This window comes from Paracidovorax konjaci, assembly GCF_900112675.1.
Taxonomy (GTDB): Bacteria; Pseudomonadota; Gammaproteobacteria; order Burkholderiales; family Burkholderiaceae_C; genus Paracidovorax; species Paracidovorax konjaci.
The window spans coordinates 1-115343 of sequence record NZ_FOMQ01000007.1; the positions used below are offsets into that span (position 1 = coordinate 1).

98 protein-coding genes and 1 tRNA gene (1 of these 99 running past the window's edge) are annotated in these 115343 nt (G+C 68.8%); 55 read left to right on the forward strand and 44 right to left on the reverse strand.

Going from position 1 to position 115343, the window contains the following annotated elements:
• The first annotated feature begins 225 nt into the window (after positions 1–225).
• The 4 genes from BM144_RS12065 to BM144_RS12080 all read left to right on the forward strand — a co-directional run bounded on the left by BM144_RS12065 (position 226) and on the right by BM144_RS12080 (position 4382).
• Positions 226–1071 (forward strand): MurR/RpiR family transcriptional regulator, encoded by an 846-nt coding sequence (locus BM144_RS12065; RefSeq protein ID WP_092952985.1) that lies wholly within the window; start codon positions 226–228, stop codon positions 1069–1071.
• A gap of 23 nt (positions 1072–1094) precedes the next feature.
• On the forward strand, positions 1095–1763 hold the full coding sequence (locus BM144_RS12070) for a DUF2268 domain-containing putative Zn-dependent protease (RefSeq protein ID WP_092952545.1): 669 nt from the start codon (positions 1095–1097) through the stop codon (positions 1761–1763).
• 337 nt (positions 1764–2100) lie between these two features.
• Positions 2101–3735 (forward strand): methyl-accepting chemotaxis protein, encoded by a 1635-nt coding sequence (locus tag BM144_RS12075; RefSeq protein ID WP_092952547.1) that lies wholly within the window; start codon positions 2101–2103, stop codon positions 3733–3735.
• Positions 3736–3944: 209 nt separating this feature from the next.
• Positions 3945–4382, forward strand: coding sequence for a DoxX family protein (locus BM144_RS12080; protein ID WP_092952549.1), 438 nt, complete (start codon positions 3945–3947; stop codon positions 4380–4382).
• A gap of 136 nt (positions 4383–4518) precedes the next feature.
• On the opposite strand, the gene BM144_RS12085 is transcribed toward BM144_RS12080, so the two are convergent.
• The 9 genes from BM144_RS12085 to BM144_RS12125 all read right to left on the reverse strand — a co-directional run bounded on the left by BM144_RS12085 (position 4519) and on the right by BM144_RS12125 (position 16418).
• Positions 4519–5589, reverse strand: a complete 1071-nt coding sequence (locus tag BM144_RS12085; RefSeq protein WP_092952551.1) for an ABC transporter ATP-binding protein — start codon at positions 5587–5589, stop codon at positions 4519–4521.
• Entirely contained in the window at positions 5586–6584 is a 999-nt protein-coding gene (locus BM144_RS12090) for an ABC transporter ATP-binding protein (protein WP_092952553.1), read from the reverse strand. The genes BM144_RS12085 and BM144_RS12090 overlap by 4 nt, the downstream gene beginning before the upstream one ends.
• 190 nt (positions 6585–6774) lie before the next feature.
• Entirely contained in the window at positions 6775–7686 is a 912-nt protein-coding gene (locus BM144_RS12095) for an ABC transporter permease (RefSeq protein WP_092952555.1), read from the reverse strand.
• A gap of 88 nt (positions 7687–7774) precedes the next feature.
• Entirely contained in the window at positions 7775–9301 is a 1527-nt protein-coding gene (locus tag BM144_RS12100) for an ABC transporter substrate-binding protein (RefSeq protein WP_245783652.1), read from the reverse strand.
• Between the two features lie 127 nt (positions 9302–9428).
• Positions 9429–10682 carry a M20 aminoacylase family protein gene (locus BM144_RS12105; protein ID WP_092952559.1) on the reverse strand — a complete coding sequence of 418 codons (1254 nt, stop codon included), beginning with the start codon at positions 10680–10682 and terminating at the stop codon, positions 9429–9431.
• A gap of 1 nt (position 10683) precedes the next feature.
• The gene (locus BM144_RS12110) at positions 10684–11664 is read right to left on the reverse strand and encodes an ABC transporter permease (protein WP_092952561.1); all 981 of its coding nucleotides are present in this window, start codon (positions 11662–11664) and stop codon (positions 10684–10686) included.
• Between the two features lie 127 nt (positions 11665–11791).
• Positions 11792–13360: an ABC transporter substrate-binding protein gene (locus BM144_RS12115; protein ID WP_434802662.1), complete on the reverse strand. Its 1569-nt coding sequence runs from the start codon at positions 13358–13360 to the stop codon at positions 11792–11794.
• 269 nt (positions 13361–13629) lie between these two features.
• Positions 13630–14754: a porin gene (locus tag BM144_RS12120; RefSeq protein WP_092952565.1), complete on the reverse strand. Its 1125-nt coding sequence runs from the start codon at positions 14752–14754 to the stop codon at positions 13630–13632.
• Between the two features lie 614 nt (positions 14755–15368).
• Entirely contained in the window at positions 15369–16418 is a 1050-nt protein-coding gene (locus tag BM144_RS12125; protein WP_092952567.1) for a porin, read from the reverse strand.
• Between the two features lie 294 nt (positions 16419–16712).
• Between BM144_RS12125 and coq7 the strand changes: the two genes are divergently transcribed.
• Positions 16713–17330, forward strand: a complete 618-nt coding sequence (gene coq7, locus BM144_RS12130; RefSeq protein WP_092952569.1) for a 2-polyprenyl-3-methyl-6-methoxy-1,4-benzoquinone monooxygenase — start codon at positions 16713–16715, stop codon at positions 17328–17330.
• Positions 17331–17384: 54 nt separating this feature from the next.
• Here coq7 and BM144_RS12135 read toward each other — a convergent pair whose 3' ends face one another.
• The gene (locus tag BM144_RS12135) at positions 17385–17834 is read right to left on the reverse strand and encodes an OsmC family protein (RefSeq protein ID WP_092952987.1); all 450 of its coding nucleotides are present in this window, start codon (positions 17832–17834) and stop codon (positions 17385–17387) included.
• A 335-nt stretch (positions 17835–18169) separates the two neighbouring features.
• Between BM144_RS12135 and ilvA the strand changes: the two genes are divergently transcribed.
• Genes ilvA through BM144_RS12150 form a run of 3 tightly spaced genes read left to right on the forward strand, consistent with a single transcriptional unit; the run spans position 18170 to position 21213 of the window.
• Complete coding sequence (gene ilvA / locus BM144_RS12140) at positions 18170–19759, forward strand: threonine ammonia-lyase, biosynthetic (RefSeq protein WP_092952571.1); 1590 nt, start codon at positions 18170–18172, stop codon at positions 19757–19759.
• A 60-nt stretch (positions 19760–19819) separates the two neighbouring features.
• Positions 19820–20629, forward strand: a complete 810-nt coding sequence (locus BM144_RS12145; RefSeq protein WP_092952573.1) for an adenosylcobinamide-GDP ribazoletransferase — start codon at positions 19820–19822, stop codon at positions 20627–20629.
• Positions 20626–21213 (forward strand): histidine phosphatase family protein, encoded by a 588-nt coding sequence (locus BM144_RS12150; protein WP_092952575.1) that lies wholly within the window; start codon positions 20626–20628, stop codon positions 21211–21213. Before BM144_RS12145 ends, BM144_RS12150 begins: the two co-directional genes overlap by 4 nt.
• A gap of 126 nt (positions 21214–21339) precedes the next feature.
• On the opposite strand, the gene BM144_RS12155 is transcribed toward BM144_RS12150, so the two are convergent.
• A complete protein-coding gene (locus BM144_RS12155; RefSeq protein ID WP_092952577.1) occupies positions 21340–21786 on the reverse strand; it encodes a general secretion pathway protein C in 447 nt (148 codons plus the stop codon).
• Between the two features lie 23 nt (positions 21787–21809).
• Here BM144_RS12155 and gspG point away from each other — a divergent pair, with 23 nt between their 5' ends.
• The 10 genes from gspG to BM144_RS12205 all read left to right on the forward strand — a co-directional run bounded on the left by gspG (position 21810) and on the right by BM144_RS12205 (position 31697).
• A complete protein-coding gene (gene gspG, locus BM144_RS12160) occupies positions 21810–22298 on the forward strand; it encodes a type II secretion system major pseudopilin GspG (RefSeq protein ID WP_092952579.1) in 489 nt (162 codons plus the stop codon).
• Complete coding sequence (locus tag BM144_RS12165) at positions 22273–22737, forward strand: pilus assembly FimT family protein (protein WP_092952581.1); 465 nt, start codon at positions 22273–22275, stop codon at positions 22735–22737. Before gspG ends, BM144_RS12165 begins: the two co-directional genes overlap by 26 nt.
• Positions 22734–23126 carry a type II secretion system minor pseudopilin GspI gene (gspI, locus tag BM144_RS12170; RefSeq protein ID WP_092952583.1) on the forward strand — a complete coding sequence of 131 codons (393 nt, stop codon included), beginning with the start codon at positions 22734–22736 and terminating at the stop codon, positions 23124–23126. The genes BM144_RS12165 and gspI overlap by 4 nt, the downstream gene beginning before the upstream one ends.
• Before the next feature lie 104 nt (positions 23127–23230).
• A complete protein-coding gene (locus BM144_RS12175; protein WP_092952585.1) occupies positions 23231–23971 on the forward strand; it encodes a PulJ/GspJ family protein in 741 nt (246 codons plus the stop codon).
• Positions 23971–25035 (forward strand): type II secretion system minor pseudopilin GspK, encoded by a 1065-nt coding sequence (gspK, locus tag BM144_RS12180; RefSeq protein WP_092952587.1) that lies wholly within the window; start codon positions 23971–23973, stop codon positions 25033–25035. The genes BM144_RS12175 and gspK overlap by 1 nt, the downstream gene beginning before the upstream one ends.
• A 63-nt stretch (positions 25036–25098) precedes the next feature.
• The gene (gspL, locus tag BM144_RS12185) at positions 25099–26355 is read left to right on the forward strand and encodes a type II secretion system protein GspL (protein ID WP_092952589.1); all 1257 of its coding nucleotides are present in this window, start codon (positions 25099–25101) and stop codon (positions 26353–26355) included.
• Entirely contained in the window at positions 26352–26984 is a 633-nt protein-coding gene (locus tag BM144_RS12190) for a type II secretion system protein M (protein ID WP_092952591.1), read from the forward strand. Before gspL ends, BM144_RS12190 begins: the two co-directional genes overlap by 4 nt.
• A 58-nt stretch (positions 26985–27042) precedes the next feature.
• A complete protein-coding gene (locus BM144_RS12195; RefSeq protein ID WP_092952593.1) occupies positions 27043–27855 on the forward strand; it encodes a type II secretion system protein N in 813 nt (270 codons plus the stop codon).
• 5 nt (positions 27856–27860) lie between these two features.
• Entirely contained in the window at positions 27861–30305 is a 2445-nt protein-coding gene (gene gspD / locus BM144_RS12200) for a type II secretion system secretin GspD (protein WP_092952595.1), read from the forward strand.
• A gap of 30 nt (positions 30306–30335) precedes the next feature.
• Positions 30336–31697, forward strand: coding sequence for a GspE/PulE family protein (locus BM144_RS12205; protein ID WP_092952597.1), 1362 nt, complete (start codon positions 30336–30338; stop codon positions 31695–31697).
• 40 nt (positions 31698–31737) lie between these two features.
• Here BM144_RS12205 and arsC read toward each other — a convergent pair whose 3' ends face one another.
• Both arsC and BM144_RS12215 read right to left on the reverse strand, forming a co-directional pair.
• Entirely contained in the window at positions 31738–32115 is a 378-nt protein-coding gene (arsC, locus tag BM144_RS12210; protein ID WP_092952599.1) for an arsenate reductase (glutaredoxin), read from the reverse strand.
• Positions 32116–32144: 29 nt separating this feature from the next.
• Complete coding sequence (locus BM144_RS12215) at positions 32145–33776, reverse strand: ABC transporter permease (protein WP_175526008.1); 1632 nt, start codon at positions 33774–33776, stop codon at positions 32145–32147.
• 137 nt (positions 33777–33913) lie between these two features.
• On the opposite strand from BM144_RS12215, the gene BM144_RS12220 reads away from it, so the two are divergent.
• Positions 33914–34978 carry an ABC transporter ATP-binding protein gene (locus BM144_RS12220; RefSeq protein WP_092952601.1) on the forward strand — a complete coding sequence of 355 codons (1065 nt, stop codon included), beginning with the start codon at positions 33914–33916 and terminating at the stop codon, positions 34976–34978.
• Positions 34979–35118: 140 nt separating this feature from the next.
• Here BM144_RS12220 and BM144_RS12225 read toward each other — a convergent pair whose 3' ends face one another.
• The 8 genes from BM144_RS12225 to BM144_RS12260 all read right to left on the reverse strand — a co-directional run bounded on the left by BM144_RS12225 (position 35119) and on the right by BM144_RS12260 (position 41529).
• Entirely contained in the window at positions 35119–35955 is an 837-nt protein-coding gene (locus tag BM144_RS12225) for a hypothetical protein (protein WP_139225705.1), read from the reverse strand.
• Between the two features lie 56 nt (positions 35956–36011).
• Positions 36012–36572, reverse strand: coding sequence for a hypothetical protein (locus tag BM144_RS12230; RefSeq protein ID WP_092952991.1), 561 nt, complete (start codon positions 36570–36572; stop codon positions 36012–36014).
• A 277-nt stretch (positions 36573–36849) separates the two neighbouring features.
• Positions 36850–37587: a lysophospholipid acyltransferase family protein gene (locus BM144_RS12235; RefSeq protein ID WP_092952993.1), complete on the reverse strand. Its 738-nt coding sequence runs from the start codon at positions 37585–37587 to the stop codon at positions 36850–36852.
• A gap of 12 nt (positions 37588–37599) precedes the next feature.
• Positions 37600–38895, reverse strand: coding sequence for a dihydroorotase (locus tag BM144_RS12240; RefSeq protein WP_092952995.1), 1296 nt, complete (start codon positions 38893–38895; stop codon positions 37600–37602).
• 70 nt (positions 38896–38965) lie between these two features.
• Positions 38966–39928, reverse strand: coding sequence for an aspartate carbamoyltransferase catalytic subunit (locus BM144_RS12245; RefSeq protein WP_092952605.1), 963 nt, complete (start codon positions 39926–39928; stop codon positions 38966–38968).
• Positions 39929–39932: 4 nt separating this feature from the next.
• On the reverse strand, positions 39933–40457 hold the full coding sequence (pyrR, locus tag BM144_RS12250) for a bifunctional pyr operon transcriptional regulator/uracil phosphoribosyltransferase PyrR (RefSeq protein ID WP_092952607.1): 525 nt from the start codon (positions 40455–40457) through the stop codon (positions 39933–39935).
• Complete coding sequence (gene ruvX, locus BM144_RS12255; protein WP_092952609.1) at positions 40454–40918, reverse strand: Holliday junction resolvase RuvX; 465 nt, start codon at positions 40916–40918, stop codon at positions 40454–40456. The genes pyrR and ruvX overlap by 4 nt, the downstream gene beginning before the upstream one ends.
• A complete protein-coding gene (locus BM144_RS12260; protein WP_092952611.1) occupies positions 40915–41529 on the reverse strand; it encodes a YqgE/AlgH family protein in 615 nt (204 codons plus the stop codon). Before BM144_RS12260 ends, ruvX begins: the two co-directional genes overlap by 4 nt.
• Positions 41530–41550: 21 nt before the next feature.
• Between BM144_RS12260 and BM144_RS12265 the strand changes: the two genes are divergently transcribed.
• A complete protein-coding gene (locus tag BM144_RS12265) occupies positions 41551–43029 on the forward strand; it encodes a cryptochrome/photolyase family protein (RefSeq protein WP_092952997.1) in 1479 nt (492 codons plus the stop codon).
• Positions 43030–43113: 84 nt separating this feature from the next.
• Here BM144_RS12265 and BM144_RS12270 read toward each other — a convergent pair whose 3' ends face one another.
• From BM144_RS12270 to BM144_RS12295, 6 genes are read right to left on the reverse strand one after another with little or no spacing between them, the layout of a single operon-like run.
• Complete coding sequence (locus BM144_RS12270) at positions 43114–49674, reverse strand: Hpt domain-containing protein (RefSeq protein WP_092952613.1); 6561 nt, start codon at positions 49672–49674, stop codon at positions 43114–43116.
• 60 nt (positions 49675–49734) lie between these two features.
• Positions 49735–51993, reverse strand: a complete 2259-nt coding sequence (locus BM144_RS12275; protein WP_092952615.1) for a methyl-accepting chemotaxis protein — start codon at positions 51991–51993, stop codon at positions 49735–49737.
• 28 nt (positions 51994–52021) lie between these two features.
• Positions 52022–52549 (reverse strand): chemotaxis protein CheW, encoded by a 528-nt coding sequence (locus tag BM144_RS12280; protein ID WP_092952617.1) that lies wholly within the window; start codon positions 52547–52549, stop codon positions 52022–52024.
• 15 nt (positions 52550–52564) lie between these two features.
• On the reverse strand, positions 52565–52930 hold the full coding sequence (locus BM144_RS12285) for a response regulator (RefSeq protein WP_011794058.1): 366 nt from the start codon (positions 52928–52930) through the stop codon (positions 52565–52567).
• The gene (locus BM144_RS12290; protein ID WP_092952619.1) at positions 52930–53340 is read right to left on the reverse strand and encodes a response regulator; all 411 of its coding nucleotides are present in this window, start codon (positions 53338–53340) and stop codon (positions 52930–52932) included. The genes BM144_RS12285 and BM144_RS12290 overlap by 1 nt, the downstream gene beginning before the upstream one ends.
• A 39-nt stretch (positions 53341–53379) precedes the next feature.
• On the reverse strand, positions 53380–53532 hold the full coding sequence (locus BM144_RS12295) for a rubredoxin (protein WP_281246091.1): 153 nt from the start codon (positions 53530–53532) through the stop codon (positions 53380–53382).
• A gap of 115 nt (positions 53533–53647) precedes the next feature.
• On the opposite strand from BM144_RS12295, the gene thiD reads away from it, so the two are divergent.
• The 3 genes from thiD (at position 53648) to BM144_RS12310 (ending at position 57206) form a co-directional block, all read left to right on the forward strand.
• Complete coding sequence (thiD, locus tag BM144_RS12300; protein ID WP_092952623.1) at positions 53648–54610, forward strand: bifunctional hydroxymethylpyrimidine kinase/phosphomethylpyrimidine kinase; 963 nt, start codon at positions 53648–53650, stop codon at positions 54608–54610.
• Complete coding sequence (hemL, locus tag BM144_RS12305) at positions 54594–55907, forward strand: glutamate-1-semialdehyde 2,1-aminomutase (protein ID WP_092952625.1); 1314 nt, start codon at positions 54594–54596, stop codon at positions 55905–55907. Before thiD ends, hemL begins: the two co-directional genes overlap by 17 nt.
• A gap of 147 nt (positions 55908–56054) precedes the next feature.
• Positions 56055–57206, forward strand: a complete 1152-nt coding sequence (locus BM144_RS12310; RefSeq protein WP_092952627.1) for a pectate lyase — start codon at positions 56055–56057, stop codon at positions 57204–57206.
• A gap of 56 nt (positions 57207–57262) precedes the next feature.
• Here BM144_RS12310 and purH read toward each other — a convergent pair whose 3' ends face one another.
• From purH to BM144_RS12335, 5 genes are all read right to left on the reverse strand, one after another.
• Entirely contained in the window at positions 57263–58864 is a 1602-nt protein-coding gene (purH, locus tag BM144_RS12315; protein ID WP_092952629.1) for a bifunctional phosphoribosylaminoimidazolecarboxamide formyltransferase/IMP cyclohydrolase, read from the reverse strand.
• Between the two features lie 107 nt (positions 58865–58971).
• Positions 58972–59205, reverse strand: coding sequence for a Fis family transcriptional regulator (locus tag BM144_RS12320; RefSeq protein ID WP_092952631.1), 234 nt, complete (start codon positions 59203–59205; stop codon positions 58972–58974).
• Positions 59202–60275, reverse strand: a complete 1074-nt coding sequence (dusB, locus tag BM144_RS12325) for a tRNA dihydrouridine synthase DusB (protein WP_092952633.1) — start codon at positions 60273–60275, stop codon at positions 59202–59204. Before dusB ends, BM144_RS12320 begins: the two co-directional genes overlap by 4 nt.
• Positions 60276–60507: 232 nt before the next feature.
• Entirely contained in the window at positions 60508–61317 is an 810-nt protein-coding gene (locus BM144_RS12330; protein ID WP_092952635.1) for a c-type cytochrome, read from the reverse strand.
• A gap of 291 nt (positions 61318–61608) precedes the next feature.
• Positions 61609–62868, reverse strand: a complete 1260-nt coding sequence (locus BM144_RS12335; RefSeq protein ID WP_092952637.1) for a GGDEF domain-containing protein — start codon at positions 62866–62868, stop codon at positions 61609–61611.
• A gap of 287 nt (positions 62869–63155) precedes the next feature.
• Between BM144_RS12335 and BM144_RS12340 the strand changes: the two genes are divergently transcribed.
• Complete coding sequence (locus tag BM144_RS12340; RefSeq protein WP_092952639.1) at positions 63156–63638, forward strand: YqaA family protein; 483 nt, start codon at positions 63156–63158, stop codon at positions 63636–63638.
• Between the two features lie 7 nt (positions 63639–63645).
• Here the strand turns inward: BM144_RS12340 and rarD are convergent, their stop codons facing one another.
• The 3 genes from rarD to BM144_RS12355 all read right to left on the reverse strand — a co-directional run bounded on the left by rarD (position 63646) and on the right by BM144_RS12355 (position 66724).
• The gene (gene rarD / locus BM144_RS12345; RefSeq protein WP_092952641.1) at positions 63646–64548 is read right to left on the reverse strand and encodes an EamA family transporter RarD; all 903 of its coding nucleotides are present in this window, start codon (positions 64546–64548) and stop codon (positions 63646–63648) included.
• 103 nt (positions 64549–64651) lie between these two features.
• A complete protein-coding gene (gene ychF, locus BM144_RS12350; RefSeq protein ID WP_092952642.1) occupies positions 64652–65746 on the reverse strand; it encodes a redox-regulated ATPase YchF in 1095 nt (364 codons plus the stop codon).
• Between the two features lie 108 nt (positions 65747–65854).
• On the reverse strand, positions 65855–66724 hold the full coding sequence (locus BM144_RS12355) for an MOSC domain-containing protein (protein WP_092952644.1): 870 nt from the start codon (positions 66722–66724) through the stop codon (positions 65855–65857).
• A 139-nt stretch (positions 66725–66863) separates the two neighbouring features.
• Between BM144_RS12355 and BM144_RS12360 the strand changes: the two genes are divergently transcribed.
• The 4 genes from BM144_RS12360 to BM144_RS12375 are packed head-to-tail and all read left to right on the forward strand — an operon-like array spanning position 66864 to position 71460.
• A complete protein-coding gene (locus BM144_RS12360) occupies positions 66864–68015 on the forward strand; it encodes an FAD-dependent monooxygenase (RefSeq protein ID WP_092952646.1) in 1152 nt (383 codons plus the stop codon).
• 60 nt (positions 68016–68075) lie between these two features.
• Complete coding sequence (locus BM144_RS12365) at positions 68076–68813, forward strand: DsbC family protein (RefSeq protein ID WP_092952648.1); 738 nt, start codon at positions 68076–68078, stop codon at positions 68811–68813.
• 14 nt (positions 68814–68827) lie between these two features.
• On the forward strand, positions 68828–70621 hold the full coding sequence (locus BM144_RS12370; RefSeq protein ID WP_092952650.1) for a M61 family metallopeptidase: 1794 nt from the start codon (positions 68828–68830) through the stop codon (positions 70619–70621).
• Between the two features lie 59 nt (positions 70622–70680).
• Positions 70681–71460 (forward strand): enoyl-CoA hydratase, encoded by a 780-nt coding sequence (locus BM144_RS12375; RefSeq protein ID WP_092952652.1) that lies wholly within the window; start codon positions 70681–70683, stop codon positions 71458–71460.
• A 19-nt stretch (positions 71461–71479) separates the two neighbouring features.
• On the opposite strand, the gene BM144_RS12380 is transcribed toward BM144_RS12375, so the two are convergent.
• On the reverse strand, positions 71480–72604 hold the full coding sequence (locus BM144_RS12380) for a sigma-54 interaction domain-containing protein (RefSeq protein ID WP_092952654.1): 1125 nt from the start codon (positions 72602–72604) through the stop codon (positions 71480–71482).
• 5 nt (positions 72605–72609) lie between these two features.
• Entirely contained in the window at positions 72610–73641 is a 1032-nt protein-coding gene (locus BM144_RS12385; protein WP_434802663.1) for an acyl-CoA dehydrogenase family protein, read from the reverse strand.
• A 472-nt stretch (positions 73642–74113) separates the two neighbouring features.
• On the opposite strand from BM144_RS12385, the gene ssuD reads away from it, so the two are divergent.
• From ssuD to BM144_RS12435, 10 genes are all read left to right on the forward strand, one after another.
• Positions 74114–75286 carry an FMNH2-dependent alkanesulfonate monooxygenase gene (gene ssuD, locus BM144_RS12390; protein ID WP_092952656.1) on the forward strand — a complete coding sequence of 391 codons (1173 nt, stop codon included), beginning with the start codon at positions 74114–74116 and terminating at the stop codon, positions 75284–75286.
• Positions 75283–76467, forward strand: a complete 1185-nt coding sequence (locus tag BM144_RS12395) for an acyl-CoA dehydrogenase family protein (protein ID WP_092952658.1) — start codon at positions 75283–75285, stop codon at positions 76465–76467. Before ssuD ends, BM144_RS12395 begins: the two co-directional genes overlap by 4 nt.
• A 312-nt stretch (positions 76468–76779) precedes the next feature.
• Positions 76780–77364, forward strand: a complete 585-nt coding sequence (gene msuE, locus BM144_RS12400; RefSeq protein ID WP_092952660.1) for an FMN reductase — start codon at positions 76780–76782, stop codon at positions 77362–77364.
• A 50-nt stretch (positions 77365–77414) separates the two neighbouring features.
• Positions 77415–78536 carry a dimethylsulfone monooxygenase SfnG gene (gene sfnG / locus BM144_RS12405; protein ID WP_092952662.1) on the forward strand — a complete coding sequence of 374 codons (1122 nt, stop codon included), beginning with the start codon at positions 77415–77417 and terminating at the stop codon, positions 78534–78536.
• 34 nt (positions 78537–78570) lie between these two features.
• Positions 78571–79374, forward strand: coding sequence for an ABC transporter ATP-binding protein (locus tag BM144_RS12410; RefSeq protein WP_092952664.1), 804 nt, complete (start codon positions 78571–78573; stop codon positions 79372–79374).
• Positions 79374–80267 (forward strand): branched-chain amino acid ABC transporter permease, encoded by an 894-nt coding sequence (locus BM144_RS12415; protein WP_092952999.1) that lies wholly within the window; start codon positions 79374–79376, stop codon positions 80265–80267. The genes BM144_RS12410 and BM144_RS12415 overlap by 1 nt, the downstream gene beginning before the upstream one ends.
• Positions 80268–80273: 6 nt before the next feature.
• A complete protein-coding gene (locus tag BM144_RS12420) occupies positions 80274–81365 on the forward strand; it encodes a branched-chain amino acid ABC transporter permease (protein WP_092952666.1) in 1092 nt (363 codons plus the stop codon).
• A gap of 62 nt (positions 81366–81427) precedes the next feature.
• Positions 81428–82741: an ABC transporter substrate-binding protein gene (locus tag BM144_RS12425; RefSeq protein WP_092952668.1), complete on the forward strand. Its 1314-nt coding sequence runs from the start codon at positions 81428–81430 to the stop codon at positions 82739–82741.
• Between the two features lie 48 nt (positions 82742–82789).
• A complete protein-coding gene (locus BM144_RS12430; protein ID WP_092952670.1) occupies positions 82790–84079 on the forward strand; it encodes an SfnB family sulfur acquisition oxidoreductase in 1290 nt (429 codons plus the stop codon).
• A gap of 5 nt (positions 84080–84084) precedes the next feature.
• Positions 84085–84879 carry an ABC transporter ATP-binding protein gene (locus BM144_RS12435; RefSeq protein WP_092952672.1) on the forward strand — a complete coding sequence of 265 codons (795 nt, stop codon included), beginning with the start codon at positions 84085–84087 and terminating at the stop codon, positions 84877–84879.
• A gap of 66 nt (positions 84880–84945) precedes the next feature.
• On the opposite strand, the gene BM144_RS12440 is transcribed toward BM144_RS12435, so the two are convergent.
• Positions 84946–85022, reverse strand: a tRNA-Met gene (locus BM144_RS12440).
• Between the two features lie 124 nt (positions 85023–85146).
• Here BM144_RS12440 and BM144_RS12445 point away from each other — a divergent pair.
• From BM144_RS12445 to BM144_RS12485, 9 genes are all read left to right on the forward strand, one after another.
• Positions 85147–85584, forward strand: a complete 438-nt coding sequence (locus BM144_RS12445) for a hypothetical protein (protein ID WP_434802664.1) — start codon at positions 85147–85149, stop codon at positions 85582–85584.
• 134 nt (positions 85585–85718) lie between these two features.
• Positions 85719–87068, forward strand: a complete 1350-nt coding sequence (miaB, locus tag BM144_RS12450; protein ID WP_092952676.1) for a tRNA (N6-isopentenyl adenosine(37)-C2)-methylthiotransferase MiaB — start codon at positions 85719–85721, stop codon at positions 87066–87068.
• A gap of 13 nt (positions 87069–87081) precedes the next feature.
• Complete coding sequence (locus BM144_RS12455) at positions 87082–88542, forward strand: sensor histidine kinase (RefSeq protein ID WP_092952678.1); 1461 nt, start codon at positions 87082–87084, stop codon at positions 88540–88542.
• On the forward strand, positions 88532–89269 hold the full coding sequence (locus BM144_RS12460; protein ID WP_092952680.1) for a hypothetical protein: 738 nt from the start codon (positions 88532–88534) through the stop codon (positions 89267–89269). The genes BM144_RS12455 and BM144_RS12460 overlap by 11 nt, the downstream gene beginning before the upstream one ends.
• A 9-nt stretch (positions 89270–89278) precedes the next feature.
• On the forward strand, positions 89279–90694 hold the full coding sequence (locus BM144_RS12465; protein ID WP_092952682.1) for a sigma 54-interacting transcriptional regulator: 1416 nt from the start codon (positions 89279–89281) through the stop codon (positions 90692–90694).
• Between the two features lie 289 nt (positions 90695–90983).
• On the forward strand, positions 90984–93062 hold the full coding sequence (gene mdoH / locus BM144_RS12470) for a glucans biosynthesis glucosyltransferase MdoH (protein ID WP_092952684.1): 2079 nt from the start codon (positions 90984–90986) through the stop codon (positions 93060–93062).
• 271 nt (positions 93063–93333) lie between these two features.
• Positions 93334–95730: a hypothetical protein gene (locus tag BM144_RS12475; protein WP_092952686.1), complete on the forward strand. Its 2397-nt coding sequence runs from the start codon at positions 93334–93336 to the stop codon at positions 95728–95730.
• Positions 95682–96869 carry a hypothetical protein gene (locus tag BM144_RS12480; protein ID WP_245783642.1) on the forward strand — a complete coding sequence of 396 codons (1188 nt, stop codon included), beginning with the start codon at positions 95682–95684 and terminating at the stop codon, positions 96867–96869. The genes BM144_RS12475 and BM144_RS12480 overlap by 49 nt, the downstream gene beginning before the upstream one ends.
• Positions 96866–97576 (forward strand): DUF1266 domain-containing protein, encoded by a 711-nt coding sequence (locus BM144_RS12485; RefSeq protein ID WP_092952688.1) that lies wholly within the window; start codon positions 96866–96868, stop codon positions 97574–97576. Before BM144_RS12480 ends, BM144_RS12485 begins: the two co-directional genes overlap by 4 nt.
• A gap of 104 nt (positions 97577–97680) precedes the next feature.
• Here BM144_RS12485 and ffh read toward each other — a convergent pair whose 3' ends face one another.
• Positions 97681–99063: a signal recognition particle protein gene (gene ffh / locus BM144_RS12490; RefSeq protein ID WP_092952690.1), complete on the reverse strand. Its 1383-nt coding sequence runs from the start codon at positions 99061–99063 to the stop codon at positions 97681–97683.
• Between the two features lie 79 nt (positions 99064–99142).
• On the opposite strand from ffh, the gene BM144_RS12495 reads away from it, so the two are divergent.
• From BM144_RS12495 to BM144_RS12530, 8 genes are all read left to right on the forward strand, one after another.
• Positions 99143–99940: a cytochrome C assembly family protein gene (locus BM144_RS12495; RefSeq protein ID WP_092952692.1), complete on the forward strand. Its 798-nt coding sequence runs from the start codon at positions 99143–99145 to the stop codon at positions 99938–99940.
• Positions 99937–100161 carry a PP0621 family protein gene (locus BM144_RS12500; RefSeq protein WP_092952694.1) on the forward strand — a complete coding sequence of 75 codons (225 nt, stop codon included), beginning with the start codon at positions 99937–99939 and terminating at the stop codon, positions 100159–100161. The genes BM144_RS12495 and BM144_RS12500 overlap by 4 nt, the downstream gene beginning before the upstream one ends.
• An 18-nt stretch (positions 100162–100179) precedes the next feature.
• Positions 100180–101898: a sensor histidine kinase gene (locus BM144_RS12505; protein ID WP_092952696.1), complete on the forward strand. Its 1719-nt coding sequence runs from the start codon at positions 100180–100182 to the stop codon at positions 101896–101898.
• 16 nt (positions 101899–101914) lie between these two features.
• A complete protein-coding gene (locus tag BM144_RS12510; RefSeq protein ID WP_092952698.1) occupies positions 101915–103423 on the forward strand; it encodes a sigma-54-dependent transcriptional regulator in 1509 nt (502 codons plus the stop codon).
• Positions 103410–104006 carry a 1,6-anhydro-N-acetylmuramyl-L-alanine amidase AmpD gene (gene ampD / locus BM144_RS12515; protein ID WP_245783643.1) on the forward strand — a complete coding sequence of 199 codons (597 nt, stop codon included), beginning with the start codon at positions 103410–103412 and terminating at the stop codon, positions 104004–104006. Before BM144_RS12510 ends, ampD begins: the two co-directional genes overlap by 14 nt.
• Positions 104007–104375: 369 nt before the next feature.
• Positions 104376–107330 carry a ribonucleoside-diphosphate reductase subunit alpha gene (locus tag BM144_RS12520; protein ID WP_092952702.1) on the forward strand — a complete coding sequence of 985 codons (2955 nt, stop codon included), beginning with the start codon at positions 104376–104378 and terminating at the stop codon, positions 107328–107330.
• 136 nt (positions 107331–107466) lie between these two features.
• Positions 107467–108663: a ribonucleotide-diphosphate reductase subunit beta gene (locus BM144_RS12525; RefSeq protein ID WP_092952704.1), complete on the forward strand. Its 1197-nt coding sequence runs from the start codon at positions 107467–107469 to the stop codon at positions 108661–108663.
• A gap of 186 nt (positions 108664–108849) precedes the next feature.
• Positions 108850–109497: a histone gene (locus BM144_RS12530; RefSeq protein ID WP_092953003.1), complete on the forward strand. Its 648-nt coding sequence runs from the start codon at positions 108850–108852 to the stop codon at positions 109495–109497.
• Between the two features lie 186 nt (positions 109498–109683).
• Here the strand turns inward: BM144_RS12530 and BM144_RS12535 are convergent, their stop codons facing one another.
• From BM144_RS12535 to accB, 5 genes are all read right to left on the reverse strand, one after another.
• Entirely contained in the window at positions 109684–110580 is an 897-nt protein-coding gene (locus BM144_RS12535) for a carbohydrate kinase family protein (protein WP_092952706.1), read from the reverse strand.
• Positions 110581–110645: 65 nt separating this feature from the next.
• The gene (locus BM144_RS12540; RefSeq protein WP_092952708.1) at positions 110646–112277 is read right to left on the reverse strand and encodes a DUF3426 domain-containing protein; all 1632 of its coding nucleotides are present in this window, start codon (positions 112275–112277) and stop codon (positions 110646–110648) included.
• A 58-nt stretch (positions 112278–112335) separates the two neighbouring features.
• Complete coding sequence (gene prmA / locus BM144_RS12545) at positions 112336–113217, reverse strand: 50S ribosomal protein L11 methyltransferase (RefSeq protein ID WP_092952710.1); 882 nt, start codon at positions 113215–113217, stop codon at positions 112336–112338.
• Positions 113218–113308: 91 nt separating this feature from the next.
• On the reverse strand, positions 113309–114658 hold the full coding sequence (accC, locus tag BM144_RS12550; RefSeq protein ID WP_092952712.1) for an acetyl-CoA carboxylase biotin carboxylase subunit: 1350 nt from the start codon (positions 114656–114658) through the stop codon (positions 113309–113311).
• Positions 114659–114923: 265 nt separating this feature from the next.
• Positions 114924–115343: the 3' portion of an acetyl-CoA carboxylase biotin carboxyl carrier protein gene (gene accB, locus BM144_RS12555; RefSeq protein WP_092952715.1), read on the reverse strand. 30 nt of this gene lie beyond the right edge of the window; 420 of the gene's 450 nt are visible here — the last part of the coding sequence; the start codon falls outside the window, past its right edge — the gene reads right to left on this strand; the stop codon is at positions 114924–114926.

The window sequence follows — 115343 nt, forward strand, 5'->3', positions numbered from 1 at the left end:
GGCGCCTTCCCCCCGAGGGGGGACGACGCCTGTGGCCCGGCAGAGCCGGTTCCACGGCGTCCGCTGGCGTGGCCTGCTCCGCGGCCATCGGATGGGTAAAGCCGCTGCAACGCAGCCGGCAGTGGGCCATGGCGGCAGCTCTGGGGCGCCTGCGGCTCGGCAGAGCAAGGCCGCTGCAATGCAGCCGGCAGTGGGCCGTGGCGTACCGCGCGGCGGATGGCTGAGATGCTCGACCGCATCACCGCGTCCCTGCCTTCGCTTGCGCCCGCCGAGCAGCGCGTGGGGCAGCTCGTGCTGCAGGATGCCCGCGCCTTCGCGCGGCTGCCGGTGCGCGAGCTGGCTGCGCGCGCGGGGGTGAGCAAGCCCACGGTGGTGCGCTTTTGCCGCAGCATGGGCTACGACGGGCTGGCCGATTTCAAGCTCAAGCTCGCCGGCAGCGTGAGCGAGGGGGTGCCCTTCATCCACCGCAGCGTGGATGCCGACGACAAGACGGGCGATGTGCTCGTGAAGGTGGTGGACAACGCCGTCGCCGCGTTCCTGCAGTACCGCAATGCCGCCAGCACCAAGGCCATCGAGCAGGCGGCCGGCGCCATCGCGGCCACCTGGCAGACGGGGCGGCGCATCGAGTTCTACGGCGCCGGCAATTCGGGCATCGTGGCGCAGGACGCGCAGCACAAGTTCTTCCGCCTCGGCGTGACCAGCCTCTCGACCAGCGACGGCCACATGCAGGTCATGAGCGCCACCCTGCTGGGGCCCGGCGACTGCGTGGTCATCGTCTCCAACTCCGGCCGCACGCGCGACCTCATGGATGCGGCCGACATCGCGCGCAAGAACGGTGCCACCACCATCGCCATCACCGCGAGCGGCTCGCCGCTGGCGAGCGCCTGCCACATCCACCTGGCGGCCGACCATCCCGAGGGCTACGACCGCTACAGCCCGATGGTGTCGCGCCTGCTGCACCTGCTGGTGATCGACGTGCTGGCCACCTGCGTGGCCCTGCGCATCGGCGAGCCGCTGCAGCCGCGCCTGCAGCAGATGAAGGACAACCTGCGGGCCAAGCGCTACACCTGACGCGCCGCACCAGGGTCCACGCGATGCCGACACCCCCGCTCCTTGCCATCCATCTGCTGAACGCAGGCAATGAACTGGGCACCCATGCGGATGCGCTGCGGACCGCCCTGGCGCCCGTGGCGGCATCGGTGCCGCCGCGGCTGCCGCTGCAAGGCGTCGATGTGCTGGTCTATCACGATCCGGCCTCCACCATTCCGGAGCTGGGCGCGGGTGGGTACACGCCATCCGCGCACCGCGTGTTCCTGCCCATCGACGTGCGTCGCCACGAAGCTGACCCCGTGGCGTTCGGCCACGCGCTGCGCGGCCTGCTGGCCCACGAACTGCACCACTGCGCGCGCTGGGCCGGACCCGGCTACGGGAACACCCTGGGCGAAGCCCTGGTCAGCGAAGGGCTGGCGTGCCTGTTCGAATCGGAGTGGGGGGTCGGCGGTCCACCGTTCTATGCGCGTTCGCTGTCGCCTGCCCAGATCGAAACGTTCTCCGCCCTCGCCCGTACCCACTGGGACCGGACGGACCATGGGCACGCGCAGTGGTTCTTCGGCACCCAGCCGGACACGCTCCCCCGCCATGCAGGCTATGCGCTCGGATATGCGATGGCGGTGCGGCACGCTCGGCGGACCGGCCTTTCGGCCTCGCAACTGGTGCATGTTCCAGCGCGGGCATTCCTTGCGGATCTTGGGGGCAAGGAGTGAGCGCCGGCCCCGCCCATGCCCAGGAGCGCCGCCCGGCGCACGCCGCCGGCATCGGGGAATGCCAGGCGCCCGACGTCCGGGCTCCGGCCACGCATTCCCGCTGCCGAAGCCGTTGAGCGCTGCGTGCGCCAGCCTTGGCTTGGCACTTGGGCCAGCGGCGCCGCCCCGCGCAGACGCGCGGTCCAGCGACTACAGCACCCGTTGCCGTCGTCATGGGAACAGAGCACTGCACAGGATTTCCGCACCGCAGAAATGACAAAAACATCCTCCATTCAGTGGAATTCAATCATATATTTGATAAATGTGATTTTGAAGCCCAACAAATGGAGCATTTCTCATGCACATCCTTCGACAAATCAAGATCGGCCCCCGGCTGGCCCTGGGCTTCGGCGCCCTGCTGGTGCTCCTTCTGTTGCTGGGCGCCTTCGGCATCTTCCAGCTCCGCAGCCTGAACCACCACGCCAGCGAACTGGGCACGAACTGGCTCCCCAGCGTGCGTGCGGTGGGTGACATCCGCTCGATCATGAACGACGGCCGCCGTGCCAGCCTGCGCCGGGTCGTGGACCCGAGCCCGGGCGTCCGGCAGGAACTGCTGGGCAGGATCAAGGCGGCATTCGAAACCCGCCTGCCCGCGGCCCTCGCCGTTTACGAGCCCAAGATCTCCTCCCCGCAGGAGCGGCAGCTCTTCGAGACCTTCCGCGGCCGCCTGGAGGACTACCGGGCTTCGGAAACCAGGCTCGTCACCCTCTCGGATACCGAAGGCTCGGGGCTGGATGCGCGCGCCCAGGCCGCGGCAGCGTCCGCGAAAGCGTTCTCGGAAGCGACCGACGTGCTGGGCCAGCTCATCCAGCTCAACGAGGAAGGCGGCACCCAGGCCGCCGCCGCTGCCAGCGCGGGCTACGAGCGTGCGTTGGCCGTGTTCATCGCCGTGATCGCGGTGTCCCTGCTGAGCGGGCTGGGCCTTGCCGTGGCGGTGACGCGCTCCATCACCCGGCCGCTGGAGACCGGCGTCGCCGTCGCCACCGCGGTGGCCGAGGGCGACCTCACCTCGGCGTTCCACATCGAGGGCAAGGACGAGCCGGCCGCGCTGCTGCACGCACTGCAGCACATGAACCTCCGGCTCGTGGAGATGGTGGGCCAGGTGCGCCACGGCAGCGAGAACATCGCCACCGGTGCGGCCGAAATCGCCATGGGCAACGCCGACCTGAGCCAGCGCACCGAACAGCAGGCCAGCAGCCTGGAGGAAACGGCGGCATCGATGGAGGAGCTGAGCAGCACCGTCAGAACCAACTCGGACACCGCCCGCGAAGCCAACCAGCTCGCGGCGCGGGCGGCGCAGGCCGCCGAGCAGGGCGGCACCATCGTGGGCCGCGTGGTGGAGACGATGCAGGAGATCGCGGCCTCCTCCGGAAAGATCTCGGACATCATCGGCGTGATCGATTCCATCGCCTTCCAGACCAACATCCTCGCGCTGAATGCCGCCGTGGAAGCCGCACGGGCCGGCGAGCAGGGCCGGGGCTTCGCGGTGGTGGCCGGCGAAGTGCGCACGCTGGCGCAGCGCTCGGCGCAGGCGGCCAAGGAGATCAAGGCCCTCATCACCGACAGCGTCGGCAAGGTGGACAACGGCAGCACGCTGGCGGGCAGCGCCGGCCAGAGCATGGACGGCATCGTCGCGCAGGTGCGGCAGGTCAGTGCCCTCATCAGCGAGATCGCCAATGCCTCCGCGGAGCAGAGCAGCGGCATCGGGCAGGTGGGCGAGGCGGTGAACCACCTCGACCAGGTGACGCAGCAGAACGCCGCGCTGGTGGAGGAAAGCGCCGCGGCGGCCGCCAGCCTGCGCTCGCAGTCCGAGCAGCTCAGCGCGCTCGTCGCGGTCTTCCGGCTCGAACGCGCATCCGTGGACGCTGCACCGGCCCGCACGGTCCATGCCACGCGCCCGCAGCTGCTGCGGCACGCACTGGCAGCCGCCTGAGCGTACGTACCAGCGCGCAGCGCCACGGTCGCACGGTTTCCGGATGGTGCTCCGCCGCAACACCTTGCGCCCCCTGAGGCACCGGGGCGGGCGCCGGCCTGCAGGACAAAGGCGCATGTGGGCCGCGTGTGCGAAAACGCACCGACACGGTGGAGCCCGCACAGGCACACTGCGGAGCATTCAAACACCTTGCACCGAGGAGCGTCCCCATGAGCCTGTCCCCCACCCCGTCCCGCCCCCTGTCGCCCACCACCGATGACGCCGGCAAGCTCGTGCTGCGCCTCGCGCTGGGCGTGCTGATCCTGCTGCACGGCATCTTCAAGATCCAGTACGGCGCCGGATTCATCGTCGGCATGCTGGAAAAGGCCGGCCTGCCCGGCGTGCTGAGCTACCTGGTCTACGTGGGCGAAGTGCTGGCCCCGCTGCTCGTGATCGCCGGCGTCGCCACCCGCGCGGGCGCCGCCATCATCTTCGTGAACATGCTCGTGGCCTTCGGCCTCGTCCACATGGCCGACCTGTTCTCGATGACCAAGCAAGGCGGCTGGGCCCTGGAGCTGCAGGGCATGTACCTGTTCGGCGCACTGGCCATGATGCTGCTGGGTGCGGGCCGCTACAGCCTGGGCGGCGCCAACGGGCGATTCAACTGAGAAGGACTCCGGCAGGACGGACCCGGCGCCGCGCGCCCCCTGCCTGCCGCCGGGGTACGCACCGGAGGCAACCCGGGCCTTGTCTTGTCTTTGCCTTGTTCCGCGAGCCGCCGGCAACCAATGGCTCGCGGCCCCCTCACACCGCTGCCGCGGCCACGGCCGTGCCGAGCGGGATGCGCCCTTCCTCGATCCCGTGGCAGGCCACGCGCGTGCCGCCGTCGTCGATGAGCTGGGGCCGCTCGGTGCGGCAGCGGTCGTTGGCGTAGGGGCAGCGCGGATTGAAGGCGCAGCCCGTCGGCGGGTTGAGCGGATTGGGCACCTCGCCCTGCACGGGCGTGCGGGCGCGGCTGGTGTCGTGCATCTTCGGGATCGCGTCCAGCAGCATGCGCGTGTAGGGATGGCGCGGCGCGGCGAACAGCTCGCGCTTGTCGGCCAGCTCGACCAGGCGCCCCAGGTACATCACGCCCACCTGGTCGCTCACATGGCGCACCACGGCCAGGTTGTGGCTGATGAAGAGATAGGTCAGCTTCCGCTCGCGCTGCAGGTTCTTCATGATGTTGAGCACCTGCGCCTGCACCGACACGTCGAGCGCCGACGTGGGCTCGTCGCACACGAGGAACTCGGGCTCGGTGGCCAGCGCGCGCGCGATCGAGATGCGCTGGCGCTGCCCGCCCGAGAACTGGTGCGGGTACTTCGACATGTCGAGCGGCGAGAGGCCCACGGACTGCAGCAGCTCGCCCACGCGCTGGCGCAGCTGCGCCCTGTCGGTGATGAGGCCGTGCTCGCGCAACGGCTCGCCGATGATGTCCTCGACGATCCAGCGCGGGTTCAGGCTCGCGTAGGGGTCCTGGAAGATCATCTGGATGCGCCGGCGCATGGCGCGCGCGTCCCGGCCCTTGAAGGCCGCGTGCGCATCCTCTCCATCGAAGGTGAGTCCGCCGCGCGTGGGGTCGTACAGCCCCACGAGCAGCCGGGCCACGGTGCTCTTGCCGCAGCCGGATTCGCCCACGAGCGCCAGCGTGCGGCCCTTCTCGATGGTGAAGCTCACACCGTCCACGGCGTGCAGCAGCGCGCGCGGCTTGCCTTCGAGCACGCGGTTGAGCCACGGCGCGGAGACGTCGAAGGTCTTGGCGAGATCGTGCGCCTGCACCAGCGGCGCGGCGGACGATGGGGATCGGGAGGTCGGAGTGTGTGCGGTATCGCTCATGACACGGCTTCCTGGATGACGGCCGCGGCGTGCGGCGTGGCGGCGTGCAGCCAGCACGCCGCCTGCGTGGGGCCGGCGGACAGCAGCTCCGGGCGCTCCACGCGGCAGCGGTCGAAGGTGTGGGGGCAGCGCGGGTTGAAGGCGCAGCCCGGCGGAATGGCGTTGAGCCGCGGCATCGCGCCGTCGATCTGGTTCAGGCGCTCGCGCTCCTGCTCCATGTCGGGGATGGAGGCCATGAGCCCCGCCGTGTAGGGGTGCGCGGGGTGGTTGATGACCTCGTGCACCGGGCCGATCTCCGCGATGCGGCCGGCGTAGAGCACGGCCACGCGGTCGCAGGTCTCGGCGATCACGCCCATGTCGTGCGTGATGAGCATCACGGCCGCGCCGCGCGATTTGCAGATGTTCTTGAGCAGCTGGATGATCTGCGCCTGGATGGACACGTCGAGCGCCGTGGTGGGCTCGTCGGCCACGATGAGCTGCGGCTCGGCCGCCAGCGCCAGGGCGATCACCACGCGCTGGCGCATGCCGCCCGAGAACTGGTGCGGGTAGTGGTCCACGCGCTGCTCGGCCGCGGGAATGCCCGTGTCCTTGAGCAACTGGATGGCGCGGCGCCGCGCCTCCGCCGCGTTTACGGGCAGGTGCGTACGGATCGTCTCGGTCAGCTGGTGCCCCACCGTGTAGAGCGGGTTGAGCGAGGTGAGCGGGTCCTGGAAGATGGCGCCGATGCGGCGGCCGCGCACGTGGCGCATCTTTTCCTGCGGCAGGTTGTCGATGCGCTCGCCCTCCAGCAGGATCTGGCCGGAGGCGACCCGCCCCGGCGGCTCCAGCAGGCCGATGATGGCCGCGCCGGTGAGCGACTTGCCCGCCCCCGATTCACCCACCACGCCCAGGATCTCGCCGGGCTCGATGGAAAAGGAGATGTCGTCCAGCGCGCGCAGCGTGCCGCGGCGGCCCGGGAATTCGACGACGAGGTTCTTCACTTCAAGAAGGGACATGGCAGGCGATCCATCCGTTATCCATTGCATTCCGCGCGGCGTGCGCCACTGGCGCCGCCCAGGCCGGCAGACGCCGCGGAACTGGCTTTGCCGGGCCGCCGGCGGCGTCCCCCTGCCCGCCGCGCGCAGCGCGGCGAGAGCGGGGGGAAGCGGTGCAGCCGCTCAGGGGGGTGTCTTTCATGCTTTAGCTCTAGCGCAACCGGGGATTGAGCGCGTCGCGCAGCCAGTCGCCCAGCAGGTTCACGGAGAGCGCGATGAGCACCAGCATCACGCCGGGAAACACCGTGATCCACCACTCGCCCGAGAACAGGTAGTCGTTGCCGATCCGGATCAGCGTGCCGAGCGAGGGCGAGGTGGGCGGCGCGCCCACGCCCAGGAACGACAGCGTGGCCTCGGTGATGATGGCCGTGGCCACCTGGATGGTGGCCAGCACCATCACCGGGCCCATCACGTTGGGCAGCACGTGGCGGCGCATGATGCGCAGGGACGACACGCCCGTCACGCGGGCGGCCTGCACGTATTCCTTGTTGCGCTCCACCAGCGTGGAGCCGCGCACCGTGCGCGCGTACTGCACCCAGCCCGTGAGCGAGATGGAAATGATCAGCACGCCGAAGGCGAGCGACTCGTGCGCATTGGGGAACACGGCGCGGCCCACACCGGCGATGAGCAGCGCCACGAGGATGGCGGGGAACGACAGCATCACGTCGCACAGGCGCATGAGCACGCTGTCGATCCAGCCGCCCTTGAAGCCGGCCAGCAGGCCGAAGGCCACGCCCACCACCACCGAGAGCACCACCGAAGCCAGCCCCACCACGAGCGAGATGCGTGCGCCGTAGATCAGCGCCGAGAGAATGTCGCGGCCCTGGTCGTCGGTGCCGAAAGGGTATTTCCAGGAGCCGCCCTCGCTCCATCCGGGCGGCAGGCGCGCATCGCTCAGTTCGAGCGTGGTCAGGTCGAACGGATTGTGCGGCGCCACCCAGCCCGCGAACAGCGAGCAGAACACGCAGACCAGCGCGATGGCCGCGGCGCCGATCGCCACGGGGGAGGTGCGGAAGCTGTAGCCGACATCGCTGTCGAACCATCGGAAGAGCGTTTTTTTCATCGTGGAGCTTCGGAAGGAACACTGGGGGCGGTGCGGCTGCCGCCGGTCCGCGCGGCCCGGCCGCACGGGTGGATGGGTCAATCCGCCGTCATTTCGTGATGCTCATCCACTTGAACGGCATGAAGTTGTCGGCCATCTGCACCAGCGCCACCTTGCGGGAGACGCCCCAGGCCAGGGCCTGCTGGTGCAGCGGAATGTGGCCCACGTCGGCGGCGTGGATCTCGAACGCCTCGCGGATCATCGCGTTGCGGCGCGTCTTGTCGGTCTCCGACTGGATCTGCCGCGTGAGCTGGTCGACCTTCGCGTTGCAATAGCTGCCGAGGTTGAATTGGCCCGCGCCCTTGTCGTCCACACAGGCCACCAGCGCATTGAGCGCGTTGTGCGCGTCGTAGGTGGCGGGCGACCAGCCCAGCATGTAGAAGCTCGTGTCGCGGCGCAGCACCTTGGGGAAATAGGTGCCCTTGGTCTCTGCCTGCAGGTTCACCTTCACGCCGATGCGCGCGAGGTTGGCGGCCACGGCCTGGCAGATGCGCGCATCGTTCACATAGCGATCGTTGGGGCAGTTCAGGCCCACCTCGAAGCCGCCCGGATAGCCGGCCTCGGCCAGCAGCTTCTTCGCGGCGTCCGGGTCGTAGGGCAGCCGCTTCATGTCGGCCTGGAATCCGTTGACGCCCGGCCCCACCAGCAGCGCCGACGGATTGGACGCGCCGCGCATCACGTTCTTGCGGATGCCGTCGATGTCGATGGCTTGGTAGAAGGCCTGGCGCACGCGCTTGTCCTTGAAGGGGTTCTTGCCCTTCACGCTGGAGTACTGCAGCTCGTCGCGCTTCTGGTCCATGCCCAGGAAGATGGTGCGCAGCTCCGGGCCCGTCACCGCGCGCGTGAGGGGGCTTGTGTTCACGCGCTCGATGTCCTGCACCGGCACCGGCTCCATCACGCCCACCTCGCCGGAGAGCAGCGCGGCCACGCGGGTGGCGTCGTTGCCGATGGGGGTGTAGACCACCTCGGCCACGTTGCCCTCGATGCTGCCCCAGTACTGCGGGTTGCGCGCGAACACCGTGCGCACGCCGGGCTGGCGCTCTCGCAGGCGGAACGGGCCCGTGCCGTTGGCACGGAACGACGCGGCGTTCTCCACGCCCTTGCGCCGGTCCACGGGCACCGTGGCCTGGTTCGTCTCGCACCACTTGCGGGGCATGATGTACACGAGCGTGAGCACGTCCGGCAGGATCGGGTACGGCGCCTTGGTCTCGATCTCCAGCGTGTAGTCGTCGATGCGCCGCACTTCCTTGAAGTCGTTGGTGTACGTCTTCATGTCCGAGCCTTCGGCCTGGGTGCGCGCGAGCGAGAAGATCACGTCGTCGGCGGTGAACGGCGAGCCGTCGTGGAATTGCACGTTGCGGCGCAGCTCGAAGCGCCACACCGTGGGCGACATCTGCGCCCAGCGCGTGGCCAGCGCGGGCGCGAGGCTCAGGTCCTTGTTGCGGCCCACGAGCGGCTCGTAGACGTTGCCCGTCACGCTGAGCTGCAGGCTCTCGTTGAGCGAATGCGGGTCCATCGACAGCGCGTCGCCCTGGTTCGCGATCCGGATCGTCTGCGCGCTTGCTACTGAAACCATAGCAAACAATGCAGTGGATACGGCGGCATGGAGCACTTTTTTGCCGAGGTTCGTCATGGGAGGCCTGCAGTGGATGTGGAATCCGTCGGGGAAATGAAAAAGGGATCGTCGGGCCGCCATGGCAGCCTCATGCCGCCGCGGGCAGCGGCATGGCCTGCTCGACCAGGCCCGCGTGCAGCGCGGCGCCCAGCGGCAGGATCTCGTCGTTGAAGTCGTAGCGGTTGTTGTGCAGCGCGCTGTGGCCGGGGCCCGTGCCCTGGCCGATGCGCAGGTAGGCGCCGGGCTTGCTCTGGAGCATGAACGAGAAGTCCTCGGCGCCCATGCTGGGCTCCAGGTCGCGCACCACGTTCTCCTCGCCCACCAGGGAGGCCGCCACGTCGCCCGCGAACCGGGCATCGCCCTCGGTGTTGATCGTGGCCGGGTAGATGCGCTCGTAGCGCACGGTGGCCGTCGCGCCGAAGCCGAGCGCCACCGCGCTGCACAGGTCCTTCAGGCGCTGCTCGACCATCTCCTGCACCGCGGGCGAGAAGGTGCGCACGGTGCCCACCAGCGTGGCCGTGCCCGGCAGCACGCTGAAGGCGCCGAGATCGCCCGCCTGGATCGCGCAGAGGCTGACGACCGCGCTGTCGAGCGGCCGCACGTTGCGCGAGACGATGCCCTGCACCGCCGTGATGATGTGCGCCGCCACGAGTACCACGTCCACCGTCTGGTAGGGATGCGCGCCATGGCCCCCGCGCCCGGCGATCTCGATCGTGATGCGGTCGGCGGACGCCATCATCGGGCCCGGATTGAGCCCGATGGTGCCGGGCCGCATCGCGGGCCAGTTGTGCATGGCGTACACCGACTGCACGGGGAAGCGGTCGAAGAGGCCGTCCTCGATCATCACGCGCGCACCGGCGCAGCCCTCCTCTCCGGGCTGGAAGATCAGCACGGCCGTGCCGTCGAAATGCCGCGTGGCCGCCAGGTAGCGCGCCGCGCCCACCAGCATGGCCGTGTGGCCGTCGTGGCCGCAGCCGTGCATCAGGCCGGGTTTGCAGGACTTCCAGGTGAAATCGTTCTGCTCGGCCATGGGCAGCGCGTCCATGTCGGCGCGCAGGCCGATCATGCTGCCGCTCGAGCGGCTGCGGCCGTGGACCACGGCGACGATGCCCGTGCGCCCGATGCCGTCGTGGATCTCGTCCACCCCGCAGACCTTGAGTGCCTCCTTCACGCGCGAGCCCGTGTAGACCTCTTCGAAGCCCAGCTCGGGGTGCGCGTGCAGGTCGCGGCGGAACGCGGTCAGTTCGGGATGGAACTGCGCGATGTGCGAGAAGGCGCGGCCGCCGGCCCGCAGGCGCGCCGGCTGGGCGATCGATGCTCCGGTGGTCGCTGCGGCAGCCATCTCAATGGCCTCCGGCCTTGCCCACGCGCAGGCGGGGGTCCACGGCGAAATACAGCAGGTCGACCACGAGGTTGATCACCACGAAGATCAGCGCGATCAGGCAGAGGTAGGCCGCCATCACGGGAATATCGGCGAACGTCACGGCCTGGATGAAGAGCAGCCCCATGCCGGGCCACTGGAACACCGTCTCGGTGATGATCGCAAACGCGATCAGGCCGCCCAGTTGCAGGCCCGTGATGGTCATCACCGGCACCAGCGTGTTCTTGAGCGCATGGCCGAAATGGATGGCCCGGTCGGTCAGGCCACGCGCCCGCGCGAACTTGATGTAGTCGGTGCGCAGCACTTCCAGCATCTCGGCGCGCACGAGGCGCATGATCAGCGTGAGCTGGAAGATCGCGAGCGTCACCGCGGGCAGCGTGACGTGGTGCCACCCCTTGGCGCTCAGCAGCCCGGTGCTCCACCATCCGACCTGCGTGACCGGGCCGCGCCCGAAACTGGGGAACCACCCCAGATGCACCGCGAAGACCAGGATCAGCAGGATGCCGATCAGGAACGTGGGCAGCGACACGCCCAGCAGCGACAGCGTCATGAACAGCTGGCTCGTGAACGTGCCGCGGCGCAGCGCCGCATAGACGCCCATCGGCACGCCGATCAGCAGCGCGAGCACGGCCGCTACCAGCGCAAGTTCGAGCGTGGCGGGGAACCGCTCGGCGATCAGCCGGGACACCTTCGCCCCCTGGCGCAGGCTCAGGCCGAATTCGCCCTGCGCCGCATTCACGAGGAAGTGCCAGAACTGCACGATGAACGGTTTGTCGAGACCGAGCGCTGCCCGCATGTCGCGGATCTGCTCCGGGGTCGCGTCCTGCCCGAGCAGGAAGGTGACGGGGTCGCCCACATACTGGAACAGCATGAAGGAGATGAAAGCCACCGCGACCATGACGATCACGGCCTGGATAAGGCGTCGCAGAATGAAGGCAAGCATCGGAGGAGCGGCAGTGAATCGGGCATGCTAGCAGGGCATGGCCCGGCCGCATGCAATACCCGGGCCATCGCGAATGGTGAAGGCGCGTGGGGGTGGGGAAATCCCTCCCGTCCCACGCGATGGGCTGTCACTGGACCTTGACGGTGCGCATGTCCACCCGGTTGTCGGCCCGGTGCACCAATTCGACGTTCTTCTTCATCGCCCAGGGAATGACCTGGTCGTAGAGGGGAATGTGCGAGACCGTGTCGCCCGACAGCTGGAGGGCTTCGGTCAGCATGCGGGCGCGCACCGGCGCATCGGTTTCGCTCTTGATGCGGTCCACGAGGTAGTCCATGCGCTCGTTGCGATAGCGCCCCACGTTGTAGTTGCCGTCGCCGCCCGTGCCCACGCTGCGCACGAGCGACTGCAGGCTGTAGAGCGCATCGAAGGTCGGCACGCCCCAGCCCAGCAGGTAGATGCTGGCTTCGGAGCGCTGGATCAGCGGGAAATACGTGACCTGCGGCATCGTGCGCAGCTTGGCCTTCACGCCGATGCGGGCCCACATCGCGGTCACGGCCTGGCAGATCGCCTCGTCGTTGATGTAGCGGTTGTTGGGACACGCGAAGTCCACCTCGAAACCGTCCGCATAGCCCGCATCGGCCATCGACTTCTTGGCGGCTTCCACGTCGTAGGGCAGGCGCTGCGCCACGGCTTCGCTCCAGCCCGCGACCTGCGGCGCCACCAGCGTGCCGGTCGGCTTGCCGAGCCCGCGCAGGATATTGCGCGTGAGCGCGTTCACGTCGATCGCTTGGTAGAGCGCGCGCCGCACCCGCACGTCCTTCAGCGGGTTCTTGCCCTTCACGCTGCTGCCCACCAGCTCGTCGCGGAACTGGTCCATGCCCAGGAACAGCGTGCGGTTCTCCAGCCCGTCGATGACCTTGAGCGGCGCTGCGGAGCGCAGGCGCGGCAGGTCCTGCGGAGAGGGATCGAGCACCATGTCCACCTCGCCCGACAACAGCGCCGCGACCCGCGTCGAGGCCGACTTGATGGGGGTGTAGACGATTTCCGTCACGTTGCCCTCCATCTGGCCCCACCAAGCCGGATTGCGCTTGAACACCATGCGCACGTCGGGTTGCCACGATTCGAGCGTGTAGGGGCCCGTGCCCATCGCGTTGCGGTGCGCGAAGTTCTCGTCCGTGCCCTTGAGGTCTTTGGGCTCGACCGAACGGTTCTTCTCGGCCCAGGCCCGGCTCATGATGCGCAGTTCGGTCAACTGGCGCAGCAGCACCGGATTGGCCGACTTGGTGAAGATGTCGATGGTCTGGTCGTCGACCTTCACCACCTTGTCGATGCCCTGCACGAAGGGGCCGTAGTTCGAGGTCTTGGCCATGGCCCGGGTCAGGGAGAACACGGCGTCGTCGGCCGTGAACGCCGAACCGTCATGGAACTTCACGCCCTGGCGCAGCGTGAAGCGCACCTGCGTCGGGCTCACCTCCCGCCAGGCGGTCGCGAGCACGGGCTCCACCTTGAACGTGCGGCTGTCGTAGTAGACGAGGGACTCGTACACGTTCGCATGGATGCCGTTCTGCAGCGCATTGTTCTGCGAATGGATATCCCAGGTCGATATCTCGCCCTGACTGGACCATTTGAAGGTCTTGGCGTGCGCAACCGGCACGGTGAACAGGGCCGCGGCAACCGCCGCGGAAACGATGGCCATGGGAAATCTCATCGGACGCACCTCTTTGGTCAAAAGAAGAAACAGGAACGAGAAAGCGCCGACCGGGAAGGAGCCCTTTGGAGGCCCTTGCGGCGAGGGAGATGTGGCTCCCTGCCGTGGCGGCGCGAGATGTGCAGCGACAGCGCTGGTGAGCACCTGCCGTGCAAGATGGGTGCCAGGCTGCCGAGGCGGATCGGCACCACCGGTGTGCACCGGTGGCCCTCCTCACGCGGCCTGTTCAGGGGGATCGAAAGAAAAAGCCGCCGGCGTCAGAACCGGTGGCGCAGGCCGATCGTGTAGCCCGTGCGGCTCTTGGCCCCGTTGGCTTGGCCCGCCGAATTGTTCAGGCTGACCTGGTCGCCCTTGAGCTTGGTATGGTCGATCTCGATGTAGGCGTCGGTGCGCTTGGAGAAGGCGTAGTCGAGGGCCATCGTGTAGAAATCGGCCTTGGCTTCGGCTGCGGCGACCGTGCCTTTCTGCTCCGCGCGGAAATAGTGCGCGCCCAGATTGATCTGCGGCGTGATCTGGTAGCCGGCGCCCACCTTGTAGATCGTGCGCTTGTTCGCCGCCAGGAACGCCGGGCCGCCGAACCCGCCGTTGATGCCGCCCTGCCACATCGCGGAGAGCACGGCACGGTCCACGGCCGTCAGGCCGTCGTCGACCTTGTTCTGGCCATAGCCGGCATTGAAGTACCAATCGCCCATGCGGTAGGAGCCGCCCACGGTCCATGCATCGATCTTCTTGCCCGACGCGAATTCGTAATTCTGGTAGCCCAGGCCTGCCGCCAGGCCGCCTGCGGCATAGCGCACATACCCGCCGGCCGTCTTGCCGCCAGTGGGGCTCTTCTCATCGAACGAATACTGCAGCCCGCCACGCCATGGACCGATCTCGGCCATGTACTTGATCATGTTGTCGGCACGGGCGCCGAGCGCGAAACCGATTTCGGGCTTGTACACGTCCATGTACGGCGAGTACGGGTAGGACGCGTAGGTGCTCGTGACCAGATCGAAAAGAATGTTGTATTGCCGGCCCAGCGTCACTCGGCCGAATCCGCCCTGCAACCCGACCCACGACTGCTGGAAGTACGGCGAGGCCGGCGTCCCGGTGTCGGCGCCGAAGCGGTTTTCCAGGTTCACCAGGGCCTTCGTGCCCCCGCCCAGATCTTCATTGACGTTGATCCCCCAGCGGCTCTGGGACATGCCACCGCCTACCATCTGATTCAGCGAGCCGCCCGCGTTGCCGGCAGGGCCCTCATTGTTGGTGTGGCGATAGGCCATGTCCACAATGCCGTAAAGCTGCACGCTGCTGGTACCTGCGCTCTGCGCGAGAAGAAGCGGCGACACCGTCGCCAGCGCTGCACAGGCAATGGTTTTTTTCACAAACGAAATACGCATGTGTTGTCTCTTTCTGCCAGGGGTAAAGGAAAATTCATTGTAGAAACGCCCTTTTTGGCGGGCCAGCCCATATGGCGCCTAGTTCACAGTCGTTTTCCCTAACTTTTGTTACATAGGCGACAGGCGAGGGAGATGACCAGCTCGGCAGTGAAAGCGACGCGCTGCCATGCCATCCGCTGCGGGCCCGAATGGGATGCCTGGAGGGAGTCGATACACGGCCGGCAGCAAGGACCGCGGTGAGTCGGGCGGCAGTCCGCCGAACATCGCCAAGAAGCACCAACACCCGTTCGTTGTACGGCGTCGGCAACTGCTGCTTGCCTGAGCAGCCTGCGGCGAACCGGCAACGCCGCTGGTCAAAAGTGGCCGAGCCGCCAGGCGCGGGCATTGCAGCTACGGAGGCGCCACGGGCGGCTGCTTAACGCCATGAGGCCAGTGCTGGCTTGGTGCAGCCGGCATGCACTCGATGGACAACGCCCTCGTGCGGTCGTAGCGCTCTTCTCTGCCGGGCCGGGCGCGCCGCGCGAATCTTCTGTCGCGCAATAGAAAAAGCCGCCGACCCTGAGGCCGGCGGCTTTTTGTCTTCTGGCGAAAAGCTGACTGTCGTCAGCCGATCATTAGAAGGAGTGGCGGATACCGACTTGGTAGCCGTTCACGTTGTTGCCCAGGCCGACAGCAGCGCCCGTCAGGCCGTTGGTGCCCGTCGTGCCGTTGCCCAGAACGCGGTTTGCGCCAGCCTTGTTGTCCAGGCGAGCGTACGTGCCGTACACGGCGGTGCGCTTGGACAGGTCATACACGTAACCCACAGCGAACACGCTGGAGTCGTTGTTGCTGTTCTTGTTGTTGACGTTGAAGTACGAAGCCTTGATGGAGCCAGGGCCAAGGGGAGCGGTCAGGCCGACCAGGTACGTGTTGTACTTGGTTTCAACAGCAGCATTGTCCTTTTCCGAGTGCCAGATCACGATTGGCTTCACGACGCCCAGGTCGTACGAACCGGCCACGGAGTAGCTGGTCACGTCTTGAGCAGCCGTTGCACCGCGCAGCTTGTCAGCAGCCAGGGTCACGCTCAGAGGACCGTTTTCGTAGCCACCGGCCAGGGCCAGGTAGTTGCCAGCCTTGTCGTAGGCAGCGTTGGAAGCGGTTTCACCGAATGCATAGTGCACCACGCCGAAGAAGCCACCCAGGTTGCTGGGGGTGCGGTAGCTCACGCCGTTGCCGATACGGGTGGGGGAGCCGAGCACGCCGAAGCCGAAGAAGTTGGCCACGCCAACTTGACCGAACGGATCATAGGAGCTGGGCTTGTCGTAGCCAGCGGTCAGTTCACGACCCAGGCGGACTTCACCGAAGTTGCCCATCAGGCTGACCGTGGAGCGACGCTTGAATTCGAAGCCAGGGCCCGTAGCACCACCACCAGCGCCGGTGCCGGTGTCGTTCTGGATAGCGCCTTCGAGCCAGAAGCCAGCCTTCAGACCACCACCGAGGTCTTCAACGCCACGGAAACCCAGGCGGCTCGTTGCATTGCCACTGTTGTACACGCCGGTCACGGACGAGTCGCCAGCGATACGGCCCACGCCAGCATCGACGATACCGAACATCGTGACGGAAGATTGAGCCATTGCAGCGCCGGAAGCAGCCAGCACAGCCAGGGCAATCAGGGATTTTTTCATTGCGAGTTACTCCAAGGTTAAACGAGGGCGCCGGTTCGGGGGGCTGGTACGCACAACATGCGCAGTCCGCCAACCCCGGGCCAACCTCCTGGTGGGGAAGTTGCCCTTATTGCAACAGAGGCGGTTCTGTTTCGCAAAGGAATTCCCGCACAATCGCCACGAAACACCCAATCCGTTGCAGTACCGCAACAACCTTCCGAGTGTCTCGGAATTGAAATATTGCAATACGGCCATGGACTTCTTGCTATTCTTTTTGAAGCAAGCCCATCGCTCCAAACCCCGATATTCATTGCCATGGACAAGATCCTGATAGCCGCCGACAACGCATTGCGCACCCTGTTTGCCAAGCCGCGGGCCTCCCAGGCCTCGCCCGCAAAAGGCATCCCGGAAGGCGATCTCTCCCCTGCCGAGCGGCGCAAGGCCGGGGCGCTGATGCGGGTCAATCACGTCGGCGAAGTCTGTGCCCAGGCACTGTACATGGGCCAGGCGGCAGTGACGCGGGATCCGGCGCTGCGCGCCCATCTGCTCGAAGCCGCCCGCGAAGAAACGGACCACCTGGCATGGACGGCGGAGCGGCTCGAAGCGCTCGGCAGCCGCCCGAGCCTGCTCAATCCGCTGTGGTTCGCCGGGGCGTTCGCCATCGGATGGACGGCCGCCCAGGTGAGCGACCAGGCCAGCCTGGGCTTCGTGGTGGAAACCGAAGACCAGGTGTCCCAGCACCTGCAGGGCCACCTGAAACACATGCCCCCGCGGGACGCGGCGTCGCTTGCCGTGATTGCCCGCATGCAGGCCGATGAAGAACGCCACGCCCAGGCCGCGCGCGCGGCAGGTGCCGCCAGCCTGCCGCCGCCGGCCCGCGCCGTGATGTCGGCCGCAGCGAAGGTCATGACGACCACGGCCCACTACATATAGAGAGCGCCGCAGGCCTGCGTTCGCCAGGGGCAGCCTGCCCCCTTTGCCGCCGGATCAGCCCTCGACGATGTCGAAGCCGGTGGTGATCTCGGCGGTCTTGCCGAGCATGATGCTCGCCGAGCAGTATTTCTCGTGGCTCATGGCGATGGCACGCTCCACCGCCGCGGCCGGGAGCGCCTTGCCGGTCACCGTGAATTGCATGTGGATCCGCGTGAAGACCTTGGGATCGGTGTCGGCACGTTCCGATGTGAGCTTCACGCTGCAGCCACGGACGTCATGCCGGCCGCGCCGGAGAATCAGCACCACGTCGTAGGCCGTGCAGCCGCCGGTGCCGGCGAGCACGGTCTCCATCGGGCGGGGCGCCAGGTTCTGACCGCCATTGGCCGGGTTGGCCGCATCCGGCGCGCCGTCCATCGCGAGCACGTGGCCGCTGCCGGTTTCTGCAATGAATCCCATGCCGGAGCGGGTTCCGGAGGCGCCGGTCCAGGTGACTGTGCATTCCATGTTGTTTTTTCCCATCAAATAAAAGGCAACAGGATGTTCCCGTTCGCCGTCCTCACAATTTTGCTGCATCGCAGCATCGCTTGCGCTACACTTTCAACCATGCGTTGCCCGACAGGGTGAATGGCAGAGGCTCCCAGCCTGGCCCAACGCGCCGATTGTCTCCTCCATCTCCTCAAAGGATGGATTCGGCCCCGGATCTCACGATCCGGGGCCGTTTTTTTTGCCTCCGGGCATGTGCGCCGTGCTCTGCGGTCGCGGGCCTATGATGGCGGCCCCGCCGCCCACCGTCGCGAACCCCGCATTCGAGCGGCCCGGCTCCGCCGCCCGCGCACCCCATGACGAAGACTTCCCCGCCCTCCCCCGCCCTCACCCCCGCCGATTACCTCAAGAAGATCCTCACGGCGCGTGTCTACGACGTGGCCGTCGAATCCGCGCTGGAGCCGGCGCGCGCGCTGGGCCGCCGGCTGCACAACACGGTGCTGCTCAAGCGCGAGGACCAGCAGCCGGTGTTCAGCTTCAAGCTGCGCGGGGCCTACAACAAGATGGCGCACCTCTCGGCCGAGCAATTGCAGCGCGGCGTGATCTGCGCGTCGGCGGGCAACCACGCGCAGGGCGTGGCGATGAGCGCCAAGCGGCTGGGCGCACGCGCGGTGGTCGTGATGCCGACGACGACGCCGCAGCTCAAGGTGGACGCCGTGAAGACGCTGGGCGCAGAGGTGGTGCTGCATGGCGACAGCTATTCCGACGCCTACGAGCATGCCGCGCAGCTGCAGCAGGCGCAGGGCCTGACCTTCGTGCACCCGTTCGACGATCCCGACGTGATCGCGGGCCAGGGAACCATCGCGATGGAGATCCTGCGCCAGCTGCAGAGCCTGGGCAGCAACCGCCTGGATGCCGTGTTCGTCGCGATCGGCGGCGGCGGCCTGGTGAGCGGCGTGGCCAACTACATCAAGGCCGTGCGGCCGGAGATCCGCATCATCGGCGTGCAGATGAACGATTCCGATGCCATGGCCCAGTCGGTGGCCTCCGGCCGCCGCGTGGCGCTGCCGGACGTGGGGCTTTTCTCCGACGGCACGGCCGTGAAGCTCGTGGGCGAGGAAACCTTCCGCGTGGCGAGCGGCCTCGTGGACGAATTCATCACCGTGGACACCGATGCGGTGTGCGCCGCCATCAAGGACATCTTCGTGGATACGCGCAGCATCGTGGAGCCGGCCGGCGCGCTGGCGGTGGCTGCGATCAAGCAGTACGTGGCGGCGCGCAAGACCCGCGGCGAGACGTATGCGGCCATCCTCTGCGGCGCCAACATGAACTTCGACCGGCTGCGCTTCGTGGCCGAGCGTGCGGAGGTGGGCGAGGAGCGCGAGGCCCTGCTGGCCGTCACCATCCCCGAGGAGCGCGGCAGCTTCCGCCGCTTCTGCGAGGTGGTGGGGCAGTTGCCGGGTGGCCCGCGCAACGTGACCGAGTTCAACTACCGCATCAGCGATGCCGCGCAGGCGCATGTGTTCGTGGGCCTGACGACGCACGGCAAGGGCGAGTCGGAGAAGATCGCGCGCAATTTCCAGCGCCAGGGCTTCGAGGCGCTGGACCTCACCCACGACGAGCTGGCCAAGGAACACCTGCGCCACCTCGTGGGCGGCCGGTCGGGCCTGGCGCAGGACGAACGGCTGCTGCGCTTCGTCTTCCCGGAGCGCCCGGGCGCGCTCTTCAAGTTCCTGAGCCTGATGCAGCCGAGCTGGAACATCAGCCTGTTCCACTACCGCAACCAGGGCGCCGACTACGGCCGCATCCTCGTGGGCATGCAGGTGCCGGCCGGCGACGCCGCCGCGTTCAGCGCCTTCCTGGAAACGCTGGGCTATCCGTACGTGGAGGAAACGCTGAATCCGGCCTACCGGCTCTTCCTGCAGGCCCCCGGGCACAAGGCTTGAAGCCTTTTCGCCTTCATGCCGCCGGATTCATTGAATAGTTTGCTACATATTTAATAGCAAATGCAGGGCATCCGCCATTTTCTGCTCGCGGTGCAGTTCTTCACGCGGATCCCGGTCACGGGCCGCTGCGCCGCCTGGGTGGGCTACAGCCCGGCGATGCTGCGCGCCAGCGCGGCGCATTTTCCCGGGGTCGGCTGGCTGGTGGCAGCGGTGGCGGCGGCGGTGTACGCGGCGCTGCAGGTCACGCTCGGCGCCCAGCCGTACGCGGTGCTGGTGTGTGCCGCGCTGAGCACGGCCGCCACGGTGCTGGCGACCGGGGGCTTCCACGAAGACGGGCTGGCCGATGTCGCCGACGGCCTGGGCGGCAGCGCGCAGCGCGAGCGGGCGCTGGAGATCATGAAGGACTCGCGCGTGGGCGCGTTCGGCGCCATGGCGCTCGTGCTGGCGCTGGCGGGCAAGCTGGCGTTGCTGGCATTGCTGGGCAGCCACGGGCTGGGCACCGCGCTGTGCGCCATCGCCGGGGCGCACGTGGTCTCGCGCTTCTGGCCGCTGCTGCTGGTCCGCACGCTGGGCCATGTGGGCGACACCGCCACCTCGAAAAGCAAGCCGCTGGCCGACCGGATCTCCGGCACGGCGCTGGCGGTGGCCGCCGGCTGGTCGGTGCCGGCGATGGCCCTCGTGGGCGGATCGCAGGGCGCCGCCGTGGCGGGGTTGGCGCTGTGCGCGAGCGCGGTGGCGGCAGGGGCGATGCGCGCCTGGTTCGCGCGGCGCCTGCAGGGGTTCACGGGCGACTGCCTGGGAGCCACCCAGCAGGTGTGCGAGATCGCGTTCTATCTCGGCATGGCCATGGCGCTGGGCGGGCCGGCGTGAGCGGGCGCCCTGCCCGCCTCTGGCTGGCGCGGCATGCGGCGCCGGTCGTGGCGCCGGGGCTCTGCTACGGGTCGCTCGACGTGCCGGCCGACGCGCAGGCGACGGCCGATGCCGCCCGCCGGCTGGCCGATGCGCTGCCCCGCGCGCCGCTGGCCGTCAGCCATTCGCCGCTGCAGCGCTGTGCGCAACTGGCGCAGGCGCTGCAGGCGGCCAGGCCGGACCTCGAACCCCGGCCCGACGCGCGGCTGGCGGAGATGGATTTCGGCCACTGGGAGGGCCAGCCCTGGAGCCGCATCGACCGCTCCGCCATCGACGCGTGGACGGCCGACTTCCATGGGCATGCGCCCGGAGGCGGCGAGAGTCTGGCGCAGATGATGGGCCGGGTGGACGCGGCGCTGTCCGAGGCCCTGCACGGCCCCGGCGGGAGCACCGGGGCTGCAGCGGACGTGCTGTGGATCACCCACGCCGGTGTGGCGCGCTGCGTGCGCTGGCGCCTGGCGCATCCAGGGCGGCTGCCGCGCTCCGACGAGTGGCCGGCCACGGCACCCGGCCTGGGCGAGTGGGAGTGCATCGATCTGCCCTGAAGGGGGCCGGGGCAAAGGCAGCCTGCTGCCGCAGAGGGATGGCGAAAAAGCGGCGCACCTGTCCAGGTTCTGCGGTTTCCGATCCCTGCGGAAAACGCCTCCGTCACCGGTGGTTACACCGGTTGCTCAGCGTCCTTTTTCAGGCACTTCGAGGGTGACGGTGGTCTCTCCGGTGGCCGAAGGACCGAGCCGCACCTGCCGGCGGCCGAGGGCCTGGACCACGAGCCCTTCGGCCACCGTGGCACCCAGGCGGAAGGGCCGAGCGGGCTGGTTGTCCACGGCGATGAGGGCCGCGCCGCCGCCGCTGGCCGTGCCCGCCAGCACGCCCTGCAGGGCGTAGCGGCTGGGTTCGCGCGCGGCCGGTGCGCTGGGTGCCGCCGGGCCGGCGCCCAGCAGGCGGGCCAGCGCCAACGCGTCGGGCTGGGGCGGCGCGGGAGCCGCCACGGGGGCCGAAAGGGGCGCAGGCCGCACCGCCAATTTCAGGCCCCAATAAACCACGCTGGCGCCTGCGAGCACCCACAGCGCGAGCGTGCCCAGCCGAACGCCCCAGGGGCCGTATGTGTTTGTCACCATGGCGCGATTATCATTGACCGGATATGTCTCCCACCCCCCCGAAGACCGCGATCTCCCGCAACGCAGCCGCCCTGGCACTGCACGCCCGGAACGCCCGCCGCCGGATCGCACGCGGCTTCACGCTGATCGAACTGATGGTGGTGCTCGTCATCATCGGCGTGCTGGCCGCGCTGATCGTGCCCAACGTGATCGACCGCGCCGACGAGGCGCGCGTCACGGCGGCCCGCACCGACATCACCAACATCGTCCAGGCGCTGAAGCTCTACCGCCTGGACAACCAGCGCTACCCCACCGCCGAGCAGGGCCTGCAGGCCCTCATCGCCCGGCCCGGCAGCGGCCCCGCGCCGGGCAACTGGCGCCCCTACCTCGAGAAGCTGCCCAACGATCCCTGGGGCCGGCCCTACCAGTACCTGAGCCCCGGCATCAAGGGCGAGGTGGACGTGATGTCCTTCGGTGCCGACGGACAGTCGGGCGGCGAGGGCAAGGATGCCGACATCGGAAGCTGGCAGTAAGCCCGCCGGCCCGCGGGCGCGGGCCCTGCGGGGCTTCACGCTGCTGGAGCTGCTCGTGGTGATCTCCCTGATCGCGATCGCCACCGCGGGCGTCGGCTTCGCCCTGCGGGACGATGGCCAGGCCACCCTGCAGCGCGAAGGCGAACGCCTGGCCGCCTTGCTGGAAGCCGGCCGCGCGCAGTCGCGCGCCTCGGGTGCGCCGGTGCGCTGGCGCGCGGCCGGGGGCGCCTTCCGCTTCGAAGGACTGGGCGGCAACCCTGAACCGGGCCACTGGCTCGATGCGTCCACCTACGTGGTCGGTCCGGCGCTGCTGCAGCTCGGCCCGGAGCCCGTGATCACGCCGCAGCAGGTGGTGATCGCCAGCCAGGCGCACCCGGGACGCGCCGTGCGCGTGGCGACCGACGGGCTGCGGCCTTTCGTGGCAGAGGCCCTGCCATGACCCCCCTTCCGACGCCCGGCGGCCGGCGGCGCCTGCACAGGCACGCGGGCTTCACGCTGGTCGAGATCCTCGTGGCGCTGGCCATCGTGGCCATCGCGCTGGCGGCCGGCACGCAGGCCGTCTCCGCGCTCGCGCGCAGCACCGCTCGGCAGGGCGACGTGATGCTGGCCCATGTGTGCGCCGAGAACGAACTGGTGAAGGTACGGCTGTCGCGCCAGATGCCGTCCATCGGCGACAGCACGGCGCCTTGCGAGCAGGCCGGGCTGCGCTACGACGTGGCGGTGACCGTGCGGCCCACGCCCAATCCGCAGTTCCGCCGGGTCGATGCGCAGGTCTTCGACGCCACGGGGCCGGTGCTGCGGCTCTCCACCATCGTGGGGAGGTACTGATGCTTCACGTGAGGGTGCCCCCCCTGAGTCGCCTTCGGCGCCTTCCCCCCGAGGGGGGACGCCGCCCGCAGCCCAGCGAAGCCGGTTCTGCGGCGGCTACTGGCATGGCCTGCTCCGCGGCCATCGGACACTGGGGGCCGCTGTGGCTCCATGCGCCGCCGGCTGCGCGCCGGGCCGCGGGCTTCACCCTCGTGGAGCTGCTGGTCGCGATCGCGATCATGTCCCTGCTCGCCCTCATGAGCTGGCGCGGCCTGGACGGCATGGTGCGTGCGCAGGAACAGACCCGCGCGCGCGCGGACGAGCTGCTGGTGCTGCAGGCCGCGCTGTCGCAGTGGACGGCCGACCTTGATGCGCTGCAGGCCATCGACCAGACCGAGCCCATCGACTGGGACGGCCAGGTGCTGCGCCTCACGCGCCGCGGAACGGCCACGCCGGACGAAGGCGCCTTCGTCGTGGCCTGGGCGCGGCGCGCCGTGAACGGCACCGACCAATGGCTGCGCTGGCAATCGCCGCCGCTGCGCACGCGCGGCGAATGGACCATTGCCTGGCAGCGCGCCGCGCTCTGGGCGCGCTCGGGCGGCGCCGGCAGCGCGGGCACCGAGCGCGGCGAGACCGTGCTCCTGCCGCTGGAGGGCTGGACCCTCTTCTACTACCGCGACGGCGCCTGGTACAACGGCCTGTCCAGCAGCGCCACGGCGTCCGCGGCGCAGGGCATCGGGCCCACGGCGCCGACCAACATCCCCGACGGCGTGCGCCTGCAGATCGTGCTGCCCCCCGGCCGTGCGCTGGCCGGCACGATCACCCGCGACTGGGTCAATCCCACCAACGGAGGGGGCAAGTCGTGATGCGGCGCCCCGGTGCTTTCCGCCGCCCCCCGGTGCGCGCGCGCGGCGCGGCGCTGCTGGCGGCCATGCTGACCGTCACGCTCGTGGCCACGTTCGCAGCGGCGGCCATGTGGCAGCAGTGGCGCGCCATCGAGGTGGAAACCTCGGAGCGCGCGCGCGTGCAATCCGCCTGGCTGCTGATGGGCGCGCTCGACTGGTCACGGCTCATCCTGCGCGAGGACCTCTTCGCGCGCGGCGGCGACGGCACCGACCACCTGGCCGAGCCCTGGGCCGTGCCGCTGGAAGAGGCGCGCCTGTCCACCTTTCTGGCCGCCGGCCCCGAGGGCACCTCGGAGCCGGACGCGAGCACCGACACGGCCAACGCCTTCCTCTCGGGGCAGATCATCGATCTGCAGTCGCGGCTCAACGCCTTCAACCTGATCGAAGGCGGCGCGGTGTCGGCCACCTCATTGCGCCAGTTCACCCGGCTCTTCGAATCCCTGGGCCTGCCGCAGCAGGAACTGTCGCAGCTGGCGACCGGGCTGCAGAAGGCGCTGGCGAACAGCACCGCCTCGCAAACGGCAGGCACGGCGGGCACCACGGTCTCCAGCGGGGCATCGGCCTCGGGGGCTTCGGCAACGGATCTCTCCAGCGTGCCGCTGATGCCGCGCAGCTTCACGCAGCTCACCTGGCTGGGGCTGTCGCCCGCCACCGTCACGGCGCTGGAACCCTACGCCACGCTGCTGCCCCGGCGCACGGCCGTCAACCTCAACACCGCCAGCGCGCAGGTGCTGCGCGCGAGCATCGACGGCCTGGACATGGCGGGCGCGCAGCGGCTCGTGCAGTCCCGGGAATCGAGCCACTTCAAGACCACTGCCGATGCCAGCCGCCAGTTGGGCGGTTCGGTGCAGATCGCGGCCGAGACCCATTCGGTCATGTCCACCTACTACGAAGTGCGCGGCCGGCTGCGCCTGGGCGACACCGTGGTGGAAGAGCGCTCGCTGGTCTACAAGGCCGGCAGCACCGCGCGCACGCTGTGGCGCGAGCGCGGCGCCTTCGTGAGGAGCCCGGCCGCCCCCCGCTGACCGCCGCCGGCGCGGACGGCTCCGGTCATGCAAGGCCCCTAAAATGGCCCGCGAATTCCATCCATGAGCACCCTCATCCTTTTCCTGCCCCAGGGCAGCGCCCCCGGGCCGGCCACCGAGTACAGCTACGCGCTGACCGTGGACGGCCACACCGCCACACGCCATGCCAGCGCACCCGCGCCGCTGCTGCCCGACCCGGGCCGCGCGGGAGAGGTGGTGGCCGTCGTGCCCGTCCGGGCGCTGTCGTGGCAGCGCCTGACCCTGCCGCAGGGCGCAGCGGCCCAGCCCGGGCGGCTGCGCGCGGTGCTCGAAGGCCTGCTGGAAGAGCGGCTGCTGGACGATCCCGCGCAACTGCATTTCGCGCTGGAGCCCGGCGCACGGCCCGGCGCGCCCGCCTGGGTGGCCGTGTGCGACAGGGCCTGGCTACGCACGGCCTTGCAGGCGCTGGAGGCCGCGGGACGCCCCGTGCAGCGCGTGGTGCCCGAGTTCGCGCCCGGCGCCACCGCGGGCGGCGCCCCCGAATACTTCGCCATCGGAACCCCCGAGGATCCGTGCCTGGTCGCCACCGGGCAGGGCCCGGACGAGGCGCTGGCGATGCTCCCGCTCTCGCCCGCCACGCTGCAGCTGGTCGGCGCCCTGGGAACCGCTGCAGATGCGGCCGCGGGCGAGGCGCCCCCGCCCGTGCGCGCGGAGCCGGCCGTGGCGGCCCTCACCGAGCAGATGCTGAACCGGCCCGCGGTGCTGCACACCGCCACGCAGCGCGCCCTGGCCGCGGCCCGCGGCCCGTGGGACCTGGCGCAGTTCGAATTCGCGAGCAACCGCCGCACGCGCACGATGCGCAAGGCCACCTCGTCGCTGGGCGCCTTCGCGCGCGCTCCGCAGTGGCGGGCCGCCCGCTGGGCGCTGGGCGTGTGCGTGGCCGCGCAGCTCGTGGGGCTGAACGCGTGGGCCTGGCAGGAGCGGCAGGCGCTGGCGGCCAAGCAGGCCGGCGTGCGCAACGCACTCACGCAGACCTTTCCGCAGGTGCAGGTGGTGGTCGATGCACCGGTGCAGATGGAGCGCGAGGTGGCGCGGCTGCGCCAGGAAGCGGGCGGCGTTTCCGCGCGCGACCTCGAACCGCTGCTCGCGGCCGCGGGCGGCGCGCTGCCCGGCGGGCGCCTGCCCACCGCCATCGAATACGCGGCCGGTGAATTGCGCCTGCGCGGCATCGAACTGCAACCCGCCGAGCTGTCGGCCGCCAACGAGCGGCTGGCCGCGACCGGCTATCGCGCCCAGGTGCGCGACGGCGCCGTGCTGCTGCGCGAAGGAGACCGGCCATGAAGCCATCGCTGCGCCCCGCGCCCGCCCCCGCGGGCCACAACGCCCCCCGCCGTGCGGACGTGCTGCGCGCCCGCTGGAAGGCGCTTGCGCCGCGCGAACAATCGCTGGTGCTGGCCGCCGCCGCGCTGGTCGCGGTGGCACTGCTCTGGTGGGTGGTGCTGGCGCCCGCCGTGCGCACACTGCGCGAGGCGCCGCAGCAGCATGCCGCGCTCGACGCGCAGCTGCAGCGCATGCGGGCGCTGCAGGCCGAAGCCCTGCAACTGCAGGCCGCCCCCGCCGCCCCGGCCGGCGACGCGTCGCAGGCCCTGCGCACGTCGCTCGGGCAGCGGCTGGGCAACCAGGCGCAGATCGCGATCCTGGGCGACCGCGCCACGGTCACGCTCAAGGCGGCGCCCGCAGACGCCGTGGCCGATTGGCTGGCCCAGGCCCGCAGCAATGCGCGCACGGTCCCCGTCGAAGCGCGGCTGGTGCGCAGCACGGCCGCCCCCGCACCGGCCGGCACCGCGGTGATGGGCCCCACCTCCCCGGCGCGCGCCGCGGCGGCGGCCCCTCGCACGGCGCCCGCAGCACCCGACGACGCCATGCCGCGCTGGGACGGAACGCTGGTGCTGACGCTGCCCGCGCGGTAGGCGCCGCCGCAGCAAGCCCCCACGGCCTCTCTTCTTCTTTTTCTGCATCGCCGACACCGTGCCACGTTCTTCCCGCACCCTCCGCTCTTCCGCGCCGCGCCCACCGCGCTCTCCGCGCGGCTGGGCCATCGCCGGGTGCCTGCTGGGTGCCCTGCCCGCCGTGCTGTTTTTCGCACCGGCCCAATGGCTGGCGACGGGCGTGGAGCGCGCCAGCCATGGACAGGTGCGGCTGGCGCAGGCGCGCGGCACGGTCTGGACCGGATCGGCCCAACTGGTGCTGGCGGGCGGCAGCGGCAGTGCCGACCAGGCCGCCCTGCCCGGTCGGCTGCACTGGCAGTTGCGCCCCGCATGGAAGGGCCTGCGCGCTCAGGTGAACGCCGACTGCTGCACGGCCCAGCCCCTCGCGGCCCGCATCGAGCCGCGCTGGGGCGGCGCGCACGTGGCCATCGACGACGGGCAGAGCCAGTGGCCCGCCGCCGTGCTGTCGGGCCTCGGTACCCCTTTCAACACCCTGCAGCCGCAGGGGCAGCTCGCGCTGCGCACGCAGGGCCTCACGCTGGACAGCGCGGCCGGGCGCGTGGTCATCGCGGGCCAGGCGCAACTGGATGCACTCGGCATGTCCTCGCGCCTGTCCACGCTGCGCCCCATGGGCAGCTACCGGCTGAACCTGCAGGGGGGCGAGGTCACGACGCTCACCCTGTCCACGCTCGACGGCGCGCTGCGCCTCACCGGCAGCGGCCGCTGGATCGGCCAGCGCCTGCGTTTCGAGGGCGAAGCCACGGCCGCCCCGGAGCGCGAGGGAGCGCTGGCCAACCTTCTCAACATCATCGGACGGCGCACGGGCGCACGGTCCCTCATCACCGTGGGTTGAACCCTATGACTTCCTTGACTTCGCAGCCCCTGCGGTTTGCTCTCAAATCAATAGCACTCGGGGCAATGATTGCGGCGGCATCCGGCACATTGCATGCACAGACGGGCAGCAGCAACGCCAGCGTGCGGCCCGGAGAGCCCGTGACGCTGAACTTCGCCGGCGCCGAGATCGAAGCCGTGGCCCGCACCATGGCCACCATCACCGGCCGCAATGTCGTGGTGGACCCGCGCGTGAAGGGCCAGCTCACGCTGGTCACCGAGCGGCCCGTGCCGCCGGCTGCGGCGTTCCAGCAGTTCCTCGCGGCGCTGCGCCTGCAAGGCTTCACCGTGGTCGAAGCCGCGGGCCTCTACAAGGTCGTGCCCGAGGCGGATGCCAAGCTGCAGGCCGGCACGGTGAGCGTCACGCAGGGCGACTCGGGCCGCGCACCGGGCGGCGGGCAGATCGTCACGCAGATCTTCAAGCTGAATTTCGAGAACGCGGCGAACCTCGTGCCGGTGCTGCGCCCGCTGATCAGCCCCAACAACACGATCAACGTGAACCCCGGCAACAACTCGCTCGTGGTCACCGATTACGCCGACAACCTGCAGCGCATCGCACGCATCGTGGCCGCGATGGACGTCTCCAACGCGAGCGACGTGGAGGTGATCCCCCTGCGCAACGCGGTGGCCAGCGAACTCGCGCCCCTGGTGGCGCGGCTCGTCGAAGGCTCGGGCAGCGCCGGCGGCACGGGCACCACGCCCACGGGCACGGCCGGGGCCACGCCGGGCCAGAGCGACACCGCCTACCGCACCACGCTGCTGCCCGAGCCGCGCAGCAATTCGCTGATCGTGCGGGCCGCCAATCCGGCGCGCCTGTCGCTCGTGCGCACGCTGGTGGCCAAGCTCGACCAGGCCCCGGCGGCCGGCAGCGCGGCCGCCACCGGCAACATCCACGTCGTGTACCTGCGCAACGCCGATGCGACCAAGCTCGCGACGACGCTGCGCGCGGCGCTGTCGGCCTCCATGGGCAGCGGATCGTCCGGGTCCGGCACGCCCTCCAGCAGCAGCGCGGGCGGCCTCAGCTCCGCCGGCCTGTCGGGCACGGGCCTCACGCAGACGAGCACCAGCAGCGGCATGGGTGGCAGCGGCATGGGCAGCAGCGGCAGCAGCGCGGGCGGGCTGGGCGGCAGCTCGGGCAGCCTGAACTCCGCCAACAGCAACCAGCCTTCCACCGGCGGCCAGATCCAGGCCGACCCGTCCACCAACTCGCTCATCATTTCCGCGCCCGAGCCGCAGTTCCGGCAACTGCGCGCCGTGATCGACCAGCTCGACGGCCGGCGCGCGCAGGTGCTGGTGGAGAGCCTGATCGTCGAGGTCGCCGCCAACAAGGTGGCGGACTTCGGCATCCAGTGGCAGGGGGTGATGGGCAACTACGGCAGCGGCACGGTCGGCATCGTCGGCACCAACTCCACGGCCGCGGGCGGCGCGAACATCCTCAACCTCGCGCTGGCCGCGGCCAGCGGCAGCGTGAGCAGCGTCACCTCCGCGCTGTCCAGCAGCGGCACGCGCCCGGGCAACGGCCTCAACGTCGCCATCGCGCCGCGCATCAACGGCAACTACTACCTGGGCGCGCTCGCCAACTTCCTGGAGAACACCGGCGACGCCAACGTGCTCTCCACCCCCAACCTGATGACGCTGGACAACGAGGAAGCGCGGATCATCATCGGCAACAACGTGCCCTTCGTGACCGGCTCCTACGCCAACAGCACCGGCAGCAGCACGGTGAACCCGTTCACGACCGTGGAGCGCAAGGACGTGGGCCTGATGCTGCGCGTGCGCCCGCAGATCAACGAGAACGGCACCGTGAAGCTCACGCTCTACCAGGAGGTGTCGCAGGTCGATGCGTCCACCCTGTCGTCGGCCAACGGCCCGACGACCAGCGTGCGCTCCATCGAGTCCACGGTGCTCGTGAACGACGGCAGCGTGATCGTGCTCGGCGGCCTGCTGGAGGACCGCTATTCGCTGGGCCAGGACAAGGTGCCCGTGATGGGCGACCTGCCGCTGGTGGGCGGCCTCTTCCGCAACGAGAGCCGCTCGCGCCGCAAGACCAACCTGATGGTGTTCCTGCGTCCCGTGGTGATCCGCGACGCCGCCACCAGCGATGCGCTCATGCTGGACCGCTACGAAGCCATCCGCGCGCTACAGCAGAACATCCAGCCCGCGCCCAGCACCGTGATGCGCGCGGTGTCGGAAGCGCCGGTCCTGCCGCCGATGGCGCCGCAGCCGCCCGCCCAGAACGGGGCGCCCGCGCCCGGGCCTGTGCCCGCGCAGGCCCCGGTGCCCAGCCCGGCCCCCGCGCCGATGCGCCTGGCCCCGCCCGCGCCGCTGGTGCCGCTCATGCCGCCGCGTTCCGTGAACGTTCCCACGCCCGCGGATTACACCGCGCCTGCGGAAAAGCTCGGCACGCAGTAACCCCAGCCCTCTCCTTCCCGCCCACCGCCCATGCGCCACCCGCTTCCCTATGCCTTCGCGCGCAGCGCCCAGCTGCTGCTGGAGGACGACGGCCATTCCTGCGTGCTCTGGCACGGCCCCGCGCCGGATGCCGGGGCGCTCTCCGAGATCATGCGCAAGCACACGGTGCAGCAGCTCATGCCGCTCGACGCCCATGCCATGGCGCAGCGCATCAGCGCGGCGTACTCGCAGGGCGAATCGAGCGCGGCCACGGTGGTGAGCGAAGTCGAATCCGATGCCGACCTCTCGCGCATGATGCAGGAGCTGCCGGCCGTGGAAGACCTGCTGGAATCGGCCGGCGACGCGCCCATCATCCGCATGCTCAACGCGCTGCTCACTCAGGCCGCGCGCGACGGCGCGAGCGACATCCACATCGAGCCCTACGAGCGGCATTCGAGCGTGCGCTTCCGCGTGGACGGCACGCTGCGCGAGGTGGTGCAGCCCAACCGCGCACTGCACGCGGCGCTGATCTCGCGCCTGAAGATCATGGCCGACCTGGACATCTCCGAAAAGCGCCTGCCGCAGGACGGCCGCATCAGCCTGCGCCTGGGCACGCGCGCCATCGACGTGCGCGTCTCCACCCTGCCCAGCGCCCACGGCGAACGCGCCGTGCTGCGCCTGCTGGACAAGAGCGGCAACAAGCTGAGCCTGGAAGCGGTGGGCATGCAGGGCGACACGCTGCGCCGCTTCGACGGGCTGATCCACCAGCCGCACGGCATCGTGCTCGTCACCGGCCCGACCGGCTCGGGCAAGACCACGACGCTGTACGCGGCGCTCGGCCGGCTCGATGCCCACAGCGGCAACATCATGACGGTGGAAGACCCGATCGAATACGAGCTTCCGGGCGTGGGCCAGACGCAGGTCAACAGCAAGATCGACCTCACCTTCGCCAAGGCCCTGCGCGCCATCCTGCGCCAGGACCCGGACGTGATCATGATCGGCGAAATCCGCGACTTCGAGACCGCGCAGATCGCCATCCAGGCCTCGCTCACGGGCCACCTGGTGCTCGCCACGCTGCACACCAACGACGCGGCCAGCGCCGTCACGCGGCTCACCGACATGGGCGTGGAGCCATTTCTGCTCTCCAGCTCGCTGCTGGGCGTGCTCGCCCAGCGGCTCGTGCGCAAGCTCGACCCGGCGGACCCGAGCGGCTACCGCGGCCGCACGGGCGTGTTCGAGCTGCTGGTGGTGGACGACACGCTGCGCGCGCAGATCCACGGCCAGGCCGCGGAAGCCGACCTGCGCGCCACGGCGATCGCGGGCGGCATGACGCTCATGCGCGAAGACGGCGAGCGCCTGGTGCGCGCCGGCATCACCAGCCCCGAGGAAGTGCTGCGCGTCACGCGCGAGTGATCCGCACGCACGCCGCAGGCGGCGGCAGTTTCCCGAAAGGTCAGGGGCTCGGCAGCAGCTCGAGCACCGTCTCGGGCGGCCGGCACAGGCGCGCGCCGAGCGGCGTGACCACGATGGGCCGGTTCATCAGTTCCGGATGCCGGGCCACCTGCGCGATGAGCGCCGCATCGCCGATGGCTTCGTCGTCCAGGCCCAGTTGCTGGTAGGCGGCTTCCTTGGTGCGCAGCAGCGCACGCACCGGCCCGCCCACCGCGGCGAACAGGCTGCGCAGCGCGGCTTCATCCAGCGGCCGGGCCAGGTAGTCCACGATGTGCGGCTCGATGCCGCGCTCGCGCAGCAGGGCCAGGGCGCCGCGTGAATTGCTGCAGCGGGCGTTGTGGTAGATCGTGATGTCGGCGCGGGGTGTCGTAGTCGTCATGCCGCGAGTGTAGGAGCGGGGTGGTCCGGTCAGCGCGGGCCGGAGGCGCGCAGCGTGCGGCTCAGCAGGATCACCGGCACCAGCCCCACGGCCACCAGCGCGAGCGAAGGCAAGGCCGCCTCGCCCAGGCGCTCGTCGCGCGCGAGCTGGTAGGCCACGACGGCCAGCGTGTCGCTGTTGAAGGGGCGCAGCACCATCGTGGCCGGCAGTTCCTTCATCACGTCGACGAACACCAGCAGCGCCGCCGCCGCCGTGGACCGGCGCAGGAGCGGCCAGTGCACCCGCGCCAGCAGGCCCGCGCTGCCCGTGCCCAGCATCCGCGCGGAATCGTCCAGGCTGGCGGGAATGCGCGCGTAGCCGCTCTGCACCGACTGCAGCGCCACGGCGCAAAAGCGCACCAGGTAGGCCCACACGATGCCCACCGCCGTGGCGGTGATGATCGCCGGCACACCCCAATCCGGCGCCAAGGCCTGCAGCCAGCCCACGGGCAGCAGCAGGCCCACGACGATCACCGCGCCGGGCACCGCGTAGCCCACGCTGGCCAACTGCACCACGCCGCGCGTGAGGCGCCCCGCGCGCCGCCGCACGGCGAACGCCAGCGCCATCGCCACGCCCACCGCCAGCACCGCCGTGATCGCCCCCAGCCGCACGCTGTGGCCCGCCCATTCCACGAAGCGATCCCACGGCAGCACGGACCAGTCCGCCGCCAGCGGCCGCAGCATGAAGGCCACCGGCGCGAAGAAGCCCATCGCCACCGGCACGGCGCAAACGCCCCAGGCCACCGCGCAGCGCCAGCCCGTGAGCCGCTGCGGCTGCGCTTCGGCGGAGCCGGCGCGGCCCACGCCGCTGGTGGCGAAGCGCATGCGCCGCTGCGCACGCTGCTCCAGTTGCAGCAGCACGACCACGAGCACCAGCAGGATGGTGGCGAGCTGCGCGGCGGCCAGACGGTTGTCCATCGACAGCCACGCCTTGTAGATGCCCGTGGTGAAGGTCTGGATGCCGAAATAGCTGGCCACCCCGAAATCGGCCAGCGTTTCCATCAGCACCAGCGCCACGCCCGCCGCCACCGCGGGCCGCGCCAGCGGCAGCGCCACGGTGCGCACGCGGCGCGCGAGCGGCGCCCCCAGCAGGCGCGCGGCCTCCATGAGGTGCGCGGCACGCTCGCCCAGCGCCGTGCGCGCCAGCAGGTACACATAGGGGTAGAGCGAGAAGATGAACACCCATACCGCGCCGCCCAGGCTGCGCACTTCGGGCAGCAAGCGCCCTTCCAGTCCATAGGTGGCGCGCAGCCAGACCTGCAGCGGGCCGCTGAACTGCAGGAAATCGGTGTACGCGTACGCCGTCACGTAGGCTGGCATGGCCAGCGGAAGCAGCAACAGCCATTCGAGCGTGCGCCGGCCCCGGAAATCGAACAGCGTCACCGCCGCCGCCGTGGCCGTGCCCACCAGCGCTGCGCCCGCGCCCACCGCCAAGGCCAGCCACACCGTGGTGGCGAAGTACCCGGGCAGCACCGTGGCTGCCATCTCGCGCAGGATGCCCGTGGCTTCCTCACCGCCATGCCCCCACGGAAGCCACGACGCCAGCACGGCCAGCACGGGCAGGGTGAGCGCGAACGCCAGCAGCAGGAGGGGAATGGAGCGCAGGGCGGAGAGAAGACGCAAAACGAAAGCAAGGGCAAGGAAACGGACGGACAGAGGCGGCGCGGTGCGGTGCGGCGGGAGCCGCCCCGAGGGGAGCATGCCGGCCACTCTGGATGCAAATGCGAATTCTACGCATTGCCCCCTTCTAGAATCCACGCATGTTCCTCGAAGTCAACCAACTGGAAGTGCGCTACCCCGGCCGCGCGCAGGCCGCCGTGCGTGGCGTCACGCTGGGCCTGGCGGCCGGCGAGATCGGCGTGCTGATCGGCCCCTCGGGCTGCGGCAAGACCACGCTGCTGCGCGCCGTGGCCGGCCTGGAGCCCGTCACGTCCGGCGAGATCCGGCTGGCCGGGGAACGCGTGGGCGGCGCAGGGCACAGCATGCCGCCCGAGCGCCGCCGCATCGGCATGGTGTTCCAGGATTACGCCCTGTTCCCGCACCTCTCGGTGGGCAGGAACGTGGCCTTCGGCATCCACCGGCTCTCCCGCGCCGAGCAGGCGGCGCGCGTGGACGAAGTGCTGCGCCTCGTGGGCCTGGAGGGCAGCGCGGCGCGCTATCCGCACGAACTGTCCGGCGGGCAGCAGCAGCGCGTGGCCCTGGCGCGCGCCCTGGCGCCGCGCCCGCAGCTCATGCTGCTGGACGAACCCTTCTCCAACCTCGACGTGGACCTGCGCGAACGGCTCGCGCACGAGGTGCGCGGCATCCTCAAGAGCGCGGGGGCCACGGCGCTCTTCGTCACCCACGACCAGCTCGAAGCGTTTGCCATCGGCGACCGCATCGGCGTGATGGAGAGCGGAACGCTCCACCAGTGGGACGATGCCTATGCGCTCTACCACCGGCCTGCGACGCGCTTCGTGGCCGACTTCATCGGACACGGCGTCTTCGCGCCCGCCACGCTGGAGCAGCGCGGCGACGACGTGGTGGTCCGCACCCCGCTGGGCGACTTCGGCGACGCGGCCGAGTGCCCCCTGCCGGCCAGCTACCCCGGTGGCGAGTGCGATGTGCTGCTGCGCGCGGACGATGTCGTGCACGACGATGCGTCCCCCGTGCAGGCACGCATCCTCCGCAAGGCATTCCGCGGATCCGAATTCCTCTACACGCTGCAGTTGGCGGACGGTCTCACGGTGATGGCGCATGTGCCGAGCCACCACGACCATGCCGTGGGCGACTGGATCGGCATCCGGCCCGAGGTGGACCACGTGGTGGCGTTTCCGCGGGAGTGATCTCCATGAACTGGAGTCCGCCACTTTGAAAAGAACGCAGGCCCAAGCACCTTATTCTGGCGGATGTATGTGCCCCAGCTTCGGCAAACAGACGGAAGCGTCCTTATCATCTGCCGAACCGCTGCAGGTCAAAACGGTTGTTATTTCTGCGCCGCAGCCAGTTGCTGTCCGACACACCCGCCGGAGGCCACTTCGGGAACCGACAGCAAAGTGCCCCGCAGCGTCATGACCAGGGTTCGCTTGCAATCTCCGCTGATGTATTTGGCACGCTCCATCTTTTGGATGCCGCCATGGGAGTAGCGGTACGTCTTTTCGGCCCCTTTGGCCGCCGCATCATGCTTGGCCATCGATTTGGAAATCCCTATGGACTCTGACAGTAGCCAGGTGGCTTGCCTCTTCAGAAGCCTGCCATTTTCCGCGACCCATGCCTGCTGAGGCTCAGCGCCCTTGATGGGATCCGAAACGATCTTGACGATATTCTGGTAGACGGGATCGGACCCGGCTCCGGCAGGCCGGACACTGACCTTGTTGATCAGCACCAACGCCCGCTCATCCAAGCTGACGAAGAACTCCGGCGTGGACTCCACGATCAAACCGGCAGATTTTTCGTCCGCAATACGAGCGCCCTCCTTTTCATTCGACGCCAGATCCTGAAAACTGTCGCTCAGAAGTCTTTGCGTGTCGAAATCCGCTAGAAGAGGCTGGTATGCCGCCAGCTTTTCATCCACCTCGCGCTGCTTTTGGGCCAACTGCTCCTTCTGCGCAGCACTCATGATCACCCCATGGGTGACTATGGCGACGATCAAACCTGCCACACCGGGCGCTGGATAGACCATATCGCTGGCAGCAATCCCCACCTCATCCACATTGAGTTCCGCCTTTAACGTAACTGGACCCGCAGGGACGACGGACGCCGACCACTCTCCCATACCTTGAGCTGGAGCAGCGTGCGCAAGGGCCAGCAGGGCTGGGAACAAGGCTCCGCGAGCCAGCGACGACGAAAAGGCTCGTAAGCCGCGCATACGGCGTGCCGTCACTTGCGCAGGCCGTCCATGATGCGGTCCTTGCCCGACTCTATGGCCTGGTAGTACGCGTTCGTGAGGCCAGGGAATTTTGGAGGCTCATCCCACTCCGCATCCGTACCACGGATCTCATTCAGCGGGAGGTACCAAAGATAGGCATTACTCTTGAGATCCACCATGTATCCCTTGCCCCGCACAACCGCTTTCGGAGGGCTGCTGGGGATGTAGGAAGAATACTGCCGCTCCAACCCGATGAAATCCACCTCGACAAGCATCAGCTTATCGATCCGGTACTTGGTCCGAAGGGATGAGAAATCCTTGCGCGCCAGATTTTCGCCCTCGCTCGCGTTTTTCTCAAGGCTCTGCATGTTGATCTCATCAGCGATGACTACGGCATCGACACCCTTCTCACGAAGCGCTTTCGCCATGTCTTCCTTCAAGGGCAACATGTCCTCTTTGGACAGCGTGCGGGAATAGTCGATCAGGGTGGAATTGGCAGCAGTTGCGACGGCAATGCACAGAAGGCATCCGGCGCCTGGCAATGAAGTGTCGACCTTGGGAAGGGTCGCCATGGCGACGCCGACCTTCCCAGTGGCTGGTCCCAAGGTGCTTTTGTCCAGGGACACGGGCATTTGAGGTTTGACTGCACACCCTGTCAAGAAGGCGGCAAAAAGAAAGATGGCTACGCGAGTAAACATGGCAATGGTCAGTTGAATAACTCAACCATTGTACATTTTTCATACTTTTTGTTACAAAAGAATCACTTCGTTGCTTTTATGCCAGCAAGAGAGGCTTGACGGTTGAAAGTATCTTTTCCCGACTTTTTGGCGTCGGGCTTCTCCCACCCAATCAGCCCTTGCGCAACACGTCGACCGCCCGACGCAGATCCTTCGCCCACACCCGCCGGTCGCGGCCCGCGGCCCGCTCGGGTTCGCCGTAGTGCACCACGGCCACCATGGGTTCGGCCCGCAGCACGCGCCAGAGCGATGCCAGCAGCGTGTCGTCGCCCACGTACAGCGCGTCCGCGCTGGGCCGGCCGGTGGCGCGGACGACGAAGCGCAGGCCGACCGGCTGTACCGGCGCATCGGCCAGCACGGCGGCCTGCAGGAGGTTGGCGTGGAAGGGCAGCAGTTCGGTGCCGTCGGCCGTTGTGCCTTCGGGGAACACGCCCAGCACCTCCTGGCGCTGCAGCGCCTCCTGCATGAGGCGCACGATGCGCATGGCGTCGCGCCGCGTGTTGCGTTCGATGTAGAGCGTGCCCGCTGCCGTGGCCAGCCGCCCGATCACGGGCCAGCGCTGCACGTCCGACTTGGAGATGAACCGGCAGTGCCGCGCCGCGTGCATCACGGAGATGTCGAGCCAGGACAGGTGGTTGGCCACCAGCACCACGGGTCCGCCGGCCGGCGGCGCGCCGCGGATTTCCAGCGCGATGCCCGCATGGGCCAGCAGGGCACGCGACCACGCCTGCACGCGCGCATGCTGCTGGTCGGGCGAGAGCCGGGGAAAGCGCAGCAGCACCGTGGCCAGTCCGGCCAGGATATGGGCGATGAGCCGCAGCAGGCGCGCCACGGCACGCAGGGAACGCAGCATGCGCCGGGGTCAGCCCTGCTCGAACGCGACGAGGCCGCCCACCAGCGTGCAGCGCACGCGCCCGGGCAGTTCGTAGCCAGAGAACGGTGTATGGCGCCCCTGGCTGCGCAGCGCTTCGGGCGCCACGGTCCATGCGGCCCCGGGATCGAACACGCAGAGATCGGCCACGCCGCCTTCCACGATCCGGCCGGCGCTGGCCGACAGCGTGCCGAGCGCGGAGCCCAGGACGCGGGCCGGCTCGGCCGTGACGGTGGCGAAGGCGCGGACCAGCGGCGCACCGTGGTCGCGCGACCACTTGAGGGCGATGCTCGCCAGCAACTCCAGGCCCGTCGCGCCGGGCTCGGCTTCGGCGAAGGGCAGCGTCTTGGCGTCTTCGTCGACCGGCGTGTGGTCGGACACCAGCGCGTCGATGGTGCCGTCGGCCAGCCCGGCCAGCAGCGCGTCGCGGTCGCGCTGCTGGCGCAGTGGCGGCGACAGGCGCGCGCGGCTGTCGAAGTAGCCGATGTCGGTGTCGGTGAGCAGCAGTGAATTGATGCTGACGTCGCAGGTGACCTTGAGGCCCTCCGCCTTCGCATGCCGCACGAGCTGCACGCCCGCCGCGCTGGAAAGCCGGCACAGGTGCACCCGCGCGCCCGTGGTCTTGAGCAACTCGAAGATGGTGTGCAGGGCGATGGTCTCGGCCGCCACGGGCACGCCCGAGAGGCCCAGCCGCGTGGCCAGCGGGCCGCTGGCCGCCACGCCCTTGCCCAGGTGCAATTCCTGCGGGCGCAGCCAGACGGTGTAGCCGAAGGTCGCGGCGTACTGCAGCGCGCGCTGCTGCACCTGCGTGCTCGCCAGCGGCACATCCGCCTGGCCGAAACCCACGCAGCCCGATTCGGTGAGTTCCGCCATCTCGGTCAGCACCTCGCCGGCCAGGCCGCGCGTGAGCGCGCCCAGCGGGAAGAGGCGCGCCCGGTGCAGCTTCTCGGCACGGAACTTGAGCATCTCCACCAGTCCGGGCTCGTCCAGCACCGGATCGGTGTCGGGCGGGCACACGAGGCTGGTCACCCCACCCGCCACGGCCGCGGCCATCTCGGATTCGAGCATGCCTTCGTGCTCGTGCCCGGGCTCGCGCAGGCGTGCGGCCAGGTCCACCAGGCCCGGCAGCACCAGGCAGCCCGTGGCGTCGATCGTGCGGGCGGGCTGGAAGTCGTGCGGCGCCTGCCCGATCGCGATCACGCGCCCCGCCGCCACGGCCACATCGCCCACCCGGTCGTATCCGGTGGCCGGGTCGAGCACACGGCCGTTCTGGATCAGTGTCTTCATGATTTCATGCCAAAAGCGCTGGATGCCGTCGATTCCATTGGGCAAGCAGCTATTAAAAAGATAGCAAACCTCAGGCCTCGTTGCCCGCCACGATGGACATCACCGCCATGCGCACGGCGATGCCGAAGGTGACCTGCGGCAGGATCACGCTCTGCTTGCCGTCCACCACGGCGGAGTCGATCTCCACGCCGCGGTTGATGGGGCCGGGGTGCATGACGATGGCGTCGGGCCTGGCGAGCTGCAGCTTCTCGGGCGTGAGGCCGAAGCTCTTGAAATATTCCTGGCTGGAGGGCAGCAGCGCGCCGCTCATGCGCTCGTTCTGCAGGCGCAGCATGATGACCACGTCGGCGTCCTTGATGCCCTCTTCGAGCGTGTGGCACACGCGCACGCCCATCTGCGACAGGTCGCCGGGCACCAGCGTGCGCGGGCCGACCACGCGCACTTCGGGACAGCCCAGCGTGGTGAGGCCATGGATGTCCGAGCGCGCCACGCGCGAGTGCAGCACGTCGCCCACGATGGCCACCGTGAGGTTGCTGAAATCCTTCTTGTAGTGGCGGATGGTGTACATGTCGAGCAGCCCCTGCGTGGGGTGCGCATGCCGGCCGTCGCCCGCATTGATCACGTGCACGTGCGGCGCCACGTGCTGCGCGATCAGGTAGGGCGCGCCCGATTCGCTGTGCCGCACCACGAACAGGTCGGCCGCCATGGCCGAGAGATTGGCGATGGTGTCGAGCAGCGACTCGCCCTTGCTGGCCGAGGAGCGCGCGATGTCGAGGTTGATGACGTCGGCCGACAGCCGCTTGGCCGCGATCTCGAACGTGGTGCGGGTGCGCGTGCTGTTCTCGAAGAACAGGTTGAACACGCTCTTGCCGCGCAGCAGCGGCACCTTCTTGACCTCGCGGTCGTTCACCGAGACGAAGTTCGCCGCCGTGTCGAGGATGTGCGTGACGATGCTTTTGGGCAGGCCCTCGATGGAGAGCAGGTGGATCAACTCGCCGTTGCGGTTGAGCTGGGGATTGCGCTTGGAGAGCACGGCTTCAGGCCTCCTGGACATGGAAGTGGAAGGCGCCGCCGTCCGCGCGTGCGAGCGCCAGGGACTGCGCGGCAGGCAGCGCGATGCGGGCAGCCGCGAAGTCCGCCTGCACGGGCAGCTCGCGTCCGCCGCGGTCCACGAGCACGGCGAGCCGCACGCGCGCGGGACGGCCGTAGTCGAACAGCTCGTTGATCACCGCGCGGATGGTGCGGCCCGTGTAGAGCACGTCGTCCAGCAGCAGGATGTCGGCGCCGTTCACCTCGAAGCCCAGGCGCGTCTGTGCGCTCGCGGAAAGGCCGCGCTGGGAGAAATCGTCGCGGTGCAGCGCGGAAGACAGCACGCCGGCATCGCCGGGCAGGCCCAGGTCCTGCTGCAGGCGCTCGGCCAGCCAGGCACCGCCCGACGCGATGCCGGCCAGTTGGGTCTGCGGCGTGCGCAGCGCACGCACGCCCGCCAGCAGCTCGCGGTAGAGCGCCTCGGCGTCGAGCGTGAGTGCCCCGGCAGGGGCGGAGGAAGGGGTCGGACTCATGGAAGTGGCCTCAAAAACTGTTCCAGGATGATGCAGGCCGATGCGGCATCGGCATCTTTTGCGCCACCCGCGTGCGCTTCGGTGGTGCTGTAGCGCTCGTCCACCTCGAACACCGGCAGGCCGAAGCGGCCGCGCAACTGGCGCGCGAACTTGAGCGCGCGCGCCGTGTTCTCGTGCGCGGCGCCGTCGGGGTGGTAGGGCACGCCCACCACGAGCGCATCCGGCTGCCATTCGCGCAGGCGCTCGGCCACGGCGGCAAAACGCGCATCCGCCCCTTCGGCGCGGATCGTGGCCTGGGGCGTGGCCGTGCGCAGCAGCCGCGAACCCACCGCGACGCCGGTGCGCTTGGCACCGAAATCGAAGGCGAGGAAGGACTGCAGATGCGCGGGAACGGCGGTAGCGGCAGAAGGAGCGGGAACGGCGGCGGCAGCGGGCGACGGGTCTGGCATGGGGCCGCTCATGCGTGCCCCGCCTCGGGCGAAAGCATCCAGGCCTGCAGGCCCAGCAGGCCGAGCGCCCGGTCGTAGCGCTGCCCGACGGGGGTATCGAAGATGACGGACAGATCGGCCCCCACGGTCAGCCAGCTGTTCTCCGCCAGTTCCGATTCGAGCTGGCCTTCGCCCCAGGAGGCATAGCCCAGCGTGACCAGCACGCGGCGCGGCCCGGCCCCGGTGGACAGGGCCTCCAGCACATCCTTGCTGGTGGTCATCTCGAGCCCGCCCGGGGTGATGGACATGGTGGACGCGTAGGCGGACTCCTCGTCCTCGCCTTCTTCTCCGCTGGACGGTGCGCTCATGGACTCGTGCAGCACGAAGCCGCGTTCCGTCTGCACCGGCCCGCCGCGGAACACCGGTTCCTGGGAGAGGTCTTCACGGCGCAGGGAGAGATCGACCTTGTCGAACAGGCCCCGGAGGCTCAGGTCGGACGGTTTGTTGATGATGAGCCCGAGCGCGCCGCGCTCGCTGTGTTCGCACAGGTACACGACGCTGCGGGCAAACGACTCGTCTTCCAGGCCCGGCATGGCGATCAGGAAGTGGTGCGTCAGGTTCATGGGCGCAGAATCGGCAGGCATCCGACAATTTTAACGATGATCATGGAGCCTACTTTTTCCTCCGGCCTGGTCTGGTTCCGCCGCGACCTGCGCAGCGACGACCACGCCGCCCTCCACCACGCCCTGCGCCAGTGCGCACAGGTGCATTGCGTCTTCGTTTTCGACAAGCCCATCCTGGACCCGCTGCCCCGTGCAGACCGGCGCGTGGAGTTCATCCGCGAGTCGCTGGTGGAACTCGACGCCTCCCTGCGCGAGCTGTCAGGGCACCCACACGGCGGGCTGATCGTGCGGCATGCGGTGGCGGCCGAAGAGATTCCCGCCCTGGCCGGGCGGCTGGGCGTGGAGGCCGTCTTCGCCAACCATGACGACGAGCCCGCGGCGCTGGAGCGCGACACGCGCGTGCGCCATGCACTCGCCGCCGGGGTGCGGCTTCTGACCTACAAGGACCACACCCTTTTCGAGCGCGCGGAGATCCTCACGCAGGGCGGCACGCCCTACACGGTCTTCACGCCCTACAAGAATGCCTGGCTGCGCAAGGTGGACGACTTCTACCTGAGCGCCTACCCCGTGGAAAGCCGAGGCCGGCGGCTCGCCCCGCGGCCGGAATGGGCGCGCGGCGGCGTGCCGCCACTCGCGGACATCGGCTTCGAGCCCGCGGGGCTGGACAAGCTCCCGTTGCCCCCGGGCATGGCGGGCGCGCGCACCCTGTTCGAAGACTTCCTCGCCCGCATCGACCGGTACGACGACGCCCGCGACTTTCCGGCCGTCAAGGGCCCTAGCTACCTGAGCGTGCATCTGCGCTTCGGCACGCTCTCCCCGCGGCTGGCCGCGCGCACGGCCCATGCCCGCATGCAGAAAGGCAGCGCCGGGGCCGCCACCTGGCTGAGCGAGCTGATCTGGCGCGACTTCTATTTCCAGATCCTGGCGCACTACCCGCAGGTGGCCGGGGGAGCGAGCTTCAAGCCCGCGTACGATGCCATCGCCTGGGAGGACGGTGCCGAGGCGAAAGAGCACTTCGCCGCATGGTGCGCAGGCCGCACGGGCTATCCGCTGGTGGATGCCGCCATGGCGCAGATCAAACAGACAGGCTACATGCACAACCGGCTGCGCATGGTGGTGGCGAGCTTTCTCGTGAAGGACCTGGGCGTGGACTGGCGCTGGGGAGAACGCTATTTCGCCGAGAAGCTCAACGATTTCGATCTCTCCGCCAACAACGGGGGCTGGCAGTGGGCCAGTTCGAGCGGCTGCGACGCGCAGCCGTATTTCCGCATCTTCAATCCCGTGAGCCAGAGCCGCAAGTTCGATCCCAAGGGCCGCTTCATCCGTGCGTATCTGCCGCAACTGGCGGCGCTGCCCGATGCGCACGTGCATGCGCCCTGGGAGGCCGGCCCGCTCGAACGCGAGGCCGCAGGGGTGCGCCTGGGCGACAACTACCCACATCCGCTGGTGGAGCATGGCGAGGCGCGCCAGCGCACGCTGGAGCGTTACGCGGTCGTGAAGGCGAACACGGGGCCCGCCTGAAAAAACGGCAACGGCCCCGAAGGGCCGCGCCTGGGGCCTGCCGGGGCTTTCGCCGCCGGGGCAAGGCCCTGCTCTTTCTGCGCCTCAGCCGGCAGCCAGTGCCGCCTGTGCCTCGCCTTGCGATGCCGCCGCACGGGCATAGTGGTGCACCAGGCTCAGCAGCTCCTCGTCGGAGTACGGCTTGCCCAGATAGTGGTTCACCCCCAGTTCGGCCGCATGTTCGCGATGCTTCTGCGCGATGCGCGAAGTGATCATGATGATGGGCAGATCGTTCAGCTCCCGGTCCGCGCGGATGTTGCGGGCCAGGTCGAAACCGTCCATACGCGGCATCTCGATGTCCGACAGCACCACGGCCGGCCGCTCTTCCTGCAGGCGCTCCAGGGCCTGCAGCCCGTCGGCCGCCAGGGCCACCCGGTAGCCTTCGCGCTTGAGCAGCCGCTGCGTCACGCGGCGCACGGTGATGGAATCATCGACCACCAGCACCAGGGGCACCTGCGCAGGCTGGGCGAACGGCACGCCGCCGCCGTCCACGGCACCCGGCACGGGCGATTGCTGCCCCGCCGCCGCATCGGATGCGGCCACGGCCGGCAGAGCCGTCTGGGCGCGCACCTGATCGCCGTACACGGTCGCCAGCGCCACCGGGTTGTAGATCAGCACCACGGCCCCGGATGCCAGCACCGACATGCCTGCCAGACCCGGCAGCCGCGACAATTGCGGCCCCAGGTTCTTGACCACCACTTCCTGGTTGCCCAGCACTTCGTCCACGTGCATGGCGATGCGCTGCGACGCGCTGCGCAGGATCACCACCGGCCGCGTGCGGCCCGAGGTTTCCTGGCTCCAGGCCGAAGACTGCAGCAGCGCGCCGGCCCAGAAGAAAGGCAGTGCCTCCACGCCATCCTCGAAGGCGCCCAGGCGGTAGGCCTCTTCCAGCTCGCCGGCACCGGTGCGGCGCACGATCTCGACCAGGTTGGCCGGCACGCCCAGCGTCAGCTGCCCCGCGCGCAGCATCACCACCTGCGTCACCGCGGTCGTGAGCGGCAGCACCATGCGGAACGAAGTACCTTGGCCCGAATGGGTGGTGGTTTCGATGCGCCCGCCCAGTGCGTTCACCTCGGAGCGCACCACGTCCATTCCGATACCGCGGCCAGAGAGGCCGGTCACTTCGGTGGCGGTCGAGAAACCGGGCATGAAGATCAGGTTCGCGGCTTCCGCGGGGCCCACCTCGCCGTCCGCGGCGATCAGCCCCTGGCTCACCGCCTTGGCGCGGATGCGCTCCAGATCGAGCCCGGCGCCGTCGTCACGGAACTCCACGGAAACGTCGTTGCCGTCCTGCTTCAGCGCCACGGTGATCGAACCGGTGGCGGGCTTGCCCGCAGCCGTGCGCGCCTCGGGCGCTTCGATGCCATGGGCCACGCAGTTGCGCAGCAGGTGCTCGAATGCCGGGGTCATGCGGTCGAGAACTCCGCGGTCCATCTCGATGGAGCCGCCGGAGATGTCGAGCTTGATCTGCTTGCCCGTCTCTTTGGATGCCTGGCGCACGACGGCGTAGAGGCGCTCCGAGATGCCTTCGAATTCCACCATGCGCGTGCGCAGCAGATCGCGTTGCAGTTCGCGTGCCTGCCGCCCCTGCGCGATCAGATCGTCCTCGGCGCCTTCCATGGTCCGCTGCAGGTTGCGCTGCACGGTGGCCACGTCGTTCACCGACTCGGCCATCATGCGGGTCAGCTCCTGCACGCGGGTGAAGCGGTCGAATTCGAGCGGATCGAACCCGGCTGCCAGATCCTTCGAAAGGGCCAGCCGGGACTGCATCTGCGTCTCGGCCTGCACCTCGATGTCGCGCAATTGCTGGCGCAGGCGCTCCAGGTTGCCCGTGAGGTCGGCCAGCGATCCCTTCATCTGCGCCATGCGGGCATCGAGGCGGGACCGCGCGATCATCACTTCGCCAGCCTGATTGACCAGGCGGTCCAGCAACTGCGCACGCACACGCACCGACTGGCTGGCCACCGGCCGCACGGCGGTCAGTTGCGAAGCGGCCGGCAGCCGGATGGCCGGGCGTGGCACGGGTGCCGTTGCCGCCGTTGCGGCACCAGAGGCATCAGAGGCATCAGGTGCATCCGTGGCGCCGTCCGGCAAATCCACCAGCCCGCTCACTGCCACGGGCTCGGCCAAACCTTGGGAGCCGATGGTGCGCAACGCATCGAAACTGGCCTGCAGGGCATCGAAGGACACCAGCAAGGGTTCGATCGCTTCGCTGCGCGGCTCTTCCGAATCCACCTGCTCCACGGCCGATTCCAGCCGGTGCGCCATCTCGCCCAGGCGCATCGCGCCTGCGAGACGCGAACTGCCCTTGAGGGTGTGCAGGGCGCGCAGCGCTTCGTTGCGGGCACCCAGGTTCTCGGGCCGCGCGGCCCATTGGCGGAGCGCAGCGCCCAGCACGGGCAGCAGTTCGATGGCCTCTTCCTCGAAGATCGGGAACAGGTCGGGATCGATCACATCGAGCACATCGATGTCGTCGTCGATGTCGGTTCCCAGCACCGCGCCCTGCAACGCGGCCTGGTCCACGCGGTCGTCCCGAACGGGTACGGGGATCGAGAGCGCCGGTGCCACGTGGCCGCGCGGCAGGACCGGCGCGGCATCGGGCAGCGCCGGCGGCTCGGCGGCCTCCGATGCAGCCTCCAGCGGATCGGTGGAAAGGACGCCCTCGCCCTGAACAGGGTCTGCCGTGCCCTCCGGCTCGACCGTCGCTTCGGCTTCGGCTTCGGCTTCGGCTTCGGCTTCGGCTTCGGCTTCGGCTTCGGCTTCGGCTTCGGCTGCAGGGACAGCGTCTGGCACCGGATCGAGTCCGAGCGGGGAATCCAGAGCGCCCAGATCCGCCGTCACCACCTCGGATGCCAGGATCTCCCGGAGGTCGGCCAGGATCTGCTGGTTCGGCTCCTTCAGGAAGCCGGCGGCGAACTGGTGCAGCAGGCGGCGGATGTCCTCCGCCGCCGCCATGAAGACGCGGGCCTGCTCGGGCGTTCCCTGCGGCAGCAGTTGCACGTGCTGCAGCGCGTGCTCCAGCGCACGCGCCATGTCCGACAGCGCCTGGAAACCCACCGTGGCGGAGCTGCCAGCCAGCGAATGGGCCAGTGCCACGGCGGTATCAGGCAGCGGCTCGGGCAACTCCAGCGACCATTCCTGCAGGCAGGTGACCAGGCGGCGGGACCATTCGTCCGCCTCGTTCAAGTACACGTTGTAGAGCGGGATGCCGATGCGCAGTGTCTCGATGACCTTGACGGCCTCTTCGGGCACCTCGGCCGAGAGCGGGAGTTCCGTATCCGGCACCACGGTGGCCGTGTCCGATGGCTCGGTGCCGGGGCCCGGCTGGACCTCCGATCCGGCCAGCAGCGCAGCCGCCGAAGCGTCCGCTTCCACGACCTCTGCCGTCTCTTCCGTCTCTTCCGGCAGCACACCGGACGCCGGAGCGGTTGCCGCACCTTCGTCTTCGAAAACGGCCGTGCCGTCCAGCGCCTGCTGCGGCAGGGCCTCGGGCAGCGGTGGCGCCTCTTCACCGGCACCCGACGTCAGATCGGACCACTCGGCTTCGGAGAGTTCGGGCAGCGCTTCCGGTGTTTCGTCGTCGTGCAGGTCGGCATCGAGCGAAGGCAGTTCCGCCGGCGGCACGGGCGCAGCGTCTACCCCGTCCGACGGACCGCCGAGCAGCAGGTCGGGGAACGAATCGCCCTGTGCGGGAGGCACGTCAGCCGGCGTGGCTGCGGCCTCCGGCTCGCGCGCATCGGCGTCGGCCAGCGCTTCGGAGAACACCGAGAAATCGATGTCTTCGGCGATCTCCGCCGAAGGCACGGCCGTGGGCGCCTCCAAGGCGGGCGCCAGGGTCGGGTCGGACTCCGGAGGCTGCGTGTCTGCAAAGTCCGGGTGGGTGCCGTCGGCCGGCACCGCATCGAAGTCCAGGTCCAGATCTAGAGCGAGAGGCTCGGCATCCACAGCCGGCGCGCCGGCGGGAGGGATCGCCTCGGCCGGCGGCATCGGCAGGAACTCGGTGTCCGGCAGGAAGGCCTGCGGAGCGTCTGCGGCAGACTCCGGACCGGCGGGCTCCACTGGCTCTTCCGACGGGGCCGCCTCGGTGGGTTCGATCGCTTGCAGCCCTGCTTCTTCGGCCACCGCTTCGTCTGCGGGAGCCTCTGGCGCTGCGGGAGCGGCTTCGGCGGTCACTGCGGACGCAGCAGCCACCGCGGCGCCGCCGAGCGGCAGGTATTCCTCCCGCTCGCGCATGGCCTGTGCGGATTCGGCGAAGTGGCGGGGCTCCCAGCCCTCGGCCTGTCCGGCGGCGATGTCGTCCGCCCAGCGGCCGAAGGCTTGCAGCGCTTCGTCCGCCAGTTGCAGCATCGGCCGGTGGATGGGCTTTTGCTCGGCCAACCAGGCATTGAGTACCTGCTCCATGGCCCAGGCGGCCTCACCGAAGGCATCCAGCCCCACCATCCGTGAGCTGCCCTTCAGGGTGTGGAAGGCACGCCGCAAGGTCGTTTGTTCGCTCAGATCGCCCGGAGCGGCGCGCAAGGCCTCGACGGCGGCCAGGCCGTTCACGACAACCTCGCGGGCCTCTTCCAGGAAGATATCCAGCAGCTCGCTCTCGTCGTCGGCATCTTCTTCGATGGCGGCCGCAGGCACCGATGCAGCGGGTGCAGGCGCCGGTGCGGGGACGGCCGCGATATCGGCCGGGGCAGGCGTGGGCACTGCATCGGCGGTGTTCGGCTCTGCGTCAGCGGCAGGCTCCGGCTCCTCCGCCAGCAACAGAGGGGCCGGCATCGGGCCACGGGCCTCGATATGGCTCCCTTGCTCTTCGGGCAGATCGCCCGCGCGGGTGCGGGTGCGTCCCATCAGGATGCGCAGCTCGCCCGTTTCCTCGTCGTAGACGAACAGCTTGCGCGCCATGGTGCGCTGGTAGCTGAGCATGTCGATCAGGAAGCCCAGAGCACCGAGGTTGGCGCCCAGCTTCTCGAAGACCGCCTGCCGCTCTTCCTCGGGCACTTCGCCCAGCAGGAGGCGCTCGACGGTATCGCGCATGCGCACGACGGCCAGCGAGGCCTGGTCCAGCCCGAGCACGGAGAGCACGCCGCGCATCTGCGCCAGCCGGCTCGGTACGGCCGACAGCGCCGCCAGATCGCCCGGATTGCGGAAGAACTGGTCGAGCGATTTCTCGGCTTCTCCGAGCGTGGAACGCAATTCGTCCACGACGCTGCCCATCGTCTGGTGGTCGCTCACCCGGCGATAGAGCTCTTCCATCCAGGGTTCGAGCGGCGCGGAATCGCCCCCCGCGGTCACGCTGTCCAGCCGCTCGGCCAGGCGCGTGGCGCGCACGGCCATATGGTCCTGCGCGGATTCCAGCTCTTCGAAAGACGCCTGGAGGTACAGCACCGCCGTGGCGACCTCCATGGCCAGCGCGGGCGATGGCGGTTCGCCGGAACGGGTCGTGGCTTCCACGGCGCGGGTCAAGGCCTGCGCCAGCGGCTCGCTGCCCGGCTGCAGCTTCGCCAGCGAATCGCAGACGAGGCTGAATTGGTCTGCGGCCGGCTTGAGCTTGTTGCGGTCTCCACCGGCCAGAGCCGACCAGGTTTCCGTGGCCGCGGCAATCCGCTTGCGTGCCTGTGCGAGCAGCGCCGGGTCGTACAGACCGAAGCGCGGCATGGAGTAATCGACGGGCTTGAAACGCTCCAGCCCGAAAGCCTGGCGCACGGCCTGCAGCACGGAGCGGTCCCCTGCCTCCGCAGCGGCAGACGCGGGCCGGGCCTGCGCGCAGAAGAACAGCAGGTCCTGCACCAGCCGGTCGCCGATGGTGGGATCGCCCTTGGCCAGCGTGGCGTACTGCATGAGCACGCGCGATGCCACGCGCTTCACATAGATGTCGGGCACCAGGCGCTCCTGCGCCAGCGCTTCGAAGAAGCCGGTGCAGATCTTCCAGAACGCACGCGCCTGCCGATCGGTCTGCGCGGCGGCGAAGCCCAGGCAGATGCCCTGCATTTCGCGTGCTGCGGCAACGTCTCCCGCCTTCACGATGCGCAGCACCGCGGCATCGAGCCGGCTGCGTGCCTCGGCGCCATAGGCCAGCGGGGCGGCGTCGACGACGACGTCGGGTTCGCGGAAGCGGCGCTCCACAGGCCACAGGTCCGCCGGGTGCACGCGCTCGGCGCCGGTGAGGGCCTGGGCGTCGCGGTACTGGGGGAAAAGCGCCACGGGGGATACGGGCTTGCCTGCCAGCACGCTCTCGAGGTATTCCACCAGCGCAAAACTGGCGCGTTCGATCACGGCCGCCGCATCGTCGCTGCACAGCTCCGGGCGCTGGACGAACTTCTGGACAGCCGCCTCCATGGATCGCAGCACGAGCGCCGGCGGGCCCATGCCCACCATCTCGAGCGCGCCGCTGGCCTGGTGCAATTGCTGCCGCGCGATGCGCAGGGCACCGGCATCGAGCGATGCGAGGTCGGACTCGCGCGCCATTTCGGCATCGCGCACGAAGCGGCGCATGGCCTTGACGGCCCCGTCAAGCGACTTGCGCAGCTCATCGAGCACCCAGGCCAGGGGCCCCAGATCCTGCTCTCCCTGGCTCCAGTCCGCAGCCGGTGCGTTTGCGGCGTCAATAGGTGACATGAATTCGTCCCCGGCTCCGCGAGCCGTTTCGTTGATGCTAGCTAGCTGCTGGCGGGAGCGTCAGGCAATCTTGAAACGCGCCACCGATTGGCGGAGTTCTTCGGCCATGTGCGACAGCTCGCGCACCTGCTGGGCAGTGGTGCGCGTGCCTTCGCCGGTCTGCTCGGTCACCGCGAAGATGTGCTGGATGTTGTCCGCCACTTCGTTGGCCAGCTCGGCTTCGCGCGAAGCGGACGACGAGATCTGTTCGATCAGCTCGGCCAGGCGGCGAGACACGCGGTCGATTTCGGTCAGCGCGGTACCTGCGGAGTCGGAAAGCCGTGCCCCCTCGACCACACCCTGCGTGGAACGCTCCATGGCGGCCACGGCATCCTGCGTGTCGGTCTGAATGGCCTTCACGAGTGCCGAGATCTGGCGCGTGGCGTCGGCCGAACGCTCAGCGAGGCGCTGCACTTCTTCAGCCACCACGGAGAACCCGCGGCCCGCTTCGCCGGCCGAAGCGGCCTGGATGGCGGCATTCAGGGCCAGCACGTTCGTCTGCTCGGTAATGTCGGAAATCAGTTCGGTGATTTCACCGATCTCCTGGGACGATTCACCCAGCCGCTTGATGCGCTTGGAGGTGTCCTGGATCTGGTCGCGGATGGAGTTCATGCCCCCGATGGCGTTCTGCACGGCCTGCAGGCCCGAGTCGGCCGCCTGCAGCGACTGGCGCGCCACCGAAGCGGATTCCTGCGCCTGGGCGGACACTTCGTTGATTCGCGTGGCCATGTCGAGCACCGAGCGGCCGGTTTCGCGGATCTCGCGCAGCTGTTCCGTCGATGCGGCCAGCAGTTCGGTGGACGTGCTGTCCACCTGTGCCGTGGTCTGCGCCACGCGGGTAGCCGTGTTCTGCACGCTGCCCACCAGTTGGCGCAACTCTTCCACCGTGTAGTTCACCGAGTCGGCGATGGCGCCCGTGATGTCTTCTGTCACGGTGGCTTCCTGGGTCAGGTCGCCCTCGGCGACCGACTGCAGTTCGTTCATGAGCCGCAGAATGGCCGCCTGGTTGGCGTCGTTAACGCGCTTGGCTTCCTGCTCCTGGCGACGTGCATCGCGCTGCTGCATTTCGGCAGCGGCCTGGCGGGCCCGGCTGTCCATCAGCTGCACGCGGGAGATGCCCACGCCGCACAGCAGCACGAACAGGCCCGCAGCCACGAGGGCGGCCACCTGGCCGGCGCCGAGGCCGGTCTGTTCCGACAGCTTGGTCTGCAGGGCTTCGAGCTGGCGACGCAGGGGTTCGCTGTCGGCAATGATGGCCGATTGCGCCTCGCGCGCCGAAACCAGGCCCTGCAGGTTGCCCAGGATGGCGCCCGCTTGCGTGCGCGTCTGGTCGTACACCTTGATGAGGCTCTCGAGCTGCTCGCGGGTCTGGGCGTCGCGCGTGGCGGCCAGGCGCAGGTCGGCGCTGCCGTCGAGCATGCCTTGGGCGATTTCACGGAAGGAGTTCAGATCCTTGCCCAGCAGGAACACGGCCTCGGGGCTCACGCCTTCGGTGGTCTGGAATTCGTTGGCGGACTTGCCGATCCGCTGGGTCAGCATCACGAGCTGGCCCGCGGCGGAGATTTCCGACGAAGGCGCGTTCTGCTGCAGCTTCAGCGAAGAAATCGTCTCGGCGATTTCGAGCAGGTCCGACGACTGGCGGTTGATGGTGCGCAGAGCGTCGCCCACCTGGGTCAGGATCTTCTGCTGGCCCATCACCACCCCGGCATTGCGCTCGGCACGCTCCATGAGCGGCGTGATGGATTCGAGTTCGGGCTTGAACGGCTCGCCCAGGCCCTGCACGCGCAGCTCATCGTCGCCCGAGGAAAGAGCACGCACGTTGCGCGCCAGCACGCCCGAGCTGTCCACCACGTCGGGAAAGGCCTGCGGACTGCCGACCAGCGCCTGGGATACCGATTTGGCAAGCCGCTGCGACTGCATCAGCGCCTGCCCGGTCGCCGCCAGTTGCTGCGCGGAGCGGTCCGCCTGCTGCAGCACCCAGCCGGCAATCAGCGCCAGCACCACCACGCCCACGGCCAGCAGCGTCAGCAGGCGCCGCTGGTGCTGGGCGGCAGTCGCCCGGCCCAGAAGGGGCAGCGAAATCAGGTCTTCGTCCGCCAGTTCGCCGTCTGGAAACTGGGACACGGCCGACGGGTCCCCTTGCACGCTGTGCATGCCGTCCGACTGGTAGGACGCGGCCCCCAGGGGATCCTGGCCGGCGTCGCCCTCCGCAATCGCGACAGCGGCGTCCCCCGCAGGCTTGCGGTTGAAGAGTTTTGCAAACGGGTTCACGACGGACATGATGGTTCGGCCTTCAGAGAAGAAATGCTCAAGCGCTGATGCTGAGGAATGCGGGGTGCTGGGAGAGCGCCTGCAGGTTGAGTTCCTGCCAGGGAGCGCCTTCGGCATCCAGGTAGGTGGTGCCGAAGTACGGCGGAGCGTCGGCCGCGGGGGGCGCGGAATCCACGAAGGCATCGGTTCCGCGCAGCCCGGCGAGCCGATCGACCAGCAGCGCCGCATTCACGTCGAGGGCGGCATTGAGGGCCAGCAGGCTGGATTCGCTGAGCGCCTGCTCCGAGCGGGCGGAGGAAAAACCGAGCAGGCCCGCGAGATCGACGACGCCGATCAGCGAGCCACGCAGGTTGGCGACACCCAGGAACCAGCCCTGGGTGTAGGGAACGGCCTGGACGCCCGTCCAGGGAAAGATCTCTCCCGACTGCCCGAGGGGCAGCAGGAAACGGCGGCCGGCCGATTCCACGGCGAGCCAGGAGGACACGGACGAGCCCTCGACCCGCGCTGCCTGCAGACGGGCGGCCAGCCGGGCCTGGAGCTCTCGGAGCGCTTCGCGATTGGCCATGGGCAGACGGTCGGATCAGTTCAGGGCGTCGATCTTGGCCTGCAGCTCGGCGGGATCCACCGGCTTGGTGATGTAACCGCGCGCACCCTGCCGCATGCCCCACACCCGGTCGGTTTCCTGGTTCTTGCTCGTGCACATGATGATCGGCACATCGGCATATTGCGGATCGCGGCTGATCGCACGCGTCAGCTGGAATCCGTTCTGGCCCGGCATGACCACGTCCATCAGGATGAGGTCGGGCTTTTCTTCGGCGAGGCGGCGAAAAGCCTCGTCGGCATTTTCCGCGGTGCGGACCTGCATGCCTTTCTTTTGCAGCAAGTCGGTCAAGAACATCAACTCGGTCTTCGAGTCGTCAACAACCAGAACTTTCTGGATGGGCATTACATTGCTCCTTGTTGGGCATTACCAAACTGCTGAACGGCTTTCAGCAGCTGGTCTTTGGTAAATGGTTTGGTGAGATATTCCTGGCACCCCACCATGCGCCCACGTGCCTTGTCGAATACGCCGTCTTTCGAAGAAAGCATGACAACGGGCGTATCTGCGAAACGTGCATTGCGCTTGATGATGGCGCAGGTTTGGTAGCCATCGAGTTTCGGCATCAGGATGTCGCAGAAAATCAGCTGGGGCTGATAATCGTTGACCTTCGCCAGGGCATCGAAACCATCGTCTGCCAGCAGGACCTCATGGCCACCCTGCTTGAGAAAGATCTCCGCACTGCGCCGGATGGTGTTGCTGTCGTCCACGACGAGCACCTTGAAGGTCGCGCCATTTGTGTTGGTCAATTTCGTCACCGCTGTTGATGGTAAAAAACGACGCTTAGGGAGGCGCGCTCAGATCTGGACCATTTCAAAGTCTTCCTTGCGCGCTCCGCATTCAGGACACGTCCAATTCATGGGCACATCTTCCCAGCGGGTCTGAGGCGCTATACCGTCCTCGGGAGAACCTGCGGCTTCGTCATATATCCAGCCGCAAATAAGGCACATCCAGGTTTTTGGGTCCGTCACAGCTTAAGGGGCCTTCACATAGAATGCAACGATTGTATCTAGACATCACCGCGGGATGCAGCTTCCGTGCCACCCGTTACGCTGGTGCGGCGCAATGACCACAGATCCATCCCCCCAATCACCTCCCCCCTTGCAGACCGGCTCCGACGCCGACGCTGAAGCCGACACCTCGCCCATCTGCGTAATGGCGTTCAACGCCAGCGACCCCAGCGGGGCCGGAGGCCTGACCGGCGACATCGCCACCATCGCCTCGGTGGGCGGCCACGCCGTGGCGATCGTGACTGGCGCGTACGTACGCGACACCGCCCAGGTGTTCGATCATTACCCGCTGGACGACGAAGCGGTTGCCGAACAGGCACGAACCGTGCTAGAGGACCTGACCGTCCAGGCCATCAAGGTCGGCTTCGTTGGAAGCCCCGAAAACCTGGCCGCGATCGCCTCGATCGCTTCCGATTACGACGACGTGCCGGTGATCGCGTACATGCCCGACCTGTCGTGGTGGCAGGACGACCTCATCGACCAGTACCTCGATGCCTTCCAGGAAATGCTCCTGCCGCTGACCTCGGTGCTGGTGGGCAACTACAGCACCCTCTGCCGCTGGCTGCTGCCGGAATGGTCCAGCGACCGCAAGCCCTCGGCACGCGATCTGGCCATGACGGCATCCGAACTCGGCGTGCCCTACCTGCTCGTCACCGGCATACCGGCGCCGGAGCAACATGTCGAGAACGTGCTCACCTCCGCCCAGAGCGTGCTGGGCACGACGCGCTTCGAACTGTTCGAGGCGACCTTCGCCGGTGCGGGCGATACGCTGTCGGCCGCCCTGACGGCCCTCGTGGCCAGCGGCAACGATCTGGGCGAGGCGGCCAGCGAAGCGCTCACCTACCTCGACCACTGCCTGGATGCCGGCTTCCGGCCCGGCATGGGCCAGTTCCTGCCGGACCGCATGTTCTGGGCCCAACCCGACGATGACGACGACGAAGATTCCGACGATGAACCGCCGGTCGATCCCACAGCCACCGACGGCTTCGTGATGCCACCCCATGACACCCAGCACTGATCTCAACCTTCCCCTCTTCGAGCGCGCCAAGGCGCTCATCCCCGGCGGCGTGAATTCTCCCGTGCGGGCCTTCAAGGCCGTGGGCGGCACGCCCCGCTTCGTGCAGCGCGCGCAGGGGGCCTATTTCTGGGACGCCAACGGGCAACGCTTCATCGACTACATCGGCTCCTGGGGCCCGATGATCCTGGGCCACGGACACCCGGCCGTGTTGGAGGCCGTGCAGAAGGCCGCGCTGGACGGCTTCAGCTTCGGTGCGCCGACCGAGCGCGAGGTGGAGCTGGCCGAAGAGATCCTGCGCCACGTGCCGTCCATGGAGATGATCCGGCTGGTCAGCTCCGGCACCGAAGCCGGCATGAGCGCCATCCGCCTCGCCCGGGGGGCCACCGGCCGTAGCAAGATCGTCAAGTTCAACGGCTGTTATCACGGACATGCCGACGCCCTGCTGGTCAAGGCCGGCTCGGGCCTGGCCACCTTCGGACATGCCACCAGCGCGGGCGTGCCGCCCGAGGTGGTGCAGCACACGCTGGTGCTCGAATACAACGACGTCGCCCAGCTCGAAGAAGCCTTCGCGCTGCACGGCAGCGAGATCGCCGGCCTGATGATCGAGCCGATCGCGGGCAACATGAACTTCGTCCGCGCGAGCGTGCCCTTCATGCAGCGCTGCCGCGAGCTGTGCACGCAGTACGGCGCGCTGCTGGTGCTGGACGAGGTGATGACGGGCTTCCGCGTGGCGCTCGGCAGCGCGCAGAGCGTCTATGCCAAGGCCATTCCCGGCTTCAAGCCCGACATCACCGTGCTCGGCAAGGTGATCGGCGGCGGCATGCCGCTCGCGGCGTTCGGCGGCTCCCGCGCGGTGATGGAGCAGCTGGCTCCGCTGGGCCCGGTCTACCAGGCGGGTACGCTGTCCGGCAATCCGGTGGCCACGGCCTGCGGGCTGGCCACGCTGCGCGAGATCAGCCGCCCCGGCTTCTACGAGGCGCTGGGCGAGCGCACCCGTGCGCTCGTGGACGGGCTGGCGGAGGCCGCGCGCGCCGAAGGCGTTCCGTTCTGCGCCGACAGCGAGGGCGGCATGTTCGGCTTCTTCCTGATGCCCGGGCTGCCGCAGAACTACCCCACGGTGATGGCCACGGACAGCGCCCGGTTCAACGCACTCTTCCACGGCCTGCTGGAGCGCGGCGTGTACATCGCACCCGCGCTCTACGAGGCGGGGTTCGTGAGCAGTGCCCACACGGCGCAGGACATCGACGAGACCCTCTCCTGCGCGCGCGAGGTGTTCCGCACGCTGGGCACGCGATAGCGAGCGCCTCGGGCGCTTCGGGCGGCCGGCGGCGGCTTCGCGCGCACCGAAGGGGCGGAAAACCGGCGGCGCATAGTGATCGCGACGTCATGCATCGGGCATGGCGATCCATGGCGACCTTCGGGGCCGCCCTCTTCGCGAGCACCCATGACTTCCATCACCAACCTCCTGTCCACCCTGAACACCTGGGCCGCGCAGCAGCACTCCAGGCTTTCGGATTCCGCGCCGTCGAAGTCCTCGAAGTTCGACACGCAGGCGCAGCAGCAGAGCTTCGAAACCCTGCTGCGCGATTTCCTGGAGAAGCTCCTCAAGAACCTGATGCCGCAGCAGCAGAACGGCAAGAACCCGGGCGACCAGGGCACGCCTTCGTCCCCGCCCTCCCCCTCCCCCGCCTCCGCTGCGCCGCGGAGCCCGGGCCCATCGCCCTCGCCCTCACCGGCCACGGCGGGCGAGCCACGCAGCCCGTCGCCGGCACCGGCGCCCGCAGCGGCACCGGCTCCAGCGCCGGCCAGCGCGCCGGCATCCTCCGGCAATGCGGCAGGCACACCAGCAACAGCCGCCCCCTCGGACACCTCCGCCAGCAGGGGGGCGTCCAAGCCCCCAGCCAACATGCAGGTCGGCGCCCCCACCGGCGTCGAGGAAGTGAACAAGCCGATCGTGGTCAAGGCCGGCGAGACCTTCGACGGCAAGGGCAAGCTCTTCAATGCCGGATCGGGACTGGACGGCGGCGGCACGGCCGAAACCCGCCTGCCGATCTTCATCCTCGAGCCCGGGGCCTCGGTGAAGAACCTCCAGTTCAAGGGCGGGGACGGCATCCACCTGCTGGGCGACGCCAAGCTGGACAACGTGCACGGCCTGCAGACGGGCGACGACTTCGTCACCGTGGATGGCAAGGAGAACCGCACCGTGGACGCCCAGCGCGCCGGCTACACGGGCACGATCCCGCCGGGCCCGGCGAACGTGGAGATCACCAACTCCTCGTTCCAGAACAGCCACGACAAGGCGATCCAGATCAACGGCGACGTCAACCTGAAGCTGCAGGGCATCTACGCCGACAACATCGGCCAATTGGCCGTCACGCGCGGCGGCTACCCGATCACGGCCAAGGTGGACATCGCCGATTCGACCATCCAGGACCTGAAGTCGCACCTGTTCCGTTTCGACGACAGGAATTCCACCCTGAACATCACCAACACGGATGTGGATGGCGGCAAGACGCCCGTGAGCGTGATGGCCGGCAACCCCGCCAACGTGCACGGCGCCGACACGGTGCGCCAGTCGACCCAGACCGTCGGCTGACCGCCCTACCGGCGGGCAACGCGGGTCCCGGCAGGGGCCCGCGCTCCTTCAGTGGTTCAGTGGCGGAAGTGGCGGACGCCGCTGAACACCATGGCCACGCCGCGCTCGTCGGCGGCATCGATGACTTCCTGGTCGCGCATGGAGCCGCCGGGCTGGATCACGCAGGTCGCACCCGCGTCCACCACCACGTCGAGCCCGTCGCGGAACGGGAAGAACGCATCGCTCGCCACCACCGTGCCCTGCAGCGAGAGCTGGGCATGTTCCGCCTTGATGCTGGCGATGCGCGCGGAGTCGAGGCGGCTCATCTGGCCCGCGCCCACGCCCATCGTCATGCCGCCCTTGCAGAAGACGATGGCGTTGCTCTTGACGTACTTGGCGACCTTCCAGGCGAAGAGCAGGTCTTCCATCTCCTCGAGCGAGGGCTGCTTCTTGGTGACCACCTTCAGGTCCATCAGCGACAGCTCGTGGTTGTCGGCGGACTGCAGCAGCATGCCGGAGCCGATGCGCTTGGCATCCATGGCATTGCGGCCGCGCTCCCAGGCCGTCGCGCCCTTGTGGGCCGGCAGGGCGATCTTGAGCAGGCGGACGTTGGTCTTGGGCCTGAAGATCTCCAGCGCTTCGGGCGTGAAGTCAGGCGCCATCAGCACCTCGACGAACTGCTTGACCACCAGTTGCGCGGCTGCGGCGTCCACCGTGCGGTTGAAGGCGATGATGCCGCCGAAGGCGCTGGTGGGGTCCGTCTGGAAGGCCTTGCCGTAGGCCGTGGCGGCATCCAGTCCGACGGCCACGCCGCAGGGGTTCGCATGCTTCACGATCACGCAGGCGGCGGCGTCGAAGCTCTTCACGCATTCCCAGGCGGCGTCGGCATCGGCGATGTTGTTGTACGAGAGTTCCTTGCCCTGGAGCTGCTCGCCCGTGACGATGGAGCCGGGCGCGGGGTACAGGTCGCGGTACAGCGCGGCCTGCTGGTGGCTGTTCTCGCCGTAGCGCAGGTCCTGCACCTTGACGAACTGGCCGTTGCTCTGGGCGGGGAACTGGCTGCGCTCGGGCACGTAGGCTTCGGACAGCTTCTCGGCCTCGAAGGTGACGGACGAGAGGTAGTCGCTGATCGCGCCGTCGTACTGGGCGATGCGGTTGAAGGCGGCCACCGACAGCGCGAAGCGCAGCGGGTCGGACAGCTTGCCGCCGGCGCGCAGTTCGGCCAGCACGGCCGGGTACTGGTCGGCCGACGTCACCACGCCCACGTCGTTCCAGTTCTTGGCGGCGCTGCGCACCATCGCCGGGCCGCCGATGTCGATGTTCTCGATGGCGTCGGCCAGCGTGCAGCCGGCCTTGGCCACCGTGGCCTCGAAGGGGTAGAGGTTCACCACCAGCAGGTCGATGGTGTCGATGCCGTGCTCGGCGAGCGCCGCCATGTGCGCGGGCACGCCGCGGCGCGCGAGCAGGCCACCGTGCACCTTCGGGTGCAGCGTCTTCACGCGGCCATCGAGCATCTCGGGAAACTGCGTCACCTCGGCCACTTCCGTGACGGGCAGCCCCTCCTTGGCGAGCAATTGGGCCGTGCCCCCGGTGGACAGCAGGCGGATGCCCAGCGCGTGCAGGGCGCGGGCGAATTCGACGATGCCGGTCTTGTCGGAGACGGAAAGGAGTGCGTTCATGGCGTTCTAAGGAAGAGTTTGGAATAAAAAACGGTCCATGCCGTCGTATTCATTGAATAGTTTGCTATTAAATACATAGCAAACTGGGAAAGCCCCAGGTGCCGCGCTCAGAGCAGCTTGTGCTCCACGAGCTTCTTGCGCAGCGTGTTGCGGTTGAGCCCGAGCCACTCGGCGGCGCGGGACTGGTTGTTCTCGGCGTGCGTCATCACCACTTCGAGGAGCGGCTTCTCGACGAGGCGCACCAGCATGTCGTACATGCCATCGGGCGTCTCGCCGCCCAGGTCGCGGAAATAGCCCTGCAGGCTCTCGCGCACGCAGTCTTCGATGTTCTTGTTGCTCATGCAGGCAATCCTTGTTGTTCTTGTGCGTCGCCGGATCCGGGATCGGGGTCCACGCCGGCCTGCGGGGCCGGTGCGTCGGGGAGGCGGTCCATGTGCTGGCCCAGTGCCTCGAAGAAATCGGCGACCGCCTGCCATTGGGCCGCGCAGTCGTCGATGGTGTTGATGTTCTGGCGCAGCGCCTCGCCGCCCGGCAGAGCGCGCACGTACCAGGCGATGTGCTTGCGGGCGCTGCGCACGCCCGTCGCCTCGCCGTAGAGGCCGTAATGGTCCTGCAGGTGGTCCAGCAGCAGGCGCCGCACCTCGGCCACGAGCGGCGGCGCCAGGTGCTCGCCGGTGGCCAGGTAGTGGGCGATCTCCCGGAAGATCCAGGGCCGGCCCTGCGCCGCGCGGCCGATCATGACCGCATCGGCGCCCGTCGCGGCCAGCACCGCCTGCGCCTTCTCCGGCGAATCGATGTCGCCATTGGCCACCACCGGCACGCGCACGGCGGCCTTCACGGCGGCGATGGTGTCGTACTCGGCATGGCCGCGGTAGCCCTGCTCGCGCGTGCGGCCGTGCACGGTCAGCATCTGGATACCCACCCCCTCGAAGGCCTGCGCCAGCTGCACGGCGTTCTTGTGTTCCTGGCACCAGCCGGTGCGCATCTTGAGCGTGACCGGCACGTTGCGCGGCGCGCACGCATCGACCACGGCCTGGGCGATCTCGATGGCCAGCGGCTCGTTCTGCATGAGCGCGGAGCCGGCCCACTTGTTGCAGACCTTCTTGGCCGGGCAGCCCATGTTGATGTCGATGATCTGCGCGCCCCGGTCGATGTTGTAGAGCGCGGCCTCGGCCATCATTTCGGCGTCGGTCCCGGCGATCTGCACCGCGATCGGCCCCGGCTCGCCGTCGTGGTTGGCGCGGCGCGAGGTCTTGAGGCTGTTCCACAGGTCCTTGCGCGAGGTGACCATCTCGCTCACCGCATAGCCCGCGCCCAGGGACTTGCAGAGTTGGCGGAAAGGCCGGTCCGTCACGCCCGCCATCGGGGCGACGAACAGGCGGTTCGCCAGGGGAATGTGGCCGATCTGCATGGCGCGCGGGAGTGCTGAAAAAACAGGCGGAAGAAAAAAGAGGCGGGATTGTACCTGCTTAAATTTTCAGCAGACGAAACCGCCGGGTGCCGGCCCGGCATTCCGGCCCAGGACCCGCGCCGCCCGGCGCGCGGCGCCCTGGGACCGGCGGACCGCCATACCCCTTCCCCCTCTGTCACCGCCCCGCCAAAGCGCCGCGCGGAGCGCGTGGGGCGGCGTCACCCGGCGGGCATCAACGCGCGGGACGGCGCTCCGCCGCCATGTAGCGCAGGTAAGCCAGCAGATCGTCCAGTTCGCGCTCGCCGATCTGCTCCGGGCCGAAGCCGGGCATGGCCTGCCCCGGCCAATGGCGCACGCTCGCCGGATCGCGGATGAGCCGGCGCAGCGCCTGCGGCTGGAAGTACTCGGTGGGCCCCAGCGGCCGGTTGAGGTCCGGGCCCATGCGGGCCTCGCCCCCACCGTTCATCGTGTGGCAGACGAAGCACTGGGTGAGGAACACCGACTGCCCGCGCCGGCGCGGATCGCCGGCCGGCACGTCGGCGGCCACCGCGATCTGCGGCCACCGGACCTCCGGCGCGGCGCGCACATGCAGCCGTGCGATCGCATAGGGCCACTGCTCGCTGCGCACACCCGTGGCATCGGGCCACACGATGTAGAACGGCCCTGCCGTGCCCGTCTTGCCGGGCAATGCCGGCCAGGGCGCGTCCGCCGGCTCGATGGCCAGCCAGGGCTCGGGCAGCGGTGCCCGCTGCAGCGCCAGCGCCCCGGGCACCTGCGCCACGAACCCGTCGAGCGCCACCACTTCCAGCGTGTCGGCGGAGGTCAGCCCCATGCCCTGCAGCACCACCGCCAGCGGCACGGCCCGGTAGCGCATGGGACGCCGGTAGGCCACGTCGGCCGGCACGTCGATCTCCCGCGCCGCGGGGTGCCGCGCCAGTTCGGCCGTGCCGTGGCGCTGCGATGCGCCGTCGGCGCCCTCTGTCTGGAGCTGTGCGGCCTGGGCCGCCGCGGCCAGCCCCGCGCCCGCCAGTGCCAACGCCATGCTGCGCCCGGCGCGGCGCAACGCTTCGCGGCCTGCCGCCGCCCCCTTTGGTATCCAACGCATTTTTCCCCCTCCTTTTTTTGCTCCGGAGCGGCTGCGCAGCCGCCGGCGGGTCCCATCGACACCGTGGCTGGCTGCTGCATCCACGATGGAAGGGCAACTGCCACGGCGCGCGGCAGCGTAGCGGGGCCGTTGGCCCGCGGCAAGGGGATGGCGCCTTTTCACCACGCCGGCCCGGACGCAGCGGCGGCTGCGGTCCGGCGGTCAGGCGGATGGGCGGATGGGCGGATGTCAGAAATAGCCGTGGGCCGGCGCCTGGGGCTCCCCGGCTTCTGTGGGAGCGAAGGCCCCGACCGGCTCCTGCACCACCACCTGGTTGCGCCCGCCCTGCTTGGCCAGGTACATCGCGGTGTCCGCGCGTGAGAAGAATTCGAGCACCGATTCGCCCAGCACGTACTGCGTGACGCCGATCGACACAGTGACGCGGCCGCGCAGCTTGCCCTCCCACGCATGCGATTCCACCTGCGAGCGGATGCGCTCGCAGCTGTTGAGCGCAGGCAGCAGCGGGGTGGCGGGGAAGACCAGCAAAAATTCTTCGCCGCCATAACGGCCGAAGAAGTCGTCGGTGCGCACCACCTGCTGCGCCAGCTGGGCAAAGGTCCGCAGCACCTCGTCGCCGCCCAGATGCCCCAACTCGTCGTTGATGCGCTTGAAATGGTCCAGGTCCACCACCGCGAGGCACAGCGGAATGCCGCTCTCGTCGGCCAACTGCTTCTGCTCCTCCAGCGCCGCGAGGATCGAGCGCCGGTTCAGGCACCCTGCCAGTGCGTCGCGGCGGGCGATCTCGGCGATCGACCGCATTTCGTTGCTGGTCTTCTGCAGGAGGCGGTGCAGCAGCCGCACACGCCCCATCAGCAGCACGTAGGCCGGCAAAGCCAGCGCCAGCGCCACGAAATGCAGCACCTCCAGTTGCAGCAGTGCCGCATTGCCGAGCTGGACGTGGTGCAGGGCCACCACCAGGCCATAGCCGGCCAAAATACCGGAGCACACCGCGAGCGCCGCGTGCCGCGAAAGCGTCAGCAGGCCATAGGCCATGGCCACGAAGAGGAAAGGCGCCAGCGCGATCTGGGTGACGGGTTCGAGGTAGAAGACGAGCAGCAGCGTCCCGGCCGCTGCGACCACGGTGGGCAGGCGCAGTTGCCTGTCCCGCAGGCGCGCAGCCCGGCCGGCACGCACGTAGCCGGCGAACAATGCCATGGTGCCGGTGATCAGGCCGCCCACCACGAACACCGTGGAAGCCGCGATCATGCCCAGCGCGTAGAAGACCAGGACGCACAGCAGGTACAGACCGCACAGCAACGCCGGCACCAGCCGCTTGTAGGGCCGGCCCAGCCGCCGCTCCAGCAGGCGTGCGGCCTGCAGGTCGGAACTCCGGAACTGCGCCGACTCACCGAACTCGGAAAAGGCTTCGCTTGGCGAAAAGGCCTCGGTATTGGAAAAACGCTCCCGCCCGCGCGTGCGCAGCGTGACCCACAATTTGGCAAGACCCATGGCGACTGATGACCTCTCCACTGGCATGCGGCGCTGCATCGAAGGCGCAACGGCATGAACGGTACGGCTGGCGCGATTCGCCTTACCGAATGTTACAGGGTGATCGGTCGCATGTGTTGACCTCTGTCACTCCATAGAAAAAGCTCATCAAGAATTGTAGCTGCCTCGTTTTTCTGGTGGTAGCACGGCGGCCCATGCAGTGCATCCACGCCACTGCGTGGCCACAGCCGGACGGCGTGCCGGGCTACAAAACCACTGCGGCGCGCCCCCCTAAACTCCGCGCAGCTATGGAAATCTGGATGCAACACCTCATGGACCTGCTGGCGCTGCCCCAGTACGGCCTCAGCACGGTTTTCGTGGTGTCCTTCGTCTCCGCGACCCTGCTTCCCCTGGGCTCCGAACCGGCCGTGTTCGGGCTCATCCGCCTCAACCCCGAACTCTTCTGGCCCGCAGTGCTCGTCGCGACCACGGGCAACACCCTCGGCGGCGCCGTGAGCTGGTGGATGGGACTGGGCGCCCACAAGGCCGTGGACAAGGCACGGGGCGAGCACACCAATGTGCGTGCGCTCGCCTGGCTCAAGCGCTTCGGCGCCAAGGCCTGCCTGCTGAGCTGGCTGCCGGTGGTGGGCGACCCGCTCTGCGCGGTCGCCGGCTGGCTGAAGCTGCCCTTCTGGCAATGCGTGGGCTACATGGCCGTGGGCAAGTTCCTGCGCTACCTCGCAATGACCGCGGGGCTGCTGTATTTCTGGCCGGGGACCGCGCCCCACTGAGCACGGCTCAAAGGGCTTCGCGATCTTTCCCGGCGGCAGACGCTCCGCGCCGGAGCCTCCACGTGCCTTCCAGCGTATAGAGCACCAGCGCTCCCCAGATCAGCGCGAAACCGGCCAGCCGAGCGGGCTGGACCACCTCTCCGAACAGCCACACGCCCAACCCGAACTGCAGGCTGGGCGAGATGTACTGCAGCACCCCCATCGTGGCAAGTGGAATGCGCCGTGCGCCAGCCGCGAACAACAGCAGCGGGACAGCGGTGATCGGCCCGGCCGCGATGAGCCAGCCCACGGTGGCCGCGTCCGCATGCGGCCAGGCCGCCTGTCCCGCCCAGGTCAACCACGCCAGGCAGCCCACGGCCAGCGGCGCCAGCAGTGCGGTCTCCAGGGCCAGCCCTTCTATCGCGCCCAATATCGCCGTCTTGCGCAGCAGCCCGTAGAAGCCGAAGGTGACGGCCAGCACCAGGGCGATCCAGGGCAGGCGGCCGGCCTGCACCGTGAGCCACACCACCCCGGCCGCGGCCACCGCCAGCGCGAGCCACTGGCCGGGCCGGGGACGCTCCTGCAGGAACACATAGCCCATGGCGACATTCACCAGGGGCAGGATGAAATAGCCGAGGCTCGCGTCCACCACATGCTGGTGCTGCACGGCCCACACATAGATCAGCCAGTTGGCGGACAGCAACAACGCAGAAAGCAGGAAGGCCGCCACCACGCGCGGCTGCCTGCGCAGCCCGGCCACCCAGCCCAGCTGCCGCCGCGCCACCAGCACCACGATGAGCAACACCATCGACCAGAGCGTGCGGTGCATGACCACCTCCAGCGCAGGCACCGAAGCCACCCGATGGAAATACACGGGAAACACGCCCCATGCCACGTAGGCGAGCGTGGCGTAGAGGATGCCGGTTTGCATGGAGGATTCCGGATGGCGGGGAAGGTGGAGGGCGCCTACGGGCACGGCCGTGGCGGGGCGCCGGGGGCACGGCCGCCGCGTTCGACCCGGAGCCGCCCCCGGCTCAGACGTTGAAGAGGAAGTTCATCACGTCGCCATCCTTGACGACGTATTCCTTGCCTTCGGCGCGCATCTTGCCGGAGTCCTTCGCGCCCTGTTCACCCTTGTGCTGGATGAAATCATCGAAAGCGATGGTCTGCGCGCGGATGAAGCCGCGCTCGAAATCGCCGTGGATCACGCCGGCCGCCTGGGGGGCTGTGTCGCCGACGTGGATGGTCCAGGCACGCACTTCCTTCACGCCAGCGGTGAAGTAGGTCTGCAGGCCCAGCAGCTTGAAGCCGGCGCGGATCAGGCGGTTCAGGCCGGGTTCGTCCTGGCCCATCTCGGCGAGGAACATGTCGCGGTCCTCGTCGCTCATCTCGCTCATTTCGGATTCGATCTTGGCGCAGATGGCCACCACCGGCGCGTTCTGCGCGGCGGCGTACTCCTTCAGCCGGTCGAGCAGCGGATTGTTCTCGAAGCCGTCTTCGGCGACGTTGCCTACGAACATTGCCGGCTTGGCCGTGATCAGGCAGAACTGCTTGAGCAGCGGCGCATCTTCCTTGCTCACCGACACCGTGCGGGCCGGCTTGCCCTCGTCGAGCGCGGACTGGATCGGCGTGAGCAGCGCGACGATCTTGGCGGCTTCCTTGTCGTTGCCGGACTTGGCGGCCTTGCTGTAGCGGTTGAGGGCCTTCTCCACCGTGGCCAGGTCGGCCAGGCACAGCTCGGTCTGGATGACTTCGATGTCGGCGATCGGGTCCACGCGGCCAGCCACGTGGATCACGTTCGGGTCTTCGAAGCAGCGCACCACATTGACGATGGCATCGGTTTCGCGGATATGGGCGAGGAACTGGTTGCCCAGCCCTTCGCCCTTGCTGGCGCCCGCCACGAGGCCGGCGATGTCCACGAACTCGACGATGGCGGGAACGATGCGCTCGGGCTGGATGATGTCGGCCAGCTTCTGCAGGCGGGGGTCGGGCACTTCCACCACGCCGGTGTTGGGCTCGATGGTGCAGAAGGGATAGTTCTCGGCCGCGATGCCGGCCTTGGTCAGGGCGTTGAAGAGGGTGGACTTGCCCACATTGGGCAGGCCCACGATGCCGCATTTCAGGCTCATGGCGAGGCTTTCAGGGTTCGGGGGAAAACCGGCGATTTTACGGGCATGCACCTGGGCGGCGCCCCGGCAGCGCGGGGAGGCGCAACGCCGACACGCCCAGCCGCCCCGTCAGTCGAACTGCCAGTCCGCCGAAACCCGCTGGCCGACCCGCACCAGGCGGCCCGCGCCTTCGAGGACGATGGAATTCATGCCGAAGGTGATGGCCCCGTTCACGCGGGCATCCTGGCGGTAGGCGCGCAGCGTGGTGCTCACCTCCGGGCTGCTCAGGGCGGTCAGCGGGTCGATGTCGGGGATGGGGCAGCGCGTGCAGGGTTTGACCGGCTTCAGGCAGGCCCCCTCACCGCCGGTGTCGATGAACAAGCTGTCGATCCGGTCTTCGTCGTGCGATTCCACGCCGTCGATGACGATGTTCGCGCGGAACCGATCCATCCCCACCGGAGACGCGCCCGCGGTGCTCAACCGTTCGTTGAGTTCCCGCAATGAAGCTTCGCTGGTCAGCAGCACCGGATACGCATCGGCGAACTGGTTGGGCGCTTCGATGCCCCCCGTGCGGCGCAGGCTGGAAAGCCGCCGGTGCGCCGGGTCGAAGCGCACCAGGCGGCATGGCTGGCCGAGGAAACCCGTAAACCATTGCGCGGCCTGGTCGCCCACGTCCCATGCCGGCACCGCGTCGTCCCATACGCGCACGTCCATGACCGGGCCCGTGCCGTGCAGCGCCAGCTGCAAGGCCGGCATGTCCGGCGCACGCAGCACCAGATCGGGCCCCTGCAACCCGGGCCGTACCAAAGCCATCCGGGGCGCCGTGCGCTGGGTCAGGAAATCCCCGCGCGCATCGACGACCATCCACGTGCGGTCCCACTCCAGGCCCGTGGGCGTGAGCAGTGCCTCGGGCACCGCGATGCCCGCACAGGATTTGACAGGGTGGATGAAAAGGCGGGAGACGGTGCCGGCCAGGTCTCGGTCGGTGCGAAAAGTCACTCGGGGCTCCGGACAGTGCAATGCGTGGAGGGGAACGGGGGCGGGTATGGGGGCGGCGCCCTCGGAAGCGCCCGCCCGGCCATGCGCGGATTGTGCCCGCCGACCGGCAGGGTGCAGGCCGGCTCCTACAATGCCCGGCATGGCGCAAACCTTTGATGTCTGTATTCGCGGCGCTGGCGTGGTGGGCCGCGCGCTGTCCCTTCTCCTTGCACGCGAGCGCCTGCGCGTGGCATTGGTTCCCGGGCCCGTTCCTGCCGCGCAGAGCGAAGACGTGCGGGCCTACGCTCTCAACGCCGCATCGCGCGCCCTGCTGGACTCGGTGCGCAGCTGGCCGGATGCGGAACACGCCACCGCTGTCCAGCGAATGGACGTGCGTGGCGACATGGGTGGTGAAATCACCTTCGACGCCCAGCGCCATCCGGGCACGGAAGCGCTCGCATGGATCGTGGATGTGCCCGCGCTGGAAGCGAGGCTGGCCGATGCGGTCCGTTTCCAGCCGCAGGTGGAGATAGTGGATGCCCCGGTGACGGCCGCACTGACCGTGGTCTGCGAAGGCCGGGCGAGCCGGACGCGCGAAGAATTCGGCGTGCGCTATGCCGAGACGCCCTATGGTCAGCACGCAGTCGCCACCCGGCTGCGCTGCGAACGTCCGCACGGGCAGGTGGCGCGGCAGTGGTTCCTGCCGGACGGGATCCTCGCGTTCCTGCCGCTTGATGGCCAGGCCGGAAACTCCGTGGCTGTCGTCTGGTCGGTCCAGCAGGACGAGGCACAACGCCTCCTTGCCATGGAACCCGCCGAATTCGAACAACGCATCCGCACCGCGAGCGAGGACACGCTGGGCAACGTCACATTGAGCGCATCGCGCGCCGCGTGGCCGCTGCAGCAGGCACGCGCCGACCGCTGGTGCGGGCCCATGCCTGCCTCCGGCGCGGCGGCCGGCGGCAAGACACCGGCCCGCAGTTGGGCACTCGCGGGCGATGCAGCGCATTCGGTCCATCCCCTTGCGGGCCAAGGCCTCAACCTCGGCCTCTCCGACGCCCTGGCGCTGGCACGGGTGCTGCGGGAGCGCGACTACTGGCGCGGCGTGGCGGACCTCCGGCTGCTGCGCCGCTACGAACGCGAGCGCAAGACGGCGCTGGCGCCCATGGGCTTGGCCATGGACAGCCTGCAGCAGCTGTTCACACGCCATGAAGGGCCCCTGCCCTGGCTGCGCAATTGGGGCATGCGAGGCTTCGAGCACAGCGGTCCCCTGAAAGACTGGGTGACGCGCCAGGCCATGGGCCTGGGCTGATGCACCCTGCACCGGGCGCCCCCCGCATTCCCTCCCATTCGAGAATCAAGAGAGAACACCATGAAACTGCTTCCCGCACTGATCGCAGGCGCTGCCGCGCTGTCCATCGCCTTCGGCGCACAGGCGCAGGAGTCCGCCATCCGCAAGGCACTGTCCAGCCGCATCCCGCAATTGCAGAACATCGATGAAGTGCGGGCGACACCCATGCCGGGCCTCTACGAAGTGCGCATCGGCACCGACCTGTTCTACACGGATGCCAAGGGCAACTACCTCATCCAGGGCGAACTGATCGACACCAAGGCCCGCCGCAATCTCACGGAAGACCGCATCACCAAGCTCACGGCCGTGAATTTCGATTCGCTGCCTTTCCAGGACGCCTTCACCATCGTGCGGGGCAACGGCCAGCGGAAGATCGCGGTCTTCGAAGACCCGAACTGCGGGTACTGCAAGCGCTTCGAGAAAGACCTGCAGAACGTGGACAACGTCACGGTGTACCTGTTCCTCTATCCCATCCTGAGCCCGGACTCGGCTGAGAAGTCGCGCAACATCTGGTGCGCCAAGGACCGCGTGACCGCCTGGCAGGACCAGATGGTGCGCGACAAGATCGCCCCATCCGCGAGCTGCGATACGGCAGCGCTGCAGCGCAATCTGGCCTTCGGGAAAAAGCACAAGATCACCGGCACCCCCACCATCATCTTCACCGACGGATCGCGGGTACCGGGCGCCATCGACGCGCGCGAGGTGGAAAAGCGCATGGCCGATGCCGGCCCTGCGCCTGCCGCGCCCGTAGCCAACTGATCCCCCGCCACCGCATGCCCATCCTCCGCAATCACGCTCCCGCCGTGCACTACCGCGTGGATCCCGCGCAGCTGCATGCGCATCTCTACCACGTCACGCTCACGGTGGAACGGCCTGCGGCGCGGCAGCAAGTGTCCCTGCCTGTCTGGATTCCCGGAAGCTATCTGGTGCGGGAGTTCTCCAAGAATCTGCACAACCTGCGTGCCCGCCAGGGCAACCAGGAAGTGCCGCTTGCGCAGCACAGCAAGTGCCTCTGGCAGGCCGAGTGCCGCGAGGATGTTCCATTGGTGCTCAGCTACGAAGTCAGCGCCTACGACAATTCCGTGCGCACGGCCTGGCTGGACGCGTCGCGGGGTTTCTTCAACGGAACCAGCGTCTGCCTGCGTGTGCACGGGCAGGAAGAGGCTCGCCATGACCTGGAGATCGTGGCGTCTTCCGCGGTGTCGCACTGGTCCGTCGCTACCGGGCTCGCGGCAGAGAAGACCACGCGCGCGGGCTTCGGCACCTACCGGGCGGCTTCCTATGACGAGCTGGTGGATTGCCCGGTGGAGATGGGGCCTTTCTGGAGTGCCCAGTTCACCGCCTGCGATGTTCCCCACCGCATCGTGGTGGCGGGAGCGGCCCCCTCTTTCGACGGCAGCCGGCTCGTGGCCGATGCGCGGCGTATCTGCGAGGCGGGTATCCGCTTCTGGCACGGAGCAGGCAAGCCTCCGTATTCGCACTATCTGTTCATGCTCAATGCGGTGGATGACGGCTACGGCGGCCTGGAGCACCGCAACTCCACCGCGCTGATCTGCGGCCGCCGCGATCTGCCCCGCGTGGGTGAGAGCAAGGCCCCGGAGGGCTACACCACGCTGCTCGGTCTCATCAGCCATGAGCATTTCCATACCTGGAACGTCAAGCGCCTGCGGCCAGCAGAATTGGCGCGGTACGACTATGCCCAGGAGAACTACACACGGCTGCTGTGGTTCTTTGAAGGCTTCACCAGCTATTACGACGATCTGCTGTTGCGCCGCGCAGGACTGATCGAGGACGCGGCCTACCTGCGGCTGCTCACCAAGACCATCAACCAGGTGCTGCAGACGCCGGGCCGCCATGTGCAGAGCGTGGCCGATGCGAGCTTCGATGCCTGGGTGAAGTACTACCGCCAGGACGAAAACACCCCGAACACCACGGTGAGCTACTACACCAAGGGATCACTGGTCGGACTGTGCCTGGACCTGGCCTTGCGCCGAGAAGGCCGAACCACGCTCGATGACGTGATGCGCGCGCTCTGGGAGCGCTGCGATGCCGGCCCGATGGCCGAAGAAGATCTGCTGGCCGTCCTCGAAACCCTGTCCGGCAGATCGTTCTCGGCGGAAATTGCAGCGTGGGCCCACGGCACGGCCGATCTACCGCTGGCGGAACTGCTGGCTGCCCAGGGCGTCACGCTGAAAGCGGAGCCCGCCCAGCCGGCCCAGCGCCTGGGCCTGCGTGTGTCCGAGGGCCAGGGGTTGCAGGTGAAGGTCGTGCTGCGCGGCGGTCTCGCAGAGGAAGCGGGATTTGCCGCCGGAGACGAATGGCTGGCCGTCGAGACCGGCGGTGCAACCTGGCGTGTGCAGCGGCTCGACGATGTCGCCCTGTATGCAGGCCACGAAAAGCAGGTGGTGGCGCTGGTGGCACGCGACCGCCGCGTGCTCAGGCTGCCACTGGCCCTTGCGCGGGACGGTCATGCACCGAACGACACCGTGGTGCTGGCGATCACCGACGCAGCACTGGCGCGGCGCTGGCTGGACGGCAGCCCCGCGGTCGCGCCAGCGGGCGACTGACCGCCGGCACACCCTTGGGTATAGTCGTTCGCACCACAACGACACACAGGAGATACCCCTTGGCCTACGAAGTCATCGAGGTCCGCACCGAGGCGGACAAAGTCGGCATCATCACGTTGAACCGCCCCAAGCAGCTCAACGCACTCAACGACCAGCTCATGGATGAGCTCGGCGCCGCGCTGGCGGCCTTCGACGCCGACGAGCGCATCGGTTGCGTGATCCTCACCGGCAGCGAAAAGGCCTTCGCGGCCGGTGCCGACATCGGGGCGATGGCGAAATACGGTTTCGCCGATGCCTACAAGGGCGACTACATCACGCGCAACTGGGAGCGCATCCGATCCGTGCGCAAGCCCGTCATCGCCGCCGTGAGCGGCTTCGCGCTGGGCGGCGGCTGTGAACTCGCCATGATGTGCGACTTCATCATCGCCGCGGACAACGCGAAGTTCGGACAACCCGAGATCAAGCTCGGCGTCATTCCTGGCGCGGGCGGAACGCAGCGGTTGCCCCGCGCAGTGGGCAAATCGAAGGCCATGGACATGGCACTCACCGGCCGCATGATGGACGCGCAGGAGGCCGAGCGCGCAGGCCTCGTGAGCCGGGTGGTCCCGTACGACAAGCTGATGGACGAGGCGCTGGGCGCGGCCCTCGTGATTGCCGACTTCTCCCAGGTCGCCGTCATGGCCGCCAAGGAAACGGTCAACCGGGCCTTCGAAGGAACGCTGTCCGACGGACTCATGTATGAAAGGCGCCTGTTCCACGCGCTTTTCGCCACGCAGGACCAGAAGGAAGGCATGGCCGCCTTCCTGGAAAAGCGCAAACCGGAATTCACCCACCGCTGAGGCCACGGCCGTTGCGGCGCTACCGCAGCGCCGCGATGTCTCCGTTCTTGATGAGCCGCGCGCGCAGTATGTTGCGGCTGATGCCCAGCAAGCGCGCCGCCTGCACCTGGTTGCGGTGGCAGAACTCGAAGGCCGTGCGCACCACGGTTTCCTCGATGCGCTCGTAGAGCTGGTCGCCCTGCTCCTGGAACAGGCTGGCGAGCGCAGATTCGAGGGCCTGCTGCGCCGTCGCCTCCGCCGGCGGTGCATCGGCGATCGCCCGGCGCTGCAGGCCCAGCGAGGAAAGCTGCAGGTCCTCCGCGGTGAGCACGCCGTGCCGGCAGATCAGCAAGCCGTGGTGGATCACGTTTTCCAGCTCGCGGATGTTGCCGGGCCAGTTGTGGTTCAGCAGCTTGCGCTCGGCACCCGCATCCAGCCGGACGGCGCCATAGCCCAGCCGGTGGCGGTACTCATCGATGAAGTGGCGCGCCAGCGGCAACACGTCGCCGGGCCGCTCGCGCAGTGTCGGCAACGCCAGATGCACCACATGCAGCCGGTAGAAAAGGTCTTCGCGGAAGTTGCCTGCAGCCACGGCGTCCTGCAGCCGCACATTGGTGGCAGCCACCACGCGCACGTCCACCGGAAGGCTTTTGCGTGCGCCCAGGCGCACGACCTCGCGCTCCTGCAGCACCCGCAGCAGCTTCACCTGGATCGAGAGCGGCAGATCGCCCACCTCGTCGAGGAAGAGCGTTCCGCCGTTGGCCGCCTCGAACCACCCCGCCTTCGACGTGAAAGCGCCCGTGAACGCGCCCTTCTCGTGGCCGAACAGTTCGCTCTCCACCAGCGTTTCCGAGAATGCGCCGCAGTTGACCGCCACGAAGGGCCGGTCGCGCCGCGCACTCAACTCATGCACATGGCGGGCGATGAGCTCCTTGCCGGTGCCCGTCTCGCCAACGATGAGCACATTCGCCTCGCTGGGCGCCACGAGGCGGATGCGCTCCAGCAGCGCCACCGAACGCGGGTCTTCGAACACCTGCGCGGTGGCGCGGATCGATGTGGGCATGGCGCGGGCGCCAGGCAAGGTGAGCAACGGCGCCGTGCTCCAGCGCGGAGCCGGCGCATCGCCGTCTTCGGGGTTCGCAGAATGGAAGTGCAGGGCGGACATGGCGTTCAGGAGTAGAAGCTGGGTTCGGGGTGGCGTTGCAACAAGGCCCACTCTCCCAGTTCACGCAGCTTGTAGGCCACGGGATCGTGCAGGGAATGGGTGCGCAGATTGCGCCAGTGGCGATCCAGGCGCAGGCCGCCATGCGTGGCGCGCGCGCCCGCGACATCGAACATGCGCGTACAGAGATCCAGGCCGACGCGCGTGGCAGCCACCTTGGCGGTCGCCACGGCCACCGCTGCATCGCCGCGCTCTGCGGCGGTCAAGGCCGCATCCCGCGCCCACGCTGCATCGAAATGGCCGGCCGCACGGTCCAGCAGTACGCGTGCACTCTCCAGCCCGACCCAGAAGTCGCCGTAGTGGCCCAGTACGTAGGGATCTTCGGCAGCCAGCGCCACGCCGGACGTGCGCCACGGGCGGGCTTCGTGGAGCGTGTAGTGCCGCGCGTCATGGAATGCGCCCTCGGCGATCCCCAGATAGATGCTGGTGAGCACCAGTTGCGCCAGCAACGGGCGCAGGCAGGCAAAGGGCGTCGCCAGCGGGCCGGGGTCCGCCAGGATCTCATGGTGCTCGACCCGCACACGCTCGAAGGTCACGCTGCCGCTGTCCGTCTGGCGCTGGCCGATGTTGTTCCAGTCGGGTGCCACCGCGATGCCGGTGCGACCGGTGGGCACCGCCGCCACCACGAGGGTTCCCGGCCCTTCGTCGCGAGCCGAAGCGATCAGCATTTCGGAATCGAGCGCGCCGGAGCAGAAGCTCTTCTGGCCCGAAAACTCGCTCCAGCCTCCGTGGCGGATGCACACGGTGCGGTCATCGAGAGGGTTGAGCGCATTGCCCCAGAACCAGCGCAGCCGCGCCGTTTGCGAAAACCAGGGCTGCCATTGACCTGGCTGTGAAAACAGCCGTGCCGTGGCCAGCATGAGGTGGTGGAAGCCGAACACATGGGCCAGCGACGAATCGGCCCTGGCGAGGATGCGCACGACCTCCAGGGTATCCCGCCAGTCGGAGCCGCCCCCGCCATGGGAGCGCGGGATGCTCATCGCGCTCTGCCGCCGTGAGCGCGAACTGCGCTGCGAGCCGCAGCGCGATGCTGCGCGGTTCGGTCTCCCCGGGTACTTCGGATGGTGCAGATGCCACACCGTCCGGCGCGCAGTCATGCGGGGAAATCAGCACAGTGCTCACAATCAAGTTCCTCGGAAAGGCGTCGAACCAGCGGCCTGGCGCAATGCCTCTTCTCGACGGCACTGCTGCATGCCCAGCAATTCTGGTGCGCGGCCCTACCGGCCCCAAGCGCGGATTCCGAAGATCGATAAATGGTTTGCGGCCACGGCAGCAAGTGCGGCCTGGCAGGCACCGGCGCAGCACCCGACCGGCCCGATTGCTGCCGTCGCAGCAGCAGCCCCGGCCTTTCCCTCTGTGAAGCCGATGGCACGGTCCCTGCGAAGGACCCGGCACCGCCGCCCTCCGAAGTGCGCCATGGCGGCACACACCCCACGAACCCTTTCCCATCCCATGCAAGTCTTCTGGTTTCTTCCCACCCACGGCGACAGCCGGTATCTGGGCACTGCGCACGGTGCCCGTACCGTGAGCCACCACTATCTCAGGCAGATCGCCCAGGCCGCGGACGAGTTGGGCTATGAAGGCGTGCTCATCCCCACCGGCCGCTCCTGTGAAGACGCCTGGGTCGTGGCAGCGTCGCTCGCTCCGCTGACCGAGCGGCTCAAATTCCTGGTGGCCATCCGCCCGGGCATCATCTCGCCCACCGTGGCGGCACGGCAGGCGGCCACGCTCGACCGTTTCTCCCAGGGGCGGCTGCTGCTCAACGTGGTGACCGGCGGCGATCCCGACGAGCAGCGCGGAGACGGCAGCTTTCTCGACCACGCAGAGCGCTACGCGCTGACCGACGAATTCCTGCGCATCTGGCGGCGCGTGGCAGCCGGCGAGACCGTGAATTTCGAAGGACGCCATCTGCGCGTGGAGAACGCCAAGGCCATCTACCCGCCCGTTCAAACACCCCATCCGCCCTTGTGGTTCGGTGGATCGTCCGATGAGGCAGTAGCGCTGGCGGGCGAACAAGTGGACGTGTACCTCACCTGGGGTGAGCCCCCGGCCGCCGTGGCGGAGAAGATCGCGCGCGCCCGGGCCGCAGCAGCCCGGCATGGCCGCACGCTGCGTTTCGGCATCCGGCTGCACGTGATCGTGCGGGAAACCAGCGAGGCGGCGTGGCAGGCAGCGGACACACTGATCTCCCAGGTGACCGACGACACCATCGCCGCTGCGCAAAAAGCCTTCGCGCGCTTCGACTCCGTGGGCCAGCGCCGCATGTCGGCATTGCACGGCGGACAGCGCGACCGGCTGGAGGTGTCTCCCAACCTGTGGGCGGGCGTGGGCCTGGTGCGCGGTGGCGCCGGCACGGCCCTGGTGGGCAATCCCCAGGAAGTGGCAGCACGCATGCACGAATATGCGGCGCTGGGCATCGACACCTTCATCTTCTCCGGCTATCCCCACCTGGAAGAAGCCTACCGCACCGCAGAACTGCTCTTCCCCCTGCTGCCGCTCGCATCGCAGCGCCCCGCAGGGCAGGCGAACATTACCGGCCCCTTCGGCGAAATGGTCGCCAACGACATCCTGCCGCCCTCCACGCCCGGCAAGACCCGGGACACCACGGAGACCGTGTTGCCATGAAGCACTTTGCCTCCGAGGCGCGCCGGGATTGGCGCGATGCGCAAAGTGCCGTGGCGACGGCCCTGGCCTCCACCGCCATCGCGCGCGATCAGGCGGGCGGCGTACCGCTCCATGAACGGCGCCTGCTGCGCGAAAGCGGCTTGCTCACGCTCTCCATCCCCAGCGCCCTGGGTGGCTTTGGCGCGCCATGGAGCGACGTGCTGGGAGTGGTGCAGGACTTCGCGCGGGTGGACAGCGCGGTGGCACACGTCTTCGGCTTCCACCATCTGCTGCTGGCCACCGCACAGCTCTTCGGCCAGCCCGCGCAATGGCAGCCATGGCTCGAAGCGACCGTGGCGCAGCGATGGTTCTGGGGCAATGCCCTCAACCCGCTGGACAAAGGCACCGTGGCAACACAGGCACCGGAGGGGCATTGGCTGTTCGACGGCCGCAAAAGCTTCTGCTCCGGTGCCGGCGACTCCGACCAGTTGCTGGCATCGGCGTTCGATGCCTCCGGAAGATTGCTCATTGCCGTCGTGCCCACGGGCCGCGAGGGCATCCGGGTGGAAGGCGATTGGGACAACATGGGCCAACGGCAGACCGACAGCGGAAGCGTGGCTTTCGAGCAGGTCCGTATCCCCGCGCGGGAACTGCTCCTCGATCCCGGCCCCCTGTCCTCGCCTTTCGCAGCGCTGCGCCCACTGCTGGCCCAACTGGTGCTGGCCCATGTGTACCTGGGGCTGGGCGAAGGGGCACTGGCCGAGGCTCGGGGATTCACGCTCCAGCATGCTCGCGCCTGGCACGCCTCGGGCGTGGACCAGGCTGGCGAGGACCCTTACCTGCTGGGCCACTACGGGGACTTCTGGCTGGCGCTGGAAGGGGCGGGCCTGCTGGCAGAGCGGGCCAGGGCACTGTTCGACGCGGCCTGGGCCGAAGGCGCGGCACTCACATCCGAGGCACGCGGCGATGTCGCGATTGCCGTGGCGGCTGCGAAGGTGGCAGCCAGCCGGGCGGCGCTCGATGTGGCCCACCGGCTCTTCGAAGTCACCGGGCCGCGCGCCACGGCGGCCGCACTGCGCATGGACCGCTTCTGGCGCAACCTGCGCGTGCACACGCTGCACGATCCCATCGACTACAAACGCCGCGAATTGGGCCGGTGGGCCCTGCATGCCCAACCGCCCACTCCGTCGTTCTACTCCTAGTCCGATCACTCCCTTGCCGCCGGCCCGTGCCGCGCTGCCTCCGCAGCGCCGCACGGGCCGGCCTCTTTTGGAATCCCCACGGCGCCATGCGCTCTGCTGCACGGAGCGCATAAGCATGGGCGGTTTCCGAAGCCCTGCTGTTCTTGCAGCAGTTGCACAGCAGGGTGCTGGGCAGCACACAGCAGTCGCGTGACAGATATTCGCCAAGTCATTGATTTACATCAGAAAAATGATTGGCACGCAAGCTGCTGAGCAGTGCCAGGACACCGCGCCGCGGTGGCTGATCCACCCACAGGAACGATTGGAATCCCCATGGCCCGCACACTGAATCTCGTCGCCGTTTCCGGCAGCCTGCAACGCCCTTCGCGCACGCTTGCGCTCGTCGAGCACCTCGTGGAAAGAATCGGCGACGCCGTGCCAATCCGCGTGCGCACCATCGAACTGGGCAACATCGGTCCACGCCTGGCCGGAGCGCTGTACCGCAACCAGTTGCCGCCGGAGGTGGAGGCAGACCTTGCCGCCGTCGAGCAGGCCGACATCCTGGTCGTTGGAAGCCCGGTGTACCGCGCCACGTACTCGGGTCTCTTCAAGCACTTCTTCGATTTCGTGCACCACGAGGCGCTGGTGGATGTGCCCGTCCTGTTGGCGGCCACCGGTGGAAGCGAACGCCATGCGCTCGTGATCGATCACCAGCTGCGGCCGCTCTTCAGCTTCTTCCAGGCCCACACCCTGCCCCTGGGCGTGTACGGCACCGACAAGGACTTCACAGACTACCGCATCACCGACCCGGCCCTGCTGGCCCGCGCGGCCCTGGCGGTGGACCGTGCCGTGCCCCTGCTGCGCGCTGGCCTGTCGGATTCGCATGCGCTCCGGCCGGAACTGGCTGCCGTGGCCTGACGCCTTCACCAGCGCACTACCCCACCCACCCAACCACGAGGAGCCTTTCCATGAGCACCCCCCGCACCGAACCCGTCAAATTCGCCTACTGGGTCCCGAACGTCAGTGGCGGTCTGGTCGTGAGCACCATTGCGCAGCGCACCGACTGGAGCCTCGAATACAACCAGCGGCTGGCGGTCGCCGCCGAGAAGGCCGGCTTCGAGTACGCCCTGAGTCAGATCCGTTTCACGGCAGGCTATGGCGCCGAATACCAGCACGAGTCCGTCTCGTTCAGCCAGGCTCTGCTGCATGCCACCACCACATTGAAGGTGCTGGCCGCGATCCTGCCGGGCCCCTGGCATCCCGCCGTGGTGGCCAAGCAGATCGCCACCATCGACCACATCTCGGGCGGGCGCATCGGCATCAATGTGGTGAGCGGCTGGTTCAAGGGAGAGTTCACTGCCATCGGCGAGCACTGGCTGGAGCACGACGAACGCTATCGCCGCTCGAACGAATTCATCCGCGCGCTCAAAGGCATCTGGACGCAGGACAACTTCACCTTCAAGGGCGATTTCTATCGTTTCAACGACTACACACTAAGCCCGAAGCCGCTGCAAAAACCCCATCCGGAAATCTTCCAGGGCGGCAGCTCCCGCGCCGCGCGCGACAACGCGGCCAGCGTTTCCGACTGGTACTTCACCAATGGCAATACGCCGGAGGGCCTCAAGCTCCAGATCGACGACATCCAGGCCAAGGCGCGGGCCAACGGCCATACGGTGCGCATTGGCGTGAATGCGTTCGTGATTGCACGCGATACCGAGGAAGAGGCCCAGGCCGTACTGCAGGACATCCTGCGGCATGCGCACGTGGAAGCAGTGCACGCCTTCGGCGATGCCGTGAAACAGGCTGGCAAAGCATCGCCAGAAGGTGAAGGCAACTGGGCGAAGTCCACCTTCGAGGACCTCGTGCAATACAACGACGGCTTCCGCACCAACCTCATCGGCACACCACAGCAGATCGCCGAACGCATCGTGGCGCTGAAGGCCATCGGTGTGGACCTGGTACTGACCGGTTTCCTGCACTTCATCGAGGAAGTCGAGTACTTCGGCCGCGAGGTGCTGCCCCGGGTGCGCGAACTGGAGGCGCGCCAAGCAACGTTGGCCGAGCAGCCCGCCCTGGAAGCCGTGGCCTGAAGCGCACCACCTCTCGGCCCGCACCTGCACTGCCATGGCACCGATCCCATCACACCCCGCGCTGCAACTGCGCCACATCGACCTGGCGTTCGGTGGCGTGAAGGCACTGTCGGATATCGACCTGGACATCGCCCCCGGGGAGATCCGCGCCGTCATCGGGCCCAACGGGGCCGGCAAGAGTTCGTTGGTCAACGTGGTCTGCGGCCTCTATCGGCCGAGCCGGGGCCACATCCGGCTGGGTGCCTCCGGGTTCGCGCACGTGCCCACCCACCGCCTGGCACGGCTCGGCGTGGCACGCACCTTCCAGAATCTGGCACTGTTCCGGGGCCTTTCGGTGCGCGACAACGTGGCGCTGGGGTGCACGGCACCGCAGGGCTCATGGGTCGCGCAGTGGGCTGGCTGGCCGACCGCCCGCGAAGCCCGCCGCGCAGCCATCGCACAAGCCGATGCGATGCTGGGTTTCCTGGATCTGCAGGCCGTGCGCGACCGGCCCGCCGGCACTTTGCCCTATGGCCTGCAGAAGCGGGTGGAACTGGCCCGCGCACTGGCCGCCTCCCCGCGCCTGCTGTTGCTGGACGAGCCCATGGCCGGCATGACACAGGCCGAGAAACGCGACATGGAGCGGCTCGTGCGAGCGGCCAGCGACCGCTTCGGTCCGGCCATCCTCCTCATAGAGCACGACATCGGCGTGGTGCTCGGGCTCTCCGACCGCGTGGCCGTGCTGGACCACGGCCGCAAGATCGCAGACGGCACCCCGAACGAAGTGCAGTCGGATCCCACCGTGATCGACGCCTACCTCGGCGTGGAGCACGCCACCGATGAAAGCGGGGACGCATGATGGATCCGGACCTCGCATTCTTCACCGAAGTGCTCGTGGGCGGCCTGCTCTCGGGCGTGATGTATGCCCTGGTGGCCATCGGCTTCGTGCTGATCTACAAGACATCCGGAGTGCTCAACTTCGCGCAGGGTGCGCAATTGCTGCTGGCAGCGCTGACCTTCGTGAGCCTCCTGGAACGCGGGCTGCCCTTTGCACTGGCACTGGCCGCCACATTCGCGCTGATGGTGGCGCTGGGACTTGCCATCGAGCGCACCGTGTTGCGGCCGCTGGCCAACCGCTCGCCGATGACGCTGTTCGTTGCCACGCTGGGGCTTTCCTACGTGATAGAGGGTGTGGCGCAGCTGGCATGGGGAACCCAGGTGCATGCGCTGGAACTGGGCATCGAAGACACGCCGCTCGATTTCGCCGGTGTGCTCGTGTCGCGCTTCGACCTCGTGGCCGCTGCCTGTGCAGGCGCCGTGGTGGCCCTGCTCTCGGCCTTCTTCCGCTTCACGCGGACGGGCCTGGCTTTCCGCGCCGTGGCGGACGACACCTTCGCCGCCCTGGCCATCGGGCTGCGCCTGCCGCGCGTCTGGGCCGCCGTATGGGCTGCCGCCGGCGTGATCGCCCTGGTGGCGGGGCTGCTCTGGGGCGCCCGCCTGGGAGTGCAGTTCTCGCTGTCGCTCGTGGTGCTCAAGGCATTGCCCGTGCTGGTGCTGGGGGGCTTCGATTCGGTGGCAGGCGCCATCGTGGGCGGACTGATCGTCGGGGCCCTGGAGAAACTCGCCGAGGTGTACCTGGGGCCCGCCGTCGGCGGAGGTATCGAAGGATGGTTCGCCTATGCCGTGGCGCTGCTGTTCCTGCTGGTGCGCCCGCGCGGCCTGTTCGGCCAGCGCCTGGTGGAAAGGGTGTGAATCGCCATGGGTGCCATCCTCCCTGCCGATACGTCACCGCCCCTGGCCATCGCCCCGGCGTCCGGCCTGCGGCGCGCCTGGGCATACGCGCCCCGAGGTCTGCCGGTCCTGGCCATTCTGGCCGTGGGCTACGGGCTCGTACCCGCGCTCGCCAGTCCCTACTGGCTCGATGCGATCCTGATCCCCTTCCTGGCGCTTTCGCTCGCGGGCGTCGGGCTGAATCTGCTCACGGGCTATGCCGGGCAGCTTTCCCTGGGTACGGCGGCTTTCATGGCCGTCGGGGCCTTCGCCACCTACAACCTGCATCTGCGCATTCCCGGCATGCCGCTGCTGGCCAGCATGGCACTGGGCGGCCTGTGTGCCACGGCCGTAGGCCTCCTCTTCGGCTTGCCGAGCCTGCGGCTGCGCGGCTTCTATCTGGCGGTCTCCACGTTGGCCGCGCAGTTCTTCGTGCAGTGGATGTTGACCAAGTTCGGCTGGTTCACGAACCACAGCAGCTCCGGGGTGATCGATGCGCCCGAACTGCGCGTCGGGCCCTGGGTGTTCGACACGCCCACCGCGCGCTACCTGTTCGCGCTGACGGTCGTGGCACTGCTCACCACTGCCGCCTGGCGGCTGGTGTCCACGCGCACCGGGCAGCACTTCGTGGCGGTCCGCGACAACGAACTCGCGGCCCGCGTGATCGGGATTCCCGTGCTGCGCACCAAGCTCCTGGCGTTTGCGGTGTCCTCGTTCATCGTGGGCGTGGCCGGTGTGCTCTGGGCCTTCGTCTACCTGCGCACCGTGGAGCCGGCAGGCTTCAACCTGGACCGCTCGTTCCAGATCCTGTTCATCGTGATCCTCGGTGGGCTGGGCACGATCCGCGGCGCGTTCTTCGGCGCTGCCCTCATCGTGGTGCTGCCGTTGCTGCTCTCCCGTCTGGGCAGCTGGGCGCTCGGGGGCATGTTCGATTCCGGGGTGCTGGAGATGAGCCAGCGCATTGCGCTGGGCCTTCTGATCATCGGCTTTCTCATCGCCGAGCCCGAAGGGCTGGCCGCGCTCTGGGCCCGCGCGCGGCAAGCGCTGGCACGGCGCCTCGGCATCGCGCGCTTCCATTGACTCCCCTTTCATTCCCGAGCCATTCCTCGCTTTCGCACTTCCGTCCTTCCAGGAGCTTTCTCATGCGTCTTCTTCGATCCTTGCGCACCGCCGCCGTCGCAGCCACCGTCGCTCTCGCCGGCCTGGCGGCGCACGCCGATGAGCAGTTCTTCCCACTGCAGAGTTACCGGGTAGGCCCGTATGCCGCGGGTGGTACCGGCTTTTTCGGAGGCTTCATCGACTACCTGAATCTGGTCAACCTGCGCGACGGCGGGGTGGGCGGCGTCAAGCTGACCTGGGCAGAGGGCGAGACGCAATACGAAGTGGAGCGTGGCGTCGAGGTGTATGAGCGCTTCAAGACGCGTCCCGGCATCGCCGCCTGGAACCCGCTTTCCGTGGGCATCGCCTACGCCATGCTGGACCGCGTCACTGCCGACAAGGTCCCGCTGGTCACCATCAACCATGGCCGTACCGACACCACGGACGGCCGCGTGTTCAAGTACGTCTTTCCGCTGCTGCTCAACCCGTACAGCGAGACCTCGGGCATCGTGAACTACATCGCGGGCAAGGAAGGCGGCGCCGAAAAGCTCAAGGGCAAGAAGATCGTGGTCCTCTACCACGGCTCTCCCTACGGCAAGGAGACGATCCCGATCTACGAGTTGCTGGCAAAGCAGTACGGCTTCACGCTGCAGCAGATCGAAGTGCCGCACCCGGGCAACGAACAGCAGTCGCAATGGCTCGCGATCCGGCGCGCCAAGCCGGACTATGTGGTGCTGCGCGGCTGGGGCGTGATGAACCCGGTGGCGCTGAAGACGGCGCAGAAGACAGGCTTTCCGGCCGAACGCATCGTCGGCAACGTCTGGTCCAACTCCGAAGAAGACGTGATCCCCGCGGGCGATGCGGCCAAGGGCTACACGGCCATCACTACCGTGGCGGCCGGAACGCAGTACCCCGTGCTCCAGGAAATCCAGAAGACCGTCTATGCGGCAGGCAAGGGTAACCTGGAGGATACGAAGCGCATCGGCAGCGTTTATCACAACCTCGGCGTGCTGAATGGCATCCTCAACGTGGAGGCGGTCCGCATCGCGCAGGCCAGGTTCGGCAAGCGCACGCTCACCGGTGACGAAGTGCGCTGGGGCTTCGAGAACCTGCGGATCGATGAAGCCCGTGCCGCAGCGCTCGGCGCCAAGGGCCTGTTCCATTCGATCCACGTGACCTGGGACAACCACGAAGGCGACGGCCGAGTGGCCTTCCAGCAGTGGGACGGGAAGCAGTGGAAGGTGGTGTCCGACTGGATCGCACCCGACTGGAAGCTGCTGCGCCCGCTGATCGAGAAATCCTCCGAGGCCTATGCCAAGGAAAGGAAGCTCGTGGTGCGCAAGCGCATCGAGGACTGACCCCTGTTCACCTCCCCGTACCCCCGTTCCCTTCAGGAGGAATCCGCCATGTCCGCCGTGCTCCAGAACCCCGCCACCGAACAACCGATCCGCCCGCATGCGCTGCAGGCGGCCCACCTGCCCGGCCAACCCGTGCCCGGGCTGCCGCGCAGTTCCCGACCCGCCCATGTGATCCGCAACGATGCCGAAGCCATCGCCGTGGCACGCCAGCTGGCGGCGCGCCTGCGCGAAGGCGCAGCGCTGCGCGACCGCGACCGGCTGTGGCCTGTGGAGGAAATCGACGCCTATTCCCAGAGCGGCCTCTGGGCCATCAACGTGCCCCGTGCCCATGGCGGACCCGAGGTGTCCTACGCCACGCTGGCGGAGGTGATCGCGATCATCTCCGCGGCAGACCCGTCCATTGGCCAGATCACCCAGAACCACCTGGGCATCGTGGCAGCGATCCGCACGGTCTCCGACGAGGCGCAGCAGGGCCTGCTGTTCCGCGAAATCCTTGCAGGCGCGCGCTTCGGCAATGCCTTCTCCGAATCGGGCTCCAGGCGCGCTGCGGACTTCGAGACACGCTTCGTCGACGACGGCGACCACGTGGTGGTGAGCGGGCGGAAGTTCTACTCCAGCGGCGCCCTGCTGGCCCACTACGTTCCCATCGTGGCCAACGACGCCCAGGGCCGCGCCTGGTACGCCATCGCGGAGCGCGATGCGCCCGGCCTCACGGTGATCGACGACTGGAGCAGCTTCGGCCAGCGCACCACGCTGAGCGGCACGGTGCTGATAGACCAGGTGCGGGTGCCCAGAACGCACCTCGTTCCGGCCTGGAAGGGCTATGACCGGCCGTCCGCGGACGGGGCCATCTTCCAGATCATCCAGGCCGCGGTCGACGTGGGCATCGCCCGCGATGCGATTGCCGACACGCAGGACTTCGTTCGCACCAAGACGCGCCCCTGGGTGGACAGCCAGCGCGACACCGCCGCCGAAGACCCGTACACCATCCAGGCCGTGGGCGACCTGCAGATCCGCCTGCATGCGAGCGAAGCCTTGCTGGAACGCGCCGGCCGCGCGATCGACCGCGCGCTGGCAGCCCCCGATGCCGATACGGTGGCCGAGGCGCAGATCGCCGTGGCCGAGGTGAAGGTGCTCTCCACCGAGACGGCGCTTCTGGCCACCAACAAGCTGTTCGAGCTGGCCGGCACGCGCTCCACGCTCGGCCAATACCACCTGGACCGGCACTGGCGCAACGCGCGCACGCACACGCTGCACGACCCGGTGCGCTGGAAGTACGCCATCGTGGGCAACTACTACCTGAATGGCGTGAAGCCCCCGTTCCACGCCTGGAGTTGAAGCCCATGGCCGCACAGGACACCGGCACCCCGCTGCTGCGCCTGGAGGGCGTGCACGTGCATTACCTGGGCGCCATCGCCGCGCTCCAGGGCGTGACGCTGGACGTCCGTGCCGGCGAGATCCATGCACTGCTCGGCGCCAACGGAGCCGGCAAGTCCACGGCACTGCGCGCGGTATCGCATCTGCTGGCGGCGCTGCGCGGGCAGGTCACGCAGGGCCGCATCGCCTTCGACGGACAGGACGTGTTGCGCGCCTCGCCCGATGCGCTGGTGCGGCGCGGCCTGGTTCCCGTGCTGGAGGGGCGCCACTGCTTTCCCTCGCTCACGATCGAGGAGAACCTCGTCACGGGCGGCATCGGAGGCGGCGCATCGCGGGCACGGCTGGCACAGGATCTGGAGCGGGTCTATGCCGCGTTCCCCCGCCTCCAGGCCAAGCGCCATACCCCCGCAGGGCTCACTTCGGGCGGGGAGCAGCAGATGGCAGCGATCGGCCGGGCGCTCATGGCGCGGCCCCGGCTGCTGGTGCTGGACGAGCCCAGCATGGGGCTCGCGCCCCGCACGGTGGAGGACATCTTCCGGGAACTCGCGCGGCTCAACCGCGAAGAGGGCCTGACGCTGCTGATCGCCGAGCAGAACTCCACCGTAGCCCTGCGCCATGCCCACCGCGCCACGGTCCTGGACACAGGGCGCAGCGCACTGCAGGGCGAGGCGCATGAACTGCGGGCCCGGGCGGACATCCGCGCGCTGTACTTCGGCCAGGGCATCGCCCCTGCGGAGCCCTTGCCGGCCGCTGGGGCTTGACGCACCGCGCCAGCCAAGGCGCAAAGCAAAAACCCCACAGGACTCGCGTTCTGTGGGGTTTTGATCTGGTGGCGCTTCACGGATTCGAACCGCGGACCTGTGGATTATGATTCCATCGCTCTAACCGACTGAGCTAAAGCGCCGAAGCCCGCAAGTATATCGCTTTTTTCTGCCGGCACAACACTTGGCGCACCCTGGTGCCGGCCCGCGTACGGCATTCCGGCGGGCGGCCCGTAGAATCCCGGCCTCAGCCCCTGGATGAACACCATGAACCGCTGCCAGCCCCACACACCCCTTTTCCGTTCCCGCCGGCTGCGCAGCGCTGCTGCGCTGCTGCTGGCGCTCGGCGCGGCAGCGGCCTCCGTGCCTGCTGCAGCGCAGCAGGTGCAGCCCTCGCTGGGCGGCGTCCGCAACTTTCCCGAGGCCGCGCTGCGCGGCACCCTCGTGGTCATGAGCACGGCGGAAGCCCAGATCAACGGCAACACAATGCGCATGGCCCCCGGCATGCGCATCTTCAGCCCGCAGAACTCGCTGGTGATGGCCCACACGGTGATCGGGCAGTCGTTCACGGTCAACTACGTGATCGAGCCTTCCACGGGCATGCTGCACGCGGCCTGGATCCTCAGCAAGGCCGAAGCCGCCCAGCCCCGCAAAGGCAGCGGCGGCTCTTCGCTGTTCGACACCCTGTTCGGCTCGGGGAGCTGAGCCATCGGGGCCCGGCCCCACCCGCTCCCCGCATCCGAGGCCGCTCTCGCCCGGCGCCCCTGCTGCAGCAGGGACCGCGCACTCGCAGGCGGGCGGCTGACTCTCTCTTTCTGCCTTCTTCCGGATTTCCTGCCATGGCCAAAAAAGTCTTCGTCAAAACCTTCGGCTGCCAGATGAACGAGTACGACTCGGACAAGATGGTGGACGTGCTGAACGCCGCACAGGGTTACGAGCCCACACAGGATGTGGAAGAGGCCGACCTGATCCTCTTCAATACCTGCTCGGTGCGCGAGAAGGCGCAGGAGAAGGTGTTCAGCGACCTGGGTCGCATCAAGCACCTGAAGGCCCGCGGCGTGAAGATCGGCGTGGGCGGCTGCGTGGCGAGCCAGGAAGGCGACGAGATCATCAAGCGTGCGCCCTACGTGGACGTGGTGTTCGGCCCGCAGACGCTGCACCGCCTGCCCGAACTGCTGGCGCAGCGCGAGGCGCTGGCGCGCCCGCAGGTGGACATCAGCTTCCCCGAGATCGAGAAATTCGACCACCTGCCGCCCGCGCGCGTGGAAGGCGCGAGCGCGTTCGTCTCCATCATGGAAGGCTGCAGCAAGTACTGCAGCTACTGCGTGGTGCCCTATACGCGCGGCGAAGAGGTGAGCCGGCCTTTCGACGACGTGCTCGTCGAGGTGGCCGGCCTTGCCGACCAGGGCGTCAAGGAAGTCACGCTGCTGGGGCAGAACGTGAACGCCTACCTCGGTGCCATGGGCGAGACGGCCGAGCGCGCAGACTTCGCCTTGCTGCTCGAATACGTGGCCGACATCCCCGGCATCGAGCGCATCCGCTATACGACGAGCCACCCGAACGAATTCACGCCGCGCCTCATCGAGGCCTACGCGCGCATCCCGAAGCTGGTGAGCCACCTGCACCTGCCCGTGCAGCATGGCTCCGACCGCATCCTGATGGCCATGAAGCGCGGATACACGGCCATGGAATACAAGAGCACGGTCCGCAAGCTGCGCGCGATCCGGCCCGACCTCGCGATGAGCAGCGATTTCATCGTGGGCTTCCCCGGCGAGACGGAGGAAGACTTCCGCAAGATGATGAAGCTCATCGACGACGTGCATTTCGACAACAGCTTCAGTTTCATCTTCAGCCCCCGCCCCGGCACGCCGGCCGCCGGCCTGCACGACGACACGCCCCACGAGGTCAAGCTGCGCCGCCTGCAGGAGCTGCAGGCGGTGATCAACGCCAACATCCGCTCCATCAGCGAGGGCCGCGTGGGCTCGGTGCAGCGCATCCTGGTGGAAGGCGTCTCCAAGCGGGACGGCAGCGAGCTGATGGGCCGCACGGAATGCAACCGCGTGGTCAACTTCGCCGGACACCCCCGGCTCATCGGCCAGATGGTGGAGGTGGCGGTCACCGAGGCCAAGGCCTACACCCTGCGCGGCGAGGTCGTCTTGGCCGACCACGACGCGGTGGCGGCGCTCTGAAGGCGGGGCCGGTTTGGGTTTCGCCGCGCGCCTGTTCCGCCGCCAGCAGGGCGTCGCCGCCCTCGGGGGGCTGTCGTTCCAGCAGATGCTGCTGCTGGCCTTCCTGCTCATCGCCGGGCTGCAGGGCGCGAGTTCGCTGCGCGCGATCTTCACGCTGGAGCAGCTCATGGGCCAGAGCCGCCACGGCGCGGCCGAGGCCATACAGCTCAACGCGGCCGCCCAGAGCCTGAACGCGCGCAGCCAGACCCTGGAGCGCGCGGCCCGACAGTCGCTGGTGCTCACCGACCGGTCGCTGCGCCGGCGCTTCGACGAGATCTCCCGCGAGGCACGCGACATCCTCCAGCGGCTCGAGAACAACGGCCTGCCGCCGGAGCTGGGTGCGCAATGGCGCGGCCACCTGACCGATGTGACGGCGCTGCTGGACGGCCCGCCGGCCCTCTCGCTGGAGAACGAGCGCACCGTGGCCGCGCTGTTCCTGGAACTCGACGGCGTGAACGGCGCCATCGCCCAGTCGGTGCAGGACATCAACACGCGGCGCAGCACCGAGCTGCAGGCAAAGATCGAGTCCAGCCGCCGGGAGGTGACGCACCAGGTGGTGGGCGTGATCGTGCTGGCCCTCGCGCTCGCGCTCGCGCTGGGGATCTGGCTCGCACGTCCCTTCAAGCGGCTGGAGAACGCGATCCGCCTGCTGGGCGAGAACGAACTCGCGCAGCCGGTGGACATCCCCGGCCCGGTGGACATCCGCCGCGTGGGCCAGCAGCTCGAATGGCTGCGCGTGCGCCTGCTGGAGCTGGATGCCGACAAGGCGCGCTTCCTGCGGCACATCTCCCACGAACTCAAGACCCCGCTGGCATCGATGCGCGAAGGCGTGGCGCTGCTGCAGGACGGCGTGACCGGCGAACTGATGCCCGGGCAGCGCGAGGTGGTGAACATCCTGCACCAGAACACGCTCGTGCTCCAGAGCGAGATCGAGGCGCTGCTGCGCTTCAATGCCGCCGCGTTCGAGGCGCGCCAGTTGCACCGCACGCCCACCGACCTGCTGGCCCTGATCGAAACCCAGATCGAGGCGCAGCGCCTGCAGTGGCAGGCCCGCAAGCTCGACGTGGTGCTGGAGGGCAAGCCGGTGACGCTGCCGCTGGACGCCGAGAAGATCGCCTCGGCCGTGGGCAACCTGCTCTCCAATGCCATCCGCTTTTCTCCACGCGGCAGCAAGATCTTGATTCAACTCACACGTTTCGAGGATCGAATCCGCGTCGATGTGACCGATGAAGGCCCTGGTGTGCATGAAAATGACCGCAGCCGCATCTTCGAACCCTTCTACCGGGGCGTGCGGCAGCCGGAAGACGCCGCGCGCGGCACCGGCATCGGCCTGTCCATCGTCCAGGAGTACGTCGCCGCCCACGGTGGGCGGGTGAGTCTGGTCGAGTCCGGCGAACGCACACCCTTCCGAATCGAACTGCCCCATGCTTCCTGACCCCTCGATGCCACGCACCGTTTCCCGCGCCTTGCCCGAACGCATGCGTGCCTGGCCGGTGGCGTGCCTGGCGCTGTGGGGAAGCCTCGCGCTCGGCGGATGCACCACGCCGCCCCCGCCCGCCGAGCCGCCGCCCGCCGTGCTCCCGGCCCCGGTCCCGCCGCCGATGCCCGATACCGACAAATCCGACGCGGATGCCGCTTCGGCACCGGCCACGGGCAGCTCGGAGCCCGAATCGGCGCCCTCGCCCGCTCGCGCGGCCGTGTCCGTGCCGCGGCAGATGCTGCAGTACGCGGACCGCGTGCGCACGCTGTCGCCGCCCGAGATCACGGCCGAGATCGCGCAACTCTCCGACGCCCAGTCGGCGAACGGCTCGCCCGAGAAGACCCTGCAGCTCGCGCTCGCGCTGCTGCAGACCCGCCAGCCTGCCGATACGGCGCGCTCGCTGGGCCTCGTGCAGAAGGTGCTGGGCGATGCGCGGCCGGCCGCAGCCGCGCTGCACCCGCTCTCGCGCCTGCTGGAGAACCGCCTGCTGCAGCAGCGCCGCCTCGAAGACCAGCTCGACCGCCAGGGCCAGCAGTTGAAGGACGGCCAGCGCCGCATCGACCAGTTGAACGAACGCCTGGAAGCGATGCGTGCCATCGAACGCAGCCTGAACGCACGGCCGGGTGCGCCCGGCAACGGCAAGACCGCCCCGCCCCCCGCCCCCACCGACAGCCCCCGCTGACACCGCCGCATGCCCACGCCACCCGCCAAGCCCCCCGCCAGCCACCGGCCACGCATCCTGGTGGTGGACGACGATGCCGACATGCTGCGGCTGCTGTCCCTGCGGCTGAACGCGGCAGGCTACGAGGTGGTGGCCGTGCCCTCGGCGGAGGCCGCGCTGGCCCAGCTGGAAACCAACCGCCCGCAACTGGTGCTGAGCGATGTGCGGCTGCCGGGCCGCGACGGACTCGCGCTGTTCGACGAGGTGCGGTCGCGCCACCCTTCGCTGCCGGTGATCCTGCTGACCGCGCACGGCACCATCCCCGATGCGGTCGAGGCGACGGCGCGCGGCGTGTTCACCTACCTCACCAAGCCCTACGACGCCAAGGACCTGCTCGACAAGATCTCCCAGGCGCTGGCGCTGAGCGCGCCGGCCACGCAGAGCACGCAGGCCGACAGCACGTGGCGCGAGGAGATCGTGAGCCGCTCCAACCGCATGGCCGACCTGCTGGCCGAGGCGCACATGGTGGCGCAGTCGGACGCCAGCGTGCTGCTCCTGGGCGACAGCGGCACCGGCAAGGAACTGCTGGCCCGCGCCATCCACCGCGCCAGCACGCGCGCGGCGCGGCCCTTCGTGGCAGTGAACTGCGGCGCCATTCCGGAGGCGCTGCTGGAGTCCGAACTCTTCGGCCACATGAAGGGGGCCTTCACCGACGCGCACAGCAACCACAAGGGCCTCTTCCAGGCGGCCGATGGCGGCACGCTGCTGCTCGACGAAATCGGCGACATGCCGCCGGCGCTGCAGGTCAAGCTGCTGCGCGTGCTGCAGGAGCGCGCCGTGCGGCCCGTGGGCGCCAGCCAGGCCACGCCCGTCAACGTGCGCATCGTCTCGGCCACGCACCGCGATCTCGAAGCCGCCATGGCCACGGGCCAGTTCCGGGAAGACCTGTACTACCGCCTCAACGTGGTCACCCTCACGCTGCCCACCCTGGCCGACCGGCGCGAGGACATCCCCCTGCTGGCCAACCATTTCCTCGACCTGCTGGCGCGCAAGTACGAAAAACGCCTGTCGGGCTTTTCGCCCGAGGCCCTGAAGGCCCTCACGTCCGCTGCGTGGCCGGGCAACGTGCGGCAGCTCTACAACGTGGTCGAGCAGGCCTGCGCGCTCTCCACCTCGCCCCTCGTGCCGCTGGGGCTGGTGCAGCGCGCGCTGCGCACGCCCACGGCCCAGGTACTGAGCTTCACCGAGGCCCGCCAGCGCTTCGAGCGCGAATACCTGGTGGACCTGCTGAAGATGACCGACGGCAATGTCGCCGATGCCGCGCGCCTGGCGCAGCGCAACCGGACGGAGTTCTACCGGCTGCTGCAAAAGCATGCCCTGACGCCCGGCCAGTTCAAGAGCGATGGGGGCTCCGGCGACGATGTCGCCGAAGAGCGACATGAATAAGTCATTGATTTAGAAGGATTTTCCTTCTTGGCGGCCGGGTGGGGTCGCCAGATCGCGACAAAAACCGGGTTTTTGGGGCCTTCCAGGCACCCCGCACAACTACTTACACGCGATCGTGCGTCCAAGTCCTTGATTCACAAGGATTTTTCCAAGCTGGCACAGGGTTTGCCCTATTGATGCCATGCCACAGGCCTACCCCTCCTCCAGCGCTGCGCCGACACCGGCGGATGCGCATTCGCGAGAGGGTTACGCACCTGTCCTGGAACCCACCCACTCAGTGAGCAAACCCATGGAATCACACACCTCCCGAACGGAAGCCGTGCCCCGCACCACCCTGGGCACCGCCGCTCCCGCATCGGTGGCGCGCCGTGGCGCACGCTACCCGCGCCCCGTGGACTCTTCCCGCAGCACGCTGCGCGAAGAACGCCATCCCAATTCGCTCACGGCACCGCCGGTGCACCGTGGCTCGATGGTGCCGCGTCCCTGGCGTGGCTTCTGGAACGGCATCGGCACGGCCGTGCTGATGCGCCTGAACGGCCGCAAGGCCGAGGCCCCCGCTGCCGCCGCCCCGGAAGAAGCCTGGGAGCCCGCAGCGCGCCAGCGTCGCAACGTCTTCATGCTGCTGGCCCTGGCCACCAGCGCCCTGGCCACCGCGCTCTTCGCCGGTGTGCAGCCCAACTACGACAGCGCCTGGCTCGAATACGGCCAGCTCGGCCTCTTCGCCCTGCTCTCCACCTGGGTGGTGACCGGCTTCCTCACGGCCATGATGGGCTTCTGGGTGATGCTGCGCGGCGACCGCCATGCGCTGTCGGCCAAGAGCGTGCGCAACGACGTGCTGAGCCCCGATGCGCGCACCGCGATCATCATGCCCATCTGCAATGAGGACGTGGCGACGGTGTTCGCCGGCCTGCGCGCCACCTGCGAATCGGTGGCCGCCACGGGCCATGCGAAGACCTTCGACGTGTTCGTGCTCTCCGACAGCTACGACCCCGAGATCGCCGCCGCCGAGCGCGCTGCCTGGGAAGAGCTGCGCGCGGCCCTCGCCGCCAACGGCAACCAGCCGCAGGTTGAGGTCTACTACCGCCTGCGCACCCGCCGCTCGCACCGCAAGGCCGGCAACGTGGCCGACTTCTGCCGCCGCTGGGGCAAGGACTACAAGTACATGGTGGTGCTCGACGCCGACAGCGTGATGAGCGGCGACTGCATCGTCTCCATGGCCAAGCTGATGGAAGCCCATCCGCGCGCCGGCATCATCCAGACAGCCACGCAGGCCATCGGCCACGTCACCCTGCACGCACGCGCCCAGCAATTCGCCTCGCGCGTCACGGGCCGACTGTTCACCCTGGGCATGCAGTTCTGGCAGTTGGGCGAGTCCCACTACTGGGGCCACAACGCCATCATCCGCGTGGCGCCCTTCATGGAGCACTGCGCACTGGCCCCCATCCAGGGCACGGGCGGCATGAGCGGCGGCATCATGAGCCACGACTTCGTCGAAGCCGCGCTGATGCGCCGTGCCGGCTACCACGTGTGGCTGGTTTCCGACCTGGTCGGCAGCTACGAGCAACAGCCGCCGGACCTGCTCTCCGAGCTGCAGCGCGACCGCCGCTGGTGCCAGGGCAACCTGCAGAATGCCCGCCTGATGGCCGAGCCCGGCATCCACCGCGTGCATCGCGCGATGTTCGTGACCGGCGCCATGGCCTACCTGTCGGCGCCCCTGTGGCTGGCCTTCATCACCTTCGGCACGGCACTGTGGCTCTCCGGTGCCCGCCTCGTGGCCGACTGGAACGTGCTGCCCAGCGAGCTGATGGCGCTGTGGGCCTGGACGCTGTGCATGCTGTTCCTGCCCCGCGTGCTGGGCGTGACCGCGATCCTCATGAAGGGCGAGCAGAAGCAGTACGGCGGCACCGCCAGCCTGCTCAAGAGCGCCGCGCTGGAAAGCGCCATGGCGATCCTGCAGGCCCCCATCCGCATGCTCGGCCACTCGCTGTTCGTGCTGATCGCGCTCACCGGCCTGAAGCTGGACTGGAAGTCGCCCCCCCGCGAAGCCAACGCCGTGCCCTGGGCCGATGCCCTGCGCCAACTGGCTCCGATGACCATCGTGATCGCCCTGCTGGGCGTGGGGGTGGCGCTGATCGACCCCACCGCACTGGTCTGGCTGATGCCCGTGGGCCTGCCCCTGGTGCTGGCGATCCCGCTGGTGGTGCTGTCGAGCCAGATCGCGATCGGCCGCACGCTGCGCGCCCAGCGCTTCCTGCTGATTCCCGAGGAATCGTGGTCGCCGCCCGTGCTGCGCCGCGCCTGGATGCATGCCACGCAGCTCAAGAACGGCCCCCAGCGCCAGCCCGCGCCGTTGCTCAAGGCGGCCTGAAGCCCCATCCCCCTCGTGCGCACTCCGGTGCGCACTTCAAGCCGGCCTCTGCGCCGGCTTTTTTATTGCTACGTATTCGATAGCAAACTATTCAATGGAATCGGCGGCATGGAGGGGTTCTCATTCAAACCCTTGCCCGAAGCACACCCTGGCGCCGGCGGCGCTCATTCGCCCGGCACCGCGCCCTCACCGGCGCGCGGGCTCTGCCGCAAAATAGCGCCCACCCGAAGGCCGCCCATCGGCAGGCCGCGCCCCTTTCCCTGGACATTCCATGCCGCCTGCCAATTCCCTGGGCACCCCCGACAGCCCGGACACCCCCCGGCCCCTGCCCGCACCGACCACCGACGCGGGCACCGCGCCGCCCGCGCTGCAGGGCCCGCTGCTCGACGCCTACCTGGACGAAGCCGAAGCCATCGCCGCGGACGGCGACGCCGGCACCGATGACGGCACCGGCGCCGACCTCACGCGGCAGCAGACCCTCGCCGCGATGCTCGGCCGCCAGCCGCTGCACCCCGACGCGCTGGACGCGCTGCACCGCATCCACGCGCTCTGGCTCGACGCCGGCCGGCCGGACGAGGCGCTGGCCGCGCTGGACCGGCACGGCGAAACCCTGGTCCAGGATCTGCCCGCGGCCGAGCGCCACGATGCGCGCGTGGACCTGGTCTTCGCCCGCGTGCAATCGCAGCAGGCCCGGCAGGGCGACACGCCCGACATCGCCCATGCCGAAGCCGGCCCCGCGCTCGCGCAGGCGCTGGCCGCGGCCGAACGGCTGCTGTCCGAGCCTCCGCTGGCCGACCAGTCCGACCGCGCCTGGGAGCACCTGGCCGCGCAGGCCGGGCGCAGCCGCGATTTCCCCCTGGCACGCCGCTGCGCCGCGGCGCGCCTGGCCCTCCAGCAGGCCACGCCCGGGCGTGCCGCGTTCCGGGCCTGGGACAGCGCCGTGGCCGCGCTGCGCACCGGCACCGTCCACGCGGCGGAAGGCGATGCGGCACTGGCGCGGCAGGCCGCGCAGCAGGCCATGGACCACCTGCGCCTGGCCGAAGCGGGCCAGGACGTGGACCACGAGGACTGGCTCAACCTGGGCCCGGGCCTCATCGCGCTCGACCCGGAGGGCATCGCCACCGTGGCGCAGCAGGTGGAGCGGCTGCTGCCCGCCGACACGCCGCGCCCGCGGCGGCGCGACGTGGCCGTGAGGCTCGCGCGCCTGCAGGCCCGGGCGCTGCATGCCCGGGGCCGGTTGGAAGAAGCCCTCTCGCAGGCGCGGCAGGGCCGCTTCGGCCTCACGCGCGACCAGGACGACGGCTTCACCTGCCATGTGCTCGACTGGCTGATCGAAGCCGGCCGCGACGCCGATGCGGCACGCCTGGCGTTCGAATGCACCGACAACCAGCGGCCCCGGTCCGCGCAATACGCCTGCCGTCTCGCACTGGAGCGGCAGGCCGCCGCGCAGACCGGTCAGGCGGGCGATGCCGCGCCCAGCGTCTACTGGACGCTGGCCCTGGCCGCCGCCGCGCTGCACGAAGAGATGCACTGGGTGGCCGCGCCGCAGCCCGTGGACGCCTTCTTCGACGCGCAACTGGCGCTGGCGCGCGCCTCGGCGCCCACCCATCCCGCGATCGGCGCGCTGCAGGCGCAGTGGTGGCATGCCCAGGGCGCGGAGTCCGCCCGCGTCCTGCCTTTGCTCGAAGCCGCCGCCCGCGAACCCGCGCTGGCCCACCCCGGCGTGCTGCAGGCGCTCTGGCTGCACCGCGTGCGCGCCCACGGCATCGAAGCGGCGCTGCAGCAGCCCTTCGCGGGCGCGCCGGCGGCCGGCTGGTGCTACCACATGGGCACCTGGATCGACCACCACCTGCACGACGAAGCCGGGGCGCCCGAGGGCTGGCCCGAGCGCGCCGTGAGCGACCTCGCCGCGCGCTACTACGAACTCGCGCTCACGCATTTCGAGGCCTTCTTCGCCACGGGCGAGGGCTGGTTCCGCGACGCGGACCTCCACGTCTACGCGATGCTGTGCAACAACCTCGCGATCTACCGGCGCTGGGCGCTCCAGCAGTACGACCGCGCGGTGGAGCTGCACCACAAGGGTCTCGCGGCGAGCCCGTTCGCCGAGCACCACCACGGCCTCATGCAGTGCTACGAGCAGTCGGACCGCAAGGCCGAGTTCGTGGCGGCCGCCGACACGCTGTGGCACTTCGCGGCCGAGCACGGCTACGGCCGCCACGACCCCACCGAATACTTCGACGACGTGGGCAGCGCGCTGTACGACCTGGACCGCGACAACGAGATCGCCATCTGGCTGCAGCGGCTGGACGAATGGTGGAACGGACTGGACGACGAAGACCGCGGCGAGCACCGCACCGGCTTCCTGGCGACCCAGCTCCTGCTGCTGCGCTACATGGCCTGGACGCAGCCCGCCGACGCCCTCGCGCGGATCGAACCCATGATGGACACGCTGCGCGCCGCAGAAGGCCCGCGCATGCGCCGGCTGGCCGGCGCCGTCTTCGAGTACGCCCGCGACCATGCCCGGGCCATGGCGCTCTACCGCGAATCGCTGCAGGCCGTGCGGCCCGGCGAGGAGTCCGATGCGCGGGAGGCCGGCTACACGCGCGAGCGCATGGCGCAGTGCCGCAAGGCGATGCGCGCGGCACGGCCCTGGTGGAAGTTCTGGTGATGGCCCGGCCGGACCCGGCAGCCGGCACCTACGGCGCGCGCGACGTCGTCAACGCGCCCGAGCTGCGCCGCGCCATCGCGCGCCGCAGCCAGGAGCGCGGCGATCCCCCGGCCGTGCAGGCGTGGCTCGCGAACCATTTCTACCGGCATGCCGTGGGCAATCTGCGGGCGCCGCCACCGGCCGTGCTGGCCGTCACGCGGCTCGACCAGGCGGAGGGCCTCTTCGCTCCCGCCCCCGTGCCGCCCTGGGCGCGCGAGCGGCTCGCCGCGCGCACGGCCGGCCCCGCCACCGCGCCGCTCTGGTGGGTGGACCCGGCCAGCGATGCGCTGCGCGCCACCGAAGACCGCCTGGTCGAATTCCTGCACGCGCGCCAGGGCACGGCGCTGGAGGGCAAGCTCCAGCGCATCACTGCGCCGCAGGCGCTGGCGCTCTGGACGCGCGAGCACGCCGCGCTGGAAGCCAAGGCCGCTGCCGGCTGGCGGGAACACGATCCGCGCGCCGTGCGCACGGTCTGGCAGGGCGAGCACGGGCGCTTCGTGGAACTGCTGCCCGAGAGCCCGCAACTGCGCGCCGAGATGGCCTACGAGAGCCAGATGATGCGCCACTGCCTGGGCCAGTTCGCCAGCCGGCGCAGCCTGGCCGGCGGGTACGGCGAGCACTACGCGAGTCATTGCGAACAGGGGCGGATGCGCCTTTTCTCGTACCGCAGCGCGGGCGACCTGCCACACATCACGCTCAGCGCCCTGGTGCGCGAGGACGGCCGGCTAGCGATCGACCAGATCAAGGGCAAGCAGAACCGCCCGCCCATCGCGCGCTACCACGCCGAGGTGCTGGCGCTGCTCAACCAGCTGGACACTGGCGGGGAGGCACCGCCGGACGCCCTGCGCATGGGCATCGTGCGCGTGGCGGCGGGCTGGCGCGCCGTGGGCGACGTGGCGGACGAGGCCGACCAGGTGCGGCTCGTCCAGGCGCGACCCGCGCTGGTGCGAGAACTGCCCTCGCCCCCGCCGCTGGTGCAGTGGCTCGTGGCCGCCCGCGATCCGGCGCTGCTGCGCGGCCTGCCGGTGACGCCGGCGCTGGCCGCCGCCGTGCCCGGCGTGCTGCCGGACACCGCCCCCGCGGGAGGCGCCGCGCCATGACCACCTTCCTGCTGCTCGCGGCGCTCGGCTGGATCGCCTGGCACCTGCTCGCCTTCCTGGCCGGTGGCGCCTGGCGGCTCTGGCAATGGGCGCGCCGCCCCGGCATGCGGCAGCGCTACGCACTCGCGCCGCACGAAAACGCCATGCTCGCGCTGGCGCACCCCATGGCTTTCGCGCGCGTGGAGGGCGGTTTCGCCGACGCGCGGCTGCCGGTCTTCACCGCGGGGCTCGCCCAATCGCTGCGGCCCGCGCTGCTGCACGGGCTGGGCCTGCGCGCCGACACGGCCGACGCCGACCTGCGCAGCAGCTTCGCGGCGCAGTGGCGCAACCGCTGGTTCCGCATGGACCTGGACGCCCTGCGCCCGCAGGACGCGCCGCGCGACGCGCTGGCCTTTGCCTGCGCGCGCGTCGCCTTCGCCACGCGCACGGCGTCTATCCTGGGCTGGCTCGACGAAGCCACGCAATGGGAGATCCTGGCGCACAACGCGCAGCGCGCGGGCGAATGCTTCACCGGCTGGGAGGATTACGGCCGGGCGCTCGCCCGGGGCCGCCGGCAGTGGGTGGCCCATGCGCGCGCCGACAGCCTGGGCACGGCCTTCACCGAGGACGACGTGCGCGGCTGGATCGCCGAGACCGACCACCCCTGGCGGTGGCTCCCCTGGCCCGGCACGCCGGTGGCCGGCGCGGAACGCCCGGCACAGGCTTGAAGCCTTTTTGCCCCCATGCCGCCGGATCCATTCGATAGTTTGCTATAAATTAAATAGCAAACCGTGCCGCCAATCGCCCTGGGGCGGCGAGGGGGCGCGGCTGCTCAGAAGGGCAGCTTGGGCATTCCGCCGCCGCCACCGAAGCCCTTCATGCCGCCCATGCGCTTCATCATCTTCATGAGGCCGCCGCCCTTCATCTTCTTCATCATCCCCTGCATCTGCTCGAACTCGTTGAGCAAGCGGTTCACTTCCTGCACCTGCACGCCCGCGCCGGCGGCGATGCGTTTCTTGCGCGTGGCCTTGATGACCTCGGGCTTGCGGCGCTCGTGGGGGGTCATGCTCTGGATGATCCCCTCCTTGCGGCGGATGTCCTTCTCGGCCTTGTCCATGTCCACCTGGCCGGCCTTGGCCATCAATTCGGAGGGCAGCTTGTCCATCAGGCTGGAGAGCCCGCCCATCTGCTTCATCTGCTGGAGCTGGCCGAGGAAGTCGTTCAGGTCGAAGCCGTCGCCGCTCTTGACCTTGGCCGCCAGCTTCTGCGCGGCCTCCAGGTCCACGCCCGCGCTCACCTGCTCGACCAGGGCCACGATGTCGCCCATGCCCAGGATGCGGCCCGCGTGGCGCTCGGCATCGAACACCTCCAGGCCGTCGATCTTCTCGGACACGCCCGCGAACTTGATCGGCGCGCCCGTCACCTGCCGCACGGAGAGCGCGGCCCCGCCGCGCGAGTCGCCGTCGAGCTTGGTGAGCACGATGCCGGTGAGCGGCAGCGCCTCCTTGAAGGCCTTGGCCGTGTTGACCGCGTCCTGGCCCTGCATGGCATCGACCACGAACAGCGTCTCGACCGGGTTCAGCGCCGCGTGCAGCTCCTTGATCTCGTTCATGAGCGCCTCGTCGATCGCGAGGCGGCCGGCCGTATCGACCAGCAGCACGTCGAAGTAATGGCGGCGGGCGTGGTCGATCGCGGCGCGCGCGATGTCCAGCGGCTTCTGGTCGGGCGTGCTGGGGAACCACTCGGCGCCGGCCTGCTTCGTCACGGTCTTGAGCTGCTCGATGGCCGCGGGGCGGTACACGTCGCCCGAGACGGTGAGCACCTTCTTCTTGCGCTTTTCGATCAGGTGCTTGGCCAGCTTGGCGGTGGTGGTCGTCTTGCCGGCGCCCTGCAGGCCCGCCATGAGGATCACCGCCGGCGGCTGCGCGGCGAGGTTGATGTCCGACACGCCCTCGCCCATGGTCGCGGCCAGTTCGCGGTTCACGATGGAGACCAGCGTCTGCCCCGGCTTGAGCGAGCCCAGCACGTCCTGGCCCAGCGCCTTTTCCTTCACGCGCGCGATGAAGTCGCGCACCACCGGCAGGGCCACGTCGGCCTCCAGCAGCGCCATGCGCACCTCGCGCAGCATGTCCTGCACGTTGGATTCGGTGATGCGGGCCTGGCCGCGCATCTCCTTGACGAGCCGGGAGAGTTTTTCGGTAAGGGCGGATGCCATGGACGTGTTCCGGTTGGGCGCGCCGGATGCTGCATCCGGGCCGGGGCGCCCGCGCGGCGGCGGGCTAAACTGTAGGTCCATGATTTTACCCAGCGTCTCTCCCGCGAACTGGCTGCTGTCCCTGGGCGCGGCGCTGGCCTACGCGGTGCCGGCCCTGGCCGCCTCCCGCATCGGCGTCGAGCGCGGCCGCCAGGCGCTCTGGGTCGCCTGGGTGCTGCATGCCGCGGTGCTCGGCTGGAGCCTGCTGGGCGGCACACCCCATTTCGGCTTCGCCCCGGCTCTTTCCATGACGGCCTGGCTCGTCCTCACCGTGTATGCCGTCGAGCACCAGCTCTTTCCGCAGATGCGCGCCCGCTGGATGCTGGCCGCGCTGGGCGCCGTGGCCGTGCTGCTGGCGCAGGTCTTCCCCGGGGCGCCGCTGCACGTCAATGCCTCGGCCTGGCTGCCGCTGCACCTGGCGCTGGGCATCGCCTCGTACGGGCTCTTCGCCGCCGCCGTGGTGCATGCCTGGCTCATGACGCGCGCGGAGCGGCACATCCGCCAGGCCGCCGATCCGCGCAGCGGCGTGCCTCTGCTCACGCTGGAACGCCTCACCTTCCGCTTCGTGGCCGCCGGCTTCGTGCTGCTCACGGCCACGCTCGCCGCAGGCCTGCTCTTCGGCGAGACCCTCTACGGCCGGGCCTGGAACTGGGACCACAAGGCCGTCTTCTCGGTGCTCTCGTGGCTCACCTTCGCGGTGCTGCTCATCGGGCGGTCCCGCTTCGGCTGGCGCGGCCGCATCGCGGTGCGCGTGCTCTATGCCGGGGCGGCGCTGCTGCTGCTGGCCTACGTGGGCTCGCGCTTCGTGCTCGAAGTGGTGTTGGGGCGCGTCGCATGAAGTACCTCGTGCTGTTCATCGTGCTGGGCGTGGCCCTCTGGCTGTGGCGCAGCGCGCGGCGGGGCCCGGTGGCCGGCACGGCGCCCCGGCGCAGCCTGGCGGCGCCGCAGGACATGCTGCCCTGCGCGCACTGCGGCGTGCATGTGCCCGGGCCGCAGGCCGTCACGCATGCGGGCCTGACCTACTGCAGCCACGAGCACCAGCGCCTCGGCCCGCGCTGACAGGCCGGAGCCGCCCGCGTGCCGCCTCCTTCGCGCCCCCTTCCCCCGCCCACCCTGCAGGCACCGGCAGCCGACCCGCCGTTCCTGCGCCTCTGGACAAGCTTCCTCGCGGGCCGCGTGCTGGTGGCCGTGGCCCTGCTGCTGCTGCAGGCGCTGGGCTTCGCCTTCAACCAGAACTTCGAGCCGGTCCTGGCGGCGGTGTGCATCCTCTACCTGGTGGCCACGGTGCTGGTGCTGTCGCTCTCCGCCGAGACACCGCCGCCCCCGCAGGCCGGCATCCGCTGGCTGCCCACCATCGGCGTGGACCTGGCGGTCATCATCAGCCTGCAGATGCTGCAGAGCGGCGGGATGAACTTCACGCCGCTGTTCGGGCTGCCCATCCTCATGGCGGGCGTGCTGGGCACGCTGACCCTCGCGCTGGGCACGACCGCGGGCGCGACGCTGCTGCTGCTGGCCTGGGCCTGGTGGCTGGGCGGCGCGGGCACGGCCGAGTCGGCGCAGCGCTATTTCCAGACCGCCCTCACGGGCACCGGCTACTTCATCGTCGCCTACCTCGTGCACCAGCTCGCCACGCGCCTGCACCGCGAGCAGCAATTGGCCGAGGAAAGCCATGCCGCCGCCAAGATCCAGGAGCAGGTGAGCGCGCTGGTGATCGACCACCTCTCGGACGGCGTGCTGGTGGTCGATCCGCGCGGCACGGTCCGGCTCGCCAATCCCGCGGCGCTGGCGCTGCTGGCCGACTCCCTGCGCCCGGCCCTGCCGTTCGCGCTCACCCACTCGCCGTCCTGGAAGCCCCTGCTGGAGATGGCCCGGCAGACCTTCCTGCGGGCACAGCCGCAGAGCGCCGACGTGGACATCCTGCAGACCGGCCAGAGCCCGCTGGCGCTGCACGTGCGCGCCTGGCTCACCTCGTCGCCCCAGATCGCGCGTGACACCGGCGGCGCGCAGCTGTGCGTGATGTTCCTGCACGACCTGCGCGAGATGGAGGCACGCCTGCGCACCGAGAAGCTGGCCGCCATGGGCCGCATGTCGGCCGCCGTGGCACACGAGATCCGCAACCCGCTGGCGGCCATCGTGCAGGCCAATGCGCTGCTGGAAGAAGACCTCGTCGATCCCGCCCAGAGGCGGCTCGCCCAGATGGTCCAGCAGAACGCGGACCGGCTCGCGCGCATCGCGGAGGATGTACTCGACATCGCGCGCGTGCAGCACCAGATCAGCCACGCGCCCGCGGGCGTGCTGCCGCTGGACGACACGGTCGCCCAGGTCTGCAAGGACTGGCTATCGCAGGCGCCGGGGCGCCGCCGGGCCCAGCTCTCGCTGCATGCCGAGGGCTCGCCCGTCGAATTCGACCCCGAACACCTGCGGCGGGTGCTGGTGAACCTGCTCGACAACGCCCTGCGCTACATGGGCACGGAGGCCGACTCGCTCTGCGTCTCCACCTACACCAACGCCGGCGGGCAGGCCCATCTGCAGGTCTGGAGCGACGGCGCACCGCTGGACAAGGGCGTCGAGCGCCACCTCTTCGAGCCCTTCTTCTCGTCGGAGAGCCGCTCCAGCGGCCTGGGCCTCTACATCTGCCGCGAACTCTGCCAGCGCCACGGCGCCTCCATCGACTACCAGCGCCTCACACGCGTGCTGCCGCGCGGCGCCGTGGGAGGCAACGGCTTCACCGTCGCCTTCCGCCGTGCCAGCCGGCCCGCCGGACCGGCCACACTGTTTGACACAATCGTCGTCTGACCGCGCCGCCCTGCCCATGAACGCACCCGCCGCCACCATCCTGGTCGTCGACGACGAACCCGACCTGCGCACCCTCTACGAACTCACGCTGCTGCGCGAGGGCTACCGCGTGGAAACGGCCGCCACCGTGGCCGAGGCGCGCCAGCAGCTGCAGGCCCAGCGCTTCGACGCGGTCATCACCGACATGCGCCTGCCGGACGGGTTCGGCATGGAACTGCTGCAGGACATCCGCAACCAGAAGCGGCGCGAACGCTGCGTGGTCATGACCGCCTACGGCTCCGCCGACAACGCGGTCGAGGCGCTGCGGTCCGGTGCCTTCGACTACCTCACCAAACCCGTCGACCTGAAGCAGTTCCGATCCGTGGTGGCCTCGGCCGTGCAGGGCACCGGCGGCGTGCCCGCGCCGCGGTCGCCGCGTGCCGGAGGCCCCGGGCAGGCGGCAGCGGCCGGCGAACCGCCTCCGGGCCTGGACCGCCTGGTGGGCGAATCGGAGGCCATGCGCACCGTCAAGCAGCGCATCGCCAAGGTGGCCCGCAGCATGGCGCCCGTGCTCATCCGGGGCGAATCGGGCACCGGCAAGGAACTCGTGGCGCGCGCGCTGCATGCCTGCAGCCAGCGCGCCGAGGGCCCGCTGGTGGCCGTGAACTGCGGCGCCATCCCCGAGAACCTGCTGGAGGCGGAATTCTTCGGCGCGCGCAAAGGCTCCTACACCGGCGCGAGCCAGGACCGCGACGGCTACTTCCAGGCCGCGCGCGGCGGCACGCTCTTCCTCGACGAGATCGGCGACCTGCCCCTGCCCATGCAGGCCAAGCTGCTGCGCGCCATCCAGGAGCGCAGCGTGCGCCCCCTCGGCTCCACGCAGGAGGACACGGTGGATGTGCGCATCGTGAGCGCCACCCACCGCGACCTGGCCGCCGACGTGCAGGCCGGTCGCTTCCGCCAGGACCTCTACTACCGGCTGAACGTGATCGAGGTGGCCATCCCTCCGCTGCGCGAACGCCGCGAAGACATTCCCGCCCTCTGCGCCGCCCTGCTGGAACGCATCGCCGCGGATGCCGGCCTGCCCGTTCCGCGCCTGACGGAGCGCGTGCTGGCGAGCATTGCGCGCCATCCGCTCACGGGCAACGTGCGCGAGCTGGAAAACCTGCTGCACCGCGCGGTCGCCCTGGGCGACGGGGAAGAACTGCACGTGGAAAACCCGGCCGTGCCCATGGCGGCGCCCCTGCCCGCGGGCATGGCGGCCGCGCGCGGCACGGGAGGCAGCGGAATCTCCGATCAGCCGCCCGAAGGCAGCAACGGAGCGATGCCGGCGGCCACCGTCCCGCTGCCCAGCGACCTGCAGGGCTGGCTGGACCAGCAGGAGCGCGAGATCCTGGTGCGTGCGCTGCGCGAGCACGGATTCAACCGCACCGCCACCGCTGCGCGCCTGGGCATCAGCCTGCGCCAGATCCGCTACCGCATCGACCGCCTGGCCATCGCTGCGCCCCAGGACGACGATGCCTCCGACGACCATGCCGCCTGCTGAATCCCCCGCGGCGCTATGGCGCGGCGGATGGTATGCGCCGGCGACGCACCAACCGTCGCCCAACTTCGGGCCACGGCCCGTGGGCACGGCCATCGACCTCATCGTGGTGCATTCCATCAGCCTGCCGCCGGGCGAATACGGCACCGGCGAAGTCCAGCGGCTCTTCATGAATGCGCTGGACTGGAACGCGCACCCGTACTACGCCGGCATCCGCGGCCTGCAGGTGTCCGCGCATTTCTTCATCGAGCGCGATGGGCGGCTCTGGCAATTCGTGGGCTGTGACGACCGGGCGTGGCATGCGGGTCCGTCCGCCTACCGTGGCCGCGAGAACTGCAACAACGATTCGATCGGCATCGAGCTGGAAGGCCTGGAAGGCGACACCTTCGAGCCCGCGCAATACCAGGCCCTGGCGACCCTGTGCCGGGACATCGCACGCCACTACCCCGTGGCCCACATCGCCGGGCACGAGCACGTGGCCCCGGGCCGCAAGCGGGATCCCGGTCCGGGTTTCGACTGGCAAGGCCTCGTGCGGAAGCTCGGCCGCGCGGACATCGCCTTCCCGCCACAAGTCAAGCCCTCCTGACCGAAGAGCAAGGGTTTTCCCGTAGCGCTGGCGCAGGTGCGGGCAAATCGCGACACTCGCTCCCCTTGCGTTTCCAGCGTCGCTGCTGGCTCTTTGCGGCATTCCGGTCCGGCAACGCGCGCCAGGCTTCGCGCCCGGGGCCCGAACGCCCATCCGGTGCGGCTTGCGCGGCCGATGGCAGCGCCTCGTGCCACTCTCCGGAACCGTCCGTTACCACCACCGCCGTTTGGCAAGAGATACACTACATGTAGTGCCCGCGCAGTCCCTGGAACACTACCTATAGCGTTCCGCATTGCGCAATCAGTTGGTGATGTTCTCCTACATCACGGCCCCGTTTCCGTCCTCCCCCAATCTTTCCGAGGTTCTTCCATGCAGCCTGCGCTGAGCCCTTCATCCGCCACGACCACGCCCGATCCAACGCCCCAGGCACACGCCAGTTCGCCGGCCGCCGGTGGCAACGCGCTCTCGCATTACCAGATCATCCGCCGCAACGGCGCGGTGGTTCCGTTCGAGCCGCAGAAGATCGCCGTCGCGATGATGAAGGCCTTCCTGGCAGTGCACGGCACGCAGGGTGCGGCATCGGCCAGCGTGCGCGAGACGGTCGATACGCTGACGCAGAACGTCGTGCGCGCGCTCATGCGCTCGCGCCCGGGCGGCGGCACCTTCCACATCGAAGATGTCCAGGACCATGTGGAACTGGGCCTCATGCGCGGCGGCCACCACGAAGTGGCGCGTGCCTATGTGCTCTACCGTGAACGCCGCACCCAGGAGCGCGCGCACCAGCAGCACGATCGCCAGGCCGTGCCCGCAGCGCCGGTCCTGCACGTCATCGACAACGGACAGCGCGTGCCGCTGGACGAGGCGCGCCTGCGCGGCCTGATCGATTCCGCCTGTGCCAACCTGGGCGCCGACGTCCACGCCGCACCCATCGTGGCCGAGACGATGCGCAACCTGTACGACGGCGTGCCGATGGACGAGGTGTACAAGGCGTCGATCTTGGCCGCGCGCACGCTCATCGAAAAAGACCCCGACTACACCTACGCCACCGCGCGCCTGCTGCTGCACACGATCGTCCGCGAGGTCCTGGGCCAGGACGTCGTGCCTGCCGAGATGGGCCCGGCCTACGCCGCCTATTTCCCGCAGTTCATCCAGAAGGGCGTGGACAACGACCTGCTTGACCCGCGCCTGCTGCAGTACGACCTGGCCCGGATCGGCAAGGCGCTGCGGGCCGAACGCGACCAGCAGTTCGACTACCTGGGCCTGCAGACCCTCTACGACCGCTACTTCCTGCACGTGCGCAAGACGCGCATCGAATTGCCGCAGGCCTTCTTCATGCGCGTGGCCATGGGCCTTGCGCTGAACGAGTCCGACCGCGAGGCCCGCGCCATCGAGTTCTATGAAGTGCTGTCGTCGTTCGACTTCATGTCGTCCACGCCCACGCTCTTCAACAGCGGCACGCTGCGCTCGCAGCTCTCGTCCTGCTACCTGACCACCGTGCCCGACGACCTGGACGGCATCTACGAGTCGATCAAGGAAAACGCCCTGCTCTCCAAGTTCGCGGGCGGCCTCGGCAACGACTGGACGCGCGTGCGCGCCCTGGGCTCGCACATCAAGGGCACCAACGGCGAATCGCAGGGCGTGGTGCCCTTCCTCAAGGTCGTGAACGACACGGCGGTGGCCGTGAACCAGGGCGGCAAGCGCAAGGGCGCCGTCTGCACCTACCTGGAAACCTGGCACCTCGACATCGAGGAGTTCCTGGAGCTGCGCAAGAACACCGGCGACGACCGCCGCCGCACGCACGACATGAACACCGCCAACTGGATCCCCGACCTGTTCATGCGCCGCGTCATGGAAAAGGGCACGTGGACCCTGTTCTCGCCCTCCAGCGTGCCGGACCTGCACGACCTCTTCGGCGCCGACTTCGAGAAGGCCTACGTGGCCTACGAGGAAAAGGCCGCCCGCGGCGAGATCAAGCCCTCGCGCACGCTGCAGGCGACCGACCTGTGGCGCAAGATCCTCACGATGCTGTTCGAAACCGGCCATCCGTGGATCACGTTCAAGGATGCCTGCAACGTGCGCTCGCCCCAGCAGCACGCGGGCGTGGTGCACTCGTCCAACCTCTGCACCGAGATCACGCTCAACACCAGCGATGCCGAGACCGCGGTCTGCAACCTTGGTTCGGTGAACCTCGTGCGCCACCTCAAGGACGGCCCGAACGGCAGGGAACTCGACCACGACAAGCTGCGCCGGACCATCTCCACGGCCATGCGCATGCTCGACAACGTGATCGACATCAACTACTACGCCGTGGAAAAGGCGCGCAACTCCAACATGCGCCACCGCCCCGTGGGCCTGGGCCTCATGGCCTTCCAGGACAGCCTGTACGAGCTGCGCATTCCCTACGCGTCGCAGGCCGCCGTGGAGTTCGCCGACCGCTCCATGGAAGCGATCTGCTACTACGCCTACTGGGCTTCCACCGAACTCGCCAAGGAACGCGGCAGGTATTCCAGCTACCCCGGCTCGCTGTGGGACCGCGGCATCCTGCCCATCGACACGCTCGAGCTGCTCGAGAAGGCGCGCGGCGGCTACGTGGAAGTGGACCGCGCCGCCACGCTCGACTGGGACACGCTGCGCAAGAAGATCGCGCAGGACGGCATGCGCAACTCCAATTGCGTGGCCATCGCGCCGACGGCCACCATCTCCAACATCGTCGGCGTGGATGCGTCCATCGAGCCCTCCTTCGGCAACCTGTCGGTCAAGTCGAACCTCTCGGGCGAATTCACCGTCATCAACGGCTACCTCGTGCGCGACCTCAAGCGCCTGGGCCTCTGGGACGACGTGATGGTCATGGACCTCAAGCACTTCAAGGGCTCGCTGCACCCCATCGACCGCGTGCCGCAGGACGTCAAGGCGCTCTACTCCACCGCCTTCGAGGTCGCGCCCACGTGGCTCGTGGAGGCCGCTTCGCGCCGGCAGAAGTGGATCGACCAGGCGCAGAGCCTGAACATCTACATGGCCGGCGCCTCCGGCAAGAAGCTCGACGAGACCTACAAGCTCGCCTGGGTGCGCGGCCTCAAGACCACGTACTACCTGCGCACGCAAAGCGCCACGCACGTCGAGATGAGCACCGTCAACACGCGCCAGCTCAACGCCGTGTCGTCGGGCAGCGAAGGTGGAATGTCGTCGGCAGGGGCGGCCGATGCGCCGCGCGCCAGCGCACTCGATGCAGCCGCCGCCGCGGCACAGGCGCAGGCCGCCGCGCTGCCCGCCACCGATGTGAAGTTCTGCGCCATCGACGACCCGACCTGCGAAGCCTGCCAGTGATGGCACGCATGTGCGCGAAGGTCTTCCATCGGGACCTTCGCGCATGTGCTCTGAAGCAACAAAAACATGGCTGCGCCACGCTGCAGTGCTTTTATTTTTGCAGCGCTGCTTTCATAATCCGACCACTGGAAGACCTATGCTGAACTGGGACGAAGAAGTCAAGCCCTCATCACAGAAACCTCTGGACGGCGGTCTGCAAGGCCACCGTCAGGACGTGCTGTCCCCCGCGTCTCTCCAGACCCCTGCGCTGCAACCCGTTGCCGCAGCCGCACCCACCTCCGCAACGTCGCAAGCGGCACCTGCCGCCACACAGCACCGCCGCGTGAATGCCGCCGACAAGCGCATCATCAACGGCCAGACCGACGTCAACCAGCTCGTCCCCTTCAAGTACAAGTGGGCCTGGGAAAAATACCTCGCCACCTGCGCCAACCACTGGATGCCGCAGGAGGTGAACATGACGCGCGACATCGCGCTCTGGAAAGATCCCAACGGCCTCACCGAAGACGAGCGCCGCATCGTCAAGCGCAACCTGGGCTTCTTCGTGACGGCCGATTCGCTGGCCGCCAACAACATCGTGCTCGGCACGTACCGCCACATCACCGCGCCGGAATGCCGCCAGTTCCTGCTGCGCCAGGCGTTCGAGGAAGCGATCCACACGCACGCCTACCAGTACATCGTCGAATCGCTCGGGCTCGACGAAAGCGAGATCTTCAACGCCTACAACGAGGTCGATTCGATCCGCAACAAGGATGAGTTCCTGATCCCCTTCATCGAGGCGATCATGGACCCCGAGTTCAAGACCGGCACGCCCGAGACCGACCGCACGCTGCTGAAGTCGCTCATCGTGTTCGCCTGCCTCATGGAAGGCCTCTTCTTCTACGTCGGCTTCACGCAGATCCTCGCGCTCGGGCGCCAGAACAAGATGACCGGTGCCGCCGAGCAGTACCAGTACATCCTGCGCGACGAATCGATGCACTGCAACTTCGGCATCGACCTGATCAACCAGCTCAAGCTGGAGAACCCGCACCTCTGGACCGCGGATTTCAAGGAAGAGATCAAGGACCTCTTCATGAAGGCCGTCGAGCTGGAGTACCAATACGCGGAGGACACCATGCCCCGCGGCGTGCTGGGCATGAACGCATCCATGTTCAAGGGCTATCTGCGCTACATCGCCAACCGGCGTGCCACGCAGATCGGGCTGGAGGCGCTGTTCCCGAACGAGGAAAACCCCTTCCCTTGGATGAGCGAGATGATCGACCTGAAGAAGGAACGCAACTTCTTCGAAACGCGCGTCATCGAGTACCAGTCCGGCGGCGCATTGTCCTGGGATTAGCACCCCGGTATTCCAGGCCATGTATTTTCATTCCACGCCCCGCACCGGCAGTTCGCAAGAACCCTGCCGCGCGGGGCGTTCCCGTGTTCATGGCGGTGGGTGCTGCAACGCGCCCACCGCCATGGATCGCTTCCTGTCCAATGCAGGCACGGAGCGCTCTTTGCAAATCGACCCAAGGAGAAAATGATGGCAACTGCGAAAAAGACCACCGCCAAGAAGGCAGCCCCCGCCGCGAAAAAAGCGGCTCCAGCCAAGAAGGCCACGGTAGCCAAGAAGGCCGCTGCACCGGCCAAGAAGGCTGCGGCTCCGGCAAAGAAGGCCGCTGCACCCGCCAAGAAGGCCGCGGCACCTGCGAAGAAGGCAGCGGCCGCCAAGAAGGCCGTGCCAGCGAAGAAGGCTGCGGCTCCTGCCAAGAAGGCCGCTGCACCCGCCAAGAAGACTGCCGTAGCGAAGAAGGCTGCAGCACCGGCAAAGAAGGCGGCTCCAGCGAAGAAGGCTGCCGCACCTGCGAAGAAGGCCACGACCGCCAAGAAGGCTGCTGCACCGGCAAAGAAGGCCGCGGCCCCCGCGAAGAAGGCTGCTGCGCCTGCCAAGAAGGCGGCGTCGGCGAAGAAGTCCACCGCTGCACCGGCGGCGAAGAAGGCAGCCACGACCAAGAAGGCTGCTGCAGCCCCTGCAAAGAAAGCCGCCCCCGCCGCGAAGAAGGCCAAGGCAGCCCCCAAGAAGGCTGCTGCCAAAGCGGCCGCCGCTGCTGCCCCCGCACCTGCCCCTGCTGCGCAAACCACGCTGAACCCGCAGGCTGCATGGCCGTTTCCCACGGGCGGCAAGCCCTGAGGCACCTTCCGCGCGCCTCCTGCGAGGCACGCGAGGTACCCAAGAACAACCCGGTGCATGCACCGGGTTTTTTCATGGGCTGCCGATCCTGGCGGCGGGGCAGCCATCCGCTGGGCCGCAGGCACCTTGCCCGGGTCTGCCCGGACGGAGGCGATCACCGGGACGCGCCGCCCCCCTGCTGCCGCATCAGGACGGCTCGAAATCCAGCGTGTAGTTCTGCGGTCCCCGCTGGGCGATCTTGAGCGCGCCCAGGCGGTTGCCCAGCGCGGCGCACCGCGCAAGGGACCAGCCCCGCTCCAACCCGAAGAGCAGCGCGCCGCGCCATGCGTCGCCGCACCCGGTGGGGTCCACCACCTCGGCGGGTTGCACGGCCGGCACGGGCGTGCCCACACCGTCTTCCCAGACCTCGCAGCCCTGCGCACCCAGCGTGACGACCAGGCCCCGCACCTTGCGCGAAATCTCGGCAAAACTCCATCCCGTGCGCTCGCACAGCATGCGGCCTTCGTAATCGTTCACTGTCACCCAGCTCGCCTGCTCGATGAAGCGGGCGAGTTCCTCGCCGTTGAACATCGGCAGCCCCTGGCCCGGATCGAAGACGAACGGAATACCCGCGGCCTGGCATTGCGCTGCGTGCTCGATCATCGCGTCACGGCCGTCCGGCGCGATGATCGCCACGCGCAGGTCCGGCTCCGCAACGATGCGGGCGCGGTGGGCCAGCATCATGGCCCCGGGGTGGAAAGCCGTGATCTGGTTGTTGTCGCGGTCGGTCATGATGAGCGCCTGCGCGGTGTAGGTCTCGTCCGCCTGCGCCACGTGGCGGGTATCGATGGCGAGGTCCCGCAGCCGCTGGAGGTAGTCGGCACCATCGCTGCCGAGCATCGCCATGGGCACCGGCTCGCCGCCCAGCAGCTTGAGGCTGTAGGCGATGTTGCCCGCACAGCCGCCGAAATCCCGCCGCAGCGAAGGCACCAGGAACGACACGTTGAGGATGTGCAACTGGTCGGGCAGGATCTGCTCCGCGAAGCGGCCCTCGAACGTCATGATGGTGTCAAAAGCCAGGGAACCGCAAATCAAGGCAGCCATGAAAGTCCTGTCGGTCTGAAAAAGAAAAAAGCAAGAAAAGACCCGGGCACGCGATCACCGCCGGCTCAGGGATAGAAAGCGAGCAGCCGGTAGCCGGCCACGCGTGCGCCCGCCGCACCCACGTTGACGGGCCAGGCACCGCCCCACTCCCCGCCCGGCGCCAGCTCCGTCGGCGCCGCCAGTTCCTGGGGCATCAATACCCGGCGCAGGATGGGCTGCTCCTGCGCATCGGTCAGGGTCAGTTCCAGGGCCGGCATGGCCACCGGAAAATCCGCACGGCTCTTGATGGTGAGGGCGAGCTGGTAGCCATCCCCCCGCGCCTTGTTGAAGGATGAACTGTCGATCACCACGTCGGCGATGCGCCGGGGTGCCGAGAGCTGGCATTGCAGCGGTGCGCACAGCACCTGCAGCACAGGCCGGATCGCGGGGTACTGGGCCGCCAGGCGGTCCCGCTCCTGCAGCCCGACCTGCAACAGCAACCCGCCGAGCAACAGCACGCCCGCCACACCGAGGCCGATGCGCACCCCGGGGCGGCGCCACCAGGCCCTGCGCCTCGCGGCCCGCACGAAGCCGGGTTCGTCGGAGGATGGGCCATCGTCGTCTTCGTCTTCGTCGTCGCCTGCACCGCGGCGCCAACCGGACCCGTGGGTACCCGGGGCCGCGGAGGCATCGCGCGCGGACCGCCACACCGAAGGCGCCGGACTGGCCGCAGCGGCACCCTGCGCCACCACCGGCGAGGGCAGCGGCATCGCCTGCGTCGCCATGTCCACCGGGTCCGTATCGGTATCGATCCCCTCGTGTGCAAGCTCCATCGCGACCGCCTGCTCCACCCCATCGTCATCGTCATCGTCATCGCCGTCCGGCCCGCCACCTTCGTCCGGCGGGGCGGAGGAGTGCGCGCTCGGCCGTCCCGGCAGCGGCAGGCCTTCCAGTGGCGGCTCTTCTTCGCCGGCGTCGGCCTCTTCCGGCCAGCCGGAATCGCGCAATTCGGCAAAAGGCAGTTCGTACCCGCCCAGCGACTCGCGCTCGGCCGCCGCCTCGGGGACCGCAGGGGCCGCCGCCGCACGCCCGGGTTCCGCCGGCGGAGCCAGGGGCGGCTGGGGGACCACGGCAACGCCCGCGACAGCAGCATCGGCAGATGGAAGAGGGACTGGAGCCATCGCAGGAGGCGGTGGAACCGCCGCGGGCGGCCGTACCCGCCATGCCAGGGGCGACAGCGGCTCCAGGCTCCATTCGGCATCTCCGGCAGACCCGTCCACAGCCGCCGCACCCTGCGACCGCGCCGAGAGAAAGGCCGGCACCGCGGCCGCAACGGCCACGGGAGGAACCACCACCGGCGGGGCCGCGGGCACGGCAAGTGGACTGGCCGCGGCAGGAGACGCCGGCGGTACGGCCACGGATTGCGCGGCCGGCGGTGCCACCGGGCGGCTGGCCGCAGGCGAAGCCCCGGGGGCCGGCGGGCGGCCCCAGGCCACCTGCGGCACGGGCTCGGGCCGAGGGGCGGCACGGGGCCCCTGCGGCAATGCCATGTCGGACAGCAATTCTCCCGGACGCGCAGCAGGCGCCACGAGGTGCGCGGAGGCGTCGAACACTTCCTTGCACTGCCCGCAGCGGACCCAGCCCTCGGAGATGCGCAGTTGGTCCGCGACGACCTTGAAGGTCGTGCCGCAGGCAGGGCATCGGGTGATCTGGCTCATCGGCTCGGGATTGTAGGGGGCGCTCCGCGGCGGCCAGGGGCTGCGCGCGGCGTGCGCATCAGCGGGATGCCGTCATCAGGATCCAGCCGTCCTCGGTGTCGCTCACCTGCAGGGCAAGCCACGGCGCGTAGGCCTCCTTGAGTTCCTCGGCCTGGCGCTCCAGGATGCCCGCCAGCACCAGGTGCCCGCCTTGGGCCACGTGGGCGCACAGCAGCGGTGCCAGCACCTTGAGCGGTGTGGCGAGGATGTTGGCCAGCACTGTGCCGTACTGGCCCTGCGCCGCATCGGGCAAGCCTGCCTTCAGCGCGACGCCATTGGCTTCGGCATTGAGGCGGGTCGACTGCACCGCCGCAGGGTCGATGTCCACCGCATCGATATCGGCCGCGCCGAACTTGGCGGCGCCGATCGCCAGGATGCCCGAGCCGCAGCCATAGTCGAGCACGCGGCCGAAACCGCCACCGCGGTGCGCGATCCAGCGCAGGCACATGCGGGTTGTGGGGTGCGTGCCGGTACCGAAGGCCAGCCCCGGGTCGAGGCGGATGCTGCGCACGGCCTGGGCCGGCAGCTCGTGCCAGGTCGGCACGATCCAGAAATCGGGAGTGATATCCACCGGAGCGAACTGCGACTGCGTGAGCCGCACCCAGTCCTGGTCCTGCACTTCGGCGATGCCCAGGATGCGGCAGCCTTCGAAGAAATCCTGCACCTCCAGCAGCGCGCGGGCCTCGCCGGCCGCCCCGTGTGTCGGGAACAGCGCCACGACACGGCTGCGCTGCCATCCGTCCTTGGGTGGCGGCATGCCCGGCTCGCCGAAAAGCGCCTGCTCGGCATCGGTCTGGGCGTCTGCGTCCTCGACGGAAACGCTCAGTGCATCGAGCGCCTCGAGGGCTTCGCTCAGGGCTTCCACCCGCTCTTCGGGGCACAACAGGCTCAGCTCAAACATGGACGGCAATCTCCTTGCTGCAAAAACGACAATGCTGGCACCCGTCGCCGGAATGCCAGCATGCCTGGGGCCGGTGGCGGGCCGGCACCGGTCAGCGCTTGTGCGCGCCCAGCCACTCTTCCAGGTAATGGATGTTCGTGCCACCGGCGACGAACTTGGCATCCACCATCAACTCGCGGTGCAGCGGGATGTTGGTGTTGATGCCCTCCACCACCGTCTCGGACAGCGCGGTGCGCATGCGCGCCAGGGCCTGCTCCCGCGTGTCGCCGTGCACGATGATCTTGCCGATCATCGAGTCGTAGTTCGGCGGCACGTAGTAGTTGGTGTAGGCATGCGAATCGACGCGCACGCCGGGGCCGCCCGGTGCGTGCCACATGGTGATGCGGCCCGGCGATGGCGTGAACTTGTAGGGGTCTTCGGCATTCACGCGGCACTCGATCGCGTGGCCCCGGATCTCGATCTGGCGCTGGGTGAACGGCAGCTTTTCGCCAGCGGCGACCATGATCTGCGTCTTCACGATATCCACGCCGGTGATCCATTCGGTCACGGGATGCTCGACCTGCACGCGCGTGTTCATCTCGATGAAATAGAACTCGCCGTTCTCGTAGAGGAATTCGAACGTGCCGGCGCCGCGGTAGCCGATCTTCTTGCAGGCGGCGACGCAGCGCTCGCCGATCTTCTCGATGAGCTTGCGCGGGATGCCGGGGGCCGGGGCCTCCTCGATCACCTTCTGGTGGCGGCGCTGCATGGAGCAGTCGCGCTCGCCCAGGTACACCGCGTTCTTGAACTTGTCCGCGAGTATCTGGATCTCGATGTGGCGCGGGTTCTGGAGGAACTTCTCCATGTACACGGCCGGGTTGCCGAAAGCCGCCTGGGCTTCGGCCTTCGTCATCTGCACGGCGTTGACCAGGGCCGCCTCGGTGTGCACCACGCGCATGCCGCGGCCACCGCCGCCGCCTGCCGCCTTGATGATCACCGGATACCCGACGGTGCGCGCAATGCGGCGGATCTGCACCGGGTCTTCGGGCAACTCGCCCTCCGACCCCGGCACGCAGGGCACGCCTGCGCGGATCATGGCCTGCTTGGCAGACACCTTGTCGCCCATCGTGCGGATGGACTCGGGGGTGGGGCCGATGAACTGGAAACCGCTCTTTTCCACGCGCTCGGCGAAGTCGGCGTTCTCGGAGAGGAAGCCGTAGCCGGGGTGGATCGCCTCGGCATCGGTCACTTCCGCCGCGGAGATGATGGCCGGCATGTTGAGATAGGACAGCGGCGAGGGCGCCGGCCCGATACACACCGCCTCTTCCGCCAGCTTGACGTACTTGGCGTCTCGGTCGGCCTCGGAATACACCATCACGGCCTTCACGCCCAGCTCATGGCAGGCGCGCTGGATGCGCAGGGCGATTTCGCCGCGATTGGCAACAAGGATCTTTTTAAACATAGGCTTTCCGGCGGTTCATCGCCCGCGCACTGGCGTGCGCCACTGCGATCTGCTTCGCCTTGCCTGCGGCGCGACCGCCGCGGTGGGCGACAAGGATCTTTTTAAACATGGCTTTCCGGCGATTCAACGCCCGCGCACTGGCATGCGCCACTGCGGCCCGCCCCACCTGCCTGCGGCATGGCCGCCGGGGCGGCAACGAGGATCTCTTTCAACGGAAGTGTCCTGGTTTGCGGCAGGCATCAACGGGGAACGCGGCGCCGGGAGCTTATTCGATGACGAACAGGGGTTGTCCGTATTCGACGGCCTGGCCGTTCTCGCCCAGGATGCGCGTGACCGTGCCGGTCTTGTCGGCTTCGATTTCGTTGAGGATCTTCATGGCCTCGATGATGCAGATGGTGTCGCCTTCCTTGACCTGGCTGCCCACTTCGACGAACGACTTGGCGCCGGGGCTGGACGCCCGGTAGAACGTGCCCACCATGGGCGACTTGACGATGTGGCCGGCGGGTGCGGCAGGGGCGGGCAGCTCGGCCACGGGCGCGGCGGCTGCGGGCGCCGGGGCGGTGGGAGCGGCCACCGGGGCCGCCACGAATTGCTGGACGACAGCGCCACCGCTCTTGACGATGCGAACCTTGCCTTCCGCCTCGGTAATCTCGAGTTCCGACACATTCGACTCGGAAACGAGGTC

Excerpts from the sequence above, each read along its gene's own strand:
- BM144_RS12205 (WP_092952597.1), top strand. The coding sequence starts at position 30,336 with ATGCGCCACCCGCTTCCCTATGCCTTCGCGCGCAGCGCCCAGCTGCTG.
- coq7 (WP_092952569.1), top strand. The coding sequence starts at position 16,713 with ATGGACAAGATCCTGATAGCCGCCGACAACGCATTGCGCACCCTGTTT.
- BM144_RS12460 (WP_092952680.1), top strand. The coding sequence starts at position 88,532 with ATGCTTCCTGACCCCTCGATGCCACGCACCGTTTCCCGCGCCTTGCCC.
- hemL (WP_092952625.1), top strand. The coding sequence starts at position 54,594 with ATGACACCCAGCACTGATCTCAACCTTCCCCTCTTCGAGCGCGCCAAG.
- BM144_RS12500 (WP_092952694.1), top strand. The coding sequence starts at position 99,937 with ATGAAGTACCTCGTGCTGTTCATCGTGCTGGGCGTGGCCCTCTGGCTG.
- BM144_RS12310 (WP_092952627.1), top strand. The coding sequence starts at position 56,055 with ATGACTTCCATCACCAACCTCCTGTCCACCCTGAACACCTGGGCCGCG.
- ssuD (WP_092952656.1), top strand. The coding sequence starts at position 74,114 with ATGCAAGTCTTCTGGTTTCTTCCCACCCACGGCGACAGCCGGTATCTG.
- gspL (WP_092952589.1), top strand. The coding sequence starts at position 25,099 with ATGAGCACCCTCATCCTTTTCCTGCCCCAGGGCAGCGCCCCCGGGCCG.
- gspD (WP_092952595.1), top strand. The coding sequence starts at position 27,861 with ATGACTTCCTTGACTTCGCAGCCCCTGCGGTTTGCTCTCAAATCAATA.
- BM144_RS12540 (WP_092952708.1), bottom strand. The coding sequence starts at position 112,277 with ATGAGCCAGATCACCCGATGCCCTGCCTGCGGCACGACCTTCAAGGTC.
- BM144_RS12435 (WP_092952672.1), top strand. The coding sequence starts at position 84,085 with ATGGCCGCACAGGACACCGGCACCCCGCTGCTGCGCCTGGAGGGCGTG.
- BM144_RS12080 (WP_092952549.1), top strand. The coding sequence starts at position 3,945 with ATGAGCCTGTCCCCCACCCCGTCCCGCCCCCTGTCGCCCACCACCGAT.
- BM144_RS12110 (WP_092952561.1), bottom strand. The coding sequence starts at position 11,664 with ATGCTTGCCTTCATTCTGCGACGCCTTATCCAGGCCGTGATCGTCATG.
- gspK (WP_092952587.1), top strand. The coding sequence starts at position 23,971 with ATGCGGCGCCCCGGTGCTTTCCGCCGCCCCCCGGTGCGCGCGCGCGGC.
- BM144_RS12340 (WP_092952639.1), top strand. The coding sequence starts at position 63,156 with ATGGAAATCTGGATGCAACACCTCATGGACCTGCTGGCGCTGCCCCAG.
- BM144_RS12370 (WP_092952650.1), top strand. The coding sequence starts at position 68,828 with ATGCCCATCCTCCGCAATCACGCTCCCGCCGTGCACTACCGCGTGGAT.
- BM144_RS12485 (WP_092952688.1), top strand. The coding sequence starts at position 96,866 with ATGACCACCTTCCTGCTGCTCGCGGCGCTCGGCTGGATCGCCTGGCAC.
- gspG (WP_092952579.1), top strand. The coding sequence starts at position 21,810 with ATGTCTCCCACCCCCCCGAAGACCGCGATCTCCCGCAACGCAGCCGCC.
- rarD (WP_092952641.1), bottom strand. The coding sequence starts at position 64,548 with ATGCAAACCGGCATCCTCTACGCCACGCTCGCCTACGTGGCATGGGGC.
- BM144_RS12105 (WP_092952559.1), bottom strand. The coding sequence starts at position 10,682 with ATGGCTGCCGCAGCGACCACCGGAGCATCGATCGCCCAGCCGGCGCGC.
- BM144_RS12065 (WP_092952985.1), top strand. The coding sequence starts at position 226 with ATGCTCGACCGCATCACCGCGTCCCTGCCTTCGCTTGCGCCCGCCGAG.
- BM144_RS12465 (WP_092952682.1), top strand. The coding sequence starts at position 89,279 with ATGCCCACGCCACCCGCCAAGCCCCCCGCCAGCCACCGGCCACGCATC.
- BM144_RS12380 (WP_092952654.1), bottom strand. The coding sequence starts at position 72,604 with ATGTCCGCCCTGCACTTCCATTCTGCGAACCCCGAAGACGGCGATGCG.
- accC (WP_092952712.1), bottom strand. The coding sequence starts at position 114,658 with ATGTTTAAAAAGATCCTTGTTGCCAATCGCGGCGAAATCGCCCTGCGC.
- BM144_RS12280 (WP_092952617.1), bottom strand. The coding sequence starts at position 52,549 with ATGGCCAATCGCGAAGCGCTCCGAGAGCTCCAGGCCCGGCTGGCCGCC.
- BM144_RS12135 (WP_092952987.1), bottom strand. The coding sequence starts at position 17,834 with ATGGAATGCACAGTCACCTGGACCGGCGCCTCCGGAACCCGCTCCGGC.
- BM144_RS12525 (WP_092952704.1), top strand. The coding sequence starts at position 107,467 with ATGCTGAACTGGGACGAAGAAGTCAAGCCCTCATCACAGAAACCTCTG.
- BM144_RS12165 (WP_092952581.1), top strand. The coding sequence starts at position 22,273 with ATGCCGACATCGGAAGCTGGCAGTAAGCCCGCCGGCCCGCGGGCGCGG.
- dusB (WP_092952633.1), bottom strand. The coding sequence starts at position 60,275 with ATGCAGATCGGCCACATTCCCCTGGCGAACCGCCTGTTCGTCGCCCCG.
- BM144_RS12230 (WP_092952991.1), bottom strand. The coding sequence starts at position 36,572 with ATGGCGACCCTTCCCAAGGTCGACACTTCATTGCCAGGCGCCGGATGC.
- BM144_RS12115 (WP_434802662.1), bottom strand. The coding sequence starts at position 13,360 with ATGGCCATCGTTTCCGCGGCGGTTGCCGCGGCCCTGTTCACCGTGCCG.
- BM144_RS12175 (WP_092952585.1), top strand. The coding sequence starts at position 23,231 with ATGGCCTGCTCCGCGGCCATCGGACACTGGGGGCCGCTGTGGCTCCAT.
- BM144_RS12320 (WP_092952631.1), bottom strand. The coding sequence starts at position 59,205 with ATGAGCAACAAGAACATCGAAGACTGCGTGCGCGAGAGCCTGCAGGGC.
- BM144_RS12420 (WP_092952666.1), top strand. The coding sequence starts at position 80,274 with ATGGGTGCCATCCTCCCTGCCGATACGTCACCGCCCCTGGCCATCGCC.
- ffh (WP_092952690.1), bottom strand. The coding sequence starts at position 99,063 with ATGGCATCCGCCCTTACCGAAAAACTCTCCCGGCTCGTCAAGGAGATG.
- BM144_RS12330 (WP_092952635.1), bottom strand. The coding sequence starts at position 61,317 with ATGGCGTTGGCACTGGCGGGCGCGGGGCTGGCCGCGGCGGCCCAGGCC.
- BM144_RS12520 (WP_092952702.1), top strand. The coding sequence starts at position 104,376 with ATGCAGCCTGCGCTGAGCCCTTCATCCGCCACGACCACGCCCGATCCA.
- pyrR (WP_092952607.1), bottom strand. The coding sequence starts at position 40,457 with ATGAGTCCGACCCCTTCCTCCGCCCCTGCCGGGGCACTCACGCTCGAC.
- msuE (WP_092952660.1), top strand. The coding sequence starts at position 76,780 with ATGGCCCGCACACTGAATCTCGTCGCCGTTTCCGGCAGCCTGCAACGC.
- BM144_RS12075 (WP_092952547.1), top strand. The coding sequence starts at position 2,101 with ATGCACATCCTTCGACAAATCAAGATCGGCCCCCGGCTGGCCCTGGGC.
- BM144_RS12395 (WP_092952658.1), top strand. The coding sequence starts at position 75,283 with ATGAAGCACTTTGCCTCCGAGGCGCGCCGGGATTGGCGCGATGCGCAA.
- BM144_RS12295 (WP_281246091.1), bottom strand. The coding sequence starts at position 53,532 with ATGTGCCTTATTTGCGGCTGGATATATGACGAAGCCGCAGGTTCTCCC.
- BM144_RS12090 (WP_092952553.1), bottom strand. The coding sequence starts at position 6,584 with ATGTCCCTTCTTGAAGTGAAGAACCTCGTCGTCGAATTCCCGGGCCGC.
- BM144_RS12430 (WP_092952670.1), top strand. The coding sequence starts at position 82,790 with ATGTCCGCCGTGCTCCAGAACCCCGCCACCGAACAACCGATCCGCCCG.
- ampD (WP_245783643.1), top strand. The coding sequence starts at position 103,410 with ATGCCGCCTGCTGAATCCCCCGCGGCGCTATGGCGCGGCGGATGGTAT.
- purH (WP_092952629.1), bottom strand. The coding sequence starts at position 58,864 with ATGAACGCACTCCTTTCCGTCTCCGACAAGACCGGCATCGTCGAATTC.
- BM144_RS12125 (WP_092952567.1), bottom strand. The coding sequence starts at position 16,418 with ATGAAAAAATCCCTGATTGCCCTGGCTGTGCTGGCTGCTTCCGGCGCT.
- BM144_RS12145 (WP_092952573.1), top strand. The coding sequence starts at position 19,820 with ATGCAGGGCATCCGCCATTTTCTGCTCGCGGTGCAGTTCTTCACGCGG.
- ruvX (WP_092952609.1), bottom strand. The coding sequence starts at position 40,918 with ATGAGCGGCCCCATGCCAGACCCGTCGCCCGCTGCCGCCGCCGTTCCC.
- BM144_RS12285 (WP_011794058.1), bottom strand. The coding sequence starts at position 52,930 with ATGCCCATCCAGAAAGTTCTGGTTGTTGACGACTCGAAGACCGAGTTG.
- BM144_RS12475 (WP_092952686.1), top strand. The coding sequence starts at position 93,334 with ATGCCGCCTGCCAATTCCCTGGGCACCCCCGACAGCCCGGACACCCCC.
- BM144_RS12415 (WP_092952999.1), top strand. The coding sequence starts at position 79,374 with ATGGATCCGGACCTCGCATTCTTCACCGAAGTGCTCGTGGGCGGCCTG.
- BM144_RS12530 (WP_092953003.1), top strand. The coding sequence starts at position 108,850 with ATGGCAACTGCGAAAAAGACCACCGCCAAGAAGGCAGCCCCCGCCGCG.
- BM144_RS12240 (WP_092952995.1), bottom strand. The coding sequence starts at position 38,895 with ATGAAGACACTGATCCAGAACGGCCGTGTGCTCGACCCGGCCACCGGA.
- ychF (WP_092952642.1), bottom strand. The coding sequence starts at position 65,746 with ATGAGCCTGAAATGCGGCATCGTGGGCCTGCCCAATGTGGGCAAGTCC.
- BM144_RS12265 (WP_092952997.1), top strand. The coding sequence starts at position 41,551 with ATGGAGCCTACTTTTTCCTCCGGCCTGGTCTGGTTCCGCCGCGACCTG.
- BM144_RS12495 (WP_092952692.1), top strand. The coding sequence starts at position 99,143 with ATGATTTTACCCAGCGTCTCTCCCGCGAACTGGCTGCTGTCCCTGGGC.
- BM144_RS12260 (WP_092952611.1), bottom strand. The coding sequence starts at position 41,529 with ATGCCTGCCGATTCTGCGCCCATGAACCTGACGCACCACTTCCTGATC.
- BM144_RS12410 (WP_092952664.1), top strand. The coding sequence starts at position 78,571 with ATGGCACCGATCCCATCACACCCCGCGCTGCAACTGCGCCACATCGAC.
- BM144_RS12385 (WP_434802663.1), bottom strand. The coding sequence starts at position 73,641 with ATGAGCATCCCGCGCTCCCATGGCGGGGGCGGCTCCGACTGGCGGGAT.
- miaB (WP_092952676.1), top strand. The coding sequence starts at position 85,719 with ATGGCCAAAAAAGTCTTCGTCAAAACCTTCGGCTGCCAGATGAACGAG.
- BM144_RS12510 (WP_092952698.1), top strand. The coding sequence starts at position 101,915 with ATGAACGCACCCGCCGCCACCATCCTGGTCGTCGACGACGAACCCGAC.
- BM144_RS12120 (WP_092952565.1), bottom strand. The coding sequence starts at position 14,754 with ATGCGTATTTCGTTTGTGAAAAAAACCATTGCCTGTGCAGCGCTGGCG.
- BM144_RS12360 (WP_092952646.1), top strand. The coding sequence starts at position 66,864 with ATGGCGCAAACCTTTGATGTCTGTATTCGCGGCGCTGGCGTGGTGGGC.
- BM144_RS12445 (WP_434802664.1), top strand. The coding sequence starts at position 85,147 with ATGAACCGCTGCCAGCCCCACACACCCCTTTTCCGTTCCCGCCGGCTG.
- BM144_RS12070 (WP_092952545.1), top strand. The coding sequence starts at position 1,095 with ATGCCGACACCCCCGCTCCTTGCCATCCATCTGCTGAACGCAGGCAAT.
- mdoH (WP_092952684.1), top strand. The coding sequence starts at position 90,984 with ATGGAATCACACACCTCCCGAACGGAAGCCGTGCCCCGCACCACCCTG.
- ilvA (WP_092952571.1), top strand. The coding sequence starts at position 18,170 with ATGACGAAGACTTCCCCGCCCTCCCCCGCCCTCACCCCCGCCGATTAC.
- gspI (WP_092952583.1), top strand. The coding sequence starts at position 22,734 with ATGACCCCCCTTCCGACGCCCGGCGGCCGGCGGCGCCTGCACAGGCAC.
- sfnG (WP_092952662.1), top strand. The coding sequence starts at position 77,415 with ATGAGCACCCCCCGCACCGAACCCGTCAAATTCGCCTACTGGGTCCCG.
- BM144_RS12535 (WP_092952706.1), bottom strand. The coding sequence starts at position 110,580 with ATGGCTGCCTTGATTTGCGGTTCCCTGGCTTTTGACACCATCATGACG.
- BM144_RS12275 (WP_092952615.1), bottom strand. The coding sequence starts at position 51,993 with ATGTCCGTCGTGAACCCGTTTGCAAAACTCTTCAACCGCAAGCCTGCG.
- BM144_RS12425 (WP_092952668.1), top strand. The coding sequence starts at position 81,428 with ATGCGTCTTCTTCGATCCTTGCGCACCGCCGCCGTCGCAGCCACCGTC.
- BM144_RS12095 (WP_092952555.1), bottom strand. The coding sequence starts at position 7,686 with ATGAAAAAAACGCTCTTCCGATGGTTCGACAGCGATGTCGGCTACAGC.
- prmA (WP_092952710.1), bottom strand. The coding sequence starts at position 113,217 with ATGTTTGAGCTGAGCCTGTTGTGCCCCGAAGAGCGGGTGGAAGCCCTG.
- BM144_RS12100 (WP_245783652.1), bottom strand. The coding sequence starts at position 9,301 with ATGGTTTCAGTAGCAAGCGCGCAGACGATCCGGATCGCGAACCAGGGC.
- BM144_RS12155 (WP_092952577.1), bottom strand. The coding sequence starts at position 21,786 with ATGGTGACAAACACATACGGCCCCTGGGGCGTTCGGCTGGGCACGCTC.
- thiD (WP_092952623.1), top strand. The coding sequence starts at position 53,648 with ATGACCACAGATCCATCCCCCCAATCACCTCCCCCCTTGCAGACCGGC.
- BM144_RS12190 (WP_092952591.1), top strand. The coding sequence starts at position 26,352 with ATGAAGCCATCGCTGCGCCCCGCGCCCGCCCCCGCGGGCCACAACGCC.
- BM144_RS12335 (WP_092952637.1), bottom strand. The coding sequence starts at position 62,868 with ATGGGTCTTGCCAAATTGTGGGTCACGCTGCGCACGCGCGGGCGGGAG.
- arsC (WP_092952599.1), bottom strand. The coding sequence starts at position 32,115 with ATGACGACTACGACACCCCGCGCCGACATCACGATCTACCACAACGCC.
- BM144_RS12220 (WP_092952601.1), top strand. The coding sequence starts at position 33,914 with ATGTTCCTCGAAGTCAACCAACTGGAAGTGCGCTACCCCGGCCGCGCG.
- BM144_RS12085 (WP_092952551.1), bottom strand. The coding sequence starts at position 5,589 with ATGAGCGATACCGCACACACTCCGACCTCCCGATCCCCATCGTCCGCC.
- BM144_RS12365 (WP_092952648.1), top strand. The coding sequence starts at position 68,076 with ATGAAACTGCTTCCCGCACTGATCGCAGGCGCTGCCGCGCTGTCCATC.
- BM144_RS12270 (WP_092952613.1), bottom strand. The coding sequence starts at position 49,674 with ATGTCACCTATTGACGCCGCAAACGCACCGGCTGCGGACTGGAGCCAG.